The sequence below is a fragment of the Marinobacter sp. S6332 genome (assembly GCF_023016045.1).
Classification (GTDB): Bacteria; Pseudomonadota; Gammaproteobacteria; order Pseudomonadales; family Oleiphilaceae; genus Marinobacter.
In genome coordinates this window covers 169919-284823 of the sequence record NZ_JALKAP010000003.1, presented here as the reverse complement: position 1 = coordinate 284823, position 114905 = coordinate 169919, and the positions used below count along the sequence as shown (strand labels likewise).

The window sequence follows — 114905 nt, the reverse complement described above, 5'->3', positions numbered from 1 at the left end:
CCAGATTGCGGGCGCGGTATTGGAAGTCGCTGATGTCGGCGAAGTCGTTTTGCAACTGCGCTAGGAACTGGTCAAAGCGGCGGTCTGCGCCTTTGGCTTCGGCGGCTTCGTGGAAGAAGGCGTCGAGGGTTTCCGGTTCTTTTTGGATGGCGCGCAGAGTATCCAGACACTGGACGTTGCCGCTGCCTTCCCAGATGGCGTTCACCGGGGATTCGCGGAACAGGCGGGGCATGATGCAGTCTTCCATTACGCCGCTGCCACCGATGCATTCCATGGATTCGTAGGCGTGGTTGGGTGTGCGTTTGCAGATCCAGTATTTGCCGACGGGTGTGGCCAAACGAGCTAACAAGCGTTCATGTTCCTGATCTTGGTTATCCAAAGCGCGGGCGATTCGCAGGGTGTAGGCGAGGGCGGCTTCGTTTTCCAGAGCCAAATCTGCAAGCACGTTTTGCATTAGCGGTTGGTCGCTTAAACGGCTGCCGAAGGCGCTCCTGTGGCGGCAATGATGCGTTGCCTGAGCGACGGCTTGACGCATGCCGGCAGAGCTGCCGATCATGCAGTCGAAGCGGGTCATGGCGACCATTTCTATAATGGTGGGTACGCCCCGGCCTTCTTCACCAATCATCCAAGCCAGCGCGCCGCGCAGCTCTACCTCACTGGAAGCGTTGGCAACGTTGCCCATTTTGTTTTTCAGGCGCTGGATCTGCCAAGGATTTTTGGTGCCGTCCGGGCGCCAGCGCGGCATCAAGAAGCAGGATAGGCCGCCAGAGGTCTGCGCTAGTACCAAAAAGGCATCACACATCGGGGCGGAGACAAACCACTTGTGACCGACTAATTCATAGGCCTGGCCCGGCCCTTTGCTTCCTATAGGATAAGCGAGAGTGCTGTTGGCGCGCACGTCGCTGCCGCCTTGTTTTTCTGTCATCGCCATGCCAATGGTTACAGAGCTCTTTTCTGTGTCTGGAACGTTGCGGGCGTCGTAGCTGTTAGCGAGTACACGGGATTCCCAAAGGGCCGCCAGCTCAGGTTGCTTACGGATAGAAGGAATTGCTGCAAACGTCATGGTAACCGGGCAGCAGTGCGCGGCTTCTACTTGCGAGTGCATGTAATACTTGGCAGCGCGAGTTACATGCGCGCCTTTGCCCGGGCTTGTCCATGGGCTACTGTGCAGGCCGTTTTCAAAGGCGATGCTCATCAGCTCGTGGTACGAAGGGTGAAAGTCTACTTCGTCGATACGGTGGCCAAAACGGTCGTGGGTGTTGAATTCCGGTTTGTTGTTATTGGCTCTAAAACCTAGGTCGATGGTTGCCGCATTGCCGGTAAGCGCGCCAAACGTCTTTAGGTCGCTTTGCGCATTCCCTGCACCCTCGCGTTTTACCGCTTCTTGAAGCGCAACATCTTCATCGTAAAGATTGTAGTTTTCTAACGCTGGCGGCTGATTGAGGACTTCATGGGTGACCGCCAAGTAACGGTCGCCCTGATCTTCTGAAGCTGTTTGGTGCTTGGGTTGCGGGGTGTTCATAGCTACCTCCTGGTGCCGGTCAACCCCTGTATACAAAAGCGGATGATGGTGTTGACCAGCGGGTCGTTGTTATCAGTTTCGTTTGTAGTTGCCTGCTCGTTCTGGGTTGGCGACAAAGGGCCCACCAAACTTTCTGCAATCGCGCCAACCAAGCATGTACTGCTCTGGCGGGCGTTTTGGTCCGGAATGCAACCTTCTGTGATGCCTTCTCGAATCGCTTGTTCAAATAAGTCTGCATAGGCCTTTCGATACGCTAGCCGCTCTTCTTCAACTTTCGGATCTACCGGTTCAGCAATAAGCGACCAGGCCATAACAGGACCTTTCAATGCGCGCTCGGCAAACTGTTGCAAGGCTTTTTCCAGCCGATCTATTGCGCTACCCGGTATTGCCAGCGCTTCCACTACTTTGTCTATTTCGCGCTGAGTGGCCACGCGGAATATTTCGGCAAACAAGTCTTCTTTTGACTCGAAATGACGATAAATTGACCCTGTAGCTACACCTGCTAGCTGAGCAATACGCGTAATCTTTGCATTGCGAAAACCTCCCTCCGCAACGCATTGATAGGTGCACTCAGCGATACGCTGACGCGCGGCGGCTTTGCGCAGTCGCATCTTTTCAGTTTCACGATAAGCCATTTCGGGCCTCTGCAATTAGTGAATTTTGATTCATTCTTTGCCTTTATGCAAATACATATTTTCACTTCGTATTTTGGCTTTTGTATTCAATAGCTTATTGCATGTTACAAATATTTACGAAAATTGTATTGTCAAATAATAGCGCTGTCATGAAAAGCAGATTATAAAGACGCCAAGACGTTGCTGCAGTAGCGGCTGGTCGAGACGGAGCGTGGCATTTCCTACGGGTATATCACGCTTGTAACACTGTTTTCGTTGATGGAGAGAGCCATGAGTGAGTTCGACGAAAGCAATTTGGAACAAACCGGGAGCTGGGCGAGTGCGAGTAATGAAGTCGACGACACTCATTCGATCGCAGGCAGGGCACGGGTGCGGGAGCAACTGCAGCAAGATATTGACGCATTCCTGAGCCAAGGCGGCACCATTCAGGAAGTTGAGACATCTTTCCGCGTTAGCTCTCCTCGTAAGGTGGATACCGGCTTTAACAACCGGGCTCTTTGAGTATCGCCTTTGCAGGCCGGGGTATGTACCTTGGCCTGTTTTTGCGGTCGGTCTCGGTCAAACGCCTCATTTCCCTCTATCATTGCCCGTGCAAAGTGTCTAAATCCCTCGCTATGGGGTTTTAGTCAAGCCACCCACGGCCGGACCCATCCATTATCATGAAACCTGCTTCCAGACTCTCCTTTATCGTTCCTGTGATCATAGCAGTTGTGATCGCACTCTGGTTGCTTGCTGATGGTGCTCAGAACCAGCCCGCATCTGCTCGTCACGATGACAAGTCAGAAGATGTAAAAACCAAGAGCGCCGACTTTTCCGAAGCTCGCCAGCTTCCGCCTTCTAAACTGGTTGCCGAGGCCTCCGAGGTAGATGTTTCGGATTTGCCAGCGTCTCTGGCCGGCACCTCGGAACCGGGTGGTTGGGCCATAACGGATCGTTTTGGCAACCTTATCCCTACAAGCGAGTTACGGCAGCTGTTCGAATATTACCTGTCGGCTTTGGGCGAGGAGTCCCTGTCGCAACTCGTGGCGAGAATCCGGCTTGCCCTTTCGGCATTGGATGAGCCTGCAAGAGGGCAGGCGCTTGATACCCTTGGCCGTTATCTGGACTACAAGCTGGCGCTATCAGACTTGGAAGCTGCATACGGAGAAACCGGGGCCTCTGGCACGGGAGAAATGGAGCGGCGAATGTTGGAAATTCAGGCTTTACGCAGGACTTGGTTGGATGCAGATACAGCAGAGGCATTCTTCGCAGATGAAGAGGCGATAGACCGCTTCCAGCTAAAAAAGCGAAGCCTCAGCAGGGACAGCAGCCTAACCGACGAGCAGCGTGAAGAAGCTCTTGCAGAAGCTGAAATGGCGTTACCTGAGCCTATGCGGCGGGCCCGACAGCAGACTCGTAAGTTTGCCCGCTATGAGCAGGTGAGGGAGGCGATGGCCAACGACCCAGAAGCATTGCGGGCCTGGCGGCGCCAAGAATTCGGCGATGAAGCCGCCCGAAGATTGGAAAATCTGGATGCAGAGCAAAAGGATTGGAACAGGCGGTGGCAGTCTTATGCCAAGGAGCGCGATGCCTTGAAGGCCTCGGGCCTGGCAGAGCCGGAGCGCGAAGAGGGCATGAGCCAGTTGCGCGAAAAGTATTTCAGCGAGACTGAGCGCATTCGCGCCAAGGCGTTGGATTCTATTCAGTAGCTTGTTAGTAGCCTGCAACCAAAGCCCCCTGAGGTGTATGATGGTGCAAACGGTGCCCTTGAGGCGCCCGGATTTTCGGTTTAACTCGTTGTCGTGCCACTCAGGAGGTTTTCCGTGCCTTTATCAACACCCCGGACTTTTCCCGCTACCCGTTTGCGTCGCAATCGCGCCAGTGATTTTTCTCGCCGATTGGTGAAGGAAAATCAGCTCACGCCGGATAACCTGATTTATCCGGTATTTGTGCTTGAAGGTGAAAGGCAGCGCGAGCAAGTGCCATCAATGCCGGGTGTCGATCGCCTCAGCATTGATTTATTGGTTGAGCAAGCGGCAGAGCTGGTAGAGCTCGGTATTCCTGCAATAGCTCTATTCCCTGTGGTTGCGGCGGACAAAAAGAACTTGTCCGGCTCCGGTGCCTGGGACTCGGATGGCCTAGCACAACGTGCTGTGCGAGCGCTAAAAAAAGCGTATCCCGAATTGGGTGTTATCACAGACGTAGCGCTGGACCCATTCACCACCCATGGTCAGGATGGCATCATCGATAATGACGGCTACGTACTGAACGATGTCACCGTTGAAGCGCTGGTAAATCAAGCGCTGTCCCACGCCGATGCCGGTGCGGATGTTGTTGCTCCTTCCGATATGATGGATGGCCGTGTTGCCTCCATCCGCGAAGCTCTGGAGTCTGCAGGGCATGTGAATACCCGCATTTTGGCTTATTCAGCGAAGTACGCATCTGCTTATTACGGCCCCTTCCGGGACGCAGTCGGCTCTGCCGCAAACCTCGGCAAAAGCAACAAGTCGACCTACCAAATGGATCCGGCCAACAGCAATGAAGCAATTCATGAAGTGATGATGGATCTTGCTGAAGGCGCAGACATGGTAATGATCAAACCCGGCATGCCGTATCTAGATATAGTGCACCGGGTGAAAACCGAACTGCAGGTGCCAACCTTCGTATATCAAGTTAGTGGTGAATACGCGATGCACATGGCAGCGGAACAAAATGGTTGGCTTGATGGTGATGCCGTCGTTATGGAAAGTTTGATGTCTATGCGCCGTGCTGGCGCAGACGGAATCCTGACTTATTTTGCTGTGCGAGCGGCCCGCCTGATGCGGGATCAAAGGCGCTAGAACCGCTGCTGGACTATCCACCGCCGGACCCTCCTCCGCAAAGAGGTGGCCAGTGGTAAATCAGACAGGAACTGAAAGCCATGAGAACGGAAATCGCCAAAAATCTGACCGCGGGAGGGGAGCAAAGCGTGCCCGCTCCGATAGAAATTCCGCCGGTGGGTGAAGTGATCAACTTGGACGCCAGTGAAAACTACTTCAACCGAGAACTGAGCCAGCTTCAGTTCAATTATCGGGTGTTGAAGCAGGCGCTTGATACCACCCATCCGCTGATTAACCGGCTGATTTTTTGCTGCATTTTCAGCAGCAACATGGATGAGTTCTTCGAGATACGGGTAGCTGGTTTGCGTCAGCAAATTAAGTACGGCCGGGAAACTCTGGGCGCTGACGGCATCATGCCTGAACAAGCACTGAGTGAGATTAGCCGTGTTGCTCATGAGTACATTGATGAGCAGTACGACATTCTGAACCATGTGCTGATTCCCGAGATGGAAAAGCAGAATATTCACTTTGTGCGGCGCCGGGAATGGACGCCAGAGCAGGCAGAGTGGGTGCGCAACTATTTCGAGGATGAAATTCTACCTGTGGTGAGCCCTATAGGGTTGGACCCGTCGCACCCGTTTCCCCGGCTGGTGAACAAGAGCTTAAACTTTATTGTTGAGCTTGATGGCAAGGACGCGTTTGGCCGTGAAACCGGGATGGCCATTGTGCCAGCGCCGCGCTCACTGCCAAGGCTGGTGCGCCTGCCGGACGACGTCTGTAGCGGCGGTGAAAATCTGGTGTTTTTGTCGTCAATGATTCACGCCCACACCGACGAACTCTTCCCGGGCATGGAGGTTAAGGGTTGCTATCAATTCCGGCTAACCCGCAACGCCGACTTGGAACTGGAAGACGATCTTGAAGATTTGGCGTCGGCTCTGCGCGGCGAATTACTCAGCCGTCGTTTTGGTGATGGAGTACGGCTGGAAGTGGCGGATAACTGTCCACAGGAGTTAGTGCAGTTCCTGTTAACAGAATTCGGCCTTGGGCAACGAGATCTTTATCAGGTAAACGGGCCGGTCAACCTCACAAGGTTGATGGCCGTGACCGGCTTGGTTGATCGCCCAGACCTACTGTATTCCAGCTTTTCGCCCACCATACCGCGGCAGATTCGCAGCAAAGAAACATTGTTCGACGCCATTCGAAAACGACCGATATTGTTGCACCATCCGTTTCAGAATTTCAGCCCGGTAGTGGACTTTCTGCGTCAGGCCGCGAAGGACCCGCAGGTGTTGGCAATTCGTCAAACGCTCTATCGCACGGGCGCCAATTCGGAGATTGTTGAAGCTTTGGCAGATGCCGCGAGGCGGGGCAAGGAAGTAACGGCGGTTGTTGAGCTGAGGGCACGATTTAGTGAGGCTGAAAATCTGGAGCTGGCAAGCCGGTTGCAGGAAGCCGGTGTGATCGTGGTGTACGGCGTTGTGGGGTACAAAACTCACGCCAAGATGATTCTTATTGTACGCCGGGAGGAAGGTCGCCTACGTCGTTATGTGCATTTGGGAACGGGCAACTACCATGCGGTCAACGCGCGCTTGTATACCGATTACAGCTACATGACCTGTGACGAATCCATTGGTGATGACGTCAATAAGCTGTTCCAGCAGCTAACCGGTATGGGCAAGGCCTTAAAGATTAAAAAGCTGTTCCATGCGCCGTTCACGCTCCACAAACGATTACTTAGTCTTATTGAGCGTGAAACAGAGCTCGGTGAAAAAGGGCGCATCATTATCAAGATCAATGCCCTCACCGAAATTCAACTTATTAAGGCGCTGTATCGGGCCTCTCAGGCCGGGGTGCAGGTAGACTTGATAGTGCGTGGTATTTGCAGCATCAGGCCCCAAGTTCCGGGGCTTTCGGATAACATTCGTGTGCGCTCCATTGTGGGGCGGTTTCTGGAGCATACCCGCGCCTACTATTTTGGTAACGAGGGTAAGCCAGACGTTTACTGCTCCAGCGCGGATTGTATGGAGCGCAACTTGTTAAGCCGGGTTGAAACTGCCTTCCCTATAGAAGATCCGGAGCTGATAGCGCGGGTAAAGGAAGACTTGGATACCTATCTTGCAGACAACTGTCAGTCCTGGATGTTGCAGCCGGATGGTGGCTACATTCAGAACCAGCCAGCCGAGGGTGAGGAACGAGTGGCCTCACAGGTGGTGCTGTTGGAACGCCTGACTGGCAAAACCTGACATTTTCAAACGGAGAGAGTTCTTGAAAGCAAAATGGATTATTGCCGGTGCGGGGGTACTGGTTGTCGCAGGTGCAATGCCGTGGGTCGTGGGTTATGTAACCGAGCAACAGTGGCAGCAGGTTAACCATGAGCTGAATCAGTCGCAGCCGTTTTTACAGATGCAAACGGAAGACTACCGCAGGGGTTTTCTTAGCTCGAACTTGAACGGCGCTATAACTGTGTTTAATCCCGAAACCGGCGACACTCGCCGTATAGAGTATCGGGCCGATGTAACCCATGGCATTACCGGTAGCTTTATGGATTTTGTGCCAGTTGACGGCTGGGCGCCTGAAGGCGCTGACTGGTTTCAAGAGCGACCAAGGCTAACCCTCGAAACGCGCCTTTGGGGTGTTGCCATACTGGAGTTGGAGGCACCGGCCATTGCGATCAACAACCCTGATAGCGGCGAGTCGCTTAGAACCAGTGGTGGTGTTGCGCGTATTGAAATCAGTGATACTGGATCTCAAGCGGAGGCGCTGATTGTATGGCCGCAACTTAGCCTCTCCAGCCCTGAGATGAGTGTTCGGGTTAATGGGTTCCGTGTAGAGCAGAGCATGGCCCATCTGGAAGGGGACGTTTGGACAGGAAGCATGGAGGCGTCCATAGATTCTGTTGCTTTAACGTCTCCCGAAATGTCGCCGCTAACCATAGAGGGTGTCTTTGCCCATAGCAGCACCGAGGCAAAACGTGACGGACAGCGCCTAGATTCGAAAATGACGATTGAGGCGGAGAAGGTTCTGTTTGAAGACGAGGTTTACGGCCCGCATAAACTGGCATTCGCACTCGAAAATCTGGACGTAACGAGTTGGAACATGCTGGCTTCAAGCATGACGGAACTGCAAAGTTTGACCTTGGCGCCTACTTCCAGCGGCCCTGAAATGTTTGAGCAACAGATGGCGGCCATGGGGCAAGTTAATACGGCTATGCGCGATCTGGCGGCTGCAGGGTTTTCCGTGGGCTTCTCCGAGCTGACTCTGGATACACCTGAGGGCGAGGTAACGGGCCATGCAATTATTCGCCACCCGGAACTCACAGCAGATGAGAAAGCAGGAATGCTGTTGGTGATGCAGCAGCTCACCGGGGACATGAGTTTGAGCGTGCCTACTGTGCTGGTAGATGACTACCCAGCGGTGCGCTTGCAACTTGCGCCGCTTGTTAAGCAGGGCTTATTGGTGCCCGATGGCGACAGGTTGGTGCTGGCGGCGAAGTTGAACGACATGATGGTCGAGGTTAACGGTCAGAAAATTCCGTTGCCGCCGCTGCTCTAAAGTAGCATCAAGTAAGCAAAAAGCCCCTGCTTGGGGCTTTTTGCTAATACGGCTTTAGGCTTAAGCCTCTCTGAATTTCTCTTTCAAGGCAGCTTCTACCACCGGGTCAACAAACTCAGATACATCTCCGCTTAACGAGGCGATTTCGCGGATAAGGCTGGAGGAAATATAGGACAGGTGGTTAGACGGTGTTAAAAATACGCTTTCCAACTCCGGTGCCAAGCGACGGTTCATATCTGCAAGTTGAAATTCATATTCGAAATCGGAGACGGCCCGCAGGCCACGAAGTATCACTGTGGCGCCTTGGTCACGAACAAAATCGGCGAGTAAATAGCTAAAGCCTGTCACGCTGACATTTGGGATGCCGGTGGTTGCTTGCCGCACCAACTCGCAGCGCTCTTCCAGATCAAATAATGGCTGTTTCTTCGAGTTATAGGCAACGGCTACCACAACCTCATCAAACATACGGCTGGCACGTTTTATAAGATCTGTGTGGCCGTTGGTGATGGGATCAAAGGTGCCAGGATAAATGACTTTAGGCATGCATAGCTCCTTGTTTTAATAGGCACCCAGAATATCAGCATTTCAGCGCATTCTGTAGACCGGTTGGCAGCCCTCCTACGCCGATGCGTAGCGCTGAGAGCTTCCGATCGGGCGTTTTACGCTTTGAGCCTTTGGGCCAATCGCGTGCTGTTTCGTGCAGCCAAGGCATACACAGACAGTTGTGGATTTGCGCCAATGCTGGTGGGGAAAATCGAGGCGTCATGTACGCTGAGGTTGTTAACCTGATGGTGCTCGCCAAACCCATTGACCACCGATTCTTTCGGGTTGCTTCCCATACCGCAACCGCCCATCTGGTGAGCAGTGAACAAACGAACCCGGTGGGGTTTCATGGAAAATCCATCGATGGCCGCTTTGGCATCAGCCCAGCTGGAGTACCAGTCAGAGTCCAAATGCATCAAGCGCACTTTTTTGGCGCCGGCGGCGAATTGGATTTCCGCCATGGTGTAGAACGCGTTGCGCAGCCCCTTCCAAAGATAATCGCTGACCGGGTAATCCAGCATTGGGCTGCCGTCGTCTCGCAGAGATACTGTGCCGCCGGTGCTGTTTTCGTGAAAACCGTCCCGCACCAATGCGATAACCGACTGCATCCAGGGTAAACCAGCCAGATTTTTGGCCTGTTCGTCGCCATGCCCTGGCACAACACCGGCAGACATGGCAGGGTGCAGCGGTGGTACCTCCAACTTGTAGCCTGCGTCGCCATCTACGCCGTTGCGGAAGTTGAACTCGTCGGAATAAACCGACTGCGGCGCACCGTAAAACGGATCTACCAATTTCGGCATTTGTGCAACGCTGGCGTTCACCGGGTGAATAAATGACCGTTTTCCAACTCGCTCGTAGGGGTCGGGCAGTTTGGAGCGCAGCAGTAGGCCGGGTGAGCCTATCGCACTGGCGGCAACCACAAAGTGCTTGGCTTTAAGCGTAACCGTTATGTTGGTGGGAGTGATCCCGTCGCTGGCCATTGCTGTGGCTTGCAAGGCGTCAATTTTGTCCTGTTTCATTACCAGCCGCTCGGCGCGCAGCCCGTGGTACAGGGTGGCATTATTATCCAGCGCACCGGGAATGGTGGTCATTAATGCACCCTGTTTGGCGTTGGTTGGGCAACCCACCCCACAATAACCCAGATTCCAGCAGCCTTTGACGTTACGCGGGATCACCTGCCAGCTAAAGCCCAGTTTCTCGCAGCCTTGGCGCAATATGTCGTTATTAAGGTTGGGCGCCATTTCCCAAGGTGACATGGAGTGCCGTGTTTCACGGCCCTCAAACCAAGGTGCCATAGCCGCCGGGCTCAGTGCCTCTAGGCCAAATTGCCTGGCCCAGTAGTTGAGCGTTGCATCCGGGGTGCGAAAACTGCTGGTCCAGTTGACCGTTGTCGAGCCGCCTACGCAGCGGCCTTGCAAAATCGCAATGGCACCGTCTTTAGTCGTGCGGCTCATGCCCTCCTGATAGAGATTGGCATAGGACGTAAGTTCGTCCATTTTGAAGTCTTTTTGGTAATACAGGCGGCCCTCTTCCACCAAAATAACGGAGAGGCCGCTCTTGGCGAGAATTTCTGCGGTGGTTCCGCCACCTGCGCCCGTACCTACAATAACCACATCCGCTTCTGCCGTGTGATTATCGGTTAGCCTAGCGCCGTCGATGACTTTCCAGCCGGATTCCAGACCCTGAGCAATGCGATCGTTGAACGACATGATTGGTGGTTTCCCTTTAATAAAAATAACAGCGGGCTTAATCCGCAGTCTGAAGATCAGGCTTTACGGAATTGCGGCAAGGCTTGAACAGCCCACTCGGGTGGACCTGGATAACCGGAAAGATGCCAGTTCTCCTGATAACCGTAAAACGCCACGTTGCTGATTTTGGTCAGGGCCATGTAGCCATTATTGAGCAGCCCGATACTGCTTGAGCGCCAACGTTCGAGAAATCCGTTGGCTTGTTCCGTGGTGACATTCGGCCAAGGTGACCAAATCCGTGCGATGGTGACCCGGGTAATGCCTAAGTTGAGCAAATCAAACAGTTGTCTGAGTTCTTTTTGGTTGGCGGGGCCGAATTTGTGAATACCGGCGTCAATGCGCTCGACTGTGCTGGCAATAGCCATGCGTCGGGCGTTGGCCTGCTCCGGCAGTGCGGAACCGAGAATGGCCGGTAGCAGAGCTTCGAACAGTTTGATGTCGTCTGCTGTCAGGAACTGGAACCTGTACCGTGCATCCATGCGTGTTTCAACAGCGCCTAACCGCCCAGCTGGTGAAGTAGCGCAGCCACTCAGGCCCGCAGTGACACTAATGGTGCCCAAAAGTAAGGCGCCACCCAGCCCGGTGCGAAGGAAGCTGCGCCGATCCAAAGATATCGAGTCCTGCCCTTCGGGTAGGGTGAGGGGGTCGGTCATAATTGGTTCACTCTTATTTTTAGTATGGTGATTACCGGGGCTCTAGAGCCCCGGCTGCAGTGCAAGGCGCTTAGCGGATAAAGAATTTGTAGATCATTTTATGGGCGGATGTCCCATAAGGAGGATAGACAAACTTGCCGCTGTTGAACTTCTGTTTGGCAAAAATAGCTCGTTGGTGCGAGAAGGTCAGGAAGCCTTCCTTGCCATGGTAGTGACCCATTCCTGAATCACCCACGCCACCGAAGGGAAGGTCGTCCTGAGCGACGTGCATCAGGGAATCGTTAATGCACATTCCCCCCGAGAGGGTGTGATCGATCACTTGCTTTTGCTGGTCGCGGTCGTAGCCGAAAAAGTACAGGGCCAGAGGTCGCGGGCGGTCGTTAATGAACTGGATCGCCTCATCAAGATCGCCGTAACTCACAATCGGCAGGATAGGCCCGAAGATTTCATCCTGCATCAGCTTCATGTCCGGCGTGGTTTTCAATACCAGTGTTACCGGAATCTTATAGGTGCCATCGCCCATGTTTTCCTGTGCAGGGTTCATCTCAATCAGCTCGGCGCCTTTAGCTTTGGCGTCCTCAAGATAACCCTTCAGGCGCTTGTACTGGCGCTCATTGATAATGGCCGTGTAGTCGTCGTTATCCCGCAGGGAAGGGTACATTTCTGCAAACTGGGCGCGGAACTCGTCTACGAAGGCCTGCGTGCGATCAGCTGAGCAAAGTACGTAGTCCGGCGCTACACAAGTTTGGCCTGCGTTGAACGCCTTGCCGAATGCAATGCGCTGTGCCGCATCCTCCAAAGGAACGTCTGGAGAAACAATAGCGGGTGATTTACCGCCCAGCTCTAGAGTTACGGGTGTTAGGTTCTCGGAGGCGGCCCGCATCACTAACTTGCCTACCGATGTGGAACCGGTGAATAGCATGTGATCGAAAGGCCGTGCGGAAAAGTCAGCCGCAACGTCGGCTTCGCCATTGATTACGGCCACTAGATCTTCCGGAAAAGTGGCTTCAATAAGTTCTTTGAACAGAGCCGATGTGTGCGGCGTGAACTCGGACATCTTGATCATGGTGCGGTTTCCCGCGGCGAGAGAGGCAACAAGGGGCCCTACAGCCAGATACAGCGGGTAATTCCAAGGCACAATTACGCCAACAACGCCTTTCGGCTGGTAACAAACTTTGTTGCTGGCAGGCCGGAACAGAATGGATACGTGCCGGCGGGAAGGCTTCATCCAGCCTTCGAGGTTTTTCAAAGTGTAGTTAATGCCCTGAATGGACGGCATAACTTCTGCAATGAGTGATTCGTCCCGGGAGCGGCAGGAAAAATCCCGGTCAATGGCATCCAGAATACGATCCTGATAGGACAGTAGGGCTTGTTTGAGCCGATTCAGGTTTTCCTGACGTTCCGCCAGCGACGGCGTTGGATGGTCGTGAAACGCCTTTTTTTGGACTCCAAACACTCGGTGGGTCTGCTGAATGTGACTATTGCTCTCTGTGAGCTGAACTGCGCTGGCACCCATGGTGTCCTCCTCTTGGCTCCGCCGTTTACCGGCGATAGCCTGATGTATTGGTATGGCGAAAAAACGCTCAATTTGCACTGGAGGGTATTATTAGAGTATATACTCTATTGAGTCAAGCAGCTCCAATGGCGAATCAGGCCACCGGTGGGCTGTAAAACAACAAACGCCGATGAGCCTATGAAAACCAGAGACAAAATATTGCTGTCGAGTCTTGAGCTGTTTAATGAGCAGGGCGAGCGAAACGTAACAACCAATCACATTGCGGCGCATTTGGCGATATCGCCGGGCAACCTCTATTACCACTTTCGCAACAAGTCCGACATTATTTACGAGATATTTCAGGAATACGAAAAGCTGGTGGATTACTACCTCGATATCCCTGAAGACCGGCCTTTGAACCTGGACGATATGACGTTTTATCTGGAGTCAGTGTTTGATGGACTTTGGAGTTACCGGTTCCTCCACAGAGATCTTGAAAACCTGTTGGACAGAGATCAGCGTTTGCGCAACGACTATCGAGAATTCACTGACCGGTGTCTGGCGGCCATAAGCAAGATTTTTGAGAAGCTGGCGGAGGGTGGTGTTCTGGAGCCTCAGCCAGAAGCTCTTCGAGCCGCCATGTCACTGAATGTATGGTTGATAGTAACCAACTGGATGGCATTCCTTAAAACAGCCCATGGTGAAAAAGCATCCGCATGCCTTACCCTGCATGAGTTGAAGCAGGGTATTTATCAGGTGTTGACGCTTGAGATTCCTTACGTAATGCCGGTTTATCGTGAACAGGTGATGGAGCTGAGAGAGAGGTACCGGCCAACCAAGCCGGATCAGGAAGATAAAGGGGACACTTCTGTGGTTTGAAGCCAGACGCACTTCGGAACTTTTCCGGACAAGGCTTGTCTTTATGGGAGACGTTGGAGATTCGGACATTTCCGGCGTTTCCTGAGTGAGTTCTCAGGTTTTAGCACGTCGCAAACCCTGACGTTTTACCGGCCTGATTTTTTTCAGGCCGGTTTTTTCATTCCTATTGCGGGTCTTCCCCGGCGTTTTCCAACCAATCTGTCAGTGCCGCCCGACACTCATCAACGCCACGTTTCGATGTTGACGAAAACATAACCAAGTGCTCGACACAGGTAAATTCCTGAAGCTTTTTGGAAATCTCCAGCATGGTGGTTTTGGCTTGCCCGAATTTAAGTTTGTCGGCTTTTGTGGCCAGAATCATCAGCGGCAACTTGTTATGTTCGCACCATTCCACCATCATTTGGTCAAATTCGGTGAGTGGGTGGCGGATATCCATTACCAAAACCAGACCGCGTAAACATTGACGGTCGTTCAGGTATTGCCCGAGATGCTTTTGCCAGTCATCTTTCATGTCTCGGGAGACTTTCGCGTAGCCGTACCCTGGCAGGTCTACTAGCCGAGCATTTTCGCGGTTTAGGGAAAAAAAGTTGATTAAACGCGTGCGTCCTGGCGTTTTGCTGGTGCGGGCGAGTTTGCCATTAGCAGTAATGGCGTTCATGGCACTGGACTTTCCTGCGTTTGAACGCCCGGCGAAGGCTACCTCTGCGCCAATGTCCGGCGGGCAGTCTTCCAGTCTGGGCGCGCTTATCAGGAAGCGAGCGCTGTTAAAAGAGATGCTTTTTTGAGTCAGATCAGAGTCCACAGCGGTTGGCTTTCCTTTGGATTTCAGTTATCAGGGATTAATGTATAATGCTACACCAATTCCGGGCGGTACGCTTGGCGTAACCGCTGTCAGCCTTGGTCTTGAGCCTGACTGAACAGCGCCTGCCAGCTGCAAACTAAGAATATTTTCGAGATGAGAGAAGCGGAGCGAGCATGAAGAAACTGATCGCAGGATTTGTTTTCGGCCTTGGCCTTACAGCTATGGCGCACGGAGCAGGGGATCCTGAAGCAGGCAAGCAAGCGGCGGCAGCCTGTCAGGCATGCCACGGCCAAGGTGGAGCCAAGCCAATTATGGGCGTCTATCCGAAAATATCCGGGCTGGGCGAAAAATATCTGTATAACCAGTTAGTGGCGATTCAGGAAGATGCGCGCCCGATTCCGGAGATGATCGGCCAGCTTACGGGTAAGTCAAAGCAGGATCTTGAGGATCTTGCGGCCTACTTCGCCAGCCAAAAGATGGTTGTAAGCCAGGCTGACCCAGAGCTGATAGAGAAAGGCGCTGCGCTTTATCGCGGCGGCAACATGGCCTCTGGCGTTCCAGCCTGTGCGGCCTGTCATAGCCCACAGGGCAAGGGTAACGAGCCTGCAGGCTATCCACATGTTGGCGGCCAGAATGCTGAGTATTTAGTTAAGCAGTTAGAAGCCTATCGCGATGGCACTCGTGCGAACGGCGCTCATGCGGCGATCATGATGGACGTGTCTGCCAGATTGACCGATGCAGAAATTGAAGCGGTTTCCAGCTACATTTCTGGTCTCAACTGATACTAGCGTTCCCATCCTGAAAAACCCCGCCTTGTGCGGGGTTTTTCGTCTGTCGATCCTGTAATCCACAAACGGTGGAACTTTTCAGGCTCAGCAGGTCATAATTCCCCTATAACGACACTTATAAAATTTGGAGATACTTCATGTTTCGGGCACTTAGATCGGTTGGTTTGTTTTTGCTGGCATTGGCCATATTTGGTCAGGCCAATGCGGCAGACTGGCAGGAAGGAACGCATTACAAAAAGCTCGACACCCCGGTGCGCACAGATGCTGATTCAGGCATCGAGGTTGCAGAGGTTTTCTGGTACGGCTGTCCGCACTGCTATAACTTCAAGCCGCTGGCTGAGAGCTGGGAAGCCAAAGCTCCGGATGATGTAAATTATGTGCGCATTCCTGCGGCTCTTGGTCGCTCCTGGGTGCCCCATGCGCAAGCCTTCTACGCGCTAGAAGCCATGAACTCGCTAGAGAAAGTTCATGATGCCCTGTTCGAAGCATTGGCGGGTCAGCGTCGGCCATTGAATGACGGCGAGTCGCTGGCGAACTTTGTTGCGGGTCATGGTGTCGATCGTGAGGAGTTTCTGAATAACTTCAACAGCTTCGGTGTAAATGCGCGTATGCAGCAAGCTCAGGCTAAGATTCGCGGTGCGCGCATTACGGGCACACCGACTATGCTGGTAAATGGTAAGTATACGGTTAGTGCGTCCATGGCCGGTAGTCTGGAGGCAACGCTGGCAGTAGTAGATTATCTGGTAGAGAAAGAGCGCTCTGCAGTTAAATAGCAATAACACTATGTATAAACGCTTTAGGAAGCAGCTTAATGGCATTCTCAGCGCCCGGGATGAGTCGAAAGGCTCAAACTCGGGCCTTGAGCATGTGCCCGAGTTTGAGCCCCAGCGCCACCTCCGGTTGCTTACGTTCAATATACAAGTGGGTATCAACACCTCCTCTTACCGGCACTACCTAACCAGAAGCTGGCAGCACTTCCTCCCCCATCGCAATCGTATCGAGAATTTGGATCGCATAGCCTCATTGCTTAGCAACTACGATGTAGTGGCGCTGCAGGAGTGTGACGGGGGGAGTTTGCGCAGCGGGCATATCAATCAGGTTCAGTATCTCGCCGAAGCAGCGGGCATTCCTTACTGGCATCAACAGTTGAACCGTAATTTGGGCCAGATTGCCCAGCACAGCAACGGTTTGCTGAGCCGGTTCCGGCCCTTGGATGTAAAAGAGTACAAGTTGCCTGGTCGTCTTCCAGGAAGGGGGGCGATTGTAGCCCGCTATGGCACTGAAGAAGATCCGCTGGTTCTGGTGATGATGCACCTCGCACTGAGTAAGTCCGGGCAGCAGCGCCAGTTGGGCTTTATCAGCGAGTTGATATCAAAGTACCGACATGTGGTGTTGATGGGTGATATGAATGCCCATGCGGAGCAGTTGTTAACCCAGACTCCCTTGAAAGAGACGGATTTGATACCTCTGCCGGACAGTGCCCACAGCTTTCCAAGTTGGCGGCCCGAGAAGGCGCTGGACCATATTCTGGTGAGCCCAAGTTTGCAGATAAGAAACTCGGAAGTGGTGAGTTACCCTATGTCCGACCACTTGCCGATTGCCATGGATATAGCTTTGCCAGATGGGTATTTGAAAAAGTTCTGAGAAAATCGAAGCACATACAAAAAAACTCGGCAGCGCCGAGTTTTTTTGTGGATTCCAGATCAAAAATTACTTGATCTTGGCTTCCTTGTACGCAACGTGCTTGCGGACAACCGGATCGTACTTTTTGATCTCGATTTTTTCCGGAGTGTTACGCTTGTTCTTCATGGTCGTGTAGAAGTGACCCGTGCCTGCTGATGAAACCAGCTTGATTTTTTCGCGCATGATGCGGCTCCTTATACTTTCTCGCCGCGGGCACGAAGATCGGCCAATACAGCGTCAATACCATTTTTATCGATGATGCGCATACCCTTGGTAGAGGTGCGCAGCCTTACGAAACGCTTTTCAGACTCAACCCAAAAGCGCTTGCTTTGCAGGTTAGGCAGAAAGCGACGACGGGTGTGGTTCATCGCGTGAGAAACATTGTTACCGGAAACCGGACGCTTACCGGTTACCTGACAAACTCTGGACATACTTGCCTCCGACCTGAGCAATGGTCTTAATAAATACGAATTCGATTTTAACGCGTCTCTGGTTGCCGAGGAACGGTTAGGTTCCCGTTTGCGCCCCTGAACTGAACGCTGCTCGCCAGACGCCGCCAGAAAGGGACGCTTTTATACCAGAACCAGCACCCCAACGCAAAAAATTGTTGGGAATTTGGCCAGTTTTCCTGCATTCGCCTAGGATGGCTTACATCAATCCACGTTCTGCGAGCGATATTACCTCACCGTGGCCCACTACCATATGGTCAAGAACCCTGATATCCACAAGGCCAAGCGCTTCTTTTAAGCGTTTGGTTAGGGAAATGTCAGCCTGACTGGGTTCGGCGACGCCGGAGGGGTGGTTGTGGGCAAAGATAACGGCGGCGGCATTATCTTCCAAAGCCTGTCGCACAACCTCTCGAGGATATACGGCGGCTCCGTCAATGGTGCCCCGAAACAATTCCCGGTACTGAATAACCCGGTGCCTGTTGTCCAGAAATAACCCCGCGAAGACTTCGTGAGGGTAGGTGCCCAGCCGGCTTGTGAGAAAGCGCCGGGTATCCTCCGGTGAGCGCAGCGGGTCACCTTGGCGCAAGGGTTCATCCATTACGCGCCGGGCCATTTCCATAGCAGCTTGAACTTGTGAGTATTTCGCGGAGCCTAGCCCTTTCACGCCACAAAATTGTCTGCGGGATGCCGTTAAGAGCCCACGCAAGCCGGAAAATTCCTGCAAAAGAAAGCGTGAAAGTTCCATAACCGGCATGCCGGTGGTGCCGGTGCGTAGAAAAATAGCCAGCAGTTCTGCATCTGAGAGGCTTTCGGCGCCGTGGGCGAGCAGTCGTTCACGAGGGCGCTCATCCATGGGCCATATGGTATCGGTCATTTTGGCTTCCTTGCATAGTGATTGAAGGGCTTGGCGCTTCCCGTGCGCTTTTCAGTTACACAGATTACTCCAAAAAGTAACAATTGGTAAACGTGCGAAGGGTCTTGCAGGCTGTCGGTATTGCCAGAGCATGCTATCTTATAAGCCTTTCATTTTAAGTGGATACGGAGCCTTTATGGCCGTCAGAAACATTCTGCTGGGCATTACCGGCGGCATTGCAGCCTATAAAAGTGCCGAGCTTGTGCGCTTGTTGAAAAAGGCTGGCTACGAGGTAAGGGTAGTCATGACCCAAGGAGCGGAAGCCTTTGTGATGCCTCTTACTTTTCAGGCCCTAAGTGGCGAGCCGGTGCGAACGTCGTTGCTTGACCCAGAGGCCGAGGCTGGCATGGGGCATATAGAGTTGGCGAAATGGGCCGATCAGGTGGTTATTGCACCTGCATCCGCAGATTTTATCGCAAGGCTCGCTCAAGGAATGGCTAACGACCTGCTAACGACGGTCTGTTGTGCAACTGTAGCCCCAATCGCCGTGGCGCCAGCCATGAATCAGGCAATGTGGAGTAATGAGCGCACCCAGCGCAACATTCGTTTGCTGGCGAGCGACTCGCAGATTACGCTCTGGGGGCCGGATCAAGGTGAGCAAGCCTGTGGTGATAATGGGCCAGGGCGTATGCTTGAGGCCGCAATGATTGCTGACCTTATTATGGAAAAACAGCATGGCGGCAAAGGGCTTGCAGGAAAGCGTGTTGTTATCACCGCAGGCCCAACCCGTGAGCCGATCGATCCGGTGCGCTATATCAGCAATCACAGTTCGGGCAAAATGGGCTACGCACTGGCGGCGGCCGCAAGAGATGCTGGTGCCAGAGTTATTCTGGTTAGCGGGCCGGTCAACTTGGAGGCTCCAGTGGGTGTCGACGTTCGCGCTGTAATTACAGCCGAGGATATGTTGAAGGCGGCTTCGTTAGCCGTCGATGAAGGCTGCGATCTGTTCGTCGCAACCGCAGCAGTTGCGGATTACCGGCCTGAAAATTGCGCCAACAATAAGATCAAAAAGTCCAATGAGACCATGACATTGCCTCTCACACGCAATCCCGACACATTAGCGACCATTGCAGGGCGCCCAGATGCGCCATTTACAGTGGGCTTTGCTGCTGAGACCTCAGACGTTGCTCATTACGCCAAAGACAAAATGCAGCGAAAAAATTTACGCATGATTGTTGCCAACGATGTGTCGGCTCCGGGGCTGGGCTTCAACAGTGACGACAACGCAGTGACGGTATTCTGGTCGGGTGGTCAGGAAACGATAGGCCCAGACACTAAAAAACGTATTGCCTCACGCTTAATAGAGCTTATTGGCGAACGGCTGAAGCAGGAATAATATGAGCAAAAAGAACTTACAAGTGCGCATTCTCGATGACCGAATTGGTAACGAGATTGCTTTCCCCGAGTACGCCACTGAAGGCTCTGCCGGCCTCGATTTGCGGGCCTGCCTCGATAGACCTATTACATTAGCGCCAGGCGAGACAAAGCTAATTCGAACCGGGCTTTCCATCCACATCGCCGACCCGTCTCTGGCCGCGATGATTCTGCCCCGGAGTGGGCTGGGGCACAAACACGGTATTGTGCTGGGTAATTTGGTGGGTCTGATTGATTCCGACTATCAGGGCGAGTTGATGGTGTCCTGCTGGAATCGTGGCAATGCAGCGTTTACGGTAGAAGTTGGGGAGCGCATAGCCCAGCTGGTGCTGGTACCGGTCATTCAAGCCGACTTCGAAATAGTTTCGGAGTTCGATGCCAGTTCAAGAGGTGAGGGCGGATTTGGTTCTACCGGAACCCGGTAACCTTAAGCCTTAACGCAGAAACCTGTCGCGGCGTCTATACTTTGCCGATACGTGCTTGTCCAGGACAAAAAGATAATTCGCAGGATGAACTATGAAGCTGGGTAAGAAGAAGTCGTCTGAAGCAACTGCTGATGAGCAACCGGCTGCCAAAGCAGAAAAAAAACCGAAAGCCCGGGCTACTGCAGGTTCTAAGCTGAAACACCTTGGCTCGACGGCTGTAAAGCAATCGTTGGTTGTTTTTGCGGCGGGACTGGTTGCTGTGGTTCTAATGCATTTTCTGGTGCTACAGCCAGCTACCGACAAGCGTTTTAACGCTTGGAAAGGTGTGGAAGCCGACGCTGCCGCTCAGCGCACAGGCCAATACCTTACATTGATGCAGCAGAGCGTTAATGGTTTGGCAACCCAACCTCATGTGGTGAGTGCGCTAGTTGAGGGTGGGGATTCAGGCACCGTTCAGCAGACATTAACCACCGCTTTGCCGGGTGTGCAGGCGGTGTTTTTGTTCCCGTATCGCCAAGTTCCGCGGACCGGCAACGGTTTGCTTGGCTTCGCCGGGTTAGAGTTGGCCCGACGGGCTGAAAACAGCCAACCCTTGCACCCGGATGCCTTCCCCCGGGAAAACCGCTGGTATGTGCAAATGGCGGCGCCAGTGCGCAATCCGTCCAGCAAGGCTATTGTAGGTAGCCTCCTTGTGGTTTTTGATGCCTCTGTGCTGCAGCCTCTGCTTTCCGTGGTTAATACGCAGCTAGGGGGGGAGTTGGCGTTGATACAAACCGTTTCCGGCGCCTCTCGTACGTTCCTCAGTGGCGGCACCAGTTCAGGCGTAGCCGCAAGCGCAACGGAGACCAGAGTCCTCGCTAATCCCGATTGGAGTATTACCTATAAGCCGGGTGCTTTGGCAGCGCCGCCGGTTAATATTCTGTTGCTCGCACTGCTGGTTGGCGTGCCTGTACTCATCGCCGCCATAGCGGTTTGGGTGTTGTTGGTTAACGCTCAAAAGAGCTTGCGTCACGAAGTAACCAACCTCGTGCAGTGGGCCCACAAGGTGTTTAGTGGTGAGCGCCAAAAGCTGCCCAACTTCCAGTGGGACATAGTGGGCTCCACTTCGGAGGTGCTTTATAGGTTGTCGCAGGTTGTGGAAAAGCGTCTGGCGAAGGCTTCCGAGAAGGCCAAGCCCATGCCTTCTGCCCCCACCAAGAGTGCAAGAACGGTTGAAACAGACGATGCCGAGCCGCTGTTTCAGGATAAAGAGTTGCCAGACATTGATATGCTCGATGGTGATGAAGACGTCTTAGGCTTTGGCAGCAGTAGCGACGAAAGCTCATTTTTTAGCGACGAAGACATATTGGGAGTTGAAGAATCCAGCGAGCCCGCTATTGAAATATCGCCCAATATATTCCGGGCTTACGATATCCGTGGCATTGTTGGGGAGACGCTCTCGGCAGCCATTGTTGAAAAAATTGGCGCCGCTATAGGCTCAGAAGCCATCAGCCGAGGTCTGGTATCGCTATGCATAGGTTACGATGGTCGCCATTCAAGCCCTGAGCTGGCAGATGCACTTGCCAGAGGGGTTATGGCATCGGGCTGTAACGTTATCCATGTGGGTGCGGTACCGACACCTGTGTTGTATTTCGCAACCCATCACCTTGAGAATGGTTCAGGTGTGATGGTGACGGGCAGCCACAACCCGGCAAACTACAACGGCCTCAAAATCATGTTGGGGGGCGAAACCCTCTCCGGCGACGCAATCATGTCTCTATTCCAGCGTATAAAATCGGGTAATCTTGCGGCTGGCCGGGGCACTCAATCGTCTGAGGACGTGCGTCGGGCGTATCTTGATCGCATCGTGGGTGATATTGCCGTTGCGGCGCCGCTAAAAGTGGTTGTCGATGCAGGTAATGGTATTGCAGGCGAGCTGGGCCCCATGTTGATTGAAGAGCTTGGTTGCGAAGTGGTCCCGCTGTACTGTGAAGTTGATGGGGATTTCCCGAACCATCACCCGGACCCCGGCAAGCCAGCCAACCTTGCAGACCTGATTGAGCGAGTCAAAGCGGAAGGTGCAGATCTTGGGGTGGCCTTTGATGGCGATGGAGATCGGCTGGGTCTGGTGACCAATACTGGCAAGATTATTTGGCCGGACCGTTTGTTGATGCTGTTTGCCCGTGATGTGGTTTCACGGAACCCCGGAGCGGATGTGCTGTACGATGTGAAATGCAGCCGTCGGCTTGCCAGCGTGATTTCGGAATCTGGCGGGCGCCCCATTATGTGGAAGACCGGCCACTCACTGATGAAAGCCAAAATGAAAGAAACGGGTGCTTTGTTGGCCGGTGAGATGAGTGGCCATATTTTCTTTGCTGAACGCTGGTACGGCTTTGATGACGGACTGTATGCTGCCGCCAGACTTCTGGAGATACTGGGCATTGAAGACCGCCACAGTGAAGAAGTGTTTGAGGACTTCCCAGAGGACATCAGTACACCGGAACTCAATGTAGAGGTCACCGAAAGCAGTAAGTTCTCGATTATGGAGCAGCTGGGCCAAGAGGGAGAATTTGGCGACGGAAATATCAGCACCATAGACGGCATTCGAGTGGATTATGCAGACGGCTGGGGGCTGTGTCGGGCCTCTAATACTACGCCAGTTTTGGTGCTTCGCTTTGAAGCTGAAACAGAAGAGGCTCTGGCGCGGATAAAAGACATTTTCCGGAGCCAGCTACAAAAGGTGGCGCCGGATCTTGTGGCTGAGTTCTGACGCTCACCCCTAAGGCTTTCGATTTTAATTTAGATGTATTAAGGCAAAAAAATGACGCTGGATCGTGAAACGGCAATGCAGGTGGCTACCGTACTCAGCCGGGGTTTACCCTATATTCAAAGGTTTACCGGCAAAACAGTAGTTATCAAGTATGGCGGCAACGCCATGGAAAACGAAGAGCTAAAGAGCAGCTTCGCCCGTGATGTTGTGCTGATGAAACTGGTGGGCATCAATCCGATTGTTGTTCATGGTGGTGGTCCGCAGATTGGTGAGCTCCTGCAGCGCTTGAATATTCAGTCCCGCTTTGTGAACGGCATGCGCGTGACCGATGCAGCAACCATGGATGTAGTGGAAATGGTATTGGGTGGTCAGGTGAACAAGGAAATCGTGTCCTTGATTAACGCCCAAGGTGGCACCGCCATCGGCCTCACCGGCAAAGATGCCAACCTCATTCGCGCTCGCAAGCTCGAAGTGGTAGATCGCTCACCAGAGTTGGAACGCGCTGAGATTATAGATATCGGGCGTGTTGGCGAGGTTGCCAGTATTAATGTGGATGTGATTGATATGCTCACCCGCAGCAATGTAATTCCGGTCATTGCGCCGATTGGCGTTGGGCCGGATGGCGCCTCTTACAATATCAATGCGGATCTCGTGGCTGGCAAGGTTGCAGAAGCCATGAAGGCTGAAAAGCTAATGCTTCTGACCAATGTGTCTGGGCTCAAGAGCAAGGAAGACAAAGTGCTCACCGGGTTAACAGCGCAGCAGGTGAACGATCTAATCGAGGACGGCACCATCCACGGCGGCATGCTGCCGAAAATTCGGTGTGCGTTAAGTGCGGTGGAGAACGGCGTGCGCACCTCCCATATCATTGATGGCCGAGTCGCACATGCATGCTTGTTGGAAATCTTTACCGATGAGGGTGTGGGTACACTTATTTCCCGTAACTGACGGCGCCGCTGAAGGACTTTTTGGATGAAACGCCTGTTCACAACTCTGGTACTGGCTGCTCTAATTGGATTTGCCGCGTTCAAGGCCGGAGTTTGGTGGCTGGCGGACCAGCGTATGGCGGAAGCACGTCAGGCGCTGAGTGAGACCGGTGTTTTAGAGCGTGGCAAAATTGGCTCGGGCATTGAAGGCCGCCTGGTTTTATCCGGAGCAGCTTGGCAAAGTTTTGAGCTTACCCAGCCTCTGGTGATCGGCCGCGCGGAATTCGACGCAGGCTCCCCTGTTGCCTTGCTCGAAGCACTTGCTAATCCGGCTGAGTTGCCAGCCAATTGGTCGTTGCAGGCCGAGGGATTGGAGTTGGTGCTTGAAGCAACCATGTTCCGCAACTGGGTAACGGCAGGAGGCGTCGACGGTCGCGAACAAACAGCGTTGTTCGCACTTCCCTGCGCGCCAGATCCACGCCAACAGCTAGGTAGCGGTGACCTTTTGCGCATGGGGATCACCCGCCTGACTGGCGAGCTGGTTCTTAGCCAGACACCCGAACAGCTCCATATTGAATTGAACACAGCCAATACTGGCAGCTTGGAGATTAACTGGCCGGGGGCCCGTATCAGCCTTGTGTCTCCCAAAACGACGTTAACGAGTTCGACCCAACCCCTAGAAGTTACCCTAAGAGACGGCGGGCTTATGCGCCGGGTCGCAGCTTATTGCGCCAGAGAATCGGGGTTGGAGGCATCGCAATGGGCTGCACGGGCACTGGCAACCTTTGAAACCGGGCTGAAAGCCCGAGGCTGGCGCCCCAGCGGTCAACTATTGGCACTCTACCGGCAGTGGTTGCTTGAGGGCGGAGAAATAACAGCCTCTGTGCAATCGGGCTCAGAAACCCTCGGAATACCCGTGCGCGCGCCGGATGAAAGTGCCGATGGCACCTTGGCTTGGGCAGTGGAATACAATGGCGCCATGGTACCGGATGTGTTTCTGCAAAAAGCGGAACCCGTTGTGCAAGAGCCCCCCAAAGCGGCGTTGGAGCCAGTTGTCCCCCGCGAGAACCCAGATGTTGCCAGCTGGCACCCAGAAAACCTTGAGACAGCAACCGCATGGGTTGGCCGCAAGGTGCGGGTGACGCTCTCGAATGGGAATTTGGTGAAAGGTCGCCTGGCGAGTGCTGACGAACAGGAACTGGAAGTCGCCCGTGAAATGGCGGGAGGCGAGGTAGCCTATCCTATTGCTATCCGAGCAGTTACAGCGTTTGAAGTCTGGCGTCGAGGCCAGACACAATAACGCTCCGTCCCGGAGCGAGGAGAAACAATGCCGCAGTTTGGCAACGATGATGGTGGTCGCAAGGTAATCAACAGAGCTGAAACGGTTCCCGATGTGCGGGAAATGCTAACTACACTGATCTCGCTGCCATCCATCAGTAGCGCATCCGCTGAATGGGATCACAGCAATGAACCCGTAGTGCGAACACTTGGCGAGTGGCTGGAGGCACTGGGTTTCTCTGTTGAATTGCTGGCAGTACCAGAAACGCCTGGCAAGTATAACCTCATTGCAACGCTGGGCAGTGGCTCCGGCGGGTTGGTTCTTGCTGGCCATACGGATACGGTTCCTTTTGATGACAAACGCTGGCAGAGCGACCCTTTTACCTTAACCGAGCGCGACAACCGCTGGTACGGTTTGGGCACCTGCGACATGAAGGGCTTTTTCCCTCTAGCCATCGAGGCCGCTCGAGAATTCGCCGCTGCTGATCTGAAACAGCCGCTGATCATTCTCGCCACCGCTGACGAAGAAACCTCCATGAACGGCGCCAGAGCGCTTGCAGAAGCTGGCAAGCCGAAGGCACGCTACGCGGTTATCGGTGAGCCCACAAGCCTTCGGCCCGTGCGCATGCACAAAGGTATCATGATGGAGCGGCTTACCTTTGAGGGGCAGTCCGGTCACTCCTCGGACCCGGGTTTGGGCCGCAACGCCCTTGAAGGCATGCACGAAGCCCTCGGCGAACTTCTGACTCTGCGAGCTGATTGGCAGGCACAGTACACCAACCCGAATTTCGATGTGCAAGTGCCAACACTTAACCTTGGTTGCATCCACGGTGGCGATAACCCCAACCGAATTTGCGCTCGGTGCGAATTGCACTTTGACCTGCGTCCGTTGCCAGGAATGAGCATGGAAAATCTGCGCCAGAATATTCTGCACCGGCTTCAGCCATTGGCGGAGCGTCGTGAACTGGCAATGGAGTTTGAACCGCTGTTTGATGGTGTGCCGCCATTTGAGACGCCAGCCGATGCGGCGCTGGTGAAGGCCTGTGAACAGCTTACTGGTCACACCGCACATGCCGTTGCTTTTGCGACCGAAGCTCCCTGGTTGCAAAAACTTGGTATGGAAACCCTGGTGCTTGGCCCGGGTTCAATTGACCAGGCTCACCAGCCAGACGAGTTTATAGAGCTCTCGCAACTGGAGCCTACGGTGAAAATACTAAAGGGTCTAATCAGACAGTTCTGTCTTTGAGCAACTTGGCGCGCCAGAATGAGGGGTGGAGCGCTGTCAGGCACCCACTCCAAAACACGCCCGTAAATACGTCCATGTAGGGCTCGGTCGCGCCATCCTTGGCGCTCCACGGTTTTGGAGTGGCTGCCTGACAGCGCTCTCCGAGTATGCGGGCGCACGAAAAAAACATGGAAAATACGATTGGGGAACACCATTTGAAAACCAACGGCTGGCTGCATTCATTCCGCCACTCATCGCCTTATATCAACGCACACCGTGGCCGTACGGTTGTGTTGACCCTGCCCGGTGATGCGTTTGAGCATGAAAACTTTATCAACATCGTTCACGACATCGCCTTGTTGAGCAGTCTGGGTGTGCGACTGGTTGTTGCCTTTGGTTCACGCCCGCAAATTCAGAAGCGTCTGGACGAGGCTGGCCTAGAATCGTCGTTTTCCCGCAATTTGCGCATCACTCCTGAAAACCATTTACCACTGGCTATGGAGGCAACGGGCGGTTTGCGGGCATACCTTGAAAGCCAGCTGTCTATGGGGCTTGTGAATTCCCCCATGCACAATGCGCGCATTCGGGTTAGCAGTGGCAACTATGTAACCGCTAAACCGGTCGGAGTGCTGGATGGCATCGATTTCGGTTATACAGGAAAAGTGCGCCGTGTTGATGTAGCTGGTATTGAGAAGCTACTAGAGCAGAGCCATATTGTTTTGCTGCCGCCCGTAGGTTACTCGCCTACCGGAGATGCCTTTAACCTGTCCTACGAAGATGTGGGCAGTCAGGTAGCCGCTGCACTGCAGGCGGAAAAGCTTATGGTGTTTATTGATGACCAAGGCTTGCTGGAGCAGGATGGCTCTTTGATTCGTGAGCTTTCAGCCAGACAAGCCCCTGAGAGGCTGGCGGACGGCACGGTAACGGGGCACGATGCTGACTTGCTACGAGCCGCCTGTGATGCCTGTGTGAAAGGCGTCCGGCGGGCGCATTTTATCAGTTACGTGAACGATGGCGCTTTGCTCGAGGAACTGTTTACCCGCGATGGTACAGGGACTCTGGTCAGCGGGGATCACTATGAACAGATCCGGCAGGCTCGGGCGGAAGATATCGGTGGTATTTTGGGACTGATCGAGCCACTGGAAGAGCAGGGTATTCTAGTACGGCGGTCGCGGGAAATGCTGGAAACCGATATTGAACATTTTGTTGTTGCCGAGCGCGACGGCACTATTGTGGGCTGTGCTGCCTTGCACAATTACCCGAATGAAGGTGCGGGTGAGCTCTCCTGCTTTGCAGTAGACTCCGCTTATCGCCGTGCAGGTCGGGGCGACGAAATTTTATTGATGGTGGAAAAACACGCCCGCAGCCAAGGCATCCAAAAACTGTTCGTGCTAACCACACAAACCGAACACTGGTTTCGTGAGCGAGGCTTCCAGCCCAGCACTGTTCAGTCGTTGCCCGGGCCTAAGCTCGCGGCCTACAACACGCAACGCAATTCAAAAGTTTTCTTCAAACCGCTCTGATAGGGAGTCCAGTGTTGGCTGGCGAATTGCTTCCGGCTGCTCGGAGAGAGATTCAACGGCACGATAAAAAGCCGGGAAATCATACCCGGTCTCTTTCAGTAATTGTCGAAAGGCAGGCACCTGCTGGTTGTATTGGGTAAAAAGAGCCACCCGGGCGTTGTTGAAGTCGACAGGAGGGTGGCCAAACGGGCCAATTTTGCTCTCGGTCTCGCTGGCTAGCAATCTTTCGTAGGCTTCATTGAGATCGTTAAAAAGGTGCTGCTTGCGCTCGCGTAAACTGTCTTCAGAAAGCACATCTTGTTGTTGGAAGAGCCGCTCCAGTTTAGTATTTGTATTTGCCACCAGAGCGTGGGTGCGGTTGCGGAGTTCAAGCCGCATTAATGCCTTCTTAAAGGCTGCCGGGTCGCCTTTTTGCGTTAGCCAAAGCTTTAAACCTTCGAGTTCGACGGCGGTGGCAAAGCTCTCGTTGAAGGTGGTATCGCCTTTGATGTATACCACCTGATGTGCCAGTTCATGGAACATTAAAGCCACCATGCGGTCATTGGCAAGATTGGTAAAGCCGGAGTGCAGTGGGTCGTCAAACCAGCCCAGCGTTGAGTAGGCAGTAACGCCACCAAGGAAAGTGTCGTAGCCTTGAGCACGAAACTTCGCTTCTTCTTTTTGAGCATCCTCAAGGTGGAAGTACCCGCGATAGGCCTGACACCCCAGTATCGGGTAGCACCATTGATGCGGTTGCAAGGAGAATTCGGGCACGGCAACAAGATTAACCACAACCCAGGGCTGCTCAAGAACCAAGTAGTCTGTAAAGGTATCCCCGGGCGATAGCCCCAAGTGCTCATTTGCAAACTGCAGGGCTTGTCGGGAAAGAATCAGCTTGTCACGGAGCTCTGGTGAAGTGTCTTCGCTGTTGATAAAGCTGTCTACCGGTTTACCGGCTATAGTCAAAGCCAAGTGGCCGCGAATGGCCTGAGAATAGTAGCTGAAAGTCGTACAGCCACTCAGTAGTGCCACCAGTAGTAAAACCGTATAGATCTGACTAAGCTGTTTCATAGGTACGATGTTATAGCTTTGCGGATAGTGTGTCTGCGATGGGTCGCTATAGTACACTTATGGTTTGAATTATAAGCTTATTAATACTCCGGCTTTGCGCAGCATCAGGTAATCCATGGATCCGAGAGAACGTCGAAGCAGCCCCCGCAAACCTATCAAGCTTGCCGCCCAGATTGATCTGGGCACAGGTGAATCTTGGCCGTGCCAAGTGGCGGATTTTTGTCCGGAGGGCTTGTTTGTCCGCTACTCCGGTGAAACCTCCCGCAAGCTTGACCGAGCCTTTGCTACCACTAATCCCTCCGAGTTAATCGTGCGCTTCCGGGATCTGGATGGAAAGCGGCGGCATGAGCTTCACGTGAGTGTTGTTCGGCGCATCGACGGTGCTATGGGTGTGAATTTTACCCGCAACAATCCCGAAGCTGTTGCATCTATGCTGCAGCAGTGCGGAGGCTCCGGTGGGCAAGAACGGGCTTCCTTACGCGCCCCGAGTGAGCGGGTCCAGTTTGTCCTCCATCAATCTGCGCGAGCCGTTGTTCAGCATATCGAACCACTTATGGACGCCTGTTTCGTGCAAATGGCCGAAGCTCTGAAGACGGCTGCACAGAAAGCCACGAACGATCAGCAGGCAAACGAACTAATGGACTTTTCGGGTCAGGTTCAGGCTCGGCAGCGGGTCATCTGGCACCAAATCGCCCGCAGTCTCGAATCGCCCCTCAAGCCAGCCCCCAAAGGTTTCCCCGGTTCAGAGCTCTCTGTCGTCGACAAAGGCGAGTTTGAAGATTGGCTGACTATTCGGGTAATGGTCACCAAAGCTGACACCCAATACCGTAAGGATCTCCTGCAGCTTAAGCTGCGCTTAGACAAGTTGGGTATTGCCAATGCCACCGGGCATCATAACCCTCTTGGGCCATCATTAGTGTGTGAGTCTTTCCATGCCGGTCTGAGCCAACTGAAAGCTTCCAGAGATGTTGAGAAGATTTGCCTGAAGGTGTTTGAAAAATCTGTTCTGCAGCACCTTGGGCCGCTTTATAACGAGCTAAACAACATTCTGATCCGCCACGGGGTGCTGCCAGATCTTGATCTAAGCAAGTACCTGAGTGAGCAGACCGTCGGCACCACTCCGAGCAAACCAGAGCCGAAAATAAGCAAGCAAACGCCGCGTCCTGATGAGGTTAAACGCGCGAGCCAGCAGAGCGTGGAGCGGGCTAACGCTAACGACACGCCACCGCCGCCTACTGATACTAGCGTAGGAAAAAATCGCTCCGGAAGCGAGTTTCGAGGCTATGCTCAGGCTGCCCAAACAGCCTTTGCCACCGTGCGCAGTCTACTTGGGACACTTGCGGCCAACCGCGCAACACGGGGTAAGGCAGAGCCTGCTCCTTTTGCCGCCAATGCACGGCCCATGTCTCCCGGTGAGCTGCAGCGCGAGCTACAGCAACTGCAAACAGAGCCAGCTAGTACCAAGAGCAATGTTATTCCGCTGCGGGAGCGTGTTGTAGAAAAAGTTCGAGAGGCAGACGGAAAAAAACTCGATGAAGAGCAGCAGGATACGCTGGATGTTGTAGATCGGTTTTTCAACTCTGTGACTGAGAGCCCGAAGCTCAGTGATTACGCTCAGGAGCGGATGCGCCAGCTTGAAGTGCCGGTTTTGAAAGTGGTGATGCGCGACCCTGCTTTTTTTGACGACAAGAATAGTCCCGTTCGGGGAGTTATGAATCGGCTGGCCCAACTGGGCGTTAAAGGCGGTCGTTTGAACCCAGTGGTGCAGCGCAAAGTGGATGAACTTATCCAGCGCATCACCACCGACTTTGAACAGGATACCGGTGTTTTCGAACACACGGTCCATGAACTCGATGGCCTTATTGATCGCCAGAATCTGGTGTATCGCCGCAATGTCGAGCGCGTAACCGCGGCTGCTGAAGGCGCCCAAAAGGTTGCCGAGTCCAAAACCGCCGTGGCGGAGGTGCTGAACCGGAGGCTGGAGGGGCGAAAAGTCCCGAAAGCAATTATTAGCTTGCTGGAGGGCGGCTGGAAGGATTTGTTATCGCTAACTTGGATTCGTCAGGGGCCGGATAGCCAGATTTGGCAGGACTACCTTGCGGTTGTTGACTCCTTGCTGGCGTTTGCAGAAGACCGGGACATTGCCGTGAATCTACCGGAATTGCTCCGGATGATTCAGGATGGTCTGGCGTCTATTTCCAGCAACCACATGCCTTCGTCCCAGATACGAGACGAACTGAAACGATTTTTGGTGCGTAGCCCCGATAGCCCACCAGAAATGGTGGAAGTTCCCAAAGTTCAACCCGTTGAGGATCTTAAAAAGTCGCTTTCTGAGCGTGAACAACGCAGCTTGCAGCGCTGGATCAATCGTGCCCAAAGATTGCGCACGGGCGACTGGTTACGGGATCAAACAAAACCTGACGAGCCCCAGTACATTAGACTGGTTTGGGTAGCGCGCGGCTTTACCCGTTTTGTTTTCGTGAACCATCAGGGCATGCGGGTTGTAGAGGTCGAGCTTGATGCTCTGGCCCGCCAGATGCGCAAAGGAATAATCGTACCGGACAGCCAGTACGAGCGGCCCCTAGTGGATGAGAGTATCGACCGCATGGTGCGTAAGGTTTATGACCAGTTGTCTTGGGCATCCACCCATGACGAACTGACAGGCCTTCTGAGTCGTCGCGAGTTTGAGCGCATGCTAGACCAGCAGTTGGCCCGACGTGAAGACGAGCGGTCGCTGCTTAGGTTGGATCTGCGCAAGTTTCGCTTGTTGAATGATACTGCCGGCTATCAGGCTGGTGACGATGCACTCAAACGTGTGGCCGACCTATTGCGCAACCACGTAGGAGACGGTATGCCTCTTGCGCGGCTGGCGGGTAACGAGTTTGGTATGTTGGTACCGTCTGAGAACGCAAGAGGCGCGGCCCAGGACCTGATTGCTGCTGTAGAAGATGCAGAATTTGTTTATGGGGGGCGTCATTACCAGCTGTCTGCTTGTGTTGGTGTGGTGCCGGAGTTGCCGGGCTTAATCAGTGCTGAACTCTGGTTAAGGGCGTCTGAGCAGGCATTAAGTGATGCCCGTACGAAAGGTCTTGGCAAGCTGGCAGAGTACACCCTTAACCCCGGAGATCAGGCCCGCCAAGAGCAGATAGCGGCCAAGGTTGCCAGCCTCGGTGATCTGGACGAAGAGCGCATGCTGTTGCGCTGCCAGAAGATTATCCCGCTGCACGGCCGGACGAAAATGGCAGCCCAATATGAAGTGCTGATCAGCATGTACGATGATGCCGGAACACTTATTACCGGTCGTGACTTTGTTCGTATGGCGGAGCGCTATGATCGCATGCAGGCCGTTGATCACTGGGTGGTTGGGCACATGCTGGACTGGTTGCGGGTGCAGGCGCCAGACCCGCGTCAACTGGGTGGGGTGTGTATCAACCTCTCGGGTTACTCCTTGAATGATCAATCGTTGCTGGAATACATTTACGAAAAGCTCAGTGAAAAAGACGCGCCCATCGAACGCCTTTGGTTTGAAGTAACCGAAGCTTCGGCTATTAATGATGTACAGGCAGTGGCTGACTTTATTATCGAGATGAAAGAGCTTGGCTGTCGGTTCTGCCTCGGGAACTTCGGAAGTGGCCCCAGTTCGTTTGAATTCATGCGTTCGCTGCCTGTGGATTTGATCAAGATCGACAGCGCATTCACTGGCCAACTTAATACCAGTGAAACCGACCGTGCCATGGTGCAGTCTATGGTCGATATGGCGCACTATATGGACAGGGAAGTGATCGCTAGTCAGGTTGAATCACGTGCGGTTCTGGATACACTAAGGCAGCTTGGGGTGGATTACGCGCAGGGATTTGTGATTGAGAAGCCCCGGTCGCTCGACAGTCTTACCTGACGTTTCTCGTTTCTATTCAACCTCTGGCGCACCTCAGCTATGTCAAAACGACACCCTATTATTGCGGTCACCGGCTCGTCTGGCGCTGGCACAAGCACCACAGGACAGATTTTTCGGCGCATGTTTGCGAACGAAGGGCTCTCAGCGGCCATGGTGAGTGGTGACAGCTTTCACCGGTATAACCGCGAGCAAATGGCACGTCTGGCCGCCAAGGGCCAGTTTGGTGAGCGTAACCACTTCGCGCTTGCCGCCAACCACATAGATAAACTGGAAGCGTTATTTTACGACTATGGCCAAACCGGGAATGGCCGGTACCGTCAGTATGTTCATGACGAAGATCGCGAACTACAGGCTGAGGGCCATAAGCCAGGCACATTCACTGCCTGGGGCTCTTTGCAGCCCGACACAGACATACTGTTTTATGAAGGGCTACATGGAGCGGTTGTGAGTGAGGCGTACAACATTGCCCAGTATGTTGACTTGCTCATTGGTGTAGTGCCCATCGTTAATCTGGAGTGGATTCAGAAAATACATCGCGACACCCACCAGCGCGGTTACAGTCAGGAAGCCGTGGTCGCCACCATCATCAATCGTATGGACGATTACGTTCACGATATAGTGCCGCAGTTTTCGCACACCCATATTAACTTCCAGCGCATCCCGCTTGTAGACACGTCCAACCCCTTTGTTGTTCGGGACGTACCTACTGAAGATGAGAGCATGCTGGTGATTCGGTTTCGGGACGCCTCAGAAGTGGATTTTGCTTACTTGCTGCAAGCAATACAGAACAGCACGCTTTCCCGTCATGACACTCTGGTTATTCCGGGCACAAAAATGGCGCTGGCCATGGATCTGATAGTGAGGCCCATGGTGCAGCGCCTGATTGCCCAAAAATCGTTTGCCTGAGCTTTGTTGGCTCCCTTTACCGGGTAATCTTTACTTCATGTTGCGGGAGTAGAATATCTCCAGTTTTTCGCGCTTTAGGCGCTCTTCAATAGACTGAGCAATTTCAGGGTCCAGATCTTCGGCATTTTCACCAAAAACGTGGTTATCCAGATTAAACTCTTTCACCATCATCTTGGTATGAAAAAGGTTTTCCTGATAAACGTTCACATCGATCATCTGATAGGCGTTTTGCGTATCTTCGGTTAGATAGTTCTGAATCGAGTTGATATCGTGGTCAATGTAATGCTTGGTGCCGTCGACATCGCGGGTAAAGCCGCGCACACGGTAGTCAACGGTAACCACGTCAGAGTCAAAGCTGTGAATCAGGTAGTTCAACACCTTCAAAGGCGAGATCAATCCGCAGGTGGACACGTCAATGTCTGCCCGGAAGGTGCTGATGCCCTCGTGAGGATGGCTTTCCGGATAGGTGTGCACGGTCACATGGCTCTTGTCCAAGTGAGCCACGATGGTATCGGGTAGCGGGCCGGGGGATTCTTCGTTGTCTGGTTCCTCGCCACTGGTTAGTTCATGCTCGGCGATGAGCATGGTAACCGACGCGCCGTGGGGCTCATAATCTTGGCGGGCGATGTTAAGAACGTTGGCGCCGATAATTTTGACCACATCAGTCAAGATCTGGGTAAGACGCTCTGCGTTATACATCTCATCGATGTAATCAATATAGCCTTCACGCTGCTCTTCAGTCTGCGCATAACAGATGTCGTAAATATTGAAGCTTAGAGATTTGGTCAGGTTGTTGAAACCGTGCAACTGGAGTTTTGGTTCCATGCTCAGCCCCTCCGATTTATGGAGATGAATGACAGCAGAGCGGCAATTGTGCGCTCTGCGTAGGCCGCCACCGAAGACTGATCAGGTTGTTCACCTTTTGCGCAGACCGGCGGAGAAAGGGCGGTATTATGCACACAGCGGGGGGCGTTGAATAGTCGTTGAAGATATAGGTTATTCCGCGCTGCGGATTTCATGACTGTGGGTGATTTCCACACCGGCTTTTTCAAGCATGATTGAAGCCGAGCAGTATTTTTCGGCAGACAAGCTAACCGCACGCTTTACCTGATTTTCCTTGAGATCGCGGCCGGTCACTACAAAGTGCAGGTGGATCTTGGTAAACACCGATGGCACGGCATCCGCTCGCTCTGCTTCCAGCTCTGCGTGACAAGCAGTAACGTCTTGGCGGCTCTTTTTCAGAATGCTCATTACATCAAATGAAGAGCAGCCTCCAAGACCCATGAGCAGCATTTCCATCGGGCGGGGGCCGAGGTTCTCGCCACCATGGTCGGGCGGGCCGTCCAGTTGCACAGAGTGCCCAGTGCCACTGGTGGCCCGGAAGCTGGCATTGCCTGTCCAGTCTACTCTTGCTTTCATAAAGGGTGCTCTCCTGTTGCACAATAAGCGGGTATTAGCCCGACCGGAAATAACCTGAAGGATCAGAATGCTAGCACAACCGATCTTGTCTGGCAGTTGGCGCTACGTGCCCTAGATGCATCCTGTATACGGTTAGCTGTTGCTCGACGAAGGTCTTCTTGCTATAAGTTGTTCTGTTTTGTAGCAAAAATTAGCGAACCCGCAGGGAAAGCCGGGTGAACAACAAGCATCGGATCCCGCCAGTATTTTAGGAGGCACGACTCGCACTATGGCCACTATCGTCAATCCAGTTGAGCAGAAAACCAAGCATCTCGACTATTTTCTATCGCAGTGTCACCGCCGCCGGTATCCGGCCAAGAGCACTATTATTTATGCCGGTGACAAAAGTGACTCCCTCTTTTACATCGTAAAGGGGTCCGTGACGGTTATCATCGAAGACGACGATGGCCGTGAGATGATCATGGCTTACCTCAATGCTGGAGACTTTTTCGGCGAGATGGGTCTGTTCGACAACATGGATTCCCGCAGTGCCTGGGTAAAGGCAAAAACCGAATGTGAAGTGGCTGAAATCAGCTACCCGAAATTCCGGGAAATTGCCCAGCAGGATCTCGGAGTTCTCTACTTTATTGGCGAGCAAATGGCTTCACGGCTACGCCAGACCACTCGCAAAGTTGGCGATTTGGCATTTCTGGACGTTACTGGCCGGGTTGCCCGCACCTTGCTGGACTTGTGCAAAGAACCAGACGCCATGACACATCCGGATGGCATGCAGATCAAGATCACCAGACAGGAAATCGGCCGTATCGTTGGCTGCTCCCGAGAGATGGTTGGCCGGGTGCTAAAGACGTTGGAAGATCAAGGGCTTGTGATGGTAAAAGGCAAAACGATGGTGGTTTACGGAACCCGCTGAATAAGCCTGCTTCACGTTGAGCCGGTGCAGGTCTGCTTAGTCAGTCAACAATAGCGACCGATTTGATCTGCATCCAGACGTGTTGCTCGGGCTCAAGAGCGAGACTGTGCACCGCTCTGCTGGTTAGGCGAGACAGAAACGGTGTTGGTCCCGCCAGCAATCTCACCATAGAAGTGCCCGGGCTAACCTCTGTGGCTATTTCATTAATGGTTGCGGGCAGGATGTTTTGGATGCTCTGATCGGCTTGCTCGCTGAGGGCCAGGCTGATATCCCTTGCCAGCACCTGCACGCGGACTCGTTGACCGATTGCCAGATTCTCATCAGCCCGAAGCCACAGATGGCCTCCCGCAAAATCAGCCCGGCACAGATGCCACCGTTCATCACGTTCCGAGAGGGTAGCGTCGAGAATGACCCCGGCATCTTCCTCCAGCCCAAAAGGCTGATCTGTACGTGCCATAATCTGTTGCAATGGCCCCTGAGCAATTACCTGTCCTTTATCCATCATCACGATATGGTCCGCTAGCCGTGCAACTTCTGCGGTAGAGTGGGACACATAGAGCATGGGGATGGCGAGGTTATCCCGCAGGGCCTCCAGATACGGCATGATCTCCTGTTTGCTGCTTTGGTCCAGAGCCGACAAAGGCTCGTCCATCAGCAGGAGCTTGGGGCTTGTGAGCAGTGCTCGAGCAATCGCGACACGCTGACGCTCGCCACCTGAGAGCTTTTCCGGCATGCGGTTGAGCAAGTGCGAGAGTCCCAGCCATTCAGCCGCTTGATCGAAGGATATTTGGCGTTCGCTTTGTGGAATGCGCCGGTATCCGTACATCAAGTTGCGCTTTACTGAAAGATGAGGGAATAGGCTGGTTTCCTGAAATACGTAGGCAAGAGGCCGTTGATGAACGGGACGGGTTCCAGACTCGCTCTGCCACTCGTCACCATTAACGCACACAATGCCACGCGCCCCCTGTAAGCCCGCCATACAGCGCAGTAGCGTTGTTTTACCGCAACCGGAATGCCCGAACAAAGCGGTGAGCCCGCTACCGGGCAGGTCCAGATCAACATCCAGCGAGAACGTTCCGACTTTGCAGGTGAGTCGTGCTTGTATTCCGGTTTCCGCCATTATTTCACCAGCCCGGATTGCAGCCGTCCGTTAAGGGAATAAAGAGTTACCAGCACCACAAAGGAGAACACAACCATGCCCGCCGCTAGCCAGTGAGCCTGAGTGTATTCCAAAGATTCCACATGATCGTAGATAGCAACCGAGAGCACCTTGGTTTCGCCGGGTATGTTGCCGCCTATCATTAGCACTACACCAAACTCACCGATGGTATGGGCAAAGGTGAGCACGCTGGCGGTGAGAAAGCCCGGCCGCGCTAAGGGGAGCACAATGGAGAAAAAGCGATCCCGGGGTGAGGCCCGAAGCGTGGATGCGACCTCAAGAAACTGCTCGTTGATGGAAGCGAAAGCATTTTGCAGGGGTTGCACAGTGAAAGGCAGGGAATAGATGACCGACGCAATCACTAAGCCTTCGAATGTGAAAGGCAATAGGCCCAACCCCAGTTGCTCGGTTAGCTGGCCGACCATGCCTTTAGGGCCCATCAGAACCAGCAGGTAGAACCCGAGAACGGTAGGCGGTAATACCAAAGGCAGAGCGACAATGGCTGCAATTGGCTGGCGAACCCAGTGAGTGCTGCGCGCTAACCACCAAGCGATGGGCGTTCCCACCATCAGAAGCACGACTGTGGTCAAACCTGCAAGCTTCAGCGTGAGCCACACGGGCTCCCAATATATGTCCATGGTGTCGGCCGGGTTACATCTCAGTTTTCGGTTTCATAGCCGAACTCTTCAATAATGTTTTTGGCTGTATCGCTGCGCAAAAATTCTATCCACTGATGCGCAGCCTGATTGTTTTCGCTACGAGTCAGAAGAATAGCTTGTTGATTAATTGGGGAATAGTAGCTTTGTGGAATCATCCAGAGTGAGCCGCCTTGGCTGTCCCAAGCTCGTACTTGTGAGAGTGCCACAAAACCTGACTGGGCATTGGTGGTTGCGACAAATTGAAAGGTTTGAGCGATGGAGTCACCGCGCACCAACCGGCTTTGCAATGAGTCCCAAAGGCCCATTTCGGTAAGGACTTCCTGAGCGGCGAGGCCGTAGGGGGCAGTTTTCGGATTCGCAATAGCCAAGCGGCTGAACTTGCCGGACTCAAGCCAGACTTTCGGGTCTTCAAATGTATGGGGTGTCGGGCTCCAAAGTGCCAGCTTGCCCCGTGCGTAGGTGAACCGGGTGCCTGCCACACCTTGACCACTTTTCTCCAGCAGTTCAGGGCGGTGGCTGTCGGCAGCAAGGAACACGTCAAACGGAGCACCGTTGTCTATTTGCGCGTACAGCTTGCCGGTTGATCCATAGCTGGCAACCGCCTCTAGTCCCGTAGTTTCGCCAAAGGCGGCAACAAGTTCGCGAGTTGTATCTGTAAAGTTAGCGGCGACAGCGATGCTTACATCGGCGGCATTGGCTTTGCTGATCAATGCCAGAGGCAGAATGATTGCCAAGCATAGGCCTATTAGTTGACGAGAGCGCTTTATCATCATGAGCATCGACTATTTTCCTTATATCCAGTCGTATATAGCGATGGGAATAGTATAGTTGCCTGGAGCCTAATACAAGGGTGTTGCTGTTTGTTCTGTGAGGTTTAAAGCGCGCTTTCGTCGTTCAGCATGGCGGCCAGCTCGGCAAGCTCTGGGCGTTCTGCAATAGCTTTTTCGTACTGTCGATAAAGCGTGAGTACTTTTTGTCCTTCTTCAGAAAGCTCAGCGCCGCCTCCTTGGCTGCCTCCTGTGGCGGTAAGCACCAGAGGGTTCTTAAAGCAGGTGTTCATGGTGTCTACCAGCAACCAAGCTCGGCGATAGCTCATTTTCAAGGCGCGAGCGGCAGCAGAGATAGAACGATGTTGCTGGATTAGTTCAAGCAGTTGCGCCTTGCCTGGGCCCATCGCAATCGCCTCGCCAGCCTTGAGTCTTAGTCTGGGGATCAGGTGGAGGTTTTTGTCAGACATTGTGTGAGCTCCCGGGGTCAATCAGCGACAATACATGCTCCCGGACCTCTTGGGCATTGGTTTCATTGAGCATTTCATGGCGCCCGCCTTCAAACAGCCGAAGACTGGATTCTTTTACTCCGGCTTGGCGAATGTCCTCAAAATGCCGGGTAACTCCTTTGCCCATTTCGCCCACGGGATCATCAGAGCCGGAGAAGAGGTGAACGGGAATGTCCTTTCTCCAAGTTGAAGGCCTAATACTAAGCATCCCTTGTATGAAATCTTTCCATAGGCCTGTCGTGCATTCGAATCCGCATAGAGGGTCAGCAATATATCGGTCTACCTGAGCCGTATCGCGGCTCAACCAATCACAGTCAGTACGGTTGGGACGAAACATGCGATTAAACTTTCCGAAGGACATTTTGGCAATGGTTGGGCTTCGATGATGGTTGCCGTGAAACCTGGTAATCGCGCTAATCAAGGCTCCGGATGCCCATAGTTCAACTCTAGGAATGCGGTTGGTTGCGCTGAGTATCAGCCTATCCAGAGACTCAGGATGCTGCTGCGCGCAGCTTTGAGCGATGAACGACCCCATGCTGTGCCCGAGCAAGGTCAGTGGAATAGAGGGGAAGCGTTCCCGGGTATCAAGCAGTACCCGGTTTAGGTCGTCGACTACCTTGCTCCAGCCATCCGCATCACTGTAGTGGCCAAGCTGATCGGGTTCGCAGTCAGGGCCGTGGCCTCGATGATTCAGTGTAACAACGGCAATATCCCGTTCGGCCAGCCAGCGGGCGAAATTTGTATAGCGCCCAGCGTGTTCTGCCATGCCATGGGCGATAACCAGAGCAGAACTCGGTGAGCTAGGGCAAACAATCGTTCCGGTTATGGTGTGGTTGTCTTGGCCGTTTAGGCTAAGGGGTTGCTCATGCATGCTGAATTCCGAAAGCGACTCAAGTCAGTGGTGGATTGGTGTCTAAAGTCATCATGACAGGTGGTGTATACCACAGGGTTACCGATGTTCGGTATAAACCCGGTTGAGCACCTGCAACTGCGGCTGCCACTGGGTAAGCCAAGCCTTTATATCCTTCGGAATGCACGCAGGTTTTGGCCAGGGTACCGGGTAGGCTTCTGGCTGAAACAAAGGCGCAAAAAGTGCTGCGGCTGTGAGGTCGGCGCGGGAGAACGCGTCACCCGCCAGAAACTGCTGTTTACTGTAGGTTTCTGCAAGCTCAGTTAGCAGGCCTTCCATGACCTTTCGGGATTCTTCCGCCGTTTTCTCGTTGATTTTCATCCATTTTCGCATTACTTCATTGACTCGGCTGAAGGCGAGGCTGAGAAGGATGCGATTGTAAAAGGGCGTGCCTGCGGTCAGTAAAGGCACCACTATTTTCGGCCGCTGCAGGAAGTGGTGGTAGGAGTAACAGCGCACAGCTGGGCCAGCTTCGTCATCCAAGCGTTTCTCCCACGCCAAAGCCTGTGTTTTTGCAGACTCATCAAGCGGGGTTAGGGGTCTGTCGGGAAAGGTATTATCAAGGTAGTCGAGAATCTCCGGTGAACCTTGAACAACTTCACCGTCATGCTCCAGAACGGGTACAGATGCGCCCGCACCTTTGGTGAGCTTTTTTATGGTTTTTATATGCTGCCCCGGCAGCAGATTTATGGTTTCGTAGTTTAGATTTTTGTAATCCAGTGCCCAGCGTATTTTCTCGCAGTAGTGGGAAATGGCGAATTGGTAGAGCCTGAGAGCCATGGGGTGTCTCCTAAGTAATGGGCTCTAGCATAGCCGTGCGCCTGATGGATAAAAAGCGACGAGACCACAATAAGTTGCGCGTTTGTAACGGTTTTGCAGCCGTCGAAATTGGTTTTTGTTTTGGCTTGTCTTTACTATGCCGGTATTCATCCAAGTTACAAACATAGGTTGTGTCCATGTATTTACAACGGGTTTTGATGGCATCTGTAGCCGCAGCCACTGGGCTTTTTCTTACCGCCTGTGCCACCGCACCAGAGACACAAGAGATCTCAAACAGTTATCAGTGCGGCCAGCTGAACATTAATGTTACGTCTTTGGGTAATGGCGACCAGCTAGAAGTGGATTACAAAGGCGAGCAGCTGCAACTGGAGCGTAAAGTCAGCGCCTCGGGCGCACGTTACGAAGCCTCAGATAACGAAGGAACCCTTTTCTGGAGCAAGGGCGAGTGGGCAATGTTTTCGGTAAAAGGGCAAGCGTACCCCGATTGCCTACAAGCTGGTGCACTGGAAACACCGTTTGAAGCGACCGGTAATGAGCCGTTCTGGCATGTGCAGTTAATGCATCAACAGCTGGAGCTGAACCGCCCCGATGATACCGGTGAGCCTAAGAAGGTTGCGCTTGAAACAACCGCTTCCAATCAAAACGGCCGCGAGTTCCGTGGCAAGCTAGCCGGCCAGCCGTTAACGCTCAAGGTAAACCGACAGTTGTGCGAAGATACTATGTCTGGAGCACAGTTCCCGGCTCAGGTTCGCCTTGAGCTCAATGGCGAGGTACTCGAAGGCTGCGGTGGTGATCCTGAACGTTTATTCCGTGGGGTCGAGTGGGTGGTTGAAGACTTGGCCGGTGCGGGCATTATTGATAGCTCCCGTATGACTGTTGAGTTTTTTGATGAGAACCGTCTTGCGGGTCGGGCTTCCTGTAATCGCTACGGCGGTCAGTATGAGCTTACTGCAGAGGGAATGACCTTTGACTATATGTTCTCTACAAAAATGGCCTGTGCTCCGGCCCTGATGAATCAGGAAGACCGCTTTTTGAAGCTTATGTCTAACGTAAAACGTGCGGAAATCGGTCCAAATGGAAAACTGGTGCTGACAACCTCTTCAAACGAGGAAATAACTGCTTACAAGGCGACTTATTAATCACGGGGGCAGTAATAGCTTCCGCTTGCTCACCCTCAAGCCGCTTGTGCTCAACGGTTTGAGGGTAGTAAGTTGAAAAAAAGGGGCTTGCAGCGAGGCCTCTTAGCTCCGGTAGATTATCCTTTGTGATTGTTTGGGGTTGATACACCTGTCGGAACCAGTGCGCGAGTCAGGTCTTTCATGCACAGGCTACCCACCATCTCACCTTTTCGAACCACTCTGAAGACCTTGTCTGTGTCGCCACCTGATCGCGAAAGCACTGTCTCCAGGTTGTCCCTCTCGGAGATGTCACCGGCATACTCCGCGTCGTTATCCACGTGCTTCTTCATAATCGAGCGCACCCGAAGCACGCGAGCGCGATTAATGTCGTTTATAAAGGCTACAATATAAGGATCGTTAGGATTGAGCAGGATGTCCTGAGGATCTCCCTGTTGAACCACTTCTCCATCTTTCAGAATAACCAGATGATCCGATAGCTTTAGGGCTTCGTCGAGATCGTGGGTAATGAACACGATGGTTTTCTGTAGTTCTTCCTGCAGCTCCAGTAGCAAATCCTGCATGTCGGATCGGATCAGTGGGTCCAAAGCGGAGAAGGCTTCGTCCATCAACATGACCGGGGAGTTCGAGACCAGTGCCCGAGCTATACCTACCCGTTGTTGCATGCCGCCGGATAGTTGATGCGGATACTGTTGCTCATTGCCTTCAAGGCCTACGCGGCCCAGCCATTTAACCGCTTCTTGCTCAAAGTCTGCAACCTCAGAGCCACGGATGTTGAGAGCCATTCCAGCGTTCTCAAGCACAGTTTTGTGGGGCAGCAGGGCAAACTTCTGGAACACCATAGACATTTGTTCCCGCCGCAGCTGGCGTAGCTGCTCTTCGTTCAGCTCCAGAACATCTTTGCCATCGAGCCGGATTTCACCAGCGGTGGGTTCAATAAGCCTATTGAGGTGGCGAATTAGCGTTGATTTTCCCGAGCCTGAAAGCCCCATGATCACGGTGATTTTGCCATCGAGGATATCCACGTTGATATCCCGCAGCCCAAGAACATGGTTCTGCTTATCCAGTAGATCGGCCTTGTTCATGCCACGTTTTACGTATTCAAGAGCCACATCCGGTGTCGGCCCAAAAATCTTATAGAGGTTTTTAATGGAAATCTTAATGTCGTTTGCCACTGGGTGTCCTCACTGATTTTGGCTGGCATTGATGCGAGCTAGAGAAGCCTTGGTCACCCGGTCCAAAATGACCGCGAGAATGACAATGCCAAGACCGGAAACAAGCCCGACACCTAGCTCCAAGTTACGGATGCCCCGAAGTACCAAAACGCCAAGGCCTGGTGCCGAAACAAGCGACGCGATAACCACCATGGCAAGGCTCATCATGATTGTCTGGTTTACGCCCGCCATAATGTTGGGCAGCGCCAAGGGAATCTGAACCTTGAACAGTTTTTGGCGGGGTGTCATGCCGAAGGCGTCTGCCGCCTCAATCACATCCTTGTCTACCAGCCGTATTCCAAGGTTGGTTAAACGCACCACAGGCACTATGGCATAGAGAATAATGGCAATGCCGTAGAGCTTGGATTCAGTCACACTGAAGAGAAAAATCAACGGAATGAGATACACAAACGGCGGCAATGTTTGCAGCATGTCCAGAATCGGAATCGTCAGCCTTTGCATGGTGTCGCTTCGGGACATGGCGATGCCTATCGGCACTCCGAGTAGCACACAGAGAAAGGCGCAGACAAAAATAATGGCGAGTGTTTGCATGGCGTATTCGTAGTAGTCGATGAACGCCAGCAAGCAAATACTAACAGCAACAAATGTCACAAGCTTCCAGGAGCGGGTTACTAGAAAAACGATGGCCAACATGATCGGAATAATGATCCACCAGGGCACGGTGAGCATTCCGTATAAGGCGCCATCAAGGGCCCAGCTCAGGGGCTGGGTCATGGGGTCGAGCACTAGGCTGAGATTATCTTTTACAGCAAGAAAGCCTTGCTCCAATCCTTTTGTGAGTTCTCTCGATTGTGGAAAAGCAGCGCAAGAGTCGTTGAGAACATCCATCGAGGGGAATGGGAAATCCCACAGGGATTCTGGTTCCGCGTTGTCGCCTTTTGCTTTGGCTAGCAAGTCAGCCATCGACATGGGGCCGTCTTGTTTACCTTCCGCGCACCATTCTTTTAGCCCAAGTGCTGAAAATAGGGAGTCATAGGTTGCCATCTTCGTTTAGCCTCTTATGCACATGGGGCGCCATGCACAACAGAATTTGGTTACTGTCATTAGCAAATGAGCCCGGAGCAAGCAGTGCTCCGGGCCAAGACGGGTCAATCAGTTTTCAAGAATTGCGGCGAGGTTCTTTTTGGCGTCGTCGTTCAGCCAGCCAGACCACTCATCACGATTGTTGCTTAGGAAGTACACAGCGGCTTCTTCACCGGAGGCATTGTTAGAGTCCATCCAGGCTAATAGAGAGCTCATGGTGCTGGTTTTGAACGTCATTTTGCTGAGCATCTCGGTTACTTCCGGCTCCCGATCTTTGAAGTCGGTGGTGACCGACGTAAGTATCGTTGCTGCCGGAAACTCAGATACGCCAGGGTTATCTGCGTTCGGATTCTGGTTTTTCTCGTGAACTTTCTGCTTGTACTCGCCTAGCTCTACGCGGGTCATGTCATACTTGCCAAGCGGTACAGTCGGGCCCCAATAATAGCCGAACCACGGCTCTTCGCTCTGAACAGCAGACGCCATGGACGAGGCTAGAGTTTCACCGGAACCATGGTTGAAGACTTTAATGCCAGACTCTTCAAGATCCAATGCGCGAATCAAGTTATCATTGGCAATCCTGCAGCCCCAGCCATCCGGGCAGTTATTGAAGCGTGCGCCGACCAGTTCGGGGTTGGCCATAACGCCTTCGATCGTTTTCAGCTCGGGGTGTTTTTCCACCAGATACGTGGGGAGCCACCAACCTTCCAAACCGCCGGGATCAAGCACCTTGCCAAGCCGTTCAATTTTGCCTTCTTCTTCGAGGCGCAAGTAAGCCTCACCGGCTGAGTTTAGCCACAGTTCGGTAACAATGTCTGGCTCGCCATTTTCCGCAACAGACGTTACAGCAGGTACGGTGTCTGAAGGTATAACCGACACATCGCAGCCATAACCTTGCTCCATAATGAATTTGGCGACGTTGGTGACCACGGTATTGGAGGCCCAGTTCATTTCTGTGATGGATACTTCACCACAGTCGGCTTGTGCCATGGCCGGTACTGAAAGCGCACATAGCAGTGCAGCAGACGTAAGCTTTCGCATAGTCATTTCTCCGTTTGAAGATTGGTGAATTCTGGTAGAACCGATTGTTGTCGTTTTTGTTTTTTCTTTTTACTACTGATAAAGCGGTAACCGAGCGAGGCTTGCAGGTTCACGGTTATCTGGCAGTGCAGGAAATAGGGCAAAGCGTATCGTCTCGGTTAACACGTAGCTATAAGCATAAGGGTCTTGAGCTCAGTTACAAGGTTTTAACTGAAATACGCCCACTCTGAAGACGTATTTAGGCTTCTGGCTAGTTGCTTGACGCAACTCTTTTTTCGGGTCAGTCTCTCGGGTGTTTGTTATGCCAAGTCATCCCTGAATTAACCGGAACGGAGCTGATAACAATGAAAATCTTTGAAACAAAAACTGCACCGAATCCCCGTCGTGTGCGCATGTTTATGGCCGAGAAAGGCTTGCTAGATAAAGCCGAATTTATCGAAATTGATTTGCAGAAGGGTGAAAATTTGACGCCGGAATATGTGGCTCGTAACCCTATGAAGAAAGTGCCGGTTATGGAGCTGGATGATGGCACCTGTATCTCCGAGACCATGGCCATTTGCAGGTACTTCGAGGAAAACCACCCGGAAGCGCCGACGCTTTTGGGTGATACGCCCATAGAGAAAGCGTTGATAGAACAGTGGGTGCGGTGGGTAGAGTTCTACTTTTTTATGCCTACCGGTATGTGCTTCCAGCACACCAGCGGATATTTCAAAGACAGAATGAACCCCATTAAGGAGTGGGGTGAAGATTGCGGCAAAAGCGTTGGCAAATTTATGGCATTTCTCGACAAGCATCTTGCCGACAAGGATTACATTTGCTGCAACCGGTTAACCGCTGCCGATATCAATGCGTTTACCACGGTAGCCTTTGCCCGTGTGGTAAACATTCGCATTTTGCCTGAACACACCAACCTTCAGGCATGGTATGACAGTATCAAGGCGCGCCCGTCTGCTCAGGTTTGATGCTTGTTAGAACCATTTTCGGAGTGGGGCGAAGCAACTGCCTCTGTGCGGTTGCGGCCGTTTTCTTTGGCTTGATAGAGCGCGTCATCAGCCCGTTTGATAGCGCTCTCAATGTCATCGAGCCCGTAGCAGTTGGTGACGCCCAAACTGATGGTTTGGGGGATGCTGTGTTCGCCAGCCAACATGGGCTCGTTGGCCAGAGAAAAACGAACTTTCTCGGCAACCTGTATGGCTCCCTCCAGATCGGTTTCTGGCAGCAGCACCAATACTTCCTCGCCACCCCAGCGGCATAGTGCATCCTCGGTACGCATGTGGAGGCTTAGCCTGCGGGCAGTTTCTTGTAGTACCATGTCGCCAATATTGTGGCCATACTGATCGTTTACGCGCTTAAAGTTGTCTAGATCCCCGAGAATCAGGCTGTAAGTGCCCCCGTAACGTTTTGCCCGGGCATGCTCTTGTTCCAGTAAATGGTGCATGGCTCTGCGGTTTAATAGGCCGGTGAGTTGGTCGGTGGTAGCCTGTTGCCGAAGTTGTTGTCGGGCTAGAAACTCGCCTACTCGCAACTGCCTTAGTGCTTCGCTCATGACGAGGCCAATGACCATCATAACCAAAGGGTCAAATAGGAAGGGGAGCAACTCTGCAATAGCGAAACCTTTGCCTCGGGCCACGAGCAAAAATATCGCTAGCGGCATAAAAAACATCAGCCACCACTCTTTCGGACCCCGAACGGACAGAATGGCAACGCCGAAAAAGCTGATAATCATACCGTTGGTGATCTGATAGGCATCGGCTAAGCGTCCGTTGTAATGAACCAGAAACAGCGCAAGTATCATAACCATGACCGAAAGCCCCATTGCTCTAAGCAGGTGGCGGCTTTGGCATAGAGGTTTGCCGGTATAGTGTGAGATTAGCGTCAACAAGGCGCTCGCCAGAACCGGTGCCCTGATAAAAAGCTCCGTTAGCCAGAGATCGGGGCGGTGAGCAATGCGGAATTCGTGGGTAAACTGATATAAGGTCACTGTGATTAGGAGAACCCAAGCCGCAACAACTGCAACTTGCCGTTCCACCACCCGAATGTGCGCTTCATAGGCAGGAAGCCACTCGGCAGGTACTTTGTGGTATGGCGTTTTGGGGTCTGAAAATCTCACCATCTTCATAATCCAGCGGCTAGTAGTTTCAATCATCAGCCAATACGAAGCCCGGCGCAACAACCCTATTGGGGTAGTCCTGTCGTTAAAGGAGGCAGTATGGAAAAGGTATCTCTAAAGTGCGCCCTGGATGCGATTGATAGGGCGAATCGAGCAGACCCGAACGAGGAGGTTGTGGCAAGTGACCCCCTGCCGAGGGAGTATGCCTACAGTTTGCATATGACCCGCTGGCTTCACGAACTGGAGCCAGATCCTTCGGGACGAATGCAGATCGCTTGTCGCGCCCAACATCTTGAACGTTGGAAAATGCCCCGTAGTGATTATCCGGAGGGCAGGAAGGCTTATTACGCGTGGCGTCAGGCCTGTGGGCGGATGCACGGCCGCAGGGCAGCCGAGATTATGGCTGACTGCGGCTATCCAAAAAGTGAGTGTGAACGGGTTGAGGTGATTCTGACCAAGCGTGAGTTGCGCAAAGACGAAGACACTCAATTACTGGAAGATGTTGCCTGCCTGGTGTTTCTGGAAAAATATTTCGCCCAGTTTTACGCTGACAATGTGGAGTACGACCGGGAAAAGTGGTTGCGGATTGTGCGGCGTACCTGGGGCAAAATGTCGCAGCGGGCCCACGGGCGGGCTTTGGTGTTGTCGGAGAAGTTGCCTGAGCACTTGCAAGCCCTGCTGCAGGAAGCGCTGTCGGGAGGCACTGACTAAAGCCAATCTTGAGGCGTTGTTCTCTACTGAGTATGATACCGATTATCATTTGGTAGTCGGTATCATTAAATGTCAGCGCTTTCCCGAAACGCCCCCAGAATTCTAATTGCACAGCACGACCCGCTCCTCCGGGAACAGTTAGTGGGTCGGCTGGCATCTTGCGGGTATCAGGTGCTGCAAAGTCAACAAGGCGACGAGGCTCTGGCATCAGCTCTGTGCCACAGGCTGGATTTGATTCTTTTGGAGACGCTGTTACCTCAAATCAACGGCTTCGAAGTTCTAAAAAGAATCCGTAGAACCTGCCAGACACCGGTCATGATGCTCACTGCCACGGATGCAGAGGATGAGCGCATTGCAGGATATCGGCAAGGCGCCGATGACTGTTTATCCAGACCTTTCAGCTTTACCGAACTGCTCTTGCGGATTGAGGCTCTACTGCGGCGCACGGGCGGCGGTTTAGATCGCCGTGCCGAACCACTCACACTTTGCGTGGGTGAGCTGCAGTTGGACCGGCAAACTCTGCACGCTTCCTTTCAGGGGCGGCCTCTGGGGCTCACACCCATACAGTTTCAGTTACTCTGGATTCTGGCCTTGCATCAGCGCGAGCCTTTGAGCAAACCCTATCTCTACCGGGCCGTGCTTGAAAAAGAGTTTAGCCGGGATGATCGCAGCCTTGACATGCACATGAGCCGTATTCGTCGCAAGCTAATGGGTGCCGGAGTGGCGGGTGATCGACTGAAAACGCTTCATGGAAAGGGATATTGCCTCTTGTAAATGGATGCCTGTCTGTCGCGACACGGGCAAATGTAACAAATGTAAAACTAGTTTCCTTAACGATACGGGTTATCGAGAATGCACTCCAAATACGAATGGTTATCATGATGGAGTCAGGTCGTTATGGCAGTTTTTCCCCCGATAGGCTTACCCTTGCACTTTCGTCGCAACGCTATCTGGCTGGCGCTTGTCGCCGCTCCTGTTGTTTATGCAGAACCGGTTGCCTTGGATACTATTCAGGTAACCGCCGACCGTGAGGTGGAAGCAGACGCGGTTGTGGGTGCTGAGGCTATTGACCGCTCTCTGGCGGACGGCCTTGGGGATGTTTTCGCTGGTGAGCCGGAGGTCAGCGTAGGAGGTTCCGTAGGAATCGCCCAGAAAGTTTATGTTCGTGGCTTGGAAGACCCGTTACTGAACGTGAGCGTAGATGGTGCTACTCAAGGTGGCGTGCTGTTTCACCATACAGGGCGCATCGTTGTTGATCCGGACCTGTTGAAGCGAGTAGAAGTGGACGCCGGTGCTGGCAAAGCGACCGCGGGTGCTGGTGCTCTTGGCGGTGCCATCCGTTTTATCACCAAGGATCCGGAGGATCTTTTGCGTGAGGGTGAAAATCTCGGGGCTTTGGTCAAGTTTGGCTCCTTCTCCAGCACCAAAGGTTACAGCGCTGGAACCACTGTATTTGGCCGTTTGAGCGATCAGTGGAGCACACTGGTATCAGTCACTCAGAGCGATCATGAGCGCTATGAGGATGGCAAGGGGAACGAGGTTCCAGGCACGGATGCACGCCAGCAACTGGGTATGGCAAAACTGGTCGGCCGGTTTGCCAACGGCCAAACCCTGCGTCTGAGCCACGAAGTGCGAACAGATGAAGGCGAACGCCCGCAGCGCCCTCAGTGGGTGATCAGCAGTTTCAATAGCCTGTACGATCTCGATGGACGCCGGGATACCACTACCCTGAACTATGGCGTGGCGCCGGAAGGCAACCCTTGGCTAGACACAAAGTTCACCCTGTATCACAGCGAATCTGAAATTGAGCAGAATGTGGCAGACCGCTGGGGCCGGTATTACGGCTTTAGCCGAAGCGTTGGTGGTGACCTGCGCAACACCAGCCGGATGGGCGATCACAGCCTGACTTACGGGATCGATTACCGGGAAGACAAAGTGAATGCCGGCGGTGAAGGCGACAGGCGTGCCGAAGAGGAAACCGGCGATGTGCTGGGTGTCTACCTGCAGGCAGATTTGTGGCTCACCCAGCAGTTGTCGCTGAGTGCCGGCGCTCGTTACGACGACTACAGCCTGACAGATAACAGCGGCGAAACGTTCAGTGAAGATGCGGTGAGTCCCAACGCCAACCTGTCGTTGCTGGTGGCAGACGGCCTTACCCTGAAAGCCGGATATGCCGAGGCCTTTCGCGGGCCCATGACCCACGATGCCTTCAAGATTGACCGCGCCCAGAACGATCCGGACCTGAAAGGCGAAAAAGCCCGGAACACCGAAGTCGGGTTTGATTATGTGTACGAGAGTTTCACCCTATCGGCGGAGGTGTACCGTTCTGAAATCAAGGATGCCATCGCAGACGTCCTGTTCGGGCCAGCCATCTACCAGAACATTGGTGATCTGGAATCCGATGGCTACCGCATTGCAACCGGCTATCAGTGGAACGCGCTTAGTGCCGGGCTGAGCTTTCACAGTAACGATGCCGAAGTGGATGGCCAGCCTTTGACTGTTTACGAGCACAACCTCTTGGGCAACACCATTGGTGACACCTGGGTGGCAGATCTGGCCTACCGCTGGGACCGCACACTGGAGTTTGGCTGGCAGGGTCGGTTTGTGCAGGGCATCGACGACCTCCAAACGTCGGTGGGCACCATCGACAAACCGGGTTATGGCGTACACGACCTATTCGTAAACTGGCTGCCTACAGGTAACGAAGATTTGCGCCTGACTCTGGCAGTGAAAAACCTAGCTGACAAAAACTATCTCGATCACGCCAGCAACGCGGACTACCAAAATATCGAAGGCTATGAGGGAGTTGTCGGCCTGCCCGCAATGGGTCGGGACATACGCCTTGGTCTGGCTATGCGGTTTTGAGGTCGCTGATGTTACGCACTCGATTTTTAGCCGCTCTGGTGGGCGGCCTCTTATGTTTGTGGGCTGGCCTATCTCTGGCTGCGAGCACGGTTACCGATTTAGCAGGCCGCTCGGTTGAGTTGCCGAATAAAGTAAACCGGATCGTGCTGGGAGAAAGCCGTTATATCCCCGCCCTTGCCATTTTGGATGGAGATGCGCTGCCTGACCGTTTGGCTGGTATGCTGCCGGATTTCGAAATGACCGATCCCGGAGGCTACGCCCAATACCTGAAAGCCTTCCCTGAGCTGGCGGGTGTGCCTCGGGTGGGGCACGCATCCGCAGACAGCTTCAGTCTGGAAAGTGTGCTTGCTCTGGGTGCTGACCTTGCCATCTTTAGCCTAGAAGGGCACGGCCCCGGTGCCCGTAACCGGATGTTGATTGACCAGCTGGAGCGGGCAGGTGTGGCGGTGGTGTTCATCGACTTCCGCCAGAACCCACTGGTGAATACACCAAAAAGCATGGCGCTTCTGGGTGAGGTGCTTGGGCGACAGAAGGAGGCACAGGCATTCAACCGCTTTTACCAGCAGGAGCTGACAAAGGTGACTGACGTGGTTGCACAAATCCCTAAAGTCGATTGGCCCGAAGTGTTTCTGCACAGCCGCTTGGGGTTGCATGACAGCTGCTGCGAAACAATGGTGGAGGGCATGATGGGGCATTTCCTCAAGGCTGCCGGAGCACGCAATTTGGCAGAAGGGAAGGTGCCCGGTGTTAGCGGTGTACTGAACCTTGAATATCTGATTAGCAGCCCGCCGGACTACTATGTCGCAACCGCTATCGGGTCACGTAAGCATACCACCTCTGAAAATGAGCACAGCTACGTGATGCTGGGAGCGGGCATAGATACCGCGACAGCTCGGGCCTCACTGGCACAAGCCACCGATCGGCCGGGTCTTCGGGCGGTAGAACCTATCCGTGAGGGTCGTGCCATGGCCATCTGGCATCACTTTTACAATACCCCAATGAATGTTATCGCGGTTCAAGCACTGGCCCAATGGTTTCACCCTGATGTCTTTGCAGAGCTGAACCCGGACGCCACGCTGGTAGAGTTTTACCGGCGCTTTCAGCCGATCGAGCTGGATGGCATCTATTGGGTTCGGGCTAAAGAGCCTTTGGAATGAGTGCAGTGTCCCAGACACAAACTGTCAGGCAGGAAGGATCTGCTCAGCGTGTGTCCTTAGCGAGAGAATACCGGCGTTTTGTTTGGCGCCGGGTTATGTGTCTGGTGGCGTTGGCAAGTGCGGCGCTGGTGGCCTTGTTGGTGGATATCGCCAGCGGCCCCTCTATGCTGGGTTTTGCCGACGTGGTTCATGGCTTGCTCAACCCTGAAGCCATGGATGCGGGCACCCGGGTTATTATCGAAGATATCCGGCTGCCTTATGCCTTGATGGCGGTTGTTGTTGGTGCGTGCCTTGGTCTCGCCGGTGCCGAGATGCAAACCGTGCTGAACAATCCGCTGGCCAGCCCATTTACCTTGGGTGTGGGCGCCGCCGCGACTCTGGGTGCCTCGTTGGTGATAGCCTTCAATATCTCCTTTCTCGGGCTGGCGGCTCATGTGCTGCTGCCGTTGTCGGCCTTTGTGTTCGCTGCGGTGGCATCGCTTTTGATTCTGATTCTGTCGCGCTCTTTGGGTGCCTCGGTGCACGCAGTGGTGCTGTTCGGCATTGCTTTGCTGTTTGGTATTAACGCCGTGGTGGGGTTAATCCAGTTTGTTGCTGATGCCGAATCGGTGCAGCAAATCGTGTTCTGGACTATGGGTAGTCTGGCCCGCGCGAGCCTCGATAAGGTATGGATTGTGGCGTTGGTGCTGGCGGTATGTCTGCCCTTTTCGCTGCGCAATGCCTGGGCTATGACCCTCCTACGCAGTGGTGAAGAGCAGGCGCGAAGCCTCGGTATTCGCGTGGAGCGACTGAGGCTGACAGTGCTGATGCGGGTTAGCCTGCTCACCGCTGCGGCCATGTGCTTTGTCGGGGAAATCGGTTTTATTGGTTTGGTTGCCCCGCACATTGCCCGACTGATGCTGGGGGAGGATCATCGCTTCCTGCTTCCGGGTAGTGCTTTGGCAGGAGCGGTGCTGCTGTCGCTGTCATCCATTGCCAGCAAGCTTCTGGTGCCAGGTGTGGTGTTGCCGGTGGGCATTGTGACCGCGCTGGTAGGGATTCCGCTGTTTATCCTGCTGATTATTGGCCGTAGCCGGAGGGTTGCCTTGTGACCCTGAAACTGGAATGCGTTACCGCAGGCTATCGAAATCGCTCTGTTTTCAGCAAGCTATCTTTGCCGGAAATACCTGCAGGTGCTTTGGTGGCTGTAATCGGGCCGAATGCGGTGGGTAAGTCCACCTTGCTGAAGTCTATTGCTGGCTTGTTGCCTATCTCCGGCACTATGACTTTCGCAGGGGAAAATCTGGCGGGACTCACATCCCATCAACGCACACGTCGTGTTGGCTACCTGCCTCAGCCGTTGCCGCAAGCCATTCCTCTAGTGGCCTACGAAACCGTGTTCAGTGCCTGCCGTTCGGCGCGGGGCGATTGGTCTCGGGAAGAGACCGAGCATGCCATCGAAGTGGTGTTCGACACCTTGGGTATTCGGCAGCTGGCCTTGCGGCGCTTGTCAGAAATGTCTGGTGGCCAGCGACAAATGGTGGGGCTGGCTCAGGTATTGGTGCGTCAGACTCCGTTGATGCTGCTGGATGAACCCACCAGTGCGTTGGATTTACACTGGCAACTGAATGTTTTGAACGCCGTGCGCGATGCCACAACCCACGCAAATTCTATCGCGCTGGTGGCGTGCCACGACCTCAATCTGGCTTTGCGTTATTGCGATCAGGTTCTGGTGTTGTCACCAGACGGACAAGCTGTGCTGGGTTCCCCGGAGCAGGTGTTAACACCCGAGTTGCTGGCTCGCACCTACGGTATTGAAGCACGTATTGAACGCTGCTCTCAGGGCCAGCCCATTGTGCTGGCGGATCGACCTTTGCCCGCCGGTGTTTGTTGAGTTTAAGGAGATCGTTATGCCGTCTATGAATGCCTGTGTATCCACAGTCAATCCCAGTCGTTTGATAAACCGCTTATGCAAACATTTCAGCCATAAGATTGACGCCGAGTGGAGCGAAACTGACGGATTTCTTACCTTCTCTATCGGTGAATGTCGGCTGAACTCCGGGAGCGGGGCGCTGACTTTGGTGTGCCAGTCTCCAACGGCAGAAGAATTGGAGGAGCTGGGGCAGGTGGTGGCCTCCCACCTCGTCCGCTTTGCGGGCGATGAAGTTGGCGAAGTGAACTGGCAAGCTGGTGCCGTCTAACTCAGTTGGCGATGGAACCTGCCAAGCGCTGGGGGCGGAAATGTAGAAACAGCGCCAGAGCAAGACCGAAGGTGAGCCACTCAGCCAGCGGCAGTGCCAGCAAGAGTGGCCAGTCCGGTGCGAACCGGGCGATAGCCACCAGCAACAGGGCTGGTAGTACCAAGCTTCGAGAGAAGGCAACAACAGCAGAGGGCAAAGCGTGATGTGTTGCGGTGAGATATACCGATAGAAATACATTCATTCCATTGACCAAAAAAAGCGGCCAAAGGATAGTCAGAAACCGGTCTGCGAGTTGGGCGATGGCGGGATCGGTAGAGGGATCGAGGAAGAGCCGGACTATCTGGTTGCCAAATAGCCAGACAATACTCACCAATGCCAGAGCCAGAGTCAAATTCACCGTGGCGCCGCAGCCCATGAACTGGCGGATTCGCTCGGTGTTGCCAGCTCCTAGGTTGTGGCTTATCAACACATGCATGGCATCGGATATTCCGTAAAATATCATCAAGCTGAGAAAAATCAGATAGTTAACTACGGTGAACGCCGCAACGCCCGCCAGCCCCTGTGAGGCCATCAATAGCCAGTTGATCAGCAGCATCACTAGTCCCACGGACATTTCATTTATCCACTCCGACGCACCGTTGGCGAAGGCTTTGGCTATCTCGCGCCAGTTGTGCTGGCGCAGCCGAAATACCAGCTTGCGCGAAGGCTTGTGGAAATAAAGCGCCAACACAGCAAGCTGTAGCAGCTGAGCTAGCCCTGTGGCAATGGCGGCGCCGCGCAGGCCGTAATCCAGATAACCTACCAGAAGGGCATCCAGCACAATATTGCCGGCAGCTCCCAGCACCAGTGCGGCGGTGGCCAGCCCGGGGAAGCCGTCTACACGCAAAAAGTAATAAAGCACCATGGAGAACAGTTGCAGCACCATCACCCAGATGATGATGAGAAAGTACTCAGACATCAGTGAAAATACGGCGGAAGATGCCCCCAGCAAGCGGTAGATGGGCTCGTGAAAAAGTAACCCGATCATCGCTCCAGCCAAAGCCAGAATGAAGGTGGCGGTGAGGCATTTGCTGAAGATGGCGGATGCGGCATCGGTGTTGCCTTCGCCAAGGTAGCGGCCAGCGCGTACGGTACCGCCAATGGCCAATGCAAGCGCTAGCCCGAACATTAGGGTAAACCAGGGAATCAACAGGTTCAGGGCAGCGAGGGCGTGGGCTCCTGCAAAGTTGCCAATGAATATGCCGTCGATGATATTGGCTGTGGTCAGTGCCATAAGCCCGGCCACAGATGGCAGTGCGTAGCGGAAAAACACCGGCCAGCGTGGACCAGCCAGTATAGGGTCAATGGCCGGGTTGCAGGTGCTGGTCATGGTGTACCTGACAACAAGCTGATTAGCCGAACAGTTCCTGCAGCTTCTTGCCCGGGTTCTCTGCGCGCATGAAAGATTCGCCTACTAGAAACCCGTAAATGCCCCGGCCGGTCATGGCTTCTACGTCGGCGCGTGTCATTATGCCGCTTTCGGTGATGGCCATGCGTTCTTTGCCGATGCGCTGGTGCAGGTTGAAGGTGGTTTCCAGAGATACGTTGAAGCTATGCAGATCGCGGTTGTTAATGCCGACCAGTGTGGTGCTGAGGGTTAGTGCGTCGTCCATTTCTTCGCTGTTGTGCACTTCTACCAATACGTCCATGCCAATTTCGTGGGCTATGCCTTCGAGTTCTTGCATCTGGTCTTTGGTGAGGCACGCTGCAATGAGCAGTATGCAGTCTGCACCTATGGTGCGGGCTTCGTATACTTGATAGGGCGCTACCATGAAGTCTTTGCGGATAACCGGGAGGCTGCAGGCGTTGCGGGCGGCAATTAGGTAGTCTTTGTGGCCTTGGAAGAAGTCATGGTCAGTAAGTACTGACAAGCAGGCGGCGCCGCCTTTTTCGTAGCTTTCGGCGATGTCGGCGGGCTCAAAGGGGTCGCGCAGTATGCCTTTGCTGGGTGAGGCTTTCTTGATTTCGGCGATGACAGCGGGTTTGCTGGCTTCTATGCGTTGGCGCAGGGCGTTGGCGAAGCCGCGGGTTTTGGGTTGGTCGCCAGCCTGAGCTTTGAGGTCTTCTAGGCTTTTTTGCCGTTTGCGGGTGTCTATTTCTTCCCACTTTCTTTCTACGATTTTGCGCAGGATGGTTGGGGTTTTGTCGTTTTGCTTGTTCATTGTGTGATTCAGTCCGTGCCTGAGCATGCCGCTAATCGCTTCTCAAAACACGCCCGTGAATACGTCCATGTAGGGCTTGGCTGCAGCCATCCTTGGCTGCAGACAGTTTTGAGAAGCGATTAGCGGCACGCTCTCAGAGTTTGGTGAAGCCTGCCTAAAGCTTAAAGCAAAGCTTTGTGTGCTGCCCGGTAAGCCAGAGCCTGTTTTTTTACTCAGAAACAGTGTGAAAAATCCGCCAGTTCGGCGAGTTTTCCGGCCGCAAGTCCTGACCCCATGGCGTCCAGAGCCATTTCGACGCCCATTTTGGCTGTCGGAGCCAAGCCCGCCACGTAAATAGCGGCGCCAGCATTGAGGGCGATCATGTCCCGGGCTTTTTCGGCCATTTCGTCGTGGCCTCGGCCGAAGGCGGCTTTGATCAGGTTCAGGGATTCTTCGGCGGTATCGACAGAAAGTCCTACCAGAGTCTGGCTTTTGATGCCGAGATCTTCAGGGGTGAGGGTATATTCGGTGATTTCGCCATTTTTCAGTTCTGCCACATGGGTCGCGCTGGCCAAGCTGATTTCATCAAGGCCGTCTTTGGAGGCCACCACCATGATGTGTTCTGAGCCAAGTTTTTGCAGCACTTCGGCCATGGGGCGACAGAGGGCTTTGCTGAATACGCCAACTAGCTGGCGTTTAACACCTGCCGGGTTTGTCATGGGGCCGAGTATGTTGAATAGGGTGCGGCAGCCCAATTCTTTGCGCGGGCCGACGGCGTGTTTCATGGCGCCGTGGTGAGCCGGGGCGAACATGAAGCCGACGCCGATTTGTTCTACGCAGCGGGCGACTTGTTCAGGTGTTAGGCCCAGATTGATGCCTGCTTGTTCGATCAGGTCGGCACTGCCGCTTTTGGAGGAGACGGCTCGGTTACCGTGTTTGGCGACAAAGCCGCCCGCAGCGGCAACCACGAAGGCGGAAGCGGAGGATACGTTGAATAGGTTGGCGCCGTCGCCGCCCGTGCCTACTATGTCGACCAAGGGCTCGGCTTTGATGGTTACGCCAGAAACCAATTCGCGCATGACTTCCACGGCGCCTGTGATTTCGTCCACCGTTTCACTTTTGAGGCGCAGGCCCATGAGCAGGGCGCCTATCTGGGCGTCGGTGGCTTCACCGTTCATAACGATGCGCATCACGCTTTTCATTTCTTCCCGAGACATGTCGAGGTTTTCGGCCACGCGGCTCAGTGCGTCTTTCATGTTCATTGGATTCGCCTTTTTATTGGGTTCGCAGGAAGTTGCGCAGCAGTTCGTGGCCCTGTTCGCTCATGATGGATTCAGGGTGGAACTGTACCCCTTCGATGGCCATGGTTTTGTGGCGCACACCCATGATTTCTTCCACGCTGCCGTCGCTGTTGCGGGTCCAGGCGGTCATTTCCAGGCAGTCCGGCAGGCTGGCTTGTTCAATGACAAGGCTGTGATAGCGGGTGGCTTGCACAGGGTTGTTGAGGCCTCGGAATACGCCGGTGTTCTGGTGGTAAACAGGGGAAACTTTGCCGTGCATGACTCGTCCTGCGCGGATGATGTTGCCACCGAATACCTGGCCGATGGCCTGATGGCCGAGGCAGATGCCGAGGATGGGTATCTTGCCAGCGAAGTGGCGGATAGCTTCCATGGACACCCCGGCCTCATTTGGCGTGCAAGGACCGGGGGAGACTACGAGTCTTTCGGGGTTCAGAGCTTCAATCTGCTCCACGGTGATTTCGTCGTTTCGGTGTACCTGTACGTCGGCACCCAGCTCCGCAAGATATTGCACCACGTTGTAGGTGAAGGAATCGTAGTTGTCGATCATTAGTAGCATGATGTGTCCCTCGCCTCAGTGGTCAAAGTCGTTGTAGGTCATGGCCACCGCGCGGAAGATAGCGCGGCCCTTGTTCATGGTTTCTTTCCATTCAAGGCGAGGTACAGAGTCGGCCACGATGCCAGCGCCAGCCTGTATATGCAGGGTCTTGTCCTTGATCACGGCAGTTCGGATAGCAATGGCGGTATCCATATTGCCGTTAAACGAGAGGTAGCCCACGGCACCCCCGTACACACCGCGTTTGACCGGTTCCAGTTCGTCGATGATTTCCATGGCGCGGGTTTTCGGGGCGCCGCTCAGAGTACCTGCGGGCAGGGTGGCTTTGAGTACGTCGAGGCAACTGGTGCCGTCTTTTACTTGGCCGGTTACGTTGGACACTATGTGCATCACGTGGGAGTAGCGCTCCACGGCCATTTTCTCGGTGAGCTTTACGGTGCCGGTTTCCGAAACGCGACCGGCATCGTTGCGGCCCAGATCAATCAGCATCAGGTGTTCGGCAATTTCTTTTGGATCGGCCAAGAGCTCGGCTTCCAGAGCGCGGTCTTCCGCATCTGTGGCGCCACGTTTGCGAGTGCCCGCGATGGGGCGAACGGTGACTTCTCTATCTTCCATGCGCGCAAGAATTTCTGGCGATGAGCCTACGATGTGGAAGTCGTCCAGATCCAAGAAGTACATGTACGGCGATGGGTTCAATACCCTTAGTGAGCGGTACAGGTTCAGGGGTGGAGCCTCAAACGGAATGGACATGCGCTGAGAGATGACGGTTTGCATCACGTCACCGTCCAGCACGTAGTCTTTAATTTTATCCACTGCCGCTTCGAATTTTTCCTGACTGAAACCAGACACAAACTCGCTTTCATCCACGGTTTTACCGCGCAGATGCATAGGTGTTTGTGGAGCATTGGCGGTTTGTCGGTGTAGCTTCTGCTCGAGTTCGTCGAGTCTGGTTTGGGCCTGTTCGTAACCGTCTTGGTCAGCTGGATCCACGTGCACAATCAGGTGCAGTTTGCCGCGCAGGTTATCGAACACCACCAGCTCGTTGGATACCATCAGCAGTATGTCGGGCGTACCGATGCGATCCGGGGGGCAGCTAGCCGCAAGGCGCTTTTCGATGTAGCGCACGGTGTCGTAGCCGAAGTAGCCCACCAGCCCCCCGTTGAATCGTGGCAGCTCTTCCAGATCAGGCGCATTGAAGCGTGCCTGATAACTGGCGACAAATGCCAGCGGGTCGTCCACTTCAGCGCTTTCAACCAGTTCCCCGTGGCGGCGAATCTCTACCCGGTGGTTGAATACCTTGAGCACTTCCTGACTGGGCAGCCCGATGATGGAGTAGCGGCCCCATTTTTCGCCGCCCTGAACGGACTCAAACAGGTACGAGTATGGCCCGCTGGCGAGCTTGAGATAGGTGCTTAAAGGAGTGTCCATGTCCGCAAGGACTTCGCGATACACGGGGATACGGTTGAAGCCAGCATGGGCCAGCTTACGGAATTGTTCGGAGTTCATGGTCGGGCTTCCTGAGATCTGATCTGCGTTCGAGCAGGCCATTGGCAACACTGGCCGGTCCTGTCGAGTGGTGGCGTCAAGCGGGCATGCACGCGCTATTCGCCTAGCTGAGTATTTTCAGCCGGTACGCCATCGCCACCATCGTGTTGCGCGGGTCGTGAGGATGCCTCGCGCTGCAGTCAGATTCAGTCCCTGCACGGCAGGAATCTCCCGAATTGATAAGAATGAATGTACAAGATCTGAGAGGTTACAAAAGCTCGCTCAGGGAATCAACCACAGCGTCTGCTCCCAGTGCTTGTACTGAGCGTCCAAAATTGTAGCCATAGGTGACAGCAACGCAAGGAATGCCTGCAGCTTGAGCGGCGCTGACATCTGCCGCAGAGTCGCCAACCATTACCGTGGTGCCGCGGCTGCCATTTAGAGTTTTCATGGCATGGAGCAGCGGGCCCGGGTCTGGCTTTCTTGTGTCCAGCGTATCGCCACCGATCAACAGCTTGAAATGGTGGTCCAGCCCCAGTTGTTTCAGCAGTGGGCTTACAAACTGTTCCGGCTTGTTGGTCACCACAGCCATGGGGCAGCCCCGTTTACTTAGGGATTCAAGGCAGGCTTTTACCCCGGGGTACACCACAGCGTGCTTGCCGTTGAGTTTCCGGTAGTTGTTGTAAAACAACGCCAGAGCATCGTTAAACAAGGCGTCGTCTGCAGCGCTCGCGGGTTCCCAATCGGCTTTGCCAGCTAAGGCCCGGCGCATCAAAACGGGAGAACCATGGCCCACCCACTCTCGCACCCGCTCAAGGCCTGCTGGCTTGCGCCCTAGCTGTTCAAGGGTGCAATCAACTGCAGCTGCAAGATCCGGAGCGCTGTCTACCAGAGTGCCGTCAAGATCAAACAGGGCAACGCCGGGCCAGCGCTGGTTAAACAGGCCGGCCAGACTCATTGGCTCGTCACCGTGTGGCCTAGCGCCATGCGAGCTTGTTCGAGCTCTAGCCGCATGGCATCAATAGTGGCTTTGTAGTCATCGGTGTTGAAAATAGCCGAACCGGCAACGAAGGTATCTGCACCGGCTTCCGCAATTTCACGAATATTATCGGTTTTCACGCCTCCGTCTATTTCCAAACGGATATTGTAATTGCTAGCGTCGATACGTTTTCGAGCCTCTCTGAGCTTATCAAGGGTGCCGGGGATAAATTTCTGGCCACCGAACCCGGGATTAACTGACATCATCAGCACCATATCGAGCTTGTCCATCACATGATCCATGTGGTGCAGCGGTGTGGCCGGGTTAAATACCAAACCCGCCTTGCAGCCGCCCTCGCGAATCAGTTGTAGGGAACGATCGATGTGTTGGGATGCCTCCGGGTGGAAGGTTATGTAGCTGGCGCCAGCGTCAATGAACATACGAATTAGGTCGTCCACCGGCGATACCATAAGGTGTACGTCGATGGGCGCGGTAACGCCATGTTTACGCAGAGCTTCGCAAACCATCGGCCCGATGGTCAGGTTGGGCACGTAGTGGTTGTCCATAACGTCAAAGTGCACCACGTCTGCGCCTGCGGCCAGAACGTTATCCACTTCTTCGCCCAAACGGGCAAAATCGGCAGATAGTATGGATGGGGCAATCAGATAGGGATTCATCACGGGTCTCGCAAACAATTGGCAGCTGTTAATAATAATGACAGTCTAACAGCACACGAGTGTCTTTTCGTAGCCAGAGGAGCAGGAACTGTGCGCCGATTCAGAACAATAAGCCAAAGCCCTTACCTCATGAGCATTTTCGGATGGCTAATGGCCGGGATCATGCTAGGCAATGCTGTGTCTGCATTGGCACAGGATGAAACAGCAACCCCAGCAGCTACCCCGCCGACTCCGAATGAAGTACGTGGCGCTGTGTCTTCCGGTTTGGGTGAGTGGGGGTTGAACCACAAATTTCCGGATTCTGCGCTGTGGCTCGAACTTAAAGACGGCGCTCGCACGCTGGCGCTGTTTTGGCCCGAAACGGAAACTCCCGCCAGAGGTGCGGTGATTATTTTGGCGGATGAGGGGGAGAATGCAGCGTCTGGGCTTACTGGTACTTTGGCGCGAGAGTTGGTGCAGCGTAAATTGGCGGTGCTTAGTTTGGGTCTTGAGCCACCGTTGGAAGCCCTTGAACGGATTCTTGAGCGACCGCTCATTGCGCCTGAGCCAAAACCAAAAGCTGAGGAACAAAACCCGGGAGTGCCAAGCCCAGCTGCGATTGATGTTTTGGCGGCGGAAGCTCCGAGTGATTTGGAGACTGCCTACCGCAAGCGCATTCTTGATGAACTCGCGGCGGCAGCTGCGGAGCTTAAAAGCCGTGAATATGAGCTGGCAGCGTTAGTGGGAATAGGGCGGGGAAGTAATCATGTTGTGGCCTATGCGGCAGAATTGGCCGCACCAACTGCTTTGATATGGGCTGGTCCAAAGTTTTATCCGCGTGATGCAAGGCAGTTGGCGGAAAACGTAAAGAAAGCTTCGGTGCCCAGTATTCTGGAGTTGTCTTTATCCGAGGCAAGTGGACAGCGCAAGGCGGATTTAGAGCGGGCCGGTGTGCAAGGGTTTAGTCGGCAAAATGTGGGAGCAGACATCAAATTCATGCCACGGGATGGCAAGGCAGTTGCGAGCAGGATATCTGCTTGGCTAAAGCGTGATGATCGCCAATAGTGATTAATGACTGTCAGGCAGTACCCACCAACCAATCAGCGTTTACTAATAGTGTCGCCGGATTAGCTCCCAGGCCTGTTGGTAGCGTAGAAGGCGCTCTTTGGCCAACGCATGCTCAGCGGCGCTGAGATGTTGTTGCAGTAACTTGTCGGGATGGCACTCAGAAACTTTTTTCCGGTATGCCCGCTTGATTGTTGCAATAGGGTCGCGTCTTGTAACGCCAAGCAATGCGCAGGCCTGTTCGAGATTAACTGGTGCTGAGGGTGCGCTGCTGATGTCACCCCATACCCGGCTGGCGTAGCTGTCAAAGATGTCTTCGCTGATGGTGACTGGCATGCCAATCTGATCAATCGTGTCTTCGCAGCGGTAACGGCGGGGCTTGGTAGGACGGCCTTTCAGTTGGGCTGCGTGACACAGGCAAATAGCCATCTTTAGAGCCGGTGTAGGCCATATGCGATGGCTGAGCCTTAGTGTGAGCCCAGTGAGCGGCGGCAGGGTTTCAGAAGCTTTGCCTTTTTGGAAGCTGCTAATGGCTTTGTGTCTTTGTCGCTTCGATAATCTAAGAGCTTTGATCAGGTTTTCTGCAAAACCTATATCTTGCTCCGAAACTCTACCTTCTGCTTTTGCAATATAACCTAGAAAGAAAAACAGTGGGCGTCTGCACCAACGGGGCAGATTGGTTTGGCCAATCAGCTTGTGTGCCTGATGGTTGGAGGCGGAAAGCTTGGCTAATAGGCTCGAGAAAGCTGCCTCCATTCGCGGAGGTAAAGCCGGTTGCGCAGAGCGAGTTGCCATCGCACTAGGGCTCCTGAGTGGCCAGTTGTCGGTCTAATTCCCGCAACCGCTCAGGCGTGCCAACATCAATCCAACGCCCAAAGTGATGCAGCCCAGCAACACGGCCCTTTGCCATGGCTGTGCGCAGAACCGGCCCGAGTTTTCCGGCTTGGTCGGTCAGCCCTTCAAACAGCCTTCTGTGCAGCAGGCTGATGCCGGCGAAGGTTAGTTTCTCGCCTTCTTTCCCGGCACATTCCTCGGAGAGTAGGCCGTTGTGGTTCAAACAAAAATCGCCTTTGCGGTGGTGTGTGGGGTTGTCTGCCATCACCAGAACGGCATCGAGAGCGGAGTGTGACTCAGAAGTTGGAGGTTGTAGCCGGGTTAAGTCGAAGTCGGCCCAAATATCGCCGTTTATAACCATGAACCAATCGGTGTCGTTCGCTGTAAGCATCGGCAAAGCGCGAACAATGCCTCCGGCGGTTTCTAAAGGCTCACCTTCTCTGGAATAACTCAGCGATAAGCCGAAGCGCTCGCCCCCTCCCAAGGTGTACTCAATCTGCTCCCCGAGCCAGGCATGATTGATCACCACCTCTCGAAAGCCAGCACGGTTGAGATGCTCAAGGTGGTGCTCAATGAGTGGTTTTCCACCGGCGCTGAGCAGGGGCTTTGGCGTGGTAAGAGTGAGCGGCCGCATACGCTCGCCCTTACCAGCGGCAAGAATCATCGCTTTCACAATGTGTGCTCCTGGGCAGGAAGTGGGCCGATTAATTCTTCCGCTTTTGGCACAGCGACCGTTGCGAGCCAGTCGTGGAAGTGCCTCAGTGCAGGCTGACGTTTGCTGGCAGTTAGTAAGTACCCAAGAGTGCGGGGGATGTCGTCCAAATAGCGCTGCTTTCCGTCGCGCATGGCCAAGCGGGCAAAAATACCCGCTGCTTTGAGATGCCGTTGCATGCCCATAAGCTCAAACCATTGGCGGAAGGTGTCGCTGTCTGCGCGGTGGAGACCCGCCTCCAAAGATTGTTTTCGGAAAATTTCCAGCCAGCCGTAAATACGTTCTTCGGGCCACTGTATATAGCAGTCCTTGAGCAGCGAAACTGGGTCGTAAGTAATGGGGCCGGTCACCGCATCCTGAAAATCGATAACTCCGGGGCGGCTATTTCGTTCACGCACCAGTAAGTTTCTGGAGTGGTAATCCCGGTGCACGGTCACTTCCGGCTGCGCCAGAGCGCTTTCACGAAGCAGCGCAAAGGTGGTGTCGAGCATGGATTTTTCTATGTTGTCCAGCTCCAGCCCTAGGTAGCCCTCCAGCAGCCAGTCCCGGAACAAAGCCATTTCACGGTTCAGCAAGGCCGCGTCGTAAGCTGGCAGCGGATTGTCGGGATGAGCGGTAACCTGCTGAATAAGGAGGAGTTCATCCAGCGCGCTTTGGTACAGGGAATCTACCGTATCCGGGGTTAGCTGGCCCAGCATTAACTGGTCGCCGAAGTCTTCCAGCAAGAGAAAGCCGCGCGCCGGATCGGCTTCAATAATATTCGGAACCATAATGCCTGAAGCAAGCCAATGCCGGCCAATGTGAACGAACGGCCTGCAGTCCTCCAGTTCTGGCGGCGAGTCCATAACAATAAAGGATTCTTCGCTGCCGTTGGTGTCCATTTTGCGTACCCGGAAGTAGCTCCGAAAACTGGCGTCGCCGGAAACGGGAATAGCTTCGGCGTTCTCGAAGCCGGGAAACTGGCTGACCCAGGTGGTTAGCATCTGCAGGCGGTTATCCATAGCTCGGGCGATTGTCCTGGCGTTATTTAAGTGCATTGATGTCAAAACAGTTTACAAAACATGAGCAGGTGTACTGTTCAGGTGCTGTTATCACGGCCCCTTTGCAAGGAGTATAAAGAGGGTAACGCGCTTTTGCAGCGGAGTTTCGTGTATCCGGCCCCGTTTCCGTTAACAAGCTTCAGAGGCATGTGTAAACTAGGCCGCTGTTATTTGTGTATTGGTGCTAGTTGCGTCATGCACACTCCTTCATGCAACTGGAACAGGAACCTTGCCATCGTGCCAATGCCCGACAGCTATCTGCAAGCGCAGAAAGGCACATTGCCGCGCCGGCTTGTGGGCCTGCTTGCCGGATGCGCCCTAATGTCGGTGGCTGGTTTGTCTTCAAGTGAAGAAGCACCTTCTGCCGCTGAAATGGATTGGCGCCCGAAAAGCCAGCTTCCGGATGCAGTCAGACATTCGCTACCGGCATTTTGCACAGGCGGATACTTGCCGTCTGGCGCCGAAGAGGGCAGGTCGGGGGTGTTTGGTGAAACTGTTGGCGAGGCGGCTGCCTTGCAGGCGAGCGGCCTGAGCGCCCGTTATGAAATTGATCAGGAACTGTATCTCCAAGGCGATGTTCAGGTGCGCCAGGGTAGCTTCCGTGTGTCGGGTTCCGAAGCAAGGTATAGCCAGAATATTGGTCAGCTATCGATTGAAGGCCCTTTGGTCAGCCGCGGTAACGGCTTTTTGTTGACTGGGGAGCGGGCAGAATACGATGTGGATTCAGGGCGCTTTGATATCAACACCGCGACCTTCCTTCTGCACGGGCCGGAAATGCGCGGTAGGGCCGGTAGCCTGTCGCGGCTAGATGACTCTATGGTAAAGATTCGCGATGGCATGTTAACCACCTGTGGCCCACAGCAAAACGATTGGGCTATTGTTGCTTCCGAGATTGAATTGGACCAGAGCGAGGGTTTCGGAACAGCGAAACATGTTCGTCTTGAGGTTTTAGATGTACCGGTTTTTTACTGGCCTTACGCCAGCTTTCCCATTGATGACCGTCGCAAAACCGGCTTCCTTTATCCGCAATTTGGTTCTTCCAGCGCAGGTGGCGGAGTATTTTTGGCGACTCCGTATTACCTGAACTTGGCTCCCCATTACGATGCCACTCTAACGCCGCAGTACATTCATGGCCGTGGGCTGTTCAACGAGGTTGAGGGGCGTTACCTAAGCGATTTTGGCCAAACAACCCTGCAGCTTGGCTATATAGATAATGATTCCGACTACGAAGATGAGAACCCCGGGGAGTCTGGCCAGCGTTGGGGATTGGATGCCTCCACGCGGGCAGCATTGGGTAGTGGTTGGACGGGGTATGGTGATTTTTCTGCAGTCAGTGACGAGGATTACCTGAGCGACCTGAACCGTAGTCTGGAAATTGACCAGACCACGCATCTGCAGCGCAAAGGCGGCGTGCGTTATCAAGGGTCGAATCAGTTTTTCGATGTATACCTTAACGACTACCAGACCGTCAGCGAGCGAATTGCACAGGCGGATAGGCCTTACGCCCAACTGCCAGAAATGATTTACGCTGGCAGCACCGAAGCAGGCTGGCTAGAAGCCGGGCTAGTGAGTCAATACAGCTGGTTCTACCGTGATAACGACACGCTTACAGGGCTCGATAAGGCCAACGGCCAGCGTTTTCTGGCTCGCCCTGAGTTGGCGTTGCCAATGCGCGCCCTTTGGGGCTTCAGCCGCCCGTCGCTCAGCTTGGACTACACCCGTTACGAGCTGGAAGATTACAGTGCCGGTAGTGACAGTTTCGATCGCACCGTTCCAGTGGTGGAGTGGGACAACGGCCTGTATTTTGATCGCCAATCTACCTTGTTCGATGTGCCCTACAACCAAACCCTTGAGCCCCGCCTGTATTACGCCTGGGCTGATGCGGAAGCGGACCAGAACGACATCCCCTCGTTTGATACCGCCTTGCAGACCTTCCGCTTTGAGCAGTTATTCCGGCCAGACCGCTTTGTTGGAGGCGATCGGGTGGGTGATGCCAACCAGTTAGCGGTGGCCTTGACCAGCCGCTTTAATGATCTGGTGACCGGCTCCGAACGGGCCCGTTTCAGTATCGGCCAGATTCAGTATTTTGACGATCGCGAGGTGACTCTCTTCGGGGAGGGCGGGAGTGATCGCAGCCGCTCGCCGCTGGCGGGCGAAGTGGTATTAAACCCTTTTCAAAATCTGCAGGTTCGGTCTTCAGGGCTATGGGACCCTGAGACAGGCGATACTGAAGAGGGGCGCAGCCAGCTGATCTTTCATTCCAGGGATTACCGGTATCTGGCGAGTATTGGCCATACCTACAGCAAGGGAGAGTTGGAGCAATCGGATATTGCGGCGGTTATACCGGCAACAGACCGTGTTAGCCTTATCGGTCGCTGGGTGTACGATTCGGACTTGGATCGCACCGTTGGTTCGCTTGCCGGGATCGAGTACAACAACTGTTGCTGGAGTATCCAAATGGTTCACCAGAATTATCTGACGGATGACCAAACTCTGGATAGCCGTTTGCTGTTTCAGGTTCAGCTAAAAGGTCTGGGTGGCAGTGGCGGCGCATCCACATCGATCTCTAAGGCTATTTATGGTTTTGACGAGCGAGAGCGGCGTCGTTTCTGAGCCGTCTGATTAACGCTGCTATTTACACCCCCTGACGGCAACTGTGCCATTCCGGTACCCTATCCGCAGGCTTATTTCTTCATTAAGAGGTGATTATGAAGGCGACGATTCGCCAGGGTTTACAAACACTGCTGATGCTGTTGGCAGTGGTGCTTTCTTTTGCGGCTCAGGCCGAGCGCAAGTTGCTTGATCAGGTAGTAGCCATTGTTGATGACGATGTGATCCTCCAAACTGAACTGGAAGCCAGAATCAACACAATCACCGGGCGTCTCAGTGCCCAAGGAACCGGCCTGCCGCCCCGACGCCTCCTTGAAGAGCGGGTTCTGGAACAATTGATTACCGAATCGGTCCAGCTGCAAATGGCGGATAGAATGGGCATGCGCATCAGCGATAACGAGCTGAACGAAACCATCGCCAACATTGCTGAGCGTAATGGCCTTAGTTTAGCCGAGTTTGAAGACCAACTTGCCGTTGAGGGCGTAAGCTACCGGCAGGCTCGGGAGCAGATTCGTCAGGAAATGCTCACTGGCCGTGTACAGCAGCGACAGGTTGGCAACCGGGTTCGCGTAACCGAACGAGAAGTTGAAAACTATCTGCAAGCACTGGAATCCACAGGTGGCAACGACGCCGAATACCGGCTCGCTTATATTTTTATCGAACTGGATAACCCGGCTGATGATGCAGCTGTAGACGCCACCCGCGAGAAAGCAGAAGAGCTTCGTGCTGCCATTCTCGATGGTCGAGATTTCCGCGAGGTAGCGGTAGCTGAATCCGATGCCAGCAATGCCCTTGAAGGCGGTGATATGGGTTGGCGTAGCGAACGCCAGTTACCATCACTGGTGGCGCCAGTTGTACCAGAGCTTGAAGTTGGCATTCCTTCCGAGGTTCTGGAGAACAACAGCGGCTTTCACATGGTCATGGTGATGGAGAAGCGCGGGGGCGCCCAAAAGCAGGTTATCCAGCAAAACCGCGTACGCCATATTCTGATTCGTCCGTCTGAAGCCATAACGGACACTGAGGCGGAAGCGACCATTCGCGAACTGTCTCAACAGCTTCAAGACGGTGCTGATTTTGCCGTGTTGGCGCGACAGTATTCAGACGACCCAGTATCCGGCTCTGACGGTGGCAATCTTGGCTGGGTAAGCCCGGGCCAAATGGTGCCCGCGTTTGAACAGGCTATGCAGGAGGCCAGTGTCGGCGAATATAAAGGCCCGTTCCGCTCGCAATTTGGCTGGCATATTCTGCAGGTTGAAGAGCGTCGCCAAAAAGATATCAGTACAGACGTGAAAGAAGCCGAAGCCCGTCAGGCGATTTATCGCCGTAAGTTTGAAACCGAGCTGCAAAACTGGCTCAGAGAAATCCGGGATGAGGCCTTTGTCGAGTTCAAAGGTGAGTATGCAGACAATGCAGCAGAAGATGAGTCTGCCAATGCGCAGGAAACTGCAAAATAATGGCTGAAGACATTGTTCTCGCACTGACTGCCGGAGAGCCAGCAGGCATTGGCCCCGAGCTGTGTCTGGCGTTGGCTGCAGCGCAGCGTGAAGTGGGCGTGGTGTTGGTTGCCAGCCAGCCAATGCTGGAGGCGCGAGCCAGACTTCTAGGGCTCGACGTAAAGCTACATGCTTGGCGGCCTGACATGGAGCCAAGAAAGGGTGTGGGCGAGCTTTCCGTATTGCATGTAGAAGGCTGTACTTCGTACCAAGCGGGCAAGCTCGACACGGCTAACAGTCGCTATGTTTTGGACACACTCACAGTTGCGGCCAAAGGCTGTCTTGAGGGTGATTTCGACGGCATGGTCACGGCGCCGGTACACAAAGGCGTGATCAACGAAGCGGGTATTGAGTTCAGTGGTCATACTGAATTTTTGCAGGAGCTCTGTGGCGTTGAACGGGTAGTTATGATGCTGGCCACTGAAGAGCTACGAGTAGCCTTGGTAACCACTCACTTGCCCCTCAAAGACGTGTCCGCCGCGATTACGCCCGAGCGTTTGACGCAAGTCGCCACCATTTTGAACGCCGATCTGAAAACATTTTTTGGAATTGCGCAGCCAAAAATTTTGGTTGCGGGGCTAAATCCCCATGCGGGTGAAAGTGGCCACCTTGGCCGGGAAGAGATTGAAGTGATTGAGCCAACCCTTGAGACCCTCCGCGCCCAAGGAATACAGGTGGTCGGCCCCCTACCGGCAGACACGCTGTTCACGCCCCATTGGTTAGACGACGCCGATGCCGCCTTGGCCATGTATCACGATCAGGGCTTGCCGGTGCTTAAATTTCAGGGCTTTGGGCGCGCGGTAAACATCACCCTTGGGTTGCCCATAGTGCGCACATCCGTGGATCACGGCACGGCTCTGGACCTCGCTGGCACCGGCAAGGCCGATGCGGGCAGTTTGCATACCGCTATTCGAGTGGGCGAGCAAATGGCGCGCTCCCTCAAATCCGCTACTAAGAGAGAAATCTGAGTGAGCAAAAAAGCCGGCCATCAGGCCAGAAAACGGTTTGGCCAGAATTTTCTTCACGATCCGGGTGTGATTGAGCGCATTATTCGCGCCATTCACCCCAAGCCAGACGACGCCATTGTCGAAATAGGCCCGGGGCTTGGCGCAATAACAGAGGAAATTCTCGCGGTTAATCCGAAACTTCAGGTGGTGGAGCTAGACCGCGATCTCATTCCTGTGCTGCGCACCAAGTTTTTCAACTACCCCGATTTTCACATCCACGAAGCCGACGCACTGAAGTTTGACTTCAGCCAGCTTGTGGATGAGAGGCCTCTGCGCATCATTGGTAACTTGCCTTATAACATCTCCACTCCCCTGATTTTTCACTTGCTGGCTCAGTCAGGTGTGGTGCAAGACATGCACTTCATGTTGCAAAAAGAAGTCGTACAGCGGATGGCAGCAGTACCCGGCGATAACAATTACGGCCGGTTGGGCATCATGACCCAGTATTTCTGCAAAGTTCAGCCCTTGTTTGAAGTAGGCCCCGGCGCCTTCCGGCCCGCGCCAAAAGTGGATTCTGCCATTGTGCGGCTAGTACCTCATGCAGAGCTTCCGCACCCTGCAAAGGATCTTGTCACCCTGCAGGCTGTGGTAAGAACAGCGTTTAACGCTCGCCGAAAAACCCTGCGCAAAGCTTTGGCGGGATTGGTAACGGTTGAGCAACTGCAAGCTTTGGGCATCAATGACGGCCTACGGCCGGAAAACCTCAGTTTGGCCGACTACGTAAGTATTGCGGATGCGCTAACAGACGAAAAAAGCCGAGCCCAGCCCGGTGAGGGAAGCGCAGGAGACGTGTGCGGAGACAGCCATGACTGATTACGCCATAGGCGATATTCAGGGCTGTTACGACCGCTTGCAGGATGTTCTGGCCAAGGTGGATTTTTCGCCTTCCCGAGACCGCCTTTGGGTGGCGGGTGATTTGATTAACCGGGGACCCTCCTCCCTGAAAACCTTGCGTTATATTGAAAGCTTGGGCAGTGCCGCTGTGGTGGTTCTGGGTAATCACGATCTGCACCTGCTGGCAGTGTCTCTTGGTGGCCATGCGCCGAAGCGCAAAGACACACTCGCAGAGATACTGAATGCTCCGGATCGCGATAAGTTAGTGAACTGGCTACGCCAGCAAAATCTGTGCGTGTACGATTCTGACCGCAACATCATGATGGCCCACGCAGGTATTCCTCATATTTGGAGTATCAAGCAGGCCCTTGCCAGTGCGCGGGAAGTGGAAGATGTTATTCGTGGAGAACAGGCTCCAGAATACTTTGCGCATATGTACGGCAACAAGCCAGAAGGCTGGAATGAAAAGCTCACTGGCATGGATCGTTGGCGGGTCATCACCAACTATTTCACCCGAATGCGTTTTATTGCCGAAGACGGCAGGCTTGAGCTGACTGCAAAAGAGTCGGCAGGCAAGGCGCCCAAGGGATTTACGCCCTGGTTTGAATTTCCGCGCGCTGATGATTTAAAAGTGATTTTCGGGCATTGGGCGGCCATCGAAGGTGAGACAGGCAGTACACAGTTTATTGGTTTAGATACTGGCTGCGTTTGGGGCGGAGCCCTCACGATGATGAATCTGGACACTGGGGAGAAAATCCACTGTGACTGCTGAATCTATAGAGTCGCATCCAACAAACGTTATGCGCCTTCCCATCATTACAGGCGCTTTTTTTGCGGTGACAGCGGTTATGGCTGGAGCGTTTGGTGCTCATGGCCTGCGCAATATAGTGAGTGAGCGTAGCTTAGAGGTTTTTCAAACAGCCGTTACCTATCAGATGTATCACGCCATCGCGCTGGTGCTGGTTGCCCTGTTATCCGGATTTGGGCTTTCACGGCGGCGACTGAGCTTGGCTGCAGGCTTCTTTTCTTTAGGCATCCTGCTATTCAGTGGCAGCTTGTATACGCTAGTGCTGACAGACATACGCTGGGTTGGCCCGATTACGCCTCTTGGCGGTATATGTTTTATGATTGGCTGGGCACTACTGCTGACCGTTGGCCTTCGCCAGAATGGGACTCAAAACAGAGGTTAAGAATGCTATGCAGGTTCAGGTAAATGGCGAAGCCATGGAGCTGCCAGAAGGGGCCACGGTTGCCGCATTGTTAGAAAAAATGGCTCTCGCCGGTAAGCGACTGGCGGTGGAGGTAAATGAAGACATAGTAGCCCGCAGCCAACATGCCGAATTTGCCCTAAGTAATGATGATCGCGTGGAAGTTGTTCACGCGATTGGAGGCGGGTAAAACCCGCCTACCCGCAATTCTTTAATTTGTGAATTTACATCACTACGTTTCATCAACCCGGAAACACTATGACCGACACGCCCGAGATTCAGTTGCCTGAAGACAAACCTCTTGAAATTGCTGGCCGTATTTACCAGTCACGGTTGCTGGTTGGCACCGGCAAATATCGCGACCTGATGGAAACTGGCCACGCCATCGAAATGAGCGGTGCTGAAATTGTGACCGTGGCGGTTCGCCGCACCAATTTGGGCCAGAACCCAGACGAGCCAAATCTACTGGATGTGATCTCCCCGGAACACTACACCATCCTGCCCAACACAGCCGGTTGTTACACCGCCAAAGATGCAGTTCGCACCTGTAAGCTAGCAAGAGAACTGCTTGACGGCCGCGATCTGGTGAAGCTGGAAGTGTTGGGTGAGCATAAAACGCTATACCCGAATATGCCGGAAACTTTGGTGGCCGCCGAAGAGTTGATTAAAGACGGCTTCAAGGTAATGGTCTACTGCTCCGACGACCCCTTACTGGCCATGCGTCTTGAGGAAATGGGCTGTATCGCGATCATGCCTTTGGGCGCACCCATAGGCTCCGGGCTGGGTATTCAGAACCGTTACAACATTCGGCTGATCGTCGAAAACGCTAAGGTGCCCGTACTGGTGGATGCCGGTGTGGGCACGGCCTCTGATGCCACCATCGCCATGGAATTGGGCTGCGACGGCGTACTAATGAACACCGCCATCGCACAAGCCAAAGACCCTATTAAAATGGCCAATGCCATGCGTTTGGCTATTGAAGCAGGTCGCGAAGCTTATCTCGCTGGGCGGATGCCCAAAAAGCTCTATGCAAGTGCCTCTTCGCCTCTTGACGGTACTTTTTTCTGATTCAACTTCTGATTAAGAGCGCTGCAGTATGGCCATAACCGATCAGAAACCCAGCCGCCGAGAAGCGATTCTCCACGCTCTCTTGGAGTTGCTGGAAAAGGACCCAGGCGCCAGACTCACTACCTCTGTTCTCGCCAAGTCCGTTGGTGTAACAGAGGCGGCGCTGTACCGCCATTTTCCTAGCAAGCGCAAAATGTTTGAAGCGCTTCTGGAGTTTGCGGAAGAAGCGGTATTTTCTCGTTGCCAGGTTATTCTGCAGGATCAGGAAGACGTGCGGGTTCGTTTGCAGCAAGTGGTGCACTTGGTTCTGGTTTTTGCGGAGCGTAATCCGGGGTTGTGTTGTGTTCTCACTGGTGATGCGTTGGTGGGCGAAAACGAGGCTTTACGCAAGCGTGCCTCGCAGTTCTTCGAGCGCTTGGAAACGCAGGTGCGGCAAACCCTGAAAGAAGGCGAAATCCGCCAGGGCTTGCGGCCACGCACCAGTGCCACACGGGCGGCGGATTTTGTTCTTGTATTCATGGAAGGCCGAATCCAGCGGTTTATCCGCTCGTCGTTCTCCCGATTGCCTACGGCTGATTTTGACGAGAGTTGGGGGTTGGTTGCTGAGGGCATTTGGGGCTAGTAGCTAGGAGTTTTCCTCGTTTGTAGCCTGATTGCTATGGTGCAGACCAACCCCACCAACCTCGTTCGCGCAGCTAAGATATATCGGGCTTCTTTTCGTATTTTTGATGAGATTTCAAGTTAGCCAGATTGCACAGTTAGGAAGGCCCTGTCCCGGAATGTCGTAGGCCATGGATGGCCTACGCCAAGCGCACACGGACGTGCTTGTAGCGGTTCCGGGACAGGGCCTTCCTGACTGTGCCTGCCCCAAAGAAGGCTACAAAGAGGGAAAACTCCCAAAGCTCGAGATTCACTCGTAACCAGAAGCCGAACGAAGAATCTCACGAATAGGCTCCCAGATTGCAGGTGCCGAAATCAGAATATCGCGACCCCAGAGGTCGGCAGGGTAACCCTCCGGAACTTCACTGAAGTGGCCAGCCGTTGCTCCGGCTTCCAGAGCGATTAAGCGAGCAGCCGCAAAATCCCACGGGCTGACGTTTTCGTAGTAGATGTCCAAACGGCCACAGGCCACCCAGCAGATATCCAGTGCCGCTGAGCCAATGCGACGTAGGTCGCGGCATTGGTGAATCATCGCATTCAGGCGGTTAACCAGCGGCGCCAGATTGTCTTTGGTGTAGGGGAAACCAGTTGCGAAGAGCGAATCCCTTGGAACCGTCGCGCCACTGTGATGGATAGGGTTACCGTTGAGCGTAGCGCCATCACCGCGTGTGGCGCGGAAGGTTTCACCGGGGAAAGGTGCATGCACAACACCCGCTTGCACGCGACCGTTTTCAGCATAAGCAATAGACACCGCAACCTGCGGGTGACCGTAAGCGTAGTTTACCGTGCCATCAATGGGATCAACGATCCATAGCGGCGTTTCCAGCTCCTCAGCTTGACTGAGATCCGGCATGGACTCTTCTGATAGGATGCGGTGTTCAGGAAAGCGCTTGCGAATCGCATTGGTGATAAATTCATCAGCCATAACATCGGCGTGGGTGACCAGCTCAGTCTGCGCTTTGTATTCGGTGCGCAGAGTGTTGTTGTCACGCTCCCGACGAATCAGCTCCCCGGCTTCCCGGGCTAGATCTTCTGTAAAATCAGTGATGTCCCGTAGGGAAAAAGAGTCAGACATGGCGCCCCCCGCTATTATCTCTGAAGAGTGAGGGCGCCAGTCTAGCATGGCAAGATCAGAGGCTGTTCAGCCAGCTCTCCAGTTTATCCATGGCCTCGACCAATCGCGGGCAAGCCTGTTTGACAAAGTCTGTAGTCAACTCCTGATCACCGTAGTCATCACCCGCCAACTGCAGAGCCTCGGTGCCGTCGAAGTCTACAAATGCCAGACGAGCCCCAAGATGATCCGGTACAAACCCGAAGTCACTGGCGGGCAGAATGGCAACTCCTGTGTCCTCCAGCAAAGACTGGCAAAAGGCCTGACTGGTTTTAATGTCTCTTTTTGCCAGCAATTCGCGGAAGTTGTCAAAGTTCGGGAATAGGTAAAACGCGCCCTCAGGCTTTTGCACAACCGCCCCCATGGCACTCAGGCGAGTATGCATGTATTCGCCCACCACTTTCAGCACCCGCCGGGACTGTGTCAGATATTCGTCAATGTCTTCACCACCATCAAACGCTGCGATGGCCGCATACTGTGTCGGGGCGCTGGTGGAGGTGTAGGTCTCGCTGGCAATGATCGCCATGGCGTCCTGCAGGGCGCGCAGTTCTTTCGGGAAGATAAAGGTCCCCAGTCGCCAACCACCGGCACCAGCCCATTTACTCAACCCGGTGCTGATGATAGTGCCCTCCGGGTAGTAACGAGCGATTGACCGGTGATTCCCCTCAAAATGAACTTCGCCGTAAATCTCGTCGGAAAGCAGAATAAGCCGATATTTTCTCGCCACGTTGGCAATGGCCAGCAACTGGTCATCGGTGTACGAGCAGCCAGTGGGGTTAGAAGGGTAGTTAAGGATCAGAATGCGCGGGCGGGATGCATCGTCCCGGCAAATGATGTCCAGTTCTTCCGCTGTCAGTTGCCAGTTATTCTCTGCATGGGTGGGTAGCCAGTGCACTGAGCGGCCAATGATACGTGCCTGAGGTGCATAGGAAACCCAGCTGGGCCGAGGAATAAGCAGGTCGCCATAATAAGCGAGCTGCAGCATGAACAGCAGTTCCTTCGAGCCGGGGCCGATCAACACATCTTCCCAAGTGCACCGTACCCGCTCACTGCGGTTTATGTAGCCAGCAATGGACTCGCGGAGGCTTTTTAGGCCTTTGACCGGCAGATAGTCTTTCTCATGGGCGTGTTCACGCAGCGCATTCACTATCCGCTCCGGCACGGGAAAGGGCGACTGGCCCAGACCGAGCTTGATGATATCTTTGCCTTCGGATTTGAGCTGGTTGCTCAGTTCATTGATTCGCAAGGTGGAGGAAGGTTGAATGCCGCGAACGTTCAGGTTAATCGCAAACCGCTGGTCGTTGTGGATGTCCATTGTCTCTGTCTGTTGGTTGGGAATGGCACCAATAGTATAGGAAACCCAAACATATCTGTGTGCGCAATGCGGATAGGTGATTGCCGAGGGGCGCTCTTCCTTAGTGATTGCGAACCCAAACTTCAACTCGCCCGTTGCGCTTTTCTCCACTCGCACCTCCGGACATACCCACTGGCATGTAGTGACCATAACCGGTGTAGCGAACATCGTGAACACCAAGGTCAGAGAGCGCCTTGCGTACTGACAGTGCCCTTAGTTCTGAGATCATTTGGGCTCGCAATTCGTTGGTTTGTTGGTCTGCAAAACCAATGAGCATTAGGTCGACCGCTTCGCGATTTTCCCTCCTAAGATAATCAGCCACTCGGAGCAAATCCCTTTTCGCTTTGTTGTCCAGCTTGGTACGTCCTTCCGAGAAGCGGAAGTTAACGGTCAGTCGATTATAGTTCTGTGTCAGCAATTTGAACGAGGGCGGTGTGCTACCGACCAAATCGGGTTTAACTGCGAGGGGATTTTGGGAAACAAAGCCTGACTTAGAGACAAGGGCCTGACCTTCTGCCCCCAATACGAATTCGACAAAGTCTTTCGCTAGGGTCTTTGTAGCATCGCCGGATGTGTACATGAATAAGCGTCGGGAAAGCGGGTAATCTTCGCTGGCAACCGTTAGTACGGATGGTTTCAGCGCGGGAGCTTCGCCATCTGAAATCGCCAGTACCTTGCTATTACGGATTGAAGCCAGCCCAGAAAAGCCAATGCCTCCGGGGTCGGCACTCACATCGTCTGAGAGTTGGTCGTTCGATTCATAGCGTTTGGCCGAAGCATGAAGTGGGTAGCCCTTGCCCAAAACCAGACTCTTAAAGGTGTCCCAGGTTCCTGAGCGGTCATCCCGCGCATACAGGTTAATGGGCCGGTCAGCGCCACCGATTTCAGACCAGTTGCGAATTTCACCTGAAAATATGCTAGCCAGTGTATCGATACTGAGTTGATTGATTAGATTTGAAGAATGAACCAATACCGCTAGGCCATCTATTGCAATGACATGCTCGCTTTCAAGATCTTCGAGGTTGGCGCGTTCCGACATTTGATCTACTTCCGTCGGCTTGACAGGGCGGGAGGAGGCCCAAATATCGGCACGTTTGGCCTTTAACGCTTTGAACCCTGTACTGGAACCGTGAGCGGCGACCAAAACTCTAAGAGGCGCACCCTTCTGGCTTCCTATCAAAAGCTTCTCGTTATGTTTGCCGTTGCCAAGGGTTTGGATGGGTTCATTGCCGCGACTGTTAAGGAAACCTTCGACCAGCATAGGTGCCAGTACCGCCCCGATCGTGTTGGAGCCGTGAATCTCCATCTCTTCAGCGCGGCTGGTGGACATACTGAACATTAAAATTAGGCACAATAAGCCCGGCAGGGCGCTCTGCTGAGTGAGGTGTGAACGGTGTTGTATCATCATAAAGCCCCATGGCAACAAACAGTTAGCGTTGCGGGAAGAATGAGGCAGAATTATTACAGGAATGTTTCAGTGGCCAAAAAGTGGCAACGAGAGCCAGCCAACTCGGGATATTAGGAAAAGCGGTGAGGGTCTAGTTCCATGTTCAATATTCGAGGCCCAAGCATGATAACTCGGCCGCTATAGCGCTCTTCACCAGTAGAAGTGAAATCGAAAAGAAAGCGGCGCCAAACGCGAATTTGGCCTTGATCATCCCGTTTGAACCAGATGCCGCGCAAATAGATGGCATCATCAAGCAGCATAACGTCCATGGTTTTGCAGTAGCGGTGAACGGCCTGAAGTACCGAGTCTTTTATAGCCTTGGCACGCCACCAGTACCAAATGGCAAAGGCAGCAATAAAGAGCCAGAACAGCGTTCCCAGAGTCATAATAACAGCACTATCGCGGCAGGTTTCCGAAAGAAATAACAAGATGGAATCCAGACTACCTTATTGTGGGGGATTGGGGAATCGCTATGGTTTCGAACCGCCGCTAGAAGCGGGAATCATTTCAATAGTTTGTAAGCAGGTACCGAATAACGAATGGTGAATTAATGTTCAGTTCGTTATTATTTAATACCGGAGGCCCATCCATGTTATGTGCGATGTGTGGTTTCCCTCTATACTGATTAGTGTGCAGATTTGAGAGCTGCGGACTGAAGTACCAGGAGCGTGTGATTCATGCAGTTTGAGCAGCCGCTAGATTTTAGAGCGTTGGTGGATCAGTACCCGCGCGCCATCATGATTGCCACCAAAGAACCGAGAATTATCTATGTAAACAGCATGTTCCATTCCGTCACCGGCTATGAATCGGATGAGGTGATGGGCGACTCCCCTTCCGTGCTCAGTGCTGGGCTCCATGCACGAGAATTCTATCAATCTATGTGGCAATCTCTGGCAACAGACGGCCGCTGGGAAGGATTAGTTTGGAACCGAAAGAAAAGCGGCGAAGTGTGCCCGCAGTGGCTCAGTATTTTCTCCATGGAATACGAAGGCCAACAGGTTTATGTCGGGATGTTTATGGACATGAGCGAGAGAACCGGGGCGGATGAGCGCCTGGCTGCGCTTGCCTATTACGACCCGCTTACAGAACTACCCAACCGCTCATTGTTTCAGGAATTCTTGAATGCCCGCGTAAGCCAGTATGTTCGCGGCGATGCGTGTTTTGCGGTGCTTTTTATTAATTTGGATTTCTTTAAAACGATCAACAGCCTGCACGGCCATGAGCGGGGCGATGGCGTACTCAAGCAGGCGGCGCTTTGTATTCAAAGTGTGGTGCACAAGGATGACATAGTAGCCCGACTTTCAGGCGACGAATTCGCCGTCATTGTAGAGTTGCAAGAGTGTGCCGAACTGGAGGAGGTCTGCCAGCGCATGGTTCACGCCTTCCGAGCGCCGGTCATTGTTGGCGATCGAGAGTGCTTTATATCGGCATCTGCAGGCGCGGCGGTTTATCCCCTGCACGGAAAGAGTGGTGCAGAACTCTTGCACAAGGCAGATCGCGCCTTGCACATGGCTAAGTTGGCGGGGCGTTCCTGCTACCGCATATACAGCCAAGCGGATGATGAGCAGGGGCGCAGTGAGCAGCAATTGTCTGAGGCCTTAACGGTCTCTTTGAAAACCTCTCCGGATGAGTTCTATGTTGTGTATCAGCCCCAATACGAACTCAGTTCCGGGCAAGTTGTGGGCGTGGAAGCTCTCTTGCGTTGGCAGCACCCGGAGCTTGGTGCTGTATCGCCTGGCGATTTTGTGCCTGTGGCAGAGCGTCGTGGCCAGATTCATGAAATAACCCAGCAATTGGTGCGAGGGATATTGGCGGATTTAGAAGAAACACAACCGGCTGTGCAAGGGCAACTTGGGTTAGCAATTAACATCTCTGCACGCCAAATCACTGACGCTCGGCTGGGCGTCGTGGTTGGTCCGCTGTTTGAACGTATCCGCGCGATGGGCTGGCGCCCGGAAATAGAGATCACAGAAACTCATGTTATGAATCTCTCCGGTCCGTGTTTGGAAAAGCTGAAAGGGTTTAGGGGGCAAGGTATCGGAATAGCAATTGATGACTTTGGAACCGGTTATTCATCGTTGGCTTACCTGCAAAACCTTCCTGTACAAGTGCTCAAGATTGATCGTCAATTCATCAGCCGTCTTGGCGGGGAAACGGGCGGTTCAAGGATTGTATCTGCGATTCTTGGGATAGCAGAGGCGCTTGGGCTTGAGGTTGTGGCTGAGGGCGTCGAAAACCAAGCCCAGTATCAGGAGCTTTGTGAGCTGAATTGCCAGAGGGGACAGGGCTTTTTGATGGCAAGGCCCCAGCGCTGGAAGCAAGTACAAGAAACCATCGCTTATCCCTACCGCAATGGCGATGACTGAACTCTAGTTCCATGGGTGCCTTACTCATTCGTTACCCTCAAATGTTGCCCATTAAAAAACCCGGCTCATGATCAGTGAGCCGGGTTTTTAGTTACTGCCGTTAGCTTTTATGAACTTACGGGCACCGGTTCTGAGCGACTATCCTGTTCGTCTTTCCCTTCGTTGTGATCGCGAGCCAGCAGAATGTAGAACGCTGGTAACACGAATACCGTGAACAGGGTGCCAATGCCCAAGCCGGCACTGATGGTTAAACCAATAGCGAAGCGGCTTTCTGCGCCCGGTCCGGCTGCGATAAGCAGCGGTACCATAGCGAAGATCAGCGCCAGCGACGTCATTATGATGGGCCGCAAACGAATGGCTGCTGCTTCAATAACCGCTTCCGTTTTGTTCATGCCTTTATCTTTCTGCAGCAGGTTGGCGAACTCCACAATCAGTATGCCGTTTTTAGAGACCACCCCGATCAGGGTAATCAGACCTACCTGCGTGTAGATATTCATGGTCGCAAAGCCAAGAACGATAAACGCCATGGCACCCGCTACGGACATGGGCACTGACACGAGAATGATGAACGGATCGCGCCAGCTTTCGAACTGTGCCGCAAGCACCAGATAAATCACCAACAGCGAAAGGAAGAAAGTAACCACCAGAGCGCTGCCCTGATTGGCCAGCTGCCGGCTCTGACCTGTGTAGTCGTATGTGAAACCTTGCGGAAACACTTCGTCGGCAGATTGTTCCATGAATTCCATAGCTGTGCCCGCCGCGACACCGGGCATAACGACGCCTTGCAGAGTGAGCGAGTTTTGCTGGTTAAACTGTGTACGGTTGGACGGTTCAACATCGTGTGTAAAGCTCACAACACTGCCCAATGGCACTAAATCGCCATTGCCTGTGCGGATATAATAATCGTTCAGCGCTTGCTCATCCAAACGGAACTTCTGATCCACCTGCGGGATAACTTGATAGGAGCGGCCTTCCATGCTGAAACGGTTGATATAACCGCCACCAAGCATGCTGGAAAGCGATTGCCCCACGTCTTGCATTGAAAGCCCAAGGTCCGCCACCCGGTCACGATCAACATTGATGCGGGTAACCGGCCGATCAAAGTTGATCGACTTCTGGAGGAACATAAAGTTACCGCTGCCCATAGCCTTGCCCAACAGCTCACTTGCTACCTGATCAAGCTGCTCGTAACTGCTGCCGGTGGTGATCACGAACTGGAACGGCAGACCACCGCCTGAACCGGGTAGGGCTGGTGGAGCGAATACCGCAGTCTGCAGCCCGGTCACTTTTTTAAGTTCGCCATCAAGCTGAGGCTGGATTTCGAACTGGCTAAGCTCCCGCTTGCTCCAGGGTTCCATCTTGAAACCACCAAATACAGCGTTAGGGGCGGTGATGCCCACAATCATGAAGTCTTCTGCATAGCCGGGTGTGGAAGCCAGACGCCCCTGAACTTCGTCGCCGTGCTCAAGCAGGTAATCCAGAGTGGCTGTTTGGGGGCCAAGGCCCTGATAGAACAAGATGCCTTGATCTTCCGTGGGGGCCAGTTCGTTCTGGCTCATCATCGCCATGAAGTAGATGGAGCCAAGCACCACGAGCGCAAAAAACACCACCACGGATTTGGTTTGCATCAAAGAGCCGAGCGCTGATTTATAACCCGACGAAATGCCGTTGAACGTGCGCTCTACCAGCCTTTCGAATTTACCTGGGTTGCCATGAGGCTTCAGAACCATGCCGGACAACATAGGCGAAAGCGTAAGAGCCACAATGCCCGAGATTACGACGGTACCGGCCAGCGTGAAGGCGAACTCGGTAAACAGGGAGCCTACAAGACCGCCCATAAACCCGATCGGCGCGTACACGGCCACCAAGGTGGTGGTCATGGCAATGATGGGTACAGCCATCTCTCTGGCGCCGTGCAGGGCAGCTTCAAACCGTGACTCACCTTCCTCGATGTGTCTGTGTACGTTCTCGACCATAATAATGGCGTCGTCTACTACCAGACCGATGGCAAGAACCATAGACAGCAGAGTGAGTAGGTTCAGAGAGAACCCGAACATCAACATAATGAAAGCGCCGCCAATCAGTGACAGTGGGACTGCTACCGAGGGCACAATGGATGCGCGAATAGAGCCTAGGCACAAGAAAACCACCACAAGAACGATACCCATGGCTTCAATTAGGGTACGGATCACTTCGTTGATGGAATCTTCAATAAAGTCCGATGCGTCATAAGCTAGGCGCACGTCCATCTCGCCCGGCAACTGGCTTTTGATATCCGGAAGATCATCTTTAACCAGACCAGCTACCGTGAGCGGGTTGGCGCCCGGCGCCAGCTCAATAGCCACGTAGGTTGCGGGCTGACCTTTATACAGCGCTAGCGCACTGTAGGTTTGTGACCCCAGTTCAACGCGGGCAATGTCCTGCAATCGAATCTGGGTTCCGTTAACCTGCTTGACCACCAGATTGTTGAACTCGTCTGGATCCGCGACATCTGTGTCACTGGTCATGCTTATTTCAGTGTAGGCGCCCTTGGTGTTGCCCACTGCCGCCTGATAGTTGTTGGCGCGCAGCTTGGCGACCACTTCTCCGGGCGTCATGTCCACCGCCGCAAGGCGCTCAGGGTCCAGCCACACCCGCAGGGCGAACTCGCGCCCAAGAAGTTGTGCTTTACCTACGCCAGAAAGTGCCTGCAATCTAGGTTGCACTACCCGAGTCAGGTAATCGGTAATCTGAGGAACGGCCATCTCGGTGCTGTAAAAAGCAATGTACATCAGCGCCGTGGAATCACCCGTGGTGGAGGTGATTACCGGGTCCTGCGCATCAGCCGGGAGTACGTTGCGCTGGCTGGCCACCTTGGCCTGAATTTCAGCCAGTGCCGCGTTGGCGTCGTAGTTCAGCACCATCTTGGCCTCGATGGTCGACTTACCCTGCGAGCTGGTGGATGTCAGGTAATCGATACCGCTGGCTTCGGCAATCGCTTGCTGCAGTGGTGTGGTTATGAAGCCTTTGATGAGGTCTGAACTAGCACCCGGGTAGGCCGTTGTGACCGTAACCGTTGTGCTTTCGAGTTCCGGGTATTGCCGGATCTCCATTTCCATAGCGGCTCGGGCACCGAGCAGCAGGATGAGTAGGCTAACCACCGTCGCCAAAACGGGACGATGGATGAAAATGTCGGTGAATCGCATTATTCAGAGGCCTCCTGCGGCTGCTTTTTCTGGCTCTGGCCAGAGCTCTCGTCAGAGTTCTCTTCTTGAATCTTGACCTTTTGGCCAGCGCGGAGTCTCAGCAATGCTTTGGAAACGACTTTCTCGCCTGCTTCGAGGCCGGAGAGAATAGCAACACGCTTGTCACGGGTTTGGCCCGCAGTGACGCTGCGGCGATTGACAACCAGATCGCCATCATCATTTTCCTCAATCACAAACACGAAATCGCCATAGGTGTTGTAGGAGACGGCCGTGCGGGGAACCGTAACCACTTCGTCATCCTTCGGCTGCAAGGTGCGGATGGTTGCGAACATGCCCGGTCTGAGCAGCTTCTGTGGGTTGCTCAGAGTGGCGCGCACACGCACAGTGCGGGTTTCGGGGTTCACGGATGTGTTGATGGCGCTGACTTTGCCCTTGAACTCCTGCTCGGGAACTGCGGCAACGGTAGCCACCACTGAGTAGTCCCGTGCAACGTCCTGCAGATTCTTTTCAGACAAGGTGAAATCTACATAGATCGGATCAAGCATGTTGATTTCAACGATCGGCGTGCCCGTGGCAATGTACTCACCCTGATCCACCATACGAATGCCTAGAGTGCCATCGAAGGGTGCGCGGATAACTTTTTTACTGAGCTGGGCATCCGCCTCGTTAACGCGGGCTTGGGCTGCGTCGAAGTTGGCTTTGGACTCATCAAATTGGGACTGGGACACAGCACGCTTTGGCAGTAGGTCGGAGATACGTTTGAACTCCTGCTCCGCAAGTTGGGCCTCTGCCCTACGGGTGCGCACGGCGGCTTCGTCAATTGCCGTATTCAGGCGAATGAGAATGTCGCCTTTTTTCACCGTATCGCCTGATTCGAAATTAATGCTCGAAATAACGCCAGGCACCTCGTTGGCAACTTCAATGCCGTTGACCGCATTAACACTGCCCACGGCCTTAATACTTGGGGTCCAGCTCTCAGTGCGAGCTTCGGTGGCAGATACCTCTGCAGGCGGTTGCGGTTGGGACAGCATTTCTTTCATCTGGCCAAACTGGTAAAACTTATAGCCAAAGATGCCGCCAAGCACCACGCCGAGGAAAATAATTGCGATCAGGAAGCGGGAAGCAGTGCGCATAGTTCAGGTCCTGGGAATCTCTATTTGGATGCGGGAATGATAAATTCGCGACAAAGCGTAGCATCCTACAAAATTCAGGGTGTACTTGTCACCGGGTTGTAGGTATTTTTGGCTAGCTTTGCCGTTATATTGGGTGCCAGAATTACGCTCTTTCAGCAGCAAAGGATCAATCATGCATTGGATACTTGGAATTGCGCTGGCGGCAACCGTCTTTGTGATTCTAAAACAGTGGGGTGGATTGTCGGCGGAAAAGAAAAAAGCTGCAACCTGGAAGCTTGTCTTTATTGCTGGCGGCATCTTTTTGTTGGTGATGGTTTTAACCGGCCGAGTGCATGTGTTGACCGCCGGAATCGCGGCGTTGATACCTCTTTTGCGCAAACTGCCGGAACTTGCCCGGTTCTTCCCCACCTTGAACCGACTTTTCTCGGGCAAAGACAATGCTGGGCCTGCCGGTGGCGCCGAGTCGGGGCAGCCGCAAGGCACCGGAATGACTGAGCGAGAAGCCTGCGAAATACTGGGTGTTACCGCAGACTGTTCAAAAGAAGACGTTGTTTTGGCGCACCGCCGCCTTATCCAAAAGCTGCACCCGGATCGTGGTGGCAGCGACTATCTGGCTGCGAAGATCAACGAAGCCAAAAGTGTTCTGCTCCACGGTAGAGCCTGAGTGTTAATGGATAACGTCGACCTTAACTTCAAAACTGCGATTGTCTGAGCGGCTGCTTTTTACGCTGTAAGCAATGCCTGATTGTTCGCTGGTGGATTGAGTAGACGCACTGCCCAATGAGACCCATTGACCGGGCTCTACGCGGCGAATGGTCACCAGCGCCTGCGTTTCATAACCTTCCAGCTCGGCGGGGTCGACCTCAAAAGATACGATGTTAAGTTCCACTGCCCGGTCTGAAATAACCTGAGGGCTAACAACAAACCCGCTGCGTGTTTCGACCTGAGTTAAAATAGCCGCCGGGTTCCTACCGCCACGCACAGCGAAGGGCAGGGTACGCACCTGACCTGATGTAATATGGGCCGATTGCCCATCCATAACGACAAGGCTCCGTTCCCGCGAGCCGCTGGTGCTGGTAACGCGACGTTCTACGGTAACGCCAACCGTGTTTCTGGTTGTAGTAATGCCGCCGCCGGAGCCTTTGCCGCCAATATCGTCTGTAGAACGCACTGTTATTCGCAGCTGGGCTTGGGCTACATCAAGGGTTTCAACCAAGGTGCCGATTTCATCTAGCATTGACTGTGTTCCGCGAACCACAATCTGTTGACCTCTAGCCGTCACTGCCAAGGATTCGCCCTGATACAGCTCCCGAATCTGCGCAGCAACGTCATCAGCGGGTCGATTGTTGAGTTGGTAAGCGCGGGATTCCGCGTATGCAGTGCCGGAGCCTGAGGCGAGCGCCAGAGCAACAATAAAGGCGAGGCGAGAGGTGAAGTTGCGTAGGCTCAATGACATATTTTGGCTCCCATTTTCCCGAAAAACGCGGTTTGTTTGGTAAAAAAGTCCGGTTTACGGGTTGCCAAGGTGAAAACCCGGGGTATATATTGATAAGCATGAAGACGACACAAGCGATCTGTCAATTGAATGTTCTGCAAGCTTTCGGCCAAAAGGCGAAGGATGCGGTCGCTGCTGTGTTTTTTTGGTGGTTTGGTTATGGCTTTTATTTTAGCCAGCGTCAGGGCCGCCCTTAGCATCTTCAACAAACGAATAACGAGGATGGCAGCCCGGCGAAAAACCAGGCTGCCGTCGGACTCAGAAAGCCCCGACTGGTAGCCCAGCCGGGGCTTTTTTGATTCTGATACAGGGAAACGGGAAAACAGATATGAACATGCCTTTGAACGCCGCCGGGAAAGATCAGGTGCTAAGTGCAGCCGCAACACAGCGTGAGGAAACTGCGCTGCCTACGCCAGCTGAGCTACGCCAGCGATTGCCGGTGGATGAGCGGCTTGCCCGACAGGTGAGCAGGCACCGGCAAGCGGTTCGCGATGTTTTGCACGGCTCGGATGAGCGAACTTTGATCGTCGTCGGCCCCTGTTCGATTCATGATGAAGTCGCTGCGCTGGAGTATGGTGAAAAGCTCAAAGCTCTGGCTGACGTTGTCAGCGACCGCTTTCTAATTGTGATGCGCGCCTATTTAGAAAAGCCCAGAACAACCGTAGGGTGGAAGGGCTTGTTATACGATCCCGAACGCACAGGCACAGGCGACCTCAACGAAGGCTTGCTCCGCTCACGACGCTTGCTTCTTAACTTAGCCGAGATGGGGTTGCCATTGGCCACTGAAGCTTTGAGCCCTTTTGCCATGGATTACCTGGGGGACTTGGTGAGCTGGACTGCCATCGGAGCCCGCACCACCGAATCTCAGATTCACCGCGAGATGGTCAGTGGGCTGCCGATGCCCGCAGGTTTTAAAAACGGCACTGACGGTGGTATCAGCGTTGCGATTAATGCGATGAAGTCGGGAGCCCACCCGCATCACCACCTAGGTGTATCCAGTCATGGGGCGCCGGTTATGGTTAGCACCCGGGGTAACCCAGACACCCATCTTGTGCTGCGTGGCGGCAGGGGAATCACTAATTACGATGAAGTCAGCATTCAGCACGCCGTGAAGAGCCTGTCTGAAGCAGATCTGTGCGCAGCCATTATGGTGGATTGCAGCCACGATAACGCCTGCAAACAGGCTGAGCGACAGATCGATGTAGCTCGTGAAGTAATGCGCCAGAAGCATTCGGGTAGCTCTGGTATTCGTGGGCTGATGCTGGAGAGTTTTCTAGAGGCAGGCCGACAAAACGACGGCGACGACCTGCGCTATGGGTGCTCTATTACTGACCCATGCCTGAGCTGGGACCAGACGGAGGCTCTGCTCCGCTCACTGTAGAGAGTAAGAGCTGGCCAGCCAGCAACAGCAAAACACCGCCCATGAGCCGGTCTAGCCAATGGCCAAACCGGTTAAAACCTTTGCGCACGGCGGGCAGGGTGAAGAATATGGCAACCAAAATGAACCAAACCCCTGTAGCCACCGCCATATAAGCGCCATAGCTGGCCTGAATCGCTACTGGAGTGCCCGGGCTGATCACTACCGAAAACAGCGAGACAAAGAACAGGGTCGCTTTGGGGTTCAGAGCATTGGTTAAGAACCCCAGACGCAGCGCGGCAAAACTGGACTGCGATGTGTGCGGTTCGGTTTCCACATGAATCCCGCCTGCTCGGGCTTTGAGGCACTGGACAGCAATCCAGGTTAGATACAAAGCCCCGGCAATCTTAAGTATGGTAAACAGCAGTATCGACTGCTGGATAATAAAACCAATACCCAACAGCGAATAGCTTACGTGCACCAGAATGCCAGCACCGATACCTATGGCAGTGAGTAGGGCATTCCGGCGGCTTTGGCACAGCGCCTGCCGGATCATTACCGCAAGGTCTGGCCCCGGGCTGGCAACAGCCAGCAGATGCACAAGCGCCACAGTGAAAAATTCCGGCCAGTAATTGTTCATACTAAGGTTCTCGTTAACTATCAGAATTACGGGTAAAGGCTTATGGATAAAAACGCAGAGATTGCCAGAGTCTGTATAGGGCTGTCAGCATAAACCCAGTCGCCGGTTTTTTCACCTACCGCACAAAACAATCCCTGCCTCTATACTGGCGTATACTCGATTGACTATTTCATCCACTGTCCCGAGCTTCGGGAGTATCGGTTTGGAGACTAATTTATGGAAAAGCGCGAAGTTGACGTTGCCATTATCGGTGCGGGCACTGCAGGTATGGTCGCCTATAGCCGCGTACGAAAAGTTACGGATAAGGTTGTGCTGATCGAAGGCGACCAGTATGGCACTACCTGTGCGAGAGTGGGCTGTATGCCAAGTAAACTTCTGCTTGCTGCAGCGGACAGCGCATACCAGATGGCTCAGGCAGATCTTTTCGGAGTGTCTGCGGGCAAGATTACCGTAGACGGAAAAACAGTTATGGCGCGAGTGCGCTCAGAACGGGACCGGTTTGTCGGTTCGGTTCTCCGCTCGGTAGAAAAGTTCTCCGAAGAGCACAAAATCAAGGGTCATGCCCGCTTTGCTGGGCCTAACCGCCTCATTGTCGGCAACGATATCGAAATTGATGCCAAGCGTATCGTTATCGCTACCGGTTCTCGCCCCAACATTCCGGGGTTTTTGAAAGAAGCAAAAGACCGCTTAGTGGTAAACGACGATATTTTCGAATGGCAGGATTTGCCCGAATCGGTGGTGGTTTTTGGCCCTGGGGTGATCGGGTTGGAACTAGGCCAGGCACTCAGCCGCCTCGGTGTTCGGGTAAGAATGTTCGGTGTGGGTGGCGCCGTTGGGCCGATTCAGGACGATAGTATCCGTGCTTATGCACTCAGACGCTTCAATGAAGAGTTCCCGTTGGATCCGGATGGTGATGTGAAACGGGTTGAGCGCGTGGATGGAGGCGTGGCGGTTACATTCACTGATGGCAGTGAGGGCGACAAAACCGAAACATTCGAGTATTTGCTCGCGGCGACGGGGCGTAGGCCAAACGTCGACGGTTTGGATATACAAAACGCCGACATTGAATTAGACGACAAAGGTATGCCCCTTTATGACCCGCACACACTTCAGTGTGGGCAAAGCCATATATTCATTGCGGGGGATGCGAACAACCATTTGCCTCTGTTGCACGAAGCCGCAGATGAAGGTCAGATTGCTGGAAATAACGCGGCGTCTTACCCGGAAGTTAGAGCAGGCAAAAGAAGCACTCCCCTTGCAGTTGTGTTTACCGACCCCCAAATAGCTAGTGTGGGGCTAACGATTAATGAAGTGGATAAGCGTTGTGGCGGCTGCTTCGCAGTAGGGGAAGTGTCGTTTGAAAATCAGGGTCGTAGCCGAGTGATGGGCAAAAACAGTGGTTTGTTGCGGGTATACGGCGAGCATGGCAGCGGGCTATTTCTGGGTGCCGAAATGTTTGGTCCGGCGGCCGAGCACATAGCCCACTTGTTGGCATGGTCAGCACAACGCCGGTTAACCGTCAGCGAAATGCTGGAAATGCCGTTTTATCACCCAGTAATTGAGGAGGGTGTGAGAACGGCACTCAGAGACCTCAACCGAAACCTAAATATAGGACCGGCCCCAGAGGGTGATTGCACCGATTGTGGCCCTGGTGTTTAAACGGTTCAAAGATAAATTCCTGCTATGACCTAAATGGGATAACTCAACTTCACCAAAGCCTGAAGCTTTCGCTATTGTTACTACAGGTTGAATTTTACAGCCACCAAGGAGGCATGTAATGAGCAAGAACTTTATTGGTCTGGACAAAGAAAAAACGGTAAAGCTGGCCGATTCTCTCAACGATCTGCTGTCCAACTATCAAATTTTTTACATGAACGTGCGCGGTTATCATTGGAACATCAAAGGCGATAATTTTTTTGAGCTGCACGTGAAATTTGAAGAGCTTTACGACGACCTGTTGCTAAAGATTGATGAGATTGCAGAGCGCGTTCTCACATTGGGCCATCGCCCTTCCCATGCATACAGCACTTATATCGAACGCTCGGAAATTCCTGAACAGAAAGACGTCGCGGATGGCAAAGAGGCTATGAACAACATTGTCGATAGCTTTGCCAAGTTGATAGGCAAACAACGGGACTTGCTAAGCCTTGCAGGCAATGCAGAGGATGAAGGCACCGTTGCTTTGATGAGCGATTACATTTCCCAGCAGGAAAAAACGGTCTGGATGTATCGCAGTTATTTGGGCCACTAAGCCCCGGCAGCGGTAAAAAGGCGGTCGTCTGGCCGCCTTTTTCATGTCTGCATGAAATGTGCGCGTTACGAATTCGCGGCTAGAGCTGGCACGTCTTGATGCAAAAACCACTTTTCTGTGATCACCTTACGCGTAAACCAGTGTGATCGCATCAGCGTGGCGGCCAAGGGCATTTTGACCCAATCCGGCACCTGAAAACCTTCCTCGGTAACAGAGCCACGATGGCCAAAACGTTCCGCAATGGCATCGGCGTAGGCCTGCAAGGAGGTGGCAGAAAAGTCTGGCGCTTGCCGGATTACGTCAGCCGCCAATAATGCAGATTCAACGGCCGGGCGAATCCCTTCACCGCTTTGGGTATAAGCAAGCCCCGCAGCATCGCCAATGAGCAAAAGGCCGTCGTCTAGCAGCGCCCGCTCTGCATGGTCATAAAGCAAATAAGCGTGACCTTTGAAGCGGCTGGGCAGGTCTGCCGGAACCTTGCCTTTGGCTTTCATGGCCTCCACAAAATCTTGCAAATGGTCCGTCAGTTTGTGGTTGTCTTCCCGCCCAAGTCCAACGTTTAAGTAGTTACCTTTGCGAAAGACCCAAGCGTAACCTTTTAGGTCTTTGCAAAACCACAGCTCGGGCGTGTCTCCTCGGACTTCGCAGGCTTTTGCTTGTTCGTGAGTCATTTCAAACTCGATTTCTTTGGCGGCCACGACGGTTTCATGGCTTCCCGGGCCGTCGCCAACCAGCTTGGCAACCGGGCAGAAGTGCCCGCCTGCGCCAACAATTAAGGGCGCCGACCAGGTGTCGTTGATCACCCAGTTACCCTCTTTGCGGGTAATATTATTAACGGGTGTACCAAGCTGTTTAGGGGTATTTGTGCGCTCCAGTAGATAATCATCGAACTCGCAGCGTCTTATGCCATAGCTGACGACACTGCCATGATCATTTTCAACCGCCGTCTGTCCCATCATGCCGATCTGGAAACGGCGTATAGGTTGAAGTGTTCGGCCATTACCGTAGTCGGCAAGATCGATATCCAAAGCTTTAATCACTGAGGGGGTTACCCAGCCGGCGCAGGTTTTGTCCCGGGGGAAAGCTTGTTTGTCGATCATCAGAGCACGCTTGCCGCTACCCTCAAGGGCTTTTGCAAGAGTTGATCCTGCCGGGCCTGCGCCAACGATAATCAGGTCATACGTTTCCATGTGCGGTAACCTCAAACGTTTTCAGGTGCAGCGGGGAAGGTATAAAGGTCCTGACGGGTTGCAGGTAGCTGATTACTATCGCCATGGGTAAACACAACCTGAAAAAGCTGCAAAGACCCCGCCTGAAATGCGGCAATAGAGCCTGCCAGATACATGCGCCAGGCTCGCGTAAAGTGCTCGTCGTACATATCAGTGATCCTGCCTTGTGCCCCGTCAAAGCGCTCCATCCAAACGCTCAGGGTGCGGGCATAGTGGAGCCTCAGGTTCTCTACATCGAGTACAGAAAAATCGCCGTGTTCACACAGGTCCATGATCTCGCCGATACTGGGGGGATAAGCGCCGGGGAAGATGCGCTTTTCTATCCATGCGTTCATCAACATGGGCCTGTTGCGGCCAATGCTGTGAATGAGTGCCATGCCACTGGGCTTTAGTGAGCGTTTAATCAGTTCTGATAGCGCATGGAAATTTTCTTTGCCCACATGCTCCAACATGCCAACCGACACAAACGCATCGTACTGGCCCTGAATGTTGCGGTAGTCGTCTTTAATATACTCAATTTGTGTGTGCAGCCCTTGTTTACGGGCCTGCGCCTGAGCATAGGCAATTTGCTCCTCAGAAATATTGTAGGCGTGAACCTTAACCCCATAATGACGCGCCATGTAACGCGCCAGCCCACCCCAACCGCAACCGGCCTCAACCACTGTCATGCCGGGTTTGAGTCTAAGCTTTCTGCATATATGCTCCAGCTTTGCCAATTGTGCTTGCTCTAAACTCAGTTCCGGGCGCTCATAGTAGGCGCAGGTGTACTGCATTTCGGCCTGATCGAGCCAAAGCCGGTAGAAGTCGTTGCCTAGATCGTAGTGATGGTGAATGTTTTCCAGTGCTTCCGAAGGACCTGTTGAGCGGGGCGCATGGCTTCGCCAAAGAGCTTCAAGCCAACGTGGCCACTTTTGGCGAGCCTGATGAATAGCTCGGTAGAGGGCATCCATTAGATCTGGCAGGTCGCCCTCCACATCCAACCGCCCGGCGCTGTATAGGTCGCCAAAAGCTAGATTAGGATTGGCGACCAACGCGTATAGTGCTTTGGGATCGGCTAGATAAACGGTAAACAGCGCAGGCTGCCCATGGGGTTCAATTTCATCGTTGTTCCATAACCGGAACCGAATGGGAGGAGACCCTGCCATGCGCATGAGCTTTGCTACCAGCCAACGCTCGTGGGAATGTGGTTCGCGAGTTACCTGAGTATCCTGCAGGGGCAGGTTTAGGACGTGGGATTGGTTGGTGTGGCTGTGCTGGGGGGCGCTTTTTCGAGCGCTATTCTTATTCACGGACTCTACTCCCTTTTTTACCCTAACATTGCTGTTCAGGCTGGCGGTCGCGCGCCGAGGCTTATCCCGAATACTTGTCTGAGAATTGTTGATTGCTTACTAAGTATAGAGAGAGTTTTGTGTTTGTCAGGTATGCAGTCGCAGCCGGGCTTGGCGACCCGGCTGCGCCACAAATCAGTAAGAGGAGCTCATGCCGAACCACTCGGGGAACACTACGATCAGCGCCAGCACAAACACCTGAAGGAAGATAAACGGCAATACGCCTTTGTAGATATCGACCGTTCGCACTTCCGGTGGTGCCACACCTTTCAGGTAGAACAAAGAGAACCCGAAGGGTGGTGTGAGGAAGCTGGTTTGCAAGTTCATGGCGATGAGAATGGCGAACCAGAGCATGTTGATGCCCAAAGCTTCAGCCACGGGCGCCAGAATAGGCACGATGATAAATGAGATTTCCACAAAATCGATGAAAAAGCCCAGAATCATAATCACCAACATGGCGAGAATGATAAAGCCCCACTTCTCACCCGGTAGCGCCAGCATCCACTCTTCCAAAAGATAGTCGCCACCTGTATAGCTAAAGACCATGGAGAAAGCCGTAGCACCGATCAAGATAGCAAACACCATGGCGGTTACCTTGACCGTATCTTTCGACGCATCCCAAACCATTTGGAACGAGAACTGCCGGTAGATAATGGCCAAAATAATCGCGCCAACACCACCCAGAGCGGAGGATTCTGTAGGTGTGGCAATGCCGGTAAAGATTGAGCCGAGCACGATAACAATCAACGCCAACGGCGGAATGATCGCCAGCAGCGCATTCATTACTTCCTTTTTACGGGAAATGCTGTCGTCTTTCGGCATGGCTGGTGCCGTCTCGGGCTTGAAGCGGGTCATGATCAGGATATAGACAATATATAGCCCGATAAGCACCACGCCAGGTCCGACGGCGGCCTTGAACAGGTCGCCAACAGGCAGTCCGAGTACATCACCCAGAATGATCAGAATGATTGAGGGCGGAACAATCTGCCCTAGAGTGCCCGCCGCACAAATGGTGCCAGTTGCAAGGCGCTTGTCATATTTGTGGGCTAGCATAACCGGCAGGGAAATCAGGCCCATGGCTACTACGCTTGCGCCCACAACGCCGGTGGAAGCCGCGAGCAAAGCGCCCACTAGAATAGTTGATATGGCCAAGCCGCCCGGTAGCCCGCCAAACAGCCGGCCCATGGAGGTTAACAATTGCTCAGCAAGGCGGGTGCGCTGCAAAATAACACCCATGAAAATAAACAGAGGCACAGCCATCAGGACGGTGTTTTGCATAACGCTCATGATGCGGTAAGGCATAAAGGCAAATAAATCCATGCCTTCTGCGAACACACCAAAGAACAAAGCAACGCCTCCAAAGGTGAAGGCAACGGGGAAGCCCAGCATCAGCATGAACAGGGCAACCAAAAACATAATCATACCGATCATGCGAGACCTCCTCCGCTGTGCTCACCTTCGTACTGTTTCTCACCAGACATAACACGCAGAGCGTAGGTAGCCATGTTGAGACCAGCTATAGCGATAAAAAATGCGGTGATCGGGATAATCGATTTAATGATCCAGCGTTGGGGTAACCCGCCGGGGTCGCCGCTGCCTTCGCCCATTTCGTAGGCGTTCACAGCGAAATCGTAGCCATAGATGCCAATCAAGTAGGCAAACGGAATGACAAATATCAGCGCACCTATGAGGTTTACCCAAGCCTTGGCTTTGCCGTGCCAACGCGTATAAAAAACGTCAACCCGAACGTGGCCATCGGTCCGCAAGGCATAGGGAATCCCGAACAGGAATACCACCGAATACAGGTGCCATTCCATCTCCTGCATCCCAATAGAAACTTCGTTAAACGCGTAACGGGCAACAACATCGTAAAAAACATTGCCAGCCATCAGCAACATAGCGACACAGGCTATCCAGCCACACAGAGCGGACAAACGGGCAAGGCCTTCGTCCAGCTTTATAATCCACCGCATTTACTATCCTCCGCCAAGGGCTGGCGATTTTGCTATTGCTATATACAACAAAGCCGGGACCACCTCCGAAGCGATCCCGGCTCCATTACAGCCTCTATCTTACTCTACTGTACCCATGGTGTTCAGGTATGCGCGCTCAGAAATATCGGTATATGCGCGGCTTTGCTCCAAATAATCTTGCTGCGATTTTACAATCCGAGCAGCCTGCTCGTTGCTTTCAGATGCTTCTTTAAGCAGCTTTTTGTTGGCATCGAACATAGCCTGGAAAATATCCTGCGGGAACTGCTTAATCTGCACGTTCGGGTAGTCTTTCTTAATGTTGGCCCAGGCTTCTGCGTTGGCGTGCTGAGAGAGGACCAGCATGTCGTAAGAAGCTGTGCGCATTGCTACTCGCATGATTTCTTGCAGGTCGGCTGGCAACTTTTCCCAAACCTTCTTGTTGATCAAGAATTGCAGTTCAGTGGATGGCTCGTGCCAGCCTGTGTAGTAGTAGTCAGCAATCTGTTGAAAGCCAAGACGCAAATCCAGAGCTGGACCTACCCACTCAACCGCATCAATGGTGTTGCGCTCAAGTGCAGTATATAGCTCGCCCGGTGCGATGTTGGTGGGGTTGACGCCCACTTCTGCGAACACTTCACCAGCGAAGCCGGGAATACGCATCTTCAGACCTTTAAGGTCGTCCAGTGACTTGATTTCTTCACGGAACCAGCCGCCCATTTGAACGCCGGTATTGCCACCTGGGAAGGAGAGCATGTTATGAGGCGAATAGACTTCCTGCATAAGCTCCATGCCGCCGCCGTGATAGAACCAGGCATACTGTTCCATGGCGTTCATGCCAAAAGGCATGCTGGTGAAGAATAGAGTCTCGGGAACCTTGCCTTTCCAGTAGTAGGAGGCTGAGTGGCCCATGTCGTACTGGCCAGCCTTAACCATATCAAACACGCCTAGCGGCGCTTTATGCTTGTTGGCAGAATCGATACGGATTTTTATGCGCCCGTTTGACATGGTCTCTACGGACTTGGCGAAGTTTTTGGTAGTGTCACCAAAAATCGGGAAGTTTGGGCCCCAGGTTTCGGCCATTTTGAGAGTAAAGGTGTCTTCAGCGAATGCTTGCGCAGAAGTGAAAGTAGCGGCCACGGTGATTAACGCCGCAGAGAGAACGGAACGAATCTTCATTGCTCTTGTGTCCTTTTGTCATTTTTATAGGTCTAGCCTGAGCTTTTTTCGAGAGGCTTTACGACTCGTTGACATTATCAAGTATCTTGCGCCTCAGTAAAATGAAAAAACGCCCGGTTACGACATAGGTCGTAGACCGCCTCAAAGATCGTTCATTCTGCCAATCTGGCTGGACAGCTGCATGGCTTCGTGCTGCTCTAGAGATAAGAGGTCTTCAAGCAGTGTTTTGGCGCCTTCTATTTCCGCCTTACCAATGAGTGTTTTGTAGAGATCCATCACCTGATCGTGGAAGGCAAAGATCTCTTTAGCTATGTCATCAAAGCTCATTGTCGTAAACCTTGGGTCGCAGGCCGCGCCAGGTTTGAGCGGTTTGTGGTTCTGATAATCATATAGCCGTGTTTGCAAAACCTTGGGGTCAGCCTGCTTCTCAAACTCCGTTACCGTTTTTGCCAACATTGCCTCGTGGTTGGCAACATAGTCCATAAGCGCACTGGTGCGCTCGTTGTTGTGCTTCTCTGCAGCGTCGTGCAGGCACCTTGCCAAATGAGCATGCAGTTGGCGGGTCCAGTCAATCAGGTCTTCAAAGGTTTTTATTTCCATGGCCAAACTCCGTCAATAGGGTATTTATCTAATCCAATGATCACAGGTTAGTCTATTTAGCTGCCTTTGCCGCTGAGCCTATTGCTTGAGCGGTTTCAGCGCGGCTGCGCCAGCTTCGGAAGCGGCGCAGCGCGGGTTTCTCCACCGTGTAGTGAATCAGCGAGGCAAGAAGAAAGGCTGTACCAAGCGCTAGGCTAACGCCCAGCCATCCCGGAAGGCCTGCGCTGTAGCCCCAGCTAATCACGCCATAACCAATGTTTTGGTGCACCAGATAAAGGCTGTATGAAAGACTGCCTAACCACAGCAAGGGGCGGTTTGCTAGCCAGTTGAGGCGCCCTGCAACGGCCAGCGCAAACACGGTGAAACACCCAAGCACAAACAAGCTATAGGGCATTTTATAAGCAAAGAGCCCGTGGCCTACCGCAAGAGCCAGCAGTGCTGCGTCTGCCATTATCGGTTGGCCGTAGCGATAAATACGGTATATCAGCATGCCACCAATAAACAGCGGAGCGTACTTCACGAACATCAGGTCTTTGACCAGAAATTCTAAGCCTTCAGGTATTTGCTCCCACCAAATTACGCCAGCGTAGCTGGCCATCATCCAAACCCAGAAAGCCAAGCGAAGTTTTGACCAGTCGCGCAACGTATAAAACAACAGTGCCATCCAGCTATAGAAAGTGACTTCTACAACGAGGCTCCAATAAGCGCCGTCTACATGCTCGGCACCAAAGTATTCGTGCAGCAAGGTGGCGTTGAGCAACGCGGTTTCAAAACTTACCGCCCGACTCTCAGGGCCCAGAAGGTGCACGGATACGAACGTTAGAATAATACCTGTCCACAGTGCCGGTAATAGCCGAACCGCTCTCGCCAAACCAAACCAAGCGGCGTTGCGAGTGCGCTCAAGGGTCATGAAAATGACAAAACCACTGAGTATGAAAAACAAGTGAACGCCGTATCGACCGAAGAGCAGCGTGTCTGTTAATAGCTGGGGAATGTCGAACCCATGGTCGAAAAGCTTGTCGTAATAGGGCAGATAATGAAAAAGCACGACCCCCAAAGCAGCGAGGCCACGCAATGCATCAAGACTGCCCAGCCTTGTTTGAGAAGGGCTCATAGCGGTTTCCGTAGGAATTTTCTCTATAGTAGCCTGCTTTGGCTGAAGGCAGTACGGGTGGGATATACCATTCGCTTGCCGTAGGTATACCATGTGGTAATAAACAGGGAGAGCGCCATGAGCACAACGCTGGGGATTATTGAAGGGTTCTATGGGCCGGTATGGAGCTGGCAAGAGCGGCAACAACTGGTACGTGCGCTAGCCCCGCATGGCTATGGCTTTTATTTGTATGCGCCTAAGGCCGATGCTTTTCTGCGTAGGCGCTGGCAAGAGCCTCATCCACCGGAAATGACATCGGAGCTTGCCGAGTTCGGCCGGTTTTGCCGTAAGCAAGGGCTGCGGTTTGGTATAGGGCTGAGCCCCTATGAAATCTTTAATTGTTTTGATGAAGCTGCCCGCACTGCGCTCGCCGCGAAGCTAGAGCTACTTGACCGCATTGGCATTGATGAACTGGCCATTCTGTTCGACGACATGAAGGCCGACACGCCTGCGCTTGCGGAAACTCAAGCGGAAATCATGCACTGGATTCGCGAACGCACTCAGGTTCGCATTCTTTCAATATGCCCCAGCTACTATTCCGATGATCCGGTTCTGGATCGGGTGTTTGGTGAGCGCCCATCAGCCTATCTTGAAACCCTTGGCCGACTTCTGCACCACGACATTCAAGTTTTCTGGACAGGCGAAGAAGTCTGCTCAAGAGAAATTTCACCCGGCCATCTAAAGCGCGTCAGCGACCGGCTTGGCCGTAAGCCAGTGCTCTGGGATAACTACCCGGTGAACGACGGCGACCGCATGTCGCGGCATTTGCATTTGCGGGCATTTACCGGCCGGCCAGCGGCGAATGCGGCCTATCTAGCAGGCCATGGCATCAACCCGGCCTTGCAACCAACATTAACCACAATTCCCGCAATTACTCTGGCCGAAGCCTATCGACAGGGGCCGGAATACCAATATGGGCAGGCGTTTCGCCATGCCGCAAAAGAAGTGCTTGGGCGGGAACTTGCAGACCAACTTCATGCTGACCTACTGGTATTGCAAGATGCGGGCTTGGGGCGCATCAGCGAGGAAAAACGGCAAAGCCTAATACGCACCTACGACGCCTTTGACCACCCTGCAGCTGGCGAAATCCTGCGCTGGTTGGAGGGAGAGTATCAAGTGACGGATGAGATGGTGCAGACTCAATGAGGTGTTCCCTTGCAATGCTAGCTCGAAGGTCCATAGCTCGTAGTGAGACATAACGGCATGAGGTGTTTCTCCTTTTCTTTGTTGGTAGCGGCACTTTTGCATGCTGGCTGTAGTTACGCGGGGCAACCGCTGAACACTGAAGCGCAGCAGCGTTTTTTACAAAAAAGCGTAGTGCAAACCCAATTTAGCGCCGTGGTGCGTGTGTACAGTGTTAGTAGTGTAGCCATTGCCAATAGTCCAAACATGGTGTGGCATATTTACCGTGCCGAGATCATCACTCCTATCCGGGGCCGGCAGCGTGGTGATATTAGCTATGCCATGGCGGTAGAAAAAAGCGAGGAAACGGTGATTCCCGAAGAGCCGGTGTTGCTAACATTGTGCGTGAATAACGATGATGCCCTTGTTGCTGACTTCTATTGGCCAGGCACCGGGGCCGAGTTTGTGGTTACGCCAGCGCTGATACAAGTTGCTCAGTTGGCTGCTGCGAGTAGCGATAAAGATCAAAGTCAGTTTGTTATGTGTGACTAAGCAATAGCGCAACACGCTATGGAAGGGAAAGTTTCTTCTGGTGAAAATGGCGACTAGTATATTTTTCGGGCTCGTGATTTGGTCTCATTTGTTTCAGAAAAAATGGGGCCACCTGTTCCGACAGCTGTTACTTTCCGAGGGCGCGAAGAGCATTGTTTTGGGAGTTAAAATGAAAAAGGCTTTACTGATTTTTTGTTCATAGTGCTCGCGGAGTAAGGGCGAGCTTGCATCGCGTACTGCGAGGCTTTGTTAATTCAATATTTCAATGTACCACTTGGGCTTAATGCGCCCGAAATCCTTACGGGTGTTGGATTTCAGTGCCTTTTTTGAGTCCAGTACCTTCGCCTCGCCGTGCTCCCTGATGAAAACAACCCAGTGCCAAAAGGGCTTACCTTGTTCGATGCGCCATTTGATGGCCATAAGAGCCCTATCTGGTAGACACTCCCAAGCTTCAAAAGGTGTTTCTTTGGGCGAAACAGAGATGCCGAGTTCACGAAGTAATGTCCGAACGTGCTCTGTTTCTGACCAAAGTGTTGTGTCTGTCGCGTAAATGCCTAGTGCATTTGCTTTTTGCTGGGCCTCTGCGTAGCTGACACCGGCTAGAGTGGCACATGCCGCGATACCACAACCGGTTAATTCTTCTTGAATCACAGATTCCATAGCTTTACCAATTAACGGCTGGGCTTGGGGCGATTTGGAAGTGCTCCGCACCGGAAAAGCGATCCTTATTTCAGTGCATCAAACAGGGCTTAAATTTAATGTTCCGCTGGTGGAGTATTTTGGATGTGTTTTCTATTAGGTTCTTTCAGTAGACCCCACAACCGCACGTAGTGATCAGAAAAAAGGCGGATTCTGCTACTCCTGTAAATAAGTCTACAAACTGTAGCCGTTGTAAGGCCAATTCCGGCAATGTAGATCAAAGGATCGGCGACATAAAGCGACCATATGCTGACTAAGAGAAGAAATACTGCATAGATGGTGCTCAACGTACCTAGAAAACGAAGGTTGCGAGGTTTGGCTCGTGTCAGGAGAAAGCTCGGATGAATCACCAAAAAAGCGCTGAGTGCGCCTACTGCCAGAATTAACCCAGCCGAATCTTCGTGATTGGGAATCGGCTGAACATAGAGGGCGTACACGGATAAAAGCAGGCAAGTATGCGTAGCCAGCATGCATAAAGTAGCCAGCAAAAACGCTCCCATACCAGGGGGGTATAAACTGATATCCTGAGCGTCAGTAGCCTCTTTATTATCGCGCCTCATTGAACTTCCTCATAAATGCCGATAGCAAGAGTGCGTACCACACCATTGGAGGCACTTCCCGAGAAGCTAAAGAAGGCACCCAAAGCGTCTTTTAACTGTTGCTTAGTGGTATGAGAAATTTGAGTTTTTGTATAGCGTTTGGGCACAGTTCCATTTCGCTTAAGGAACTTGAGCATCTTGTTGGAAATGCCCGGCTTATTCATGCGTACGATTTCTTCGGTTAGCCGTGTCCTTTGAGGGCGACTGAGGCCTTCCAGAGCTTCTCGGATAGTAACCCCCTGTGCATGCAGAGTCTTAACCATACGTACCGTCACAAACCCAGCCGCTGCGGCGCCACCAAGAGAGATAACGTCGAGACTTGTTGCAGCGGTGCTATACCATTCCTCTGAATCGATTTGGTCCTTGAGCTCAGGGTTACGTGCTTCCATTCCCACTCGCGCGAGGCCATTCATGCACTGTAGTGAACTCGCTGCAAACGCAGAGTAGGACAAAGCTGTGAGCGCTGAACTGGCTCCACCGGTCAGAGGGATTACACCGGTACTTCCGACGATAACTACCCAACTTAGCAGCGCCGCGCCACATGAAAGAGAGGCTCCCAGCACTTCAGCCAACATTTGGCTTTCCCTCGGTGTTGCAGAAAGATCCTGAGCATGCTGGATGGGCGAGGTTGGTTGGCGTGGCTCACGCAAAATGATCTTTATCGGTTCAATGCTGCAAAGCGGCTGAAATTTTCGAAGGGTAACAATAGTGAAGTTGGCATCAATATAAACAACACCGGCGCCGACAAGTTTTGGATCTGCATCAATAGCAGCGAATAGTTTTTTCTGGTCGAGACTGTGCTCGAGTCGAACGCGAAGCTGATTTTGGGCGAAGGTTTCACCAAAGGGCTGTAGAACGGCATTCATCTTCTTTCATCCTTGAAGTCGAAAATCCATTTAGAAGTTGATTGTAGGCAAGTTTAGCTGACGGAACAAGCGAGCGCATTTGCAAATGCGCGACTGGCGCGGGGTTTTTAACGTGGGCGTCCAGTATCACAAGAGTAACTAAAAGCTATTTGATCGCTTGCAGCTCAATCAGAATTTGAATGCCTAGCTCCTACCCAGAAAACTCAAGACCTTGCGGCATACCGCGGCAAATAATCAACTGAACTGCAACGTAAACCTGTGGCTGCGGGAACCACAGGCATATAGCCCTTTATGTACCGGTAAGTTTCCGGTACTGTTCCAATGGAAATTCGTGCTCACCCCACATTTCTTTGTATTTGCTTGGGCCGATGCGGTCATGGATGTTTGTGAGGATACCGGTTATCCGGTTACTGATGTGCTCCGCCGTGGTTTCGCCTTTAAACAAAACATCATAATCTGATGAAGAGCCGAGCCCCCAACTTGCCCAATCTTTAAACCAGCGAACCTCAAAAGCCATTTGGTTTTGGTCTTTGTGCAGAACCAACTGCAGCTCCCCAGACTCATCCATGAAGGTCGCTTTCGCAGTTCTGGCTCCCGTGCTTACGGCTATTGCAAGCTCTGCCAGATCGCGAAGGCTGTCATGCAAGTAAGACACGTTGTTCACGATCTTTTGGTCACCATCTGAAATGGCTACCTCAGCCCATCCTGCATTTTCAACGATATAGGAGATCGATAGACTCAATTTCTTTGCCTGTATAACCCCAGTGGGAATGTGGGCTCGCTGACCACGTGGTTATGAATGTTCCGGCCACATCCCATCCATCATGACTGGATAGGTAATCGGCTTATAATGGGTAAATTCAATATCTCGGACGTGGGTGAAACCGCTCCAAAGCATCCTCGCGCCCTTCATCCATTGAGATGGCTTAACCCGTTTCTCTATCTTCTCGACTTCCTCAGCCGTAGCTTCTCGGATAGGCCCAACTCTTCCATAGAGCCTTACGCCAGGCGGAGAAACAAAGTGCCCTTTTAGTAGAGACCTGAGCCAAAAAAATCGACCAGCGTTGACAGCCATAATGCAAACATTAGGGTTCTGATCGATATTTCTCCCCAAAGCCTCTGCGTAGTGGTCAAAAAAGTAACCACTCTGGTCATCGCGTAAAAAAACAGTGCCAACAGGTGTGATATGGGGTGTGCCGTCGGGGTTAACAGTGGCGATTGAGCAATAGACGGTTGAAGCCTGACCTTGCTCTAGCACTGACTTTATTTTCTTCCATTCATCCTTGATGTTCATTGTGTCTCCATTCGTGAATAACGGTGCTCAGTGACGACCTCACAATAAAGGCAAAGTCGCGTTAAAAAAGGCGTCCGGTGGAGGCCCCATGGAGCCGGAACGAACCGGAGCTAATGGTTAGACTTTTGCATCCCACTGTTCTCGTCGTAACCGATAAAGTACATGCGGCCGCAACAGACTATCCTCGGGTAAGCTGGGATGTTCGAACTCGCAACTGTATTTCATGCCGATGCGCTCCATGACACGGCGCGACCGCCGATTGCCCACGGTGGTAAAGGAGACAACCTCAGGTAGCTCCAGCCGGTGGTACGCAACATTGAGTGAACCAAATGCAGCCTCTGATGCATAGCCTTTCCCCCAGTGGGCTGAGGATAATCGCCAACCAATCTCGACACGCGGCGAAAAAGGCAAGCTTGCTGTAGGTACGTGTAGCCCACAAAAACCAATAAAAGGCTCGACACCCTTAACCTCTAGCGCCCAGAATCCCCAACCGCGCTGCTCAATGAGCGAGCGAATTTTCTCCGCCATCTCATTACTCGCCTGACGACCCAGCGGTTCGGGAAAGAACTCCATAACCTGTGGGTCAGCGTTAAGTGCTGCGAACGGCTCGAAATCGCTTTCTCGCCATTGCCGCAAACGCAGCCTCTCGGTCTCGAACTCTAGTAATTCTGCCATAGCAGAGTGTACCTTGCCTCAACGCAGAAGGCGGCGCGCGTTAGCGCGTTCGACAACAGCCACTTGTTAAATTTATCTCTTGCGGTAGTCGGCATTAAGCAATTTCGCATCATCCTCACAGAGGTGTTGCCGCTTATGAACAATAAAACTCTCGTAGTCACGACCTTCTGCTTTGACCAATAAATAGCAGGACCAGCCGCCACTCCCGCCGATTGATATGGACCAGAAACGTTCTATTTGTTCTGGAGTGAGTGAGACTAACCGCCCACTCTTCTGCTCCATAGTTACCCCGTTCTCGTCGTATGCTTACTGGTTAGCGAGTCATACTCCCAGTATAAAAGCGCCAAGGCCGCACACAGAGCCCAGAAAATCTTAAGTACGGAGCCTCTGCGCTTGTGGTAGCTGTAGACGAATGCGAAGGGGATGAGCCACAGGTAAAAGCGCAACATCCCTAAGCCTGCGTAAAAGACATTTTCTGAAAAGCTATATGCGTACTCGATTTCCATCTCAATTTAACGCTTTTGTTTAGCGACCCCCGGCAGGGCCGTCCAGTGGAGACCGAAGGCCGGAATGGACTACAACAATTTGTATGCATTTTTTGGCCAGCGCTGTTACCGAGAGAGCTCGAGCTAACAGCAGCAATGCTCTCACTTTTCAAAAATGTACCAATAAACAGCAAAGGCAAATAATATATAGAGCAGAATCAGGACTGTTCTATCAAGGCCGGAATACGCTCGTAGCAACGTGTAGGTCGCTATTGTTCGGCCTGAATTCTGGGCGGGAATTTGCTCGGGTTCTCTGGCGAGCTGAACAAGGTCATCGGAGAACTCTACTGATTGAAAAAACCTAGGTGCTCCAATTTCCTTCCATAGCTTTTCATGCCTGACCTTTAGGCGATGCAGCAAGAAAGGCTTGAAGATCAAATGCTGAAATAGCATTAGCCCACCACTAGCCCACATTAAAAAGAATGATAATTTCACGAAAACCTGTTCCATACTTTTGGAAAACCATAACACCTAGTCATTTAATGGTCGTGCGCAGCGTGACCTTTAAATGTCTGTTGGACTAGTCCGTCGGCACGGCCATTGCTCCGAACCTTGGGGTCTGGCGAATGCGCATAAAGCCGTTGCTTGATGCCTGTGTAAGCTATCGCAAATAGTACTCAACGGTAGAAACTACCCGCACGGTCTTTACCGGGTGTTGTTGCTCTGAAACCCCCGGAGCCTGATCCCGGGCCAGTATCTGGAACACGCCTTGATTGGCCCGGCGTAGGTCGCCCAGTTCGGTTTTGGCATCTTCGGCAAATTGGCTGGCGGCTTCTCGGGCGGATGCCGTGGCTTCCGCAATCATGCCTGGCTTGATGTCGTTCAGGCCGTTGAACAAGTAGGTTGGGCCGCTTGGGCCATAGTCAGATGAGAGCACTACGCCAGAATCCACCAGTTCGCTAACGCCTTGTGCGGCTTGGCGGATTTTCTCAATATCTTCACTGCGCACCATCAGAGTCTGGCTGATGATAAATTTCTGTTCGCTATTGTTGTCCTGATAAGGGTTGGCTCGGGTGTCGGTCACATCCAGCCGTTGCAGTTCCACGGCGCTGTCGCCGATGGCCTGCAGTTTCAGGAAGGCCATGATGGCGTTGCGGCTGCTACGGGCTTTGTCCTGAGCTTCGCTTAGGCTCACCCCGGTGGCGACAAAGCGGATTGGCCACAGGGCTAGGTCGGCATTTACTTCCCGTTCTGCAACACCCTTTACCGTTACGTAGCGATCACCGGTACGCAGGTCGGTGAGGCCATCGCTAATCAGCGAGGCTGATATGATGGCACTCAAGCCCAGAATAAGGGCAGCTATGACTTTCATGGAGAATCTCCCGGGCAGGTGGCATCAGAGGGGCGTTTGAACCTTGCAGACATTGCTTTGTGTTCCCGGTCTTCGTCAAGGAACTCCGTTGGCAAAGGCTGGATAAAATAAAGAAAGTCGCCTTTGTTTTGGTTCTCAAGCAGTGGTGCTGTTTCGGCATCCGCAGGCCATACTACCGGTGAAATCACGGCAATCGAAATATCCGGTGCCCGTTGTTTCAGCAAGGCGACGGTGCCCAGATGTTCTTCGCTGTGAAATGTGCCGGTGGTGTGGATGATCTGCGCCTTCGGGTGGGCTTTCCAGGCAGCGAGTATGCGGCTTGCCATGGTGTTGTCGCGCAGCAGTTGGGCTTGATAGGTGTTGTTCATGCGTTCGCGCATGGCGTCGTCTGCTGCGCCGTGGCTGCTGGTAATGGTGGCATCGAATTTTTCCCGGTAGGCGGGCGTGTCCATAAATGGGTTGTCGGGTAGTTGTGCCTGTTCGCTGGTTGGCAGCGTATTCAGGTGCTCCGGCCCTGTGCGACCAACACAGCGCACTATGGTTGCGGGGGCGTTGGCTGCAATAACGGGCAGGCCATGTTGTCGTGCAAATTCCACCAGTGGGCGGTAGGAGGCGCGGTAATTCGCCCAGGCATTGCTGTCTTCTATAAATTCAGTTTCACCGGTTTTACCGCTTAGGTAGGCATCGACAGCCGCTTGGTTGTTCAGATTGAACTGCTCCATGGATAGCACCTGTTGCGGTTGCTGGCGGTAAAGAGCTGTTTGAATTTGCGATTGCAGTAAGTGTGCGGCTTGATGTCCATGGTATTCGCCAATGACCACTACGTCAGTCTGGGCCAGCTTTTGGGCAAGTGCTTCTAGGCTCAATATCTTGCCTGTGTTGGCATCGGTTAAGCGCGACTCATAAAGAGTTTCTGGCCTCGTATCCGCATTCTCTTTGCTGGAAGAAAGCATGGCTGCGCACCCCGTGAGGCTGCCAATCAATAAAGCCAGTACGGCGATGGATAAACTTTTCATGGCGAAATTATATATGATGTAGGGCCTCGCTACTTGCATGTATTCCCAGACACGAGGCCAGTATGCCCCATCGCGCTCATCTTTTTTCACTCCGGCTTGCCCACGCCTTCCGGGAAGCCTGTATTGACCAGCCCTATAACAGCCGCCGCTTTCTACGGGATTTGATGGCCGGTGTTACGGTGGGCATTATTGCAATACCTTTGGCCATGGCGTTGGCGATTGCAAGCGGTGTTGCGCCACAGTACGGCCTCTACACGGCGTTTATTGCCGGGTTTATTATAGCTCTGACCGGCGGTAGCCGTTTCAGTGTCTCCGGCCCTACGGCGGCTTTCGTCGTTATCCTTTACCCCATCGCGCAATCATACGGTCTTGGTGGCTTGTTGCTGGCAACCCTGATGTCCGGGGTGTTGTTGGTCATCATGGCGCTCATGCGGTTGGGGCGCTTCATTGAATACATCCCCGAATCCGTCACCCTTGGCTTCACCGGTGGTATTGCAGTGGTGATTGCAACGCTGCAGGTGAAAGACTTCTTTGGGTTGTCTGTGGAAAGCATGCCAGAGCACTACTGGGACAAGCTGGCGGTGCTGGCGCAGGCTTTCCCGGCGCTGGACAGCATGAGCGCTCTGGTTGCGGTGGTTACGCTTGCGGTGATGCTGCTCTGGCCGCGCCTGAAAACACCGGTTCCTCCACATTTGCCAGCGGTGATTATTGGTAGCCTGCTGGCCGTGTGGTTGAACGCCAATGGGGCCACTGTAGATACCATAGGGTCGCGCTTCAGTTATCTGCTGCCCGGGGGCGGCACGGGAGCGGGTATTCCGCCGTTTCTTCCAGAATTTGCATGGCCGTGGCAGCAGGCGGGTGCCGATGGCAACCCTCTCGGGTTCTCTTGGAGCATGGTGCGAGAACTCCTGCCGGCGGCGTTTGCCGTGGCTATGCTTGGTGCGATTGAGTCCTTGCTTTGTGCTGTAGTGCTTGATGGCATGACTGGCAAGCGCCACAGTGCCAACAGCGAACTGATGGGGCAGGGGCTAGGTAATATTATTGTGCCCTTCTTCGGGGGTATTACGGCTACGGCTGCTATTGCCCGATCTGCTGCCAATTACCGGGCCGGTGCGGAATCGCCGGTTGCCGCTATGATCCATGCGATTGTGGTGTTATTGGCCTTGGTATCACTGGCAGGCGTACTCGCTTATTTGCCCATGCCTGCCATGGCTGCTTTGCTGATTATGGTGGCCTGGAACATGAGCGAGGCACCCAAGGCTGTGCATCTTCTGAAAACCGCACCGCGCAGCGATGTATTGGTCTTCCTCACCTGCTTTTCTTTAACGGTGGCTTTGGACATGGTGATTGCGATCACCACAGGTGTGCTGTTGGCCGCTGTGCTGTTTATGCGGGAAATGGCGGAGATGACGAAAGTGACCGATATCACCACGGGTAAGCGGGTGAGCGATGAAAACCTACCGCCCGGCTGGAGGGTATTCAAAATCAACGGCCCGCTGTTTTTTGCGGCGGCCGATCGTATTTTTGGAGAGTTAGCTGAGCTGTCCCGCAACGTGGACGGGTTTATTCTATATATGGACGGCGTTACCGTTCTGGATGCGGGTGGCCTGTCTGCCCTTAATAAGCTGATCGCTACCTGCCAGAACAACGGCACACGCATTGTGATCGCCGATCTGCAGTCCCAGCCTCAGCGCACGCTCGCCCGAGGTGGTTTGGGGCCAGTGGAAGGGGTTCTGCAGTTTACCTCGTCGCTGCGAGAAGCGCTGGCGCTGCCATTATCATCCATAGCTTCACACAGCTCATCGCCCTCTGACCCCAACTCAATGCACACCGGACCAAACTGATGAAAAAAACCGCCATGTTGCCGTTTCGCGTCGTCGACCGTGTGAAGTTTATTGTTGAGCGACAACTAGTAAAAGGTGCAGGCTTCCAGTTGCTAGTGGTGGGTATTTTTATTGGCCTTATCTCGCTGATCGGGGGGCTGCTGGTGGTTCCGCAGGGTGGTGAATTTGACGATCCGGGCTCTGCTGTCTGGTGGGCTTTTCTGCGCCTGACCGACCCCGGTTATCTGGGTGACGATGTAGGCACCTGGCAGCGCTTTGTCTCTACACTGCTGACTGTTAGCGGGTACGTGGTGTTTATGGGCACGCTGGTCGCAATACTGACGCGCTGGCTGATTGCCAAAATGGCGGATCTCGAACGTGGCCTCACTCCGGTTACCTTGAAAAACCATGTGGTCGTGTTGGGCTGGACCAGCCAAACCCTGCCTTTACTTGCTGAGTTGCTGGGCTCTTCCGGTCGCATGCGCCGGTTTCTGGAAAAGCATGATACCCAGAAACTGAACCTCGTCGTTTTATCTGAAGATGCTTCGGCGGAGCAGGTTCACGAACTGCGTGCAGAGCCGGGTATTGGCCGCCGGGCTCGTCAGATCATCCTGCGTTCTGGCTCTGCCATTCAACCGGACGCTTTGCACCGTGTGGCTTGTCTTGATGCGGCTGCGGTTATCGTGCCCAGTGCCGTGTATGAGGCGGGCAGCCTGGTCACCTCGGATGTAGAAACCGTTAAAGCGCTGCTTTCGATTGCGGCGCAGGCGCGCCAGTATCAGGCGCCTTTGCCCTTTGTGGTGGCTGAGATTCAGGATATCCGAAAACTGCCCGTGGTAGAGCGGGCCTATCCCGGCGCTGTGGAGGTGGTCGCGGGCAACGCCACCATCAGCCGCCTGATGGTGCAGAACGTGTTGCACCCGGGATTATCGGAAATTTATAACGAACTGCTTACGGCCGGTGCGGGCAATGAAATTTATGTTCGCGGTGGTGAGGCGGTAGCGGGCTTGTCTCTTGGTGAGCTGGCAGCCGTCCGCCCGAATGTTATCGTGCTTGGCCTGCTTCGCCGCAGTGGCCAAAGCTGGGATATTCGTCTGGCAGCGCCCTCCGATACGCGCATCGAAGCTGAAGACCGGGTTGTAATGATGGCCAGAGACTATTCCGAAACCTATGCCGACCCGAAAGCACAGGCTTTGCCGCAGATAAATCGTAGCGAAGCGAAACGTTCCGTGCGTGGGGAGGGTCTGGAGGGGCGCCGCATACTCTTGCTGGGTTGGAACCGCCGGGTGCCAAGTTTAATGGCGGAGTTCGCCAGTTATGGTCCGGGCCAGCCGGTACTGGATATCGTCTCTGTTGTACCCGCATCCGAGCGTGAACAGGCGCTTAACCGTTATGCCGCTGGCAAATCGCTTGAAGGCTATAGCCACATTGAAGCGGACTACATGGTTGAAGATGAATTGCGCCGGATCAATCCGGCTGACTACGACACGATTATACTGCTTAGTAGCGACCGGCTGGCCTCTGGAGAAGAGGCCGATGCACGAACCATGGTGGGCTATCTGCAGCTTGAAGACATATTAGCGGAGGCATCCGGGCGACCCCAACTCATTATGGAGTTGAGTGACCCAGACAACCGGCAACTGCTCTTTGGCCACCAGAGCGAAATGCTTATAAGCCCGATGATTCTCAGCCACATATTGGCTCAGGTGGCCTTGCGCAGGGAACTTAGGGTGGTACTGGATGAGCTGTTTACCGTTGGTGGCGCCGAGATCCGGTTTCGGGATCCAGAAGATTACCCTCTGCCGGCCAGTGCTGATTTTCATGTGCTGGAAAAGGTGCTGGCAGCGGAAGGCGAAGTGGCGCTTGGTGTATTTCGCGCTACTGCAGACGCCCGAGGTAGGCATCTACTGCTCAACCCCCCGCGCAGGCAGTATCTGGAGCTGCAAGCTGGCGACAGACTTGTGGTCTTGGGCCAGTCTTGAGGCTTGGCCCGGTATAAGTTTGGTTGGCTTAGTTGCGTGCAGTCATTGTTGGTATTCATTGAAAAAATGCTGAAAATAGATCATATAAATTTCAATTATAAATCCTGAGCCATTAAAGTACTGCCAACGCCGTAAGTAGCCCGGTGTTTCCCCTGGGCACCATTCACTAACTTTTTCATCAACACACTGAGGATCGAGCTCATGCCTTACGCAAAAGACGTCGATAGCATTGCTTCCATTGTGAAGCAAAACCCGACTTGGCACGCCATCAACCCTAAGCACGCCGCACGTATGCGCGCCCAGAACAAGTTCAAGACTGGTCTGGACATCGCCAAGTACACTGCAAAGATTATGCGTGAAGATATGGCTGCCTACGATGCCGATTCTTCCAAGTACACCCAGTCTCTGGGTTGCTGGCACGGTTTTATCGGCCAGCAGAAAATGATCGCTATCAAGAAGCACTTTGGTAACACCAAGCGTCGCTACTTGTACCTGTCTGGCTGGATGGTTGCCGCTCTGCGTTCCGAGTTCGGTCCTCTGCCTGACCAGTCCATGCACGAGAAAACCGCTGTTTCTGGCCTGATCGAAGAGCTGTACACGTTCCTGCGTCAAGCAGATGCATGGGAACTGAACCACCTGTTCCGCGATCTGGAAGCTGCTGAAAAAGCGGGCGACACTGCCAAGGCAGAAGAGCTGATCAAGCAGATCGACAACCACGAAACTCACGTTGTACCCATCATTGCAGACATCGACGCTGGTTTCGGTAACGACGAAGCAACCTACCTGCTTGCCAAGCAGATGATCGAAGCGGGTGCTTGCTGCATCCAGATCGAAAACCAGGTTTCTGACGAGAAGCAGTGTGGTCATCAGGACGGTAAAGTAACCGTTCCTCACGCCGACTTCCTGTCCAAGATCAACGCTGTTCGTCTGGCGTTCCTTGAGCTGGGTGTGGACGACGGTGTTATCGTTGCTCGTACCGACTCCCTGGGTGCTGGCCTGACCAAGCAAATCGCTGTAACCAACGAGCCGGGTGACCTGGGCGACCAGTACAACAGCTTCATCGATGGTGAGTACATCGAAGACGCTTCCCAGATCGAGAACGGTGACGTTGTAATCAAGTCTAACGGCAAGCTGCTGAAGCCTAAGCGTCTGGCTTCTGGCCTGTTCCAGTTCAAAGAAGGTTCTGGTGAAGATCGTGTTGTTCTGGACTGCATCACTAGCCTGCAGAACGGCGCCGACATGCTGTGGATCGAAACCGAGAAGCCTCACGTTGGCCAGATCGCTGCCATGGTTAACCGCATCAAGGCAGAAGTTCCTGATGCCAAGCTGGTTTACAACAACAGCCCGTCCTTCAACTGGACTCTGAACTTCCGTCAGCAGGTATTCGACGCCATGCAGGAAGAAGGCAAGGATGTTTCTGCCTACGACCGCGCCAAGCTGATGAGTGCAGAATACGACAACACTGAGCTGGGTAAGCTGGCTGACGAGTGGACTGCTAACTTCCAGCGCGACGCTGCACGTGAAGCGGGTGTATTCCACCACCTGATCACTCTGCCGACTTACCACACTGCGGCCCTGTCTACCGACAACCTGGCCAAAGGCTACTTCGGCGAAGAAGGCATGCTGGCCTACGTTAAAGGTGTTCAGCGTGAAGAGATCCGTCAGGGTATCGCTACCGTTAAGCACCAGGATATGGCTGGTTCTAACATCGGTGACGACCACAAGGAATTCTTCGCTGGTGATGCTGCGCTGAAAGCCGGTGGTGCTGATAACACTATGAACCAGTTCGGTTAATTGAACGGTTAATAGTACCCCGCTCCCGGAGTTGTTCCGGGAGCATAAAAACCCCGCAACTGGAGACAGTTCGCGGGGTTTTTGTTTTGGGCTTTGCTATATTCAGTTACCTCTAAAGGAACAGGAGATCAATCTTGAGTATCGAGCAAGGCATTGTATTTGCGGTGCTCGGAATCACACTTGCCATGTTTGTGTGGAACCGCCTGCGCTTTGATGTGGTTGCCATGCTGGCGCTCTTGGCGGTGGCAGTAACCGGACTGGTGCCCACTGAGGAATTGTTTGCCGGTTTTGGCCATCCTGCTGTGATCACTGTGGCTGCGGTACTGGTGATCAGTCAGGGCTTGGTGAATGGAGGTGTGGTAGATAATATCGCACGCCTGCTGGGTAAAATTGGCCACAGGCCCACACTGCAGGTGCTTACCCTCACCAGCGTGGTTGCGCTTTGCTCCGGGTTCATTAATAACGTTGGTGCGCTTGCACTGCTGATGCCGGTTGCTATCTGGATGTCGCGGGAAGCAGGGCGCTCACCTTCATTGCTGCTAATGCCGCTGGCTTTCGGTTCTTTGCTCGGCGGCACCATGACACTCATCGGCACCCCGCCCAACATTATCATTGCCTCTTATCGCGAAAGCGGCACCTTCGGGCTGTTTGATTTTGCCCCTGTAGGCGTGGCGATCACGCTGGCAGGTATTGCCTTTATTACACTGATTGGTTGGCGTTTTACGCCCCGCAGGGAAGACAACTCTGCTGGCAGCAAGCTGTTCAGTGTTGGTGAATATGTTACCGAGTTGCGTATTCCGGAGGACTCCCCCCATGCGGGCGGAACCTTGCACAACCTCATAACCAGTGCCGGAGACGAGCCGGACATTATTGTTCTTGCTTTGATTCGTGGCGAACAGCGCCATGCAGTGCCTTCCACCTATAAAATCATGCGCGAAGATGATGTGTTGCTTGTCGAGGCCGACACCGAAAGCCTGCAAACGTTTCTTGATAAAACAGGTCTGAAGCTTGCACATCAGGATATGGACAGCAAAGAGGCGGACGGCGACAGTGAAGGCAGCAGTCCTGAAGCCGCAACGGAATCAGCCGAACCGGAAAGCAAAGGCGATGAAAAAGCTGCCTCCGTTCGGATAGAGAAGGGCGAACTGCATCTTGTGGAGGCGGTTATCGCGCCCGAGTCGTCTTTGGTGGGGCAGACGGCTAACCGATTGAAGTTGCGGGAGCGCAATCAGCTGAACGTGGTTGCCGTGGCACGGTTGGGTTATCGCTTGAAGAGGCGTATTGGCGATATCAGGTTCAATGCTGGTGATATATTGCTGGTTCAGGGTTTTGAGGATTCCCTGCCTAGCACTCTTGCAGAGTTGGGTTGTTTGCCGCTTGCAGAGAGAGGGCTGCGCTTAGGGTCTCCGCGCAAAACCGTGATGGCCTCAGGCATCTTTTTCGCCAGTATTGTTGCAATTGTTGCCGGCTTACTTTCAGCGCCTGTGGCATTGGTGGCCGGGGCAGTTGCCATGGTGTTGGTTAAACTCATATCTGCGGCGGAAGCCTACAAATCTATTGATTGGTCTGTGATTGTGTTGCTGGCGGCGATGATACCGGTGGGGCAGGCCATGGAAACCACGGGTGGGGCCGGGTTGATAGCCGCACAAATGTTGGCTTTGGGCGAGAGCCTTTCAATTGTGTCGGTATTGGTCATGATACTGGTGGGCACAACGCTGTTATCCAACGTAGTAAACAATGCAGCTGCAGCTATTGTGGTCGCACCCATAGCGCTTAGCCTGGCAAATGAATTGCAGATACCCTCGGATGCGGTATTGATGGCAGTTGCCGTGGGTGCCTCCTGCGCTTTCATGACCCCCATAGGGCACCAGTCCAATGCTTTGGTTATGGAACCCGGAGGTTACGAATTTGGCGACTATTGGCGTTTGGGGTTGCCCCTTACAGCCATAGTTACGGTGGTTGCGGTGCCGGTTATTATGCTGGTTTGGGCATGACCGTTTAAAAAATGAATCAAGTTTGGGGAGCCATGATGGAAGCGGAGCACATGCATAAGGCTGAATTGCTGGCGGCGCTTGCGCAAACGCGACTAAGAACGCGGGAACTCATTACATCATTGAGTGAGCAGCAGCTTGAGGTACCTTATCACCCAGGCGCGAATCCACCGCTGTGGGAAATGGGTCACGCTGCTTTTTTCTATGAAGTGTTTGTGTTCAATCTTCTGGATGGCGATGCCAGCTTTGACCCTTCCATGGATGATCTATGGGACTCCTTCCATATTGATCACCGGGATCGCTGGCGCAAAGATCTGTTTCCCGGCCTTGAAAAAACCTTGGCCTATTTTGATCATGTGTACGACAAAATGTCGAAGCGGATTGAGCTCAATCCGCTGACAGATCGTGAGCTTTACCTATATCGATACGCCATCTTTCACCAGAACATGCACATAGAGTCGCTAGTGTGGTGCCGCCAAACGGTAGGTTACGAGCCGCCACCCAGTGCAGATTTCAAACGCCCCGCACCGGGTGAGCTGCAAGCCAGCACAGCGCAGCGTGATGTTACTGTTCCCGCCGGTAACTGGCACATTGGCATGCCGGGGGACTCGCCGCAGTATGCCACCGAGGATTTTGCCTTCGACGCGGAAAAACCCCGCCACCTAGTGCGCTTGGGTGAGTTTGCGATTTCCCGTTATCTGGTCAGCAACCGTGAGTTTATGGCGTTTGTAGAGGATGATGGTTACCAAAAACCCGAGCTTTGGTCGTTTGGT

The 114905-nt window shown here is 53.5% G+C and carries 105 protein-coding genes (2 of these 105 running past the window's edge); 50 read left to right on the top strand and 55 right to left on the bottom strand.

The window, feature by feature from the left end; translation table 11 throughout:
• Positions 1–1522, bottom strand: the 5' portion of a protein-coding gene (locus MWU62_RS06050) for an acyl-CoA dehydrogenase family protein (protein ID WP_247114006.1). Its footprint begins 179 nt before the window's first position; 1522 of the gene's 1701 nt are visible here — the first part of the coding sequence; it begins with the start codon at positions 1520–1522; its stop codon lies off the left edge, out of view.
• A 2-nt stretch (positions 1523–1524) separates the two neighbouring features.
• Positions 1525–2157, bottom strand: coding sequence for a TetR/AcrR family transcriptional regulator (locus tag MWU62_RS06045; protein ID WP_247114005.1), 633 nt, complete (start codon positions 2155–2157; stop codon positions 1525–1527).
• Positions 2158–2427: 270 nt separating this feature from the next.
• Between MWU62_RS06045 and MWU62_RS06040 the strand changes: the two genes are divergently transcribed.
• The 5 genes from MWU62_RS06040 (at position 2428) to MWU62_RS06020 (ending at position 8507) form a co-directional block, all read left to right on the top strand.
• Positions 2428–2658, top strand: a complete 231-nt coding sequence (locus tag MWU62_RS06040; RefSeq protein WP_247114004.1) for a hypothetical protein — start codon at positions 2428–2430, stop codon at positions 2656–2658.
• Between the two features lie 158 nt (positions 2659–2816).
• Positions 2817–3845, top strand: a complete 1029-nt coding sequence (locus tag MWU62_RS06035) for a lipase secretion chaperone (protein ID WP_247114003.1) — start codon at positions 2817–2819, stop codon at positions 3843–3845.
• Between the two features lie 114 nt (positions 3846–3959).
• Positions 3960–4976, top strand: coding sequence for a porphobilinogen synthase (gene hemB / locus MWU62_RS06030; RefSeq protein ID WP_247114002.1), 1017 nt, complete (start codon positions 3960–3962; stop codon positions 4974–4976).
• Between the two features lie 80 nt (positions 4977–5056).
• A complete protein-coding gene (gene ppk1 / locus MWU62_RS06025; protein WP_247114001.1) occupies positions 5057–7198 on the top strand; it encodes a polyphosphate kinase 1 in 2142 nt (713 codons plus the stop codon).
• Positions 7199–7220: 22 nt separating this feature from the next.
• The gene (locus MWU62_RS06020) at positions 7221–8507 is read left to right on the top strand and encodes a DUF945 family protein (RefSeq protein ID WP_247114000.1); all 1287 of its coding nucleotides are present in this window, start codon (positions 7221–7223) and stop codon (positions 8505–8507) included.
• Positions 8508–8567: 60 nt separating this feature from the next.
• Here the strand turns inward: MWU62_RS06020 and coaD are convergent, their stop codons facing one another.
• From coaD to MWU62_RS06000, 4 genes are all read right to left on the bottom strand, one after another.
• Positions 8568–9050, bottom strand: coding sequence for a pantetheine-phosphate adenylyltransferase (coaD, locus tag MWU62_RS06015; protein WP_200362267.1), 483 nt, complete (start codon positions 9048–9050; stop codon positions 8568–8570).
• A gap of 116 nt (positions 9051–9166) precedes the next feature.
• Positions 9167–10759: a GMC family oxidoreductase gene (locus MWU62_RS06010; RefSeq protein ID WP_247113999.1), complete on the bottom strand. Its 1593-nt coding sequence runs from the start codon at positions 10757–10759 to the stop codon at positions 9167–9169.
• A 56-nt stretch (positions 10760–10815) separates the two neighbouring features.
• On the bottom strand, positions 10816–11451 hold the full coding sequence (locus MWU62_RS06005) for a hypothetical protein (protein WP_247113998.1): 636 nt from the start codon (positions 11449–11451) through the stop codon (positions 10816–10818).
• 70 nt (positions 11452–11521) lie between these two features.
• Complete coding sequence (locus tag MWU62_RS06000) at positions 11522–12967, bottom strand: coniferyl aldehyde dehydrogenase (RefSeq protein ID WP_247113997.1); 1446 nt, start codon at positions 12965–12967, stop codon at positions 11522–11524.
• Between the two features lie 177 nt (positions 12968–13144).
• Here MWU62_RS06000 and MWU62_RS05995 point away from each other — a divergent pair, with 177 nt between their 5' ends.
• Positions 13145–13825 carry a TetR/AcrR family transcriptional regulator gene (locus MWU62_RS05995; RefSeq protein WP_247113996.1) on the top strand — a complete coding sequence of 227 codons (681 nt, stop codon included), beginning with the start codon at positions 13145–13147 and terminating at the stop codon, positions 13823–13825.
• Between the two features lie 163 nt (positions 13826–13988).
• On the opposite strand, the gene yihA is transcribed toward MWU62_RS05995, so the two are convergent.
• Positions 13989–14627, bottom strand: a complete 639-nt coding sequence (yihA, locus tag MWU62_RS05990; protein ID WP_247113995.1) for a ribosome biogenesis GTP-binding protein YihA/YsxC — start codon at positions 14625–14627, stop codon at positions 13989–13991.
• A 173-nt stretch (positions 14628–14800) separates the two neighbouring features.
• On the opposite strand from yihA, the gene MWU62_RS05985 reads away from it, so the two are divergent.
• From MWU62_RS05985 to MWU62_RS05975, 3 genes are all read left to right on the top strand, one after another.
• Entirely contained in the window at positions 14801–15409 is a 609-nt protein-coding gene (locus MWU62_RS05985; RefSeq protein ID WP_247113994.1) for a c-type cytochrome, read from the top strand.
• 143 nt (positions 15410–15552) lie between these two features.
• Complete coding sequence (locus tag MWU62_RS05980; RefSeq protein ID WP_247113993.1) at positions 15553–16188, top strand: thiol:disulfide interchange protein DsbA/DsbL; 636 nt, start codon at positions 15553–15555, stop codon at positions 16186–16188.
• A 10-nt stretch (positions 16189–16198) separates the two neighbouring features.
• Entirely contained in the window at positions 16199–17059 is an 861-nt protein-coding gene (locus MWU62_RS05975) for an endonuclease/exonuclease/phosphatase family protein (protein ID WP_216007115.1), read from the top strand.
• Between the two features lie 66 nt (positions 17060–17125).
• Here the strand turns inward: MWU62_RS05975 and rpmG are convergent, their stop codons facing one another.
• The 3 genes from rpmG to radC all read right to left on the bottom strand — a co-directional run bounded on the left by rpmG (position 17126) and on the right by radC (position 18421).
• Positions 17126–17281, bottom strand: coding sequence for a 50S ribosomal protein L33 (rpmG, locus tag MWU62_RS05970; RefSeq protein WP_071263342.1), 156 nt, complete (start codon positions 17279–17281; stop codon positions 17126–17128).
• A gap of 11 nt (positions 17282–17292) precedes the next feature.
• Positions 17293–17529: a 50S ribosomal protein L28 gene (gene rpmB, locus MWU62_RS05965; protein WP_071263340.1), complete on the bottom strand. Its 237-nt coding sequence runs from the start codon at positions 17527–17529 to the stop codon at positions 17293–17295.
• Between the two features lie 217 nt (positions 17530–17746).
• Positions 17747–18421, bottom strand: coding sequence for a DNA repair protein RadC (gene radC / locus MWU62_RS05960; RefSeq protein WP_247113992.1), 675 nt, complete (start codon positions 18419–18421; stop codon positions 17747–17749).
• 175 nt (positions 18422–18596) lie between these two features.
• On the opposite strand from radC, the gene coaBC reads away from it, so the two are divergent.
• The 7 genes from coaBC to argA all read left to right on the top strand — a co-directional run bounded on the left by coaBC (position 18597) and on the right by argA (position 27960).
• On the top strand, positions 18597–19796 hold the full coding sequence (coaBC, locus tag MWU62_RS05955; RefSeq protein ID WP_247113991.1) for a bifunctional phosphopantothenoylcysteine decarboxylase/phosphopantothenate--cysteine ligase CoaBC: 1200 nt from the start codon (positions 18597–18599) through the stop codon (positions 19794–19796).
• Between the two features lies 1 nt (position 19797).
• Complete coding sequence (dut, locus tag MWU62_RS05950; protein ID WP_247113990.1) at positions 19798–20259, top strand: dUTP diphosphatase; 462 nt, start codon at positions 19798–19800, stop codon at positions 20257–20259.
• A gap of 91 nt (positions 20260–20350) precedes the next feature.
• Positions 20351–23008 carry a phosphomannomutase/phosphoglucomutase gene (locus tag MWU62_RS18915; protein ID WP_281494809.1) on the top strand — a complete coding sequence of 886 codons (2658 nt, stop codon included), beginning with the start codon at positions 20351–20353 and terminating at the stop codon, positions 23006–23008.
• 51 nt (positions 23009–23059) lie between these two features.
• A complete protein-coding gene (gene argB, locus MWU62_RS05940; protein WP_200362239.1) occupies positions 23060–23956 on the top strand; it encodes an acetylglutamate kinase in 897 nt (298 codons plus the stop codon).
• A gap of 24 nt (positions 23957–23980) precedes the next feature.
• Positions 23981–25234, top strand: coding sequence for an acetylornithine deacetylase (locus MWU62_RS05935; RefSeq protein WP_247113989.1), 1254 nt, complete (start codon positions 23981–23983; stop codon positions 25232–25234).
• A gap of 27 nt (positions 25235–25261) precedes the next feature.
• Positions 25262–26458 (top strand): acetylornithine deacetylase, encoded by a 1197-nt coding sequence (gene argE / locus MWU62_RS05930; protein WP_247113988.1) that lies wholly within the window; start codon positions 25262–25264, stop codon positions 26456–26458.
• A gap of 194 nt (positions 26459–26652) precedes the next feature.
• Positions 26653–27960 carry an amino-acid N-acetyltransferase gene (argA, locus tag MWU62_RS05925; protein ID WP_247114128.1) on the top strand — a complete coding sequence of 436 codons (1308 nt, stop codon included), beginning with the start codon at positions 26653–26655 and terminating at the stop codon, positions 27958–27960.
• Here argA and MWU62_RS05920 read toward each other — a convergent pair.
• Positions 27934–29010 carry an aminopeptidase gene (locus tag MWU62_RS05920; RefSeq protein ID WP_247113987.1) on the bottom strand — a complete coding sequence of 359 codons (1077 nt, stop codon included), beginning with the start codon at positions 29008–29010 and terminating at the stop codon, positions 27934–27936. The two genes, argA and MWU62_RS05920, sit on opposite strands and share 27 nt — an antisense overlap.
• A 115-nt stretch (positions 29011–29125) precedes the next feature.
• Here MWU62_RS05920 and MWU62_RS05915 point away from each other — a divergent pair, with 115 nt between their 5' ends.
• Positions 29126–32905, top strand: coding sequence for a DUF1631 family protein (locus tag MWU62_RS05915; RefSeq protein ID WP_247113986.1), 3780 nt, complete (start codon positions 29126–29128; stop codon positions 32903–32905).
• A 39-nt stretch (positions 32906–32944) separates the two neighbouring features.
• Positions 32945–33811, top strand: coding sequence for a phosphoribulokinase (locus MWU62_RS05910; RefSeq protein WP_200362226.1), 867 nt, complete (start codon positions 32945–32947; stop codon positions 33809–33811).
• A 30-nt stretch (positions 33812–33841) separates the two neighbouring features.
• Here the strand turns inward: MWU62_RS05910 and speD are convergent, their stop codons facing one another.
• Both speD and MWU62_RS05900 read right to left on the bottom strand, forming a co-directional pair.
• A complete protein-coding gene (speD, locus tag MWU62_RS05905) occupies positions 33842–34636 on the bottom strand; it encodes an adenosylmethionine decarboxylase (protein ID WP_247113985.1) in 795 nt (264 codons plus the stop codon).
• Between the two features lie 171 nt (positions 34637–34807).
• Positions 34808–35230, bottom strand: a complete 423-nt coding sequence (locus MWU62_RS05900; RefSeq protein ID WP_247113984.1) for an OsmC family protein — start codon at positions 35228–35230, stop codon at positions 34808–34810.
• A gap of 268 nt (positions 35231–35498) precedes the next feature.
• Between MWU62_RS05900 and crp the strand changes: the two genes are divergently transcribed.
• The gene (gene crp / locus MWU62_RS05895) at positions 35499–36140 is read left to right on the top strand and encodes a cAMP-activated global transcriptional regulator CRP (protein ID WP_200362219.1); all 642 of its coding nucleotides are present in this window, start codon (positions 35499–35501) and stop codon (positions 36138–36140) included.
• Positions 36141–36180: 40 nt separating this feature from the next.
• Here the strand turns inward: crp and modC are convergent, their stop codons facing one another.
• From modC to MWU62_RS05865, 6 genes are all read right to left on the bottom strand, one after another.
• Positions 36181–37260: a molybdenum ABC transporter ATP-binding protein gene (gene modC, locus MWU62_RS05890; protein ID WP_247113983.1), complete on the bottom strand. Its 1080-nt coding sequence runs from the start codon at positions 37258–37260 to the stop codon at positions 36181–36183.
• On the bottom strand, positions 37260–37937 hold the full coding sequence (modB, locus tag MWU62_RS05885) for a molybdate ABC transporter permease subunit (protein ID WP_247113982.1): 678 nt from the start codon (positions 37935–37937) through the stop codon (positions 37260–37262). Before modB ends, modC begins: the two co-directional genes overlap by 1 nt.
• A 20-nt stretch (positions 37938–37957) precedes the next feature.
• Complete coding sequence (modA, locus tag MWU62_RS05880) at positions 37958–38737, bottom strand: molybdate ABC transporter substrate-binding protein (RefSeq protein WP_247113981.1); 780 nt, start codon at positions 38735–38737, stop codon at positions 37958–37960.
• 95 nt (positions 38738–38832) lie between these two features.
• Positions 38833–39195: a LysR family transcriptional regulator gene (locus tag MWU62_RS05875; protein ID WP_247113980.1), complete on the bottom strand. Its 363-nt coding sequence runs from the start codon at positions 39193–39195 to the stop codon at positions 38833–38835.
• The gene (locus tag MWU62_RS05870) at positions 39188–40105 is read right to left on the bottom strand and encodes an alpha/beta hydrolase (RefSeq protein WP_247113979.1); all 918 of its coding nucleotides are present in this window, start codon (positions 40103–40105) and stop codon (positions 39188–39190) included. Before MWU62_RS05870 ends, MWU62_RS05875 begins: the two co-directional genes overlap by 8 nt.
• A 78-nt stretch (positions 40106–40183) precedes the next feature.
• Entirely contained in the window at positions 40184–40924 is a 741-nt protein-coding gene (locus tag MWU62_RS05865) for a glutathione S-transferase family protein (RefSeq protein WP_247113978.1), read from the bottom strand.
• A 176-nt stretch (positions 40925–41100) separates the two neighbouring features.
• Between MWU62_RS05865 and MWU62_RS05860 the strand changes: the two genes are divergently transcribed.
• The gene (locus MWU62_RS05860; RefSeq protein ID WP_247113977.1) at positions 41101–42063 is read left to right on the top strand and encodes an META domain-containing protein; all 963 of its coding nucleotides are present in this window, start codon (positions 41101–41103) and stop codon (positions 42061–42063) included.
• A 116-nt stretch (positions 42064–42179) separates the two neighbouring features.
• Here the strand turns inward: MWU62_RS05860 and MWU62_RS05855 are convergent, their stop codons facing one another.
• From MWU62_RS05855 to MWU62_RS05845, 3 genes are all read right to left on the bottom strand, one after another.
• Positions 42180–43235 carry a betaine/proline/choline family ABC transporter ATP-binding protein gene (locus MWU62_RS05855; RefSeq protein WP_247113976.1) on the bottom strand — a complete coding sequence of 352 codons (1056 nt, stop codon included), beginning with the start codon at positions 43233–43235 and terminating at the stop codon, positions 42180–42182.
• A 9-nt stretch (positions 43236–43244) separates the two neighbouring features.
• The gene (locus MWU62_RS05850) at positions 43245–44279 is read right to left on the bottom strand and encodes an ABC transporter permease subunit (protein ID WP_247113975.1); all 1035 of its coding nucleotides are present in this window, start codon (positions 44277–44279) and stop codon (positions 43245–43247) included.
• Between the two features lie 108 nt (positions 44280–44387).
• Positions 44388–45356: an ABC transporter substrate-binding protein gene (locus tag MWU62_RS05845; RefSeq protein ID WP_247113974.1), complete on the bottom strand. Its 969-nt coding sequence runs from the start codon at positions 45354–45356 to the stop codon at positions 44388–44390.
• A gap of 344 nt (positions 45357–45700) precedes the next feature.
• Between MWU62_RS05845 and MWU62_RS05840 the strand changes: the two genes are divergently transcribed.
• On the top strand, positions 45701–46318 hold the full coding sequence (locus tag MWU62_RS05840) for a glutathione S-transferase family protein (RefSeq protein WP_247113973.1): 618 nt from the start codon (positions 45701–45703) through the stop codon (positions 46316–46318).
• Here MWU62_RS05840 and MWU62_RS05835 read toward each other — a convergent pair.
• Positions 46309–47502: a GGDEF domain-containing protein gene (locus MWU62_RS05835; RefSeq protein ID WP_247113972.1), complete on the bottom strand. Its 1194-nt coding sequence runs from the start codon at positions 47500–47502 to the stop codon at positions 46309–46311. The two genes, MWU62_RS05840 and MWU62_RS05835, sit on opposite strands and share 10 nt — an antisense overlap.
• 63 nt (positions 47503–47565) lie before the next feature.
• Here MWU62_RS05835 and MWU62_RS05830 point away from each other — a divergent pair, with 63 nt between their 5' ends.
• The 7 genes from MWU62_RS05830 (at position 47566) to MWU62_RS05800 (ending at position 54379) form a co-directional block, all read left to right on the top strand.
• Positions 47566–48177 carry a DUF4202 domain-containing protein gene (locus MWU62_RS05830; protein WP_247113971.1) on the top strand — a complete coding sequence of 204 codons (612 nt, stop codon included), beginning with the start codon at positions 47566–47568 and terminating at the stop codon, positions 48175–48177.
• A 69-nt stretch (positions 48178–48246) separates the two neighbouring features.
• Complete coding sequence (locus MWU62_RS05825; RefSeq protein ID WP_247113970.1) at positions 48247–48951, top strand: response regulator transcription factor; 705 nt, start codon at positions 48247–48249, stop codon at positions 48949–48951.
• Positions 48952–49074: 123 nt separating this feature from the next.
• Positions 49075–51042, top strand: a complete 1968-nt coding sequence (locus tag MWU62_RS05820; RefSeq protein WP_247113969.1) for a TonB-dependent receptor — start codon at positions 49075–49077, stop codon at positions 51040–51042.
• 8 nt (positions 51043–51050) lie between these two features.
• On the top strand, positions 51051–52199 hold the full coding sequence (locus MWU62_RS05815) for an ABC transporter substrate-binding protein (RefSeq protein ID WP_247113968.1): 1149 nt from the start codon (positions 51051–51053) through the stop codon (positions 52197–52199).
• A gap of 95 nt (positions 52200–52294) precedes the next feature.
• The gene (locus tag MWU62_RS05810) at positions 52295–53290 is read left to right on the top strand and encodes an iron ABC transporter permease (protein ID WP_247114127.1); all 996 of its coding nucleotides are present in this window, start codon (positions 52295–52297) and stop codon (positions 53288–53290) included.
• A complete protein-coding gene (locus tag MWU62_RS05805) occupies positions 53287–54072 on the top strand; it encodes an ABC transporter ATP-binding protein (RefSeq protein WP_247113967.1) in 786 nt (261 codons plus the stop codon). The genes MWU62_RS05810 and MWU62_RS05805 overlap by 4 nt, the downstream gene beginning before the upstream one ends.
• Before the next feature lie 16 nt (positions 54073–54088).
• Positions 54089–54379, top strand: coding sequence for a DUF2218 domain-containing protein (locus MWU62_RS05800; RefSeq protein ID WP_247113966.1), 291 nt, complete (start codon positions 54089–54091; stop codon positions 54377–54379).
• Between the two features lies 1 nt (position 54380).
• On the opposite strand, the gene MWU62_RS05795 is transcribed toward MWU62_RS05800, so the two are convergent.
• The 7 genes from MWU62_RS05795 to rpe all read right to left on the bottom strand — a co-directional run bounded on the left by MWU62_RS05795 (position 54381) and on the right by rpe (position 61554).
• Entirely contained in the window at positions 54381–55748 is a 1368-nt protein-coding gene (locus MWU62_RS05795) for an MATE family efflux transporter (RefSeq protein WP_247113965.1), read from the bottom strand.
• A gap of 22 nt (positions 55749–55770) precedes the next feature.
• Positions 55771–56580 (bottom strand): indole-3-glycerol phosphate synthase TrpC, encoded by an 810-nt coding sequence (trpC, locus tag MWU62_RS05790; RefSeq protein ID WP_247113964.1) that lies wholly within the window; start codon positions 56578–56580, stop codon positions 55771–55773.
• A 212-nt stretch (positions 56581–56792) separates the two neighbouring features.
• Positions 56793–57821 (bottom strand): anthranilate phosphoribosyltransferase, encoded by a 1029-nt coding sequence (gene trpD, locus MWU62_RS05785; protein WP_247113963.1) that lies wholly within the window; start codon positions 57819–57821, stop codon positions 56793–56795.
• 13 nt (positions 57822–57834) lie between these two features.
• Positions 57835–58416, bottom strand: coding sequence for an aminodeoxychorismate/anthranilate synthase component II (locus MWU62_RS05780; RefSeq protein WP_247113962.1), 582 nt, complete (start codon positions 58414–58416; stop codon positions 57835–57837).
• A 15-nt stretch (positions 58417–58431) separates the two neighbouring features.
• Positions 58432–59919 carry an anthranilate synthase component I gene (gene trpE / locus MWU62_RS05775; RefSeq protein ID WP_247113961.1) on the bottom strand — a complete coding sequence of 496 codons (1488 nt, stop codon included), beginning with the start codon at positions 59917–59919 and terminating at the stop codon, positions 58432–58434.
• Positions 59920–60166: 247 nt separating this feature from the next.
• Positions 60167–60856, bottom strand: a complete 690-nt coding sequence (locus MWU62_RS05770) for a phosphoglycolate phosphatase (RefSeq protein ID WP_247113960.1) — start codon at positions 60854–60856, stop codon at positions 60167–60169.
• Positions 60853–61554 (bottom strand): ribulose-phosphate 3-epimerase, encoded by a 702-nt coding sequence (rpe, locus tag MWU62_RS05765; RefSeq protein ID WP_247113959.1) that lies wholly within the window; start codon positions 61552–61554, stop codon positions 60853–60855. Before rpe ends, MWU62_RS05770 begins: the two co-directional genes overlap by 4 nt.
• Before the next feature lie 150 nt (positions 61555–61704).
• Between rpe and MWU62_RS05760 the strand changes: the two genes are divergently transcribed.
• Positions 61705–62598, top strand: coding sequence for a DUF3530 family protein (locus MWU62_RS05760; protein WP_247113958.1), 894 nt, complete (start codon positions 61705–61707; stop codon positions 62596–62598).
• A 45-nt stretch (positions 62599–62643) separates the two neighbouring features.
• Here MWU62_RS05760 and MWU62_RS05755 read toward each other — a convergent pair whose 3' ends face one another.
• Genes MWU62_RS05755 through MWU62_RS05745 form a run of 3 tightly spaced genes read right to left on the bottom strand, consistent with a single transcriptional unit; the run spans position 62644 to position 65145 of the window.
• Positions 62644–63393 (bottom strand): molecular chaperone DjlA, encoded by a 750-nt coding sequence (locus MWU62_RS05755; RefSeq protein WP_247113957.1) that lies wholly within the window; start codon positions 63391–63393, stop codon positions 62644–62646.
• Between the two features lie 4 nt (positions 63394–63397).
• Positions 63398–64105, bottom strand: coding sequence for an N-acetylmuramate alpha-1-phosphate uridylyltransferase MurU (gene murU / locus MWU62_RS05750; RefSeq protein WP_247113956.1), 708 nt, complete (start codon positions 64103–64105; stop codon positions 63398–63400).
• On the bottom strand, positions 64102–65145 hold the full coding sequence (locus tag MWU62_RS05745) for a phosphotransferase (RefSeq protein ID WP_247113955.1): 1044 nt from the start codon (positions 65143–65145) through the stop codon (positions 64102–64104). Before MWU62_RS05745 ends, murU begins: the two co-directional genes overlap by 4 nt.
• Before the next feature lie 360 nt (positions 65146–65505).
• On the opposite strand from MWU62_RS05745, the gene MWU62_RS05740 reads away from it, so the two are divergent.
• The 9 genes from MWU62_RS05740 to slmA all read left to right on the top strand — a co-directional run bounded on the left by MWU62_RS05740 (position 65506) and on the right by slmA (position 74026).
• Entirely contained in the window at positions 65506–67797 is a 2292-nt protein-coding gene (locus MWU62_RS05740) for an LPS-assembly protein LptD (RefSeq protein WP_247114126.1), read from the top strand.
• A gap of 95 nt (positions 67798–67892) precedes the next feature.
• The gene (locus tag MWU62_RS05735; protein ID WP_247113954.1) at positions 67893–69248 is read left to right on the top strand and encodes a peptidylprolyl isomerase; all 1356 of its coding nucleotides are present in this window, start codon (positions 67893–67895) and stop codon (positions 69246–69248) included.
• Positions 69248–70255: a 4-hydroxythreonine-4-phosphate dehydrogenase PdxA gene (pdxA, locus tag MWU62_RS05730; protein ID WP_247113953.1), complete on the top strand. Its 1008-nt coding sequence runs from the start codon at positions 69248–69250 to the stop codon at positions 70253–70255. Before MWU62_RS05735 ends, pdxA begins: the two co-directional genes overlap by 1 nt.
• A complete protein-coding gene (gene rsmA / locus MWU62_RS05725; protein ID WP_200362176.1) occupies positions 70256–71107 on the top strand; it encodes a 16S rRNA (adenine(1518)-N(6)/adenine(1519)-N(6))-dimethyltransferase RsmA in 852 nt (283 codons plus the stop codon). It abuts the gene before it with no gap.
• The gene (locus tag MWU62_RS05720; protein WP_247113952.1) at positions 71100–71900 is read left to right on the top strand and encodes a symmetrical bis(5'-nucleosyl)-tetraphosphatase; all 801 of its coding nucleotides are present in this window, start codon (positions 71100–71102) and stop codon (positions 71898–71900) included. Before rsmA ends, MWU62_RS05720 begins: the two co-directional genes overlap by 8 nt.
• 28 nt (positions 71901–71928) lie before the next feature.
• Entirely contained in the window at positions 71929–72318 is a 390-nt protein-coding gene (locus MWU62_RS05715) for a DUF423 domain-containing protein (protein ID WP_200362817.1), read from the top strand.
• Between the two features lie 7 nt (positions 72319–72325).
• The gene (thiS, locus tag MWU62_RS05710; protein ID WP_247113951.1) at positions 72326–72526 is read left to right on the top strand and encodes a sulfur carrier protein ThiS; all 201 of its coding nucleotides are present in this window, start codon (positions 72326–72328) and stop codon (positions 72524–72526) included.
• Between the two features lie 68 nt (positions 72527–72594).
• Complete coding sequence (locus MWU62_RS05705; protein WP_247113950.1) at positions 72595–73404, top strand: thiazole synthase; 810 nt, start codon at positions 72595–72597, stop codon at positions 73402–73404.
• Positions 73405–73438: 34 nt separating this feature from the next.
• Positions 73439–74026: a nucleoid occlusion factor SlmA gene (gene slmA / locus MWU62_RS05700; RefSeq protein WP_348645629.1), complete on the top strand. Its 588-nt coding sequence runs from the start codon at positions 73439–73441 to the stop codon at positions 74024–74026.
• 288 nt (positions 74027–74314) lie between these two features.
• Here the strand turns inward: slmA and MWU62_RS05695 are convergent, their stop codons facing one another.
• The 4 genes from MWU62_RS05695 to MWU62_RS05680 all read right to left on the bottom strand — a co-directional run bounded on the left by MWU62_RS05695 (position 74315) and on the right by MWU62_RS05680 (position 78362).
• Entirely contained in the window at positions 74315–75139 is an 825-nt protein-coding gene (locus tag MWU62_RS05695; protein ID WP_200362172.1) for an inositol monophosphatase family protein, read from the bottom strand.
• A 55-nt stretch (positions 75140–75194) separates the two neighbouring features.
• Positions 75195–76640, bottom strand: a complete 1446-nt coding sequence (locus MWU62_RS05690; RefSeq protein ID WP_247113948.1) for an aminotransferase class I/II-fold pyridoxal phosphate-dependent enzyme — start codon at positions 76638–76640, stop codon at positions 75195–75197.
• Positions 76591–77937 carry a substrate-binding domain-containing protein gene (locus MWU62_RS05685; RefSeq protein WP_227714098.1) on the bottom strand — a complete coding sequence of 449 codons (1347 nt, stop codon included), beginning with the start codon at positions 77935–77937 and terminating at the stop codon, positions 76591–76593. The genes MWU62_RS05690 and MWU62_RS05685 overlap by 50 nt, the downstream gene beginning before the upstream one ends.
• Before the next feature lie 110 nt (positions 77938–78047).
• Positions 78048–78362: a DUF3301 domain-containing protein gene (locus MWU62_RS05680; protein ID WP_200362809.1), complete on the bottom strand. Its 315-nt coding sequence runs from the start codon at positions 78360–78362 to the stop codon at positions 78048–78050.
• Positions 78363–78653: 291 nt separating this feature from the next.
• Between MWU62_RS05680 and MWU62_RS05675 the strand changes: the two genes are divergently transcribed.
• A complete protein-coding gene (locus MWU62_RS05675; protein ID WP_247113947.1) occupies positions 78654–80342 on the top strand; it encodes a bifunctional diguanylate cyclase/phosphodiesterase in 1689 nt (562 codons plus the stop codon).
• 107 nt (positions 80343–80449) lie between these two features.
• Here the strand turns inward: MWU62_RS05675 and MWU62_RS05670 are convergent, their stop codons facing one another.
• Together MWU62_RS05670 and MWU62_RS05665 are read right to left on the bottom strand one after the other, a co-directional pair.
• Positions 80450–83527, bottom strand: a complete 3078-nt coding sequence (locus MWU62_RS05670) for an efflux RND transporter permease subunit (RefSeq protein ID WP_247113946.1) — start codon at positions 83525–83527, stop codon at positions 80450–80452.
• Positions 83527–84660: an efflux RND transporter periplasmic adaptor subunit gene (locus MWU62_RS05665; RefSeq protein ID WP_247113945.1), complete on the bottom strand. Its 1134-nt coding sequence runs from the start codon at positions 84658–84660 to the stop codon at positions 83527–83529. Before MWU62_RS05665 ends, MWU62_RS05670 begins: the two co-directional genes overlap by 1 nt.
• A 172-nt stretch (positions 84661–84832) precedes the next feature.
• Between MWU62_RS05665 and MWU62_RS05660 the strand changes: the two genes are divergently transcribed.
• Complete coding sequence (locus MWU62_RS05660; protein WP_200362168.1) at positions 84833–85324, top strand: molecular chaperone DnaJ; 492 nt, start codon at positions 84833–84835, stop codon at positions 85322–85324.
• A 3-nt stretch (positions 85325–85327) separates the two neighbouring features.
• On the opposite strand, the gene MWU62_RS05655 is transcribed toward MWU62_RS05660, so the two are convergent.
• Positions 85328–86116, bottom strand: a complete 789-nt coding sequence (locus tag MWU62_RS05655) for a secretin N-terminal domain-containing protein (RefSeq protein WP_247113944.1) — start codon at positions 86114–86116, stop codon at positions 85328–85330.
• 367 nt (positions 86117–86483) lie between these two features.
• Between MWU62_RS05655 and MWU62_RS05650 the strand changes: the two genes are divergently transcribed.
• On the top strand, positions 86484–87536 hold the full coding sequence (locus MWU62_RS05650) for a 3-deoxy-7-phosphoheptulonate synthase (RefSeq protein WP_281494808.1): 1053 nt from the start codon (positions 86484–86486) through the stop codon (positions 87534–87536).
• On the opposite strand, the gene MWU62_RS05645 is transcribed toward MWU62_RS05650, so the two are convergent.
• On the bottom strand, positions 87481–88152 hold the full coding sequence (locus MWU62_RS05645) for a LysE family translocator (protein WP_247113943.1): 672 nt from the start codon (positions 88150–88152) through the stop codon (positions 87481–87483). The genes MWU62_RS05650 and MWU62_RS05645 overlap by 56 nt on opposite strands.
• Positions 88153–88368: 216 nt before the next feature.
• On the opposite strand from MWU62_RS05645, the gene MWU62_RS05640 reads away from it, so the two are divergent.
• On the top strand, positions 88369–89811 hold the full coding sequence (locus tag MWU62_RS05640) for a dihydrolipoyl dehydrogenase (RefSeq protein WP_247113942.1): 1443 nt from the start codon (positions 88369–88371) through the stop codon (positions 89809–89811).
• Positions 89812–89929: 118 nt separating this feature from the next.
• On the top strand, positions 89930–90403 hold the full coding sequence (locus MWU62_RS05635; RefSeq protein WP_247113941.1) for a DNA starvation/stationary phase protection protein: 474 nt from the start codon (positions 89930–89932) through the stop codon (positions 90401–90403).
• A 65-nt stretch (positions 90404–90468) separates the two neighbouring features.
• Here MWU62_RS05635 and MWU62_RS05630 read toward each other — a convergent pair whose 3' ends face one another.
• The 7 genes from MWU62_RS05630 to MWU62_RS05600 all read right to left on the bottom strand — a co-directional run bounded on the left by MWU62_RS05630 (position 90469) and on the right by MWU62_RS05600 (position 97823).
• Complete coding sequence (locus MWU62_RS05630) at positions 90469–91593, bottom strand: NAD(P)/FAD-dependent oxidoreductase (protein WP_247113940.1); 1125 nt, start codon at positions 91591–91593, stop codon at positions 90469–90471.
• Between the two features lie 11 nt (positions 91594–91604).
• A complete protein-coding gene (locus tag MWU62_RS05625; RefSeq protein WP_247113939.1) occupies positions 91605–92921 on the bottom strand; it encodes a cyclopropane-fatty-acyl-phospholipid synthase family protein in 1317 nt (438 codons plus the stop codon).
• 174 nt (positions 92922–93095) lie between these two features.
• The gene (locus MWU62_RS05620) at positions 93096–94391 is read right to left on the bottom strand and encodes a TRAP transporter large permease subunit (RefSeq protein ID WP_200362160.1); all 1296 of its coding nucleotides are present in this window, start codon (positions 94389–94391) and stop codon (positions 93096–93098) included.
• On the bottom strand, positions 94388–94933 hold the full coding sequence (locus tag MWU62_RS05615) for a TRAP transporter small permease subunit (protein WP_247113938.1): 546 nt from the start codon (positions 94931–94933) through the stop codon (positions 94388–94390). The genes MWU62_RS05620 and MWU62_RS05615 overlap by 4 nt, the downstream gene beginning before the upstream one ends.
• Before the next feature lie 99 nt (positions 94934–95032).
• On the bottom strand, positions 95033–96109 hold the full coding sequence (locus MWU62_RS05610) for a TRAP transporter substrate-binding protein (RefSeq protein ID WP_216007174.1): 1077 nt from the start codon (positions 96107–96109) through the stop codon (positions 95033–95035).
• Positions 96110–96250: 141 nt separating this feature from the next.
• Positions 96251–96709, bottom strand: coding sequence for an ATPase (locus tag MWU62_RS05605; RefSeq protein ID WP_247113937.1), 459 nt, complete (start codon positions 96707–96709; stop codon positions 96251–96253).
• 52 nt (positions 96710–96761) lie between these two features.
• Positions 96762–97823 carry an acyltransferase gene (locus MWU62_RS05600; RefSeq protein ID WP_247113936.1) on the bottom strand — a complete coding sequence of 354 codons (1062 nt, stop codon included), beginning with the start codon at positions 97821–97823 and terminating at the stop codon, positions 96762–96764.
• A 117-nt stretch (positions 97824–97940) separates the two neighbouring features.
• Between MWU62_RS05600 and MWU62_RS05595 the strand changes: the two genes are divergently transcribed.
• Together MWU62_RS05595 and MWU62_RS05590 are read left to right on the top strand one after the other, a co-directional pair.
• The gene (locus MWU62_RS05595; RefSeq protein WP_247113935.1) at positions 97941–99008 is read left to right on the top strand and encodes a beta-N-acetylglucosaminidase domain-containing protein; all 1068 of its coding nucleotides are present in this window, start codon (positions 97941–97943) and stop codon (positions 99006–99008) included.
• Positions 99009–99065: 57 nt separating this feature from the next.
• Positions 99066–99536: a hypothetical protein gene (locus MWU62_RS05590; protein WP_247113934.1), complete on the top strand. Its 471-nt coding sequence runs from the start codon at positions 99066–99068 to the stop codon at positions 99534–99536.
• 249 nt (positions 99537–99785) lie between these two features.
• On the opposite strand, the gene MWU62_RS05585 is transcribed toward MWU62_RS05590, so the two are convergent.
• The 7 genes from MWU62_RS05585 to MWU62_RS05555 form a co-directional block, all read right to left on the bottom strand.
• The gene (locus tag MWU62_RS05585) at positions 99786–100196 is read right to left on the bottom strand and encodes a hypothetical protein (protein WP_247113933.1); all 411 of its coding nucleotides are present in this window, start codon (positions 100194–100196) and stop codon (positions 99786–99788) included.
• Positions 100197–100791: 595 nt separating this feature from the next.
• Positions 100792–101700: a hypothetical protein gene (locus MWU62_RS05580; protein WP_200362151.1), complete on the bottom strand. Its 909-nt coding sequence runs from the start codon at positions 101698–101700 to the stop codon at positions 100792–100794.
• A gap of 289 nt (positions 101701–101989) precedes the next feature.
• Positions 101990–102442: a hypothetical protein gene (locus tag MWU62_RS05575; protein ID WP_247113932.1), complete on the bottom strand. Its 453-nt coding sequence runs from the start codon at positions 102440–102442 to the stop codon at positions 101990–101992.
• A gap of 51 nt (positions 102443–102493) precedes the next feature.
• The gene (locus tag MWU62_RS05570) at positions 102494–102994 is read right to left on the bottom strand and encodes a pyridoxamine 5'-phosphate oxidase family protein (protein WP_247113931.1); all 501 of its coding nucleotides are present in this window, start codon (positions 102992–102994) and stop codon (positions 102494–102496) included.
• Positions 102995–103111: 117 nt separating this feature from the next.
• Positions 103112–103669 (bottom strand): GNAT family N-acetyltransferase, encoded by a 558-nt coding sequence (locus MWU62_RS05565; RefSeq protein WP_247113930.1) that lies wholly within the window; start codon positions 103667–103669, stop codon positions 103112–103114.
• 1146 nt (positions 103670–104815) lie between these two features.
• Complete coding sequence (locus tag MWU62_RS05560; protein ID WP_247113929.1) at positions 104816–105526, bottom strand: SIMPL domain-containing protein; 711 nt, start codon at positions 105524–105526, stop codon at positions 104816–104818.
• Positions 105523–106542 carry a ChaN family lipoprotein gene (locus tag MWU62_RS05555; RefSeq protein WP_247113928.1) on the bottom strand — a complete coding sequence of 340 codons (1020 nt, stop codon included), beginning with the start codon at positions 106540–106542 and terminating at the stop codon, positions 105523–105525. The genes MWU62_RS05560 and MWU62_RS05555 overlap by 4 nt, the downstream gene beginning before the upstream one ends.
• A gap of 62 nt (positions 106543–106604) precedes the next feature.
• Between MWU62_RS05555 and dauA the strand changes: the two genes are divergently transcribed.
• From dauA to senA, 5 genes are all read left to right on the top strand, one after another.
• Entirely contained in the window at positions 106605–108386 is a 1782-nt protein-coding gene (gene dauA / locus MWU62_RS05550) for a C4-dicarboxylic acid transporter DauA (protein WP_247113927.1), read from the top strand.
• A gap of 14 nt (positions 108387–108400) precedes the next feature.
• Entirely contained in the window at positions 108401–110347 is a 1947-nt protein-coding gene (locus MWU62_RS05545) for an ion channel DMI1 (RefSeq protein WP_247114124.1), read from the top strand.
• A 201-nt stretch (positions 110348–110548) separates the two neighbouring features.
• Positions 110549–112141 carry an isocitrate lyase gene (locus MWU62_RS05540; protein ID WP_247113926.1) on the top strand — a complete coding sequence of 531 codons (1593 nt, stop codon included), beginning with the start codon at positions 110549–110551 and terminating at the stop codon, positions 112139–112141.
• Positions 112142–112275: 134 nt separating this feature from the next.
• Complete coding sequence (locus tag MWU62_RS05535) at positions 112276–114135, top strand: SLC13 family permease (protein ID WP_247113925.1); 1860 nt, start codon at positions 112276–112278, stop codon at positions 114133–114135.
• Positions 114136–114146: 11 nt separating this feature from the next.
• Positions 114147–114905 carry the 5' portion of a selenoneine synthase SenA gene (gene senA / locus MWU62_RS05530; RefSeq protein ID WP_247113924.1) on the top strand. The gene runs 630 nt beyond the window's last position, so the window shows 759 of its 1389 coding nt (coding positions 1–759); it begins with the start codon at positions 114147–114149; its stop codon lies beyond the right edge, outside the window.

Excerpts from the sequence above, each read along its gene's own strand:
- thiS (WP_247113951.1), top strand. The coding sequence starts at position 72,326 with ATGCAGGTTCAGGTAAATGGCGAAGCCATGGAGCTGCCAGAAGGGGCC.
- argE (WP_247113988.1), top strand. The coding sequence starts at position 25,262 with ATGCCGCAGTTTGGCAACGATGATGGTGGTCGCAAGGTAATCAACAGA.
- MWU62_RS06040 (WP_247114004.1), top strand. The coding sequence starts at position 2,428 with ATGAGTGAGTTCGACGAAAGCAATTTGGAACAAACCGGGAGCTGGGCG.
- MWU62_RS05675 (WP_247113947.1), top strand. The coding sequence starts at position 78,654 with ATGCAGTTTGAGCAGCCGCTAGATTTTAGAGCGTTGGTGGATCAGTAC.
- MWU62_RS05565 (WP_247113930.1), bottom strand. The coding sequence starts at position 103,669 with ATGGCAGAATTACTAGAGTTCGAGACCGAGAGGCTGCGTTTGCGGCAA.
- MWU62_RS05800 (WP_247113966.1), top strand. The coding sequence starts at position 54,089 with ATGCCGTCTATGAATGCCTGTGTATCCACAGTCAATCCCAGTCGTTTG.
- crp (WP_200362219.1), top strand. The coding sequence starts at position 35,499 with ATGGCCACTATCGTCAATCCAGTTGAGCAGAAAACCAAGCATCTCGAC.
- MWU62_RS05850 (WP_247113975.1), bottom strand. The coding sequence starts at position 44,279 with ATGGCAACCTATGACTCCCTATTTTCAGCACTTGGGCTAAAAGAATGG.
- MWU62_RS05555 (WP_247113928.1), bottom strand. The coding sequence starts at position 106,542 with ATGAAAAGTTTATCCATCGCCGTACTGGCTTTATTGATTGGCAGCCTC.
- MWU62_RS05705 (WP_247113950.1), top strand. The coding sequence starts at position 72,595 with ATGACCGACACGCCCGAGATTCAGTTGCCTGAAGACAAACCTCTTGAA.
- MWU62_RS05630 (WP_247113940.1), bottom strand. The coding sequence starts at position 91,593 with ATGGAAACGTATGACCTGATTATCGTTGGCGCAGGCCCGGCAGGATCA.
- MWU62_RS05620 (WP_200362160.1), bottom strand. The coding sequence starts at position 94,391 with ATGATCGGTATGATTATGTTTTTGGTTGCCCTGTTCATGCTGATGCTG.
- MWU62_RS05810 (WP_247114127.1), top strand. The coding sequence starts at position 52,295 with ATGTGTCTGGTGGCGTTGGCAAGTGCGGCGCTGGTGGCCTTGTTGGTG.
- MWU62_RS05650 (WP_281494808.1), top strand. The coding sequence starts at position 86,484 with ATGAACATGCCTTTGAACGCCGCCGGGAAAGATCAGGTGCTAAGTGCA.
- MWU62_RS05545 (WP_247114124.1), top strand. The coding sequence starts at position 108,401 with ATGTTGCCGTTTCGCGTCGTCGACCGTGTGAAGTTTATTGTTGAGCGA.
- modB (WP_247113982.1), bottom strand. The coding sequence starts at position 37,937 with ATGGACATATATTGGGAGCCCGTGTGGCTCACGCTGAAGCTTGCAGGT.
- MWU62_RS05715 (WP_200362817.1), top strand. The coding sequence starts at position 71,929 with ATGCGCCTTCCCATCATTACAGGCGCTTTTTTTGCGGTGACAGCGGTT.
- MWU62_RS05995 (WP_247113996.1), top strand. The coding sequence starts at position 13,145 with ATGAAAACCAGAGACAAAATATTGCTGTCGAGTCTTGAGCTGTTTAAT.
- MWU62_RS18915 (WP_281494809.1), top strand. The coding sequence starts at position 20,351 with ATGAAGCTGGGTAAGAAGAAGTCGTCTGAAGCAACTGCTGATGAGCAA.
- MWU62_RS05720 (WP_247113952.1), top strand. The coding sequence starts at position 71,100 with ATGACTGATTACGCCATAGGCGATATTCAGGGCTGTTACGACCGCTTG.
- MWU62_RS05540 (WP_247113926.1), top strand. The coding sequence starts at position 110,549 with ATGCCTTACGCAAAAGACGTCGATAGCATTGCTTCCATTGTGAAGCAA.
- argB (WP_200362239.1), top strand. The coding sequence starts at position 23,060 with ATGACGCTGGATCGTGAAACGGCAATGCAGGTGGCTACCGTACTCAGC.
- MWU62_RS05975 (WP_216007115.1), top strand. The coding sequence starts at position 16,199 with ATGTATAAACGCTTTAGGAAGCAGCTTAATGGCATTCTCAGCGCCCGG.
- MWU62_RS05665 (WP_247113945.1), bottom strand. The coding sequence starts at position 84,660 with ATGCGCACTGCTTCCCGCTTCCTGATCGCAATTATTTTCCTCGGCGTG.
- MWU62_RS05870 (WP_247113979.1), bottom strand. The coding sequence starts at position 40,105 with ATGCATGAGCAACCCCTTAGCCTAAACGGCCAAGACAACCACACCATA.
- MWU62_RS05795 (WP_247113965.1), bottom strand. The coding sequence starts at position 55,748 with ATGACCAGCACCTGCAACCCGGCCATTGACCCTATACTGGCTGGTCCA.
- MWU62_RS05685 (WP_227714098.1), bottom strand. The coding sequence starts at position 77,937 with ATGATGATACAACACCGTTCACACCTCACTCAGCAGAGCGCCCTGCCG.
- trpD (WP_247113963.1), bottom strand. The coding sequence starts at position 57,821 with ATGAACATGAAAGACGCACTGAGCCGCGTGGCCGAAAACCTCGACATG.
- MWU62_RS05935 (WP_247113989.1), top strand. The coding sequence starts at position 23,981 with ATGAAACGCCTGTTCACAACTCTGGTACTGGCTGCTCTAATTGGATTT.
- MWU62_RS05875 (WP_247113980.1), bottom strand. The coding sequence starts at position 39,195 with ATGTCTGACAAAAACCTCCACCTGATCCCCAGACTAAGACTCAAGGCT.
- pdxA (WP_247113953.1), top strand. The coding sequence starts at position 69,248 with ATGGCTGAAGACATTGTTCTCGCACTGACTGCCGGAGAGCCAGCAGGC.
- rpmB (WP_071263340.1), bottom strand. The coding sequence starts at position 17,529 with ATGTCCAGAGTTTGTCAGGTAACCGGTAAGCGTCCGGTTTCCGGTAAC.
- MWU62_RS05600 (WP_247113936.1), bottom strand. The coding sequence starts at position 97,823 with ATGAGCCCTTCTCAAACAAGGCTGGGCAGTCTTGATGCATTGCGTGGC.
- MWU62_RS06035 (WP_247114003.1), top strand. The coding sequence starts at position 2,817 with ATGAAACCTGCTTCCAGACTCTCCTTTATCGTTCCTGTGATCATAGCA.
- MWU62_RS05615 (WP_247113938.1), bottom strand. The coding sequence starts at position 94,933 with ATGCGGTGGATTATAAAGCTGGACGAAGGCCTTGCCCGTTTGTCCGCT.
- MWU62_RS05920 (WP_247113987.1), bottom strand. The coding sequence starts at position 29,010 with ATGAAACAGCTTAGTCAGATCTATACGGTTTTACTACTGGTGGCACTA.
- MWU62_RS05640 (WP_247113942.1), top strand. The coding sequence starts at position 88,369 with ATGGAAAAGCGCGAAGTTGACGTTGCCATTATCGGTGCGGGCACTGCA.
- MWU62_RS05815 (WP_247113968.1), top strand. The coding sequence starts at position 51,051 with ATGTTACGCACTCGATTTTTAGCCGCTCTGGTGGGCGGCCTCTTATGT.
- MWU62_RS05980 (WP_247113993.1), top strand. The coding sequence starts at position 15,553 with ATGTTTCGGGCACTTAGATCGGTTGGTTTGTTTTTGCTGGCATTGGCC.
- trpC (WP_247113964.1), bottom strand. The coding sequence starts at position 56,580 with ATGAACAAGCAAAACGACAAAACCCCAACCATCCTGCGCAAAATCGTA.
- MWU62_RS05985 (WP_247113994.1), top strand. The coding sequence starts at position 14,801 with ATGAAGAAACTGATCGCAGGATTTGTTTTCGGCCTTGGCCTTACAGCT.
- MWU62_RS05760 (WP_247113958.1), top strand. The coding sequence starts at position 61,705 with ATGGCCGGGATCATGCTAGGCAATGCTGTGTCTGCATTGGCACAGGAT.
- MWU62_RS05680 (WP_200362809.1), bottom strand. The coding sequence starts at position 78,362 with ATGACTCTGGGAACGCTGTTCTGGCTCTTTATTGCTGCCTTTGCCATT.
- MWU62_RS05840 (WP_247113973.1), top strand. The coding sequence starts at position 45,701 with ATGAAAATCTTTGAAACAAAAACTGCACCGAATCCCCGTCGTGTGCGC.
- modC (WP_247113983.1), bottom strand. The coding sequence starts at position 37,260 with ATGGCGGAAACCGGAATACAAGCACGACTCACCTGCAAAGTCGGAACG.
- MWU62_RS05645 (WP_247113943.1), bottom strand. The coding sequence starts at position 88,152 with ATGAACAATTACTGGCCGGAATTTTTCACTGTGGCGCTTGTGCATCTG.
- MWU62_RS05825 (WP_247113970.1), top strand. The coding sequence starts at position 48,247 with ATGTCAGCGCTTTCCCGAAACGCCCCCAGAATTCTAATTGCACAGCAC.
- MWU62_RS05835 (WP_247113972.1), bottom strand. The coding sequence starts at position 47,502 with ATGATTGAAACTACTAGCCGCTGGATTATGAAGATGGTGAGATTTTCA.
- MWU62_RS05605 (WP_247113937.1), bottom strand. The coding sequence starts at position 96,709 with ATGGAAATAAAAACCTTTGAAGACCTGATTGACTGGACCCGCCAACTG.
- dut (WP_247113990.1), top strand. The coding sequence starts at position 19,798 with ATGAGCAAAAAGAACTTACAAGTGCGCATTCTCGATGACCGAATTGGT.
- MWU62_RS05590 (WP_247113934.1), top strand. The coding sequence starts at position 99,066 with ATGAGGTGTTTCTCCTTTTCTTTGTTGGTAGCGGCACTTTTGCATGCT.
- MWU62_RS05585 (WP_247113933.1), bottom strand. The coding sequence starts at position 100,196 with ATGGAATCTGTGATTCAAGAAGAATTAACCGGTTGTGGTATCGCGGCA.
- ppk1 (WP_247114001.1), top strand. The coding sequence starts at position 5,057 with ATGAGAACGGAAATCGCCAAAAATCTGACCGCGGGAGGGGAGCAAAGC.
- rpmG (WP_071263342.1), bottom strand. The coding sequence starts at position 17,281 with ATGCGCGAAAAAATCAAGCTGGTTTCATCAGCAGGCACGGGTCACTTC.
- radC (WP_247113992.1), bottom strand. The coding sequence starts at position 18,421 with ATGACCGATACCATATGGCCCATGGATGAGCGCCCTCGTGAACGACTG.
- MWU62_RS05560 (WP_247113929.1), bottom strand. The coding sequence starts at position 105,526 with ATGAAAGTCATAGCTGCCCTTATTCTGGGCTTGAGTGCCATCATATCA.
- MWU62_RS05735 (WP_247113954.1), top strand. The coding sequence starts at position 67,893 with ATGAAGGCGACGATTCGCCAGGGTTTACAAACACTGCTGATGCTGTTG.
- MWU62_RS05695 (WP_200362172.1), bottom strand. The coding sequence starts at position 75,139 with ATGTCTGACTCTTTTTCCCTACGGGACATCACTGATTTTACAGAAGAT.
- trpE (WP_247113961.1), bottom strand. The coding sequence starts at position 59,919 with ATGAACTCCGAACAATTCCGTAAGCTGGCCCATGCTGGCTTCAACCGT.
- speD (WP_247113985.1), bottom strand. The coding sequence starts at position 34,636 with ATGGAACCAAAACTCCAGTTGCACGGTTTCAACAACCTGACCAAATCT.
- coaD (WP_200362267.1), bottom strand. The coding sequence starts at position 9,050 with ATGCCTAAAGTCATTTATCCTGGCACCTTTGATCCCATCACCAACGGC.
- MWU62_RS05580 (WP_200362151.1), bottom strand. The coding sequence starts at position 101,700 with ATGAATGCCGTTCTACAGCCCTTTGGTGAAACCTTCGCCCAAAATCAG.
- MWU62_RS05770 (WP_247113960.1), bottom strand. The coding sequence starts at position 60,856 with ATGAGTCTGGCCGGCCTGTTTAACCAGCGCTGGCCCGGCGTTGCCCTG.
- MWU62_RS05755 (WP_247113957.1), bottom strand. The coding sequence starts at position 63,393 with ATGGCAACTCGCTCTGCGCAACCGGCTTTACCTCCGCGAATGGAGGCA.
- MWU62_RS05745 (WP_247113955.1), bottom strand. The coding sequence starts at position 65,145 with ATGGATAACCGCCTGCAGATGCTAACCACCTGGGTCAGCCAGTTTCCC.
- MWU62_RS06045 (WP_247114005.1), bottom strand. The coding sequence starts at position 2,157 with ATGGCTTATCGTGAAACTGAAAAGATGCGACTGCGCAAAGCCGCCGCG.
- MWU62_RS05830 (WP_247113971.1), top strand. The coding sequence starts at position 47,566 with ATGGAAAAGGTATCTCTAAAGTGCGCCCTGGATGCGATTGATAGGGCG.
- MWU62_RS05660 (WP_200362168.1), top strand. The coding sequence starts at position 84,833 with ATGCATTGGATACTTGGAATTGCGCTGGCGGCAACCGTCTTTGTGATT.
- MWU62_RS05910 (WP_200362226.1), top strand. The coding sequence starts at position 32,945 with ATGTCAAAACGACACCCTATTATTGCGGTCACCGGCTCGTCTGGCGCT.
- MWU62_RS05655 (WP_247113944.1), bottom strand. The coding sequence starts at position 86,116 with ATGTCATTGAGCCTACGCAACTTCACCTCTCGCCTCGCCTTTATTGTT.
- MWU62_RS05915 (WP_247113986.1), top strand. The coding sequence starts at position 29,126 with ATGGATCCGAGAGAACGTCGAAGCAGCCCCCGCAAACCTATCAAGCTT.
- rpe (WP_247113959.1), bottom strand. The coding sequence starts at position 61,554 with ATGAATCCCTATCTGATTGCCCCATCCATACTATCTGCCGATTTTGCC.
- MWU62_RS05780 (WP_247113962.1), bottom strand. The coding sequence starts at position 58,416 with ATGCTACTAATGATCGACAACTACGATTCCTTCACCTACAACGTGGTG.
- MWU62_RS05845 (WP_247113974.1), bottom strand. The coding sequence starts at position 45,356 with ATGCGAAAGCTTACGTCTGCTGCACTGCTATGTGCGCTTTCAGTACCG.
- MWU62_RS06000 (WP_247113997.1), bottom strand. The coding sequence starts at position 12,967 with ATGGGTGCCAGCGCAGTTCAGCTCACAGAGAGCAATAGTCACATTCAG.
- modA (WP_247113981.1), bottom strand. The coding sequence starts at position 38,737 with ATGCTCATGATGATAAAGCGCTCTCGTCAACTAATAGGCCTATGCTTG.
- coaBC (WP_247113991.1), top strand. The coding sequence starts at position 18,597 with ATGGCCGTCAGAAACATTCTGCTGGGCATTACCGGCGGCATTGCAGCC.
- MWU62_RS06010 (WP_247113999.1), bottom strand. The coding sequence starts at position 10,759 with ATGTCGTTCAACGATCGCATTGCTCAGGGTCTGGAATCCGGCTGGAAA.
- MWU62_RS05820 (WP_247113969.1), top strand. The coding sequence starts at position 49,075 with ATGGCAGTTTTTCCCCCGATAGGCTTACCCTTGCACTTTCGTCGCAAC.
- MWU62_RS05635 (WP_247113941.1), top strand. The coding sequence starts at position 89,930 with ATGAGCAAGAACTTTATTGGTCTGGACAAAGAAAAAACGGTAAAGCTG.
- MWU62_RS05860 (WP_247113977.1), top strand. The coding sequence starts at position 41,101 with ATGTATTTACAACGGGTTTTGATGGCATCTGTAGCCGCAGCCACTGGG.
- MWU62_RS05595 (WP_247113935.1), top strand. The coding sequence starts at position 97,941 with ATGAGCACAACGCTGGGGATTATTGAAGGGTTCTATGGGCCGGTATGG.
- MWU62_RS05865 (WP_247113978.1), bottom strand. The coding sequence starts at position 40,924 with ATGGCTCTCAGGCTCTACCAATTCGCCATTTCCCACTACTGCGAGAAA.
- MWU62_RS05740 (WP_247114126.1), top strand. The coding sequence starts at position 65,506 with ATGTCGGTGGCTGGTTTGTCTTCAAGTGAAGAAGCACCTTCTGCCGCT.
- MWU62_RS06005 (WP_247113998.1), bottom strand. The coding sequence starts at position 11,451 with ATGACCGACCCCCTCACCCTACCCGAAGGGCAGGACTCGATATCTTTG.
- MWU62_RS05900 (WP_247113984.1), bottom strand. The coding sequence starts at position 35,230 with ATGAAAGCAAGAGTAGACTGGACAGGCAATGCCAGCTTCCGGGCCACC.
- MWU62_RS05670 (WP_247113946.1), bottom strand. The coding sequence starts at position 83,527 with ATGCGATTCACCGACATTTTCATCCATCGTCCCGTTTTGGCGACGGTG.
- dauA (WP_247113927.1), top strand. The coding sequence starts at position 106,605 with ATGCCCCATCGCGCTCATCTTTTTTCACTCCGGCTTGCCCACGCCTTC.
- MWU62_RS05610 (WP_216007174.1), bottom strand. The coding sequence starts at position 96,109 with ATGAAGATTCGTTCCGTTCTCTCTGCGGCGTTAATCACCGTGGCCGCT.
- MWU62_RS05570 (WP_247113931.1), bottom strand. The coding sequence starts at position 102,994 with ATGAACATCAAGGATGAATGGAAGAAAATAAAGTCAGTGCTAGAGCAA.